Below are 110,511 nucleotides of genomic sequence, written 5' to 3' on the forward strand. Positions count from 1 at the left end.
GGAAGCTAAGCCTCACAGCGCCGATGGTACTGCAGGGGGGACCCTGTGGGAGAGTAGGACGCCGCCGAACAATCATTCCAAAGAACCCCCATCCGCCCAGCGGATGGGGGTTCTTTGCGTTTCCGAGCCTAAACGCCGCCGGCCCGGGGGCAATCCGCAGTTCGGATTGCCCCGGGCCGGTCGACGTCTGGCTCCGGTCAGACCTCCAGGTCGGCCTCGATGCGGGCCAGCTGGTGGCGGGCCATGGCCAGGTTCGCTCGGCGCTTGTCGAGGGCCATGTAGAGGAAGAGCCCCTTTCCGGACCGACCGGTCAGCGGCCTGATCATGTGGTACTGGCTGCTCAGGGTGATCAGGATGTCCTCGATGCCGTCGTTCAGCCCGAGCATCTCCATCGTGCGCATCTTGGCACGTACGACGTCCGTGTTGCCGGCCGCGGCGACCGTCAGGTCCAGCCCGCCCGGTCCGTCCACGGTGCCCAGGGCCATTCCGCTGTTGTAGTCCACCAGCGCGGCGCCGATGGCGCCCTCCACGGTGGTCATCGCCAGTCGGAGCGTCGTGTCCACGTCTGCCATGGTCTGTCAGTCCTCATCTTCTCGGTCGTCGGTCAAACGGTGCGGGGTCGTGCGGGGTCATGCTGATGGGTCGTCATGGGGAAGGGGCGGGCGGGGAGTCGGGCCGGCCAGCAGTGTGCCGATCCGTTGGGCTGAGCGCCGGGACTCCAGGTGCAGGCGCCCGACGTTGACGTCCGGGTGGGCCAGCACGGTGAGTACGCAGACGGGCCCGGCCGCGTAGGTCGCCACATAGCCGTTCTCGCCGCGGACCAGGGACTCCCGGAACTCCCCCTGGCCGGTGGCGTCGGCCAGGCGTTGGGCCAGACCCAGTGACGCGGCGGTCATCGCGGCCAGGCCCTCGGGTTCGGTGTCGTGGGTGTCATGGACGATCAACAGACCGTCCATGCTGGCCACCAGACCACCTGCCAGATGTGGCACCCGGTTCTTGAGAGCTCGGAGCTCGGCCAGCAACTCGGTTTCCAGGGCGATCAGTTGCCTCCTTCCGGTGCGCTGTTTCAGCGCCCGCCTCATGGCCATGAGGAGGTGGCCGCGGACGGAGAGGAAGTCAAAGTCGAGCCTCCAGTGCGGTTCTGACCCGGTACAGCAGAGCGATGTCCGGGTCGTGGGCGGACAGCGGGGGAGACGGGCGTCGCAGCGCGGCACCCGGGGTACGGCGCTGGAGTCCGGCGACGGCGGTCGCGGGGAGCGGAGCGTCGAGCAGCGGGGAGGCGCCGGGCAGCGGGGTGGCGACGAGTCCGGCGGCGGCCAGCCGGCGTACCTCGACCGTCGTGGAGAAGGCGGAGCGGCCCAGCAGGCGGGCGAGGTCCGCCGGGGTTCTTCGGCCGTCGGCGTGGTGCAGCAGCTCGCGCTGGCGCAGGCTGGTCCGGGACCGTCGGCGGGCAGCGGGCGCGGCCGGTACCACCGGGGCGGTGTCGACCTGCGGGCAGGGCCAGATCCGTTCCAGCAGATCCCGTCGCCGTACCGCCTCCCGCCGCAGCAGTCGCGCGCTGACCCCGTTCACCGGGCCGAGCCAGTGCCGCACGCCTGGCTCGAAGGAGGCGCCCGAGGTGGCCGTGGGCCGGGCGCCCAGGGTGAAGAACGCGGCGTCGTGCAGCGCGCCCAGGTGGCAGAGTTCCAGTTCGCCCTGGGTCAGGTGGCCCTGTTCGACCAGCATCCGGCCGACCCGGTGCTCGGCGCCGAAGGCACGGAGCGAAGCCCGCCAGGCGTCCGGCGGTATTCGGCCGCAGCGGGTCAGCAGCGCGTCCAGGCCGGTCGCGAGCTCGTTCTCGGCGTGCACGACGACGCCCGCTTCGAGGTAGACGGAGCCGCTCCCGCAGCGCACCGCACCGGTGGCCCGCCGTTCGGCCAGCCGCTCGACGGCCTCGCCCGGTGGCCCGCCCAGCGGCTCACCGACCGGTTCACCCGGCGTCTCGTTCATCCCAGCACCAGCTCCTCCGCTATGGCCTGCAGGCGGAAGCGCGCGGTGGCCAGGTTCCCGACGGCGCGGTCGAGCCAGAGGTGCAGGGCGAGCCGGCTGTCGAAGACGGTGCCGACGAAGCAGAGCAGGTGGTAGCTGCGGTCGGACGTGACGATGATGTCCCGCACGGGTGTGCCGGCATCGTCCGGATCGGCGAAGGCGGGGCTCTCGGCGGCGGCGCGGACCAGGTCGGTCGCCTCCGCCGCGGTCGCCTCGTGGTCCCCGGTGGGGCTGTCGCCGGACGCCCCGAGCGTCAGGCCACTGCTCCAGTCGATGAGGCTCACGCCTCGCGCACCGGCAATCGTCATCGCCTGGGACAGGCATTCGTCGATACCCGGCACACGGGCTCCTTCGGAGGTCACGGCGGCTGGTCGGAGGGCGTGTGGGGCACGCGGCGACTGCTACACCGCGTCGCAGTCGCACCACGGAAGGCTACCGAGGGAGGTCCGATGAGACGAAAATGTCATTGGCATATTCATGAACAGGTGTGACTTTTCGGCCATGGTCGCAGCATGGAGTCGGACCGAAACCGGCTGTCCGGGCCGATCTGCGATGAGTGCCGGATCGCCCACCTGGGCAAGGACGTTGGCCGATTTGTGCGAGCGCGGCGCGGCCCGGTTGCACAGAAGCCCCGGACGGCGGCTACCGTCCGGGGCTTGTGGTCGAGCGATGAGAACGCGGCGGCGTCAGTTCCGGGCTGCCGCCTCGGCTGCCGCGGCGCGGCGGGCGGCCTTGGCTGCCGCCTCCTGCTCGTCCTCGGCCTCCGCGACCTCCAGCGTGGGCGCGGTGCCGCCGAGGTGGGCCGGCATCCACCAGGTGTCGTCCGGCCCGGTGGGCTTGGTCGGGTACATCTGCTGGGCCCGGTCGAGCATCTCGGTCATCGCGGCGCGCAGGCGACGGGTGACCATCACCGGCTTGTCCCCGGGCTCCAGGTGGATCGGCTCGCCGATCATGATGATCACCGGGACGTGCCGCTTGGTGAGCGTCTTGGGCCGGCCCTTGGTCCAGAGCTGCTGGGTGCCCCAGAGGATGACCGGGAGCAGCGGGGTACCGGAGTCGGCGGCCATCCGGGCCGCGCCGGTCTTGAACTTCTTCAGCGTGAAGGAGCGGGAGATGGTGGCCTCCGGGAAGACACCGACCACCTCGCCCGCCCGCAGCGCGCGCACCGCCGCCTCGTACGCGGGCTGGCCGTCGGTCCGGTCGACCGGGATGTGCTTCATACCGCGCATCAGCGGGCCGGAGATCCGGTGCCGGAAGACCTCCTCCTTGGCCATGAAGCGGGTCTTGCGCTTGGCGCCCTTCACCATGCCGAAGCCGGCGAAGAGGAAATCGAGATAGCTGATGTGATTGCTGACCAGGACGGCACCGCCGGAGGCCGGGACATGCTCCGCGCCGATAATCTTGATCTTGCAGTCGAGCGCACGAAAGACGGTCATCGCGGTTCGGATCACCGGCGGGTACACGAACTCTGCCACGATCAGCCCTACTTCTTCCCACGGGCGCGAGCCCGGTGCGGCGGCACCCGCACGGTCGTGGCGGACCGGGCTCGGGGCGCGGCACGCCGCGGCTGCCACGGGTGATTCTGTGACGATCGTCCCCCGAACGAGTGCCATCTGTCACCTGGGCGGCCCCCGCGGCGAGGAGAGCATCGTCACATCCCGGCCGCTCGGGCTGCGCGAAGTGGCCCGGCGGTGCTAACGGAGGCCGGCGGCATGCGGCGAACCGGCAGGTAGATCTCACACCCCGGGCCGTGCCGCACACTGTCCGTATGGATGACGCCGTGCTGCTGTCCGCCGCCGATCTCGGCGAGGGGGCCGGGTTGGGGGAGCGTGCGACGCTCGTCCAGTTCTCCACCGCCTTCTGCCAGCCCTGCCGGGCGACCCGCCGGATCCTGGCGGACGTCGCGGGGATGGTGGAGGGCGTCGAGCACGTCGAGATAGACGCCGAGCGGCGCCTCGAACTGGTCCGCCGGCTGGACATCCTGCGCACCCCGACGGTGCTGGTGCTGGACGCCTCCGGCAGGGTGGTGCGCCCGGCCTCCGGGCAGCCCCGCCGGGCCGACGTCATCGCCGCCCTGGCGCAGGCATTCTGAGCAGCGGTTTCCCGGTGGGTTGCGGGGCCGGTGGAGCCGAGAGCTTCGTCACAATGATCAGGCGGTAGAGCGCCCTGTTATTGCGGGAAGATGTGGGCGACCGGTATTTAGATACTGACGAGTAACCAGAGCAGGATACTGCCGAGTATGCTGCCGGAAGTGCCGGTCGGGCAGCAGGAATGCGCTGCCCGAAGCGGGTGGCGCTGCGTGCGCTCCCGTACGTTGCACCGCCGCAGCCGCCGGACGAGACCAGTACAGGAGACAGGCCGTGAGCTTGAGGATCGTTGTCTGTGTGAAGTACGTGCCCGACGCGACCGGTGACCGTCGCTTCGCGGACGACACCACCACCGACCGGGAGGCCGTCGACGGCCTGCTGTCGGAGCTGGACGAGTACGGCGTGGAGCAGGCGCTCCGGATCGCCGAGGCCAATGGCGACGCCGAGGTGACCGTCCTCACCGTCGGTCCCGACGACGCCAAGGACGCGCTGAAGAAGGCGCTGTCGATGGGTGCCGACAAGGCGGTCCACGTCAACGACGAGGACATCCACGGCACCGACGTGATCGGGACCTCCGCGATCGTCGCCAAGGCCCTGGAGAAGACCGGGTTCGACCTGGTCATCTGCGGTATGGCCTCCACCGACGGCACCATGGGCGTGCTGCCGGCCCTGCTGGCCGAGCGCCTGGGCCTGCCGCAGGTCACCCTGCTCTCCGAGGTCTCGGTGGAGGACGGCACGGTCAAGGGCCGCCGCGACGGCGACGCCGCGACCGAGCTGGTCGAGGCCGCGCTGCCGGCCGTCGTCTCGGTGACCGACCAGTCGGGCGAGGCCCGCTACCCGTCCTTCAAGGGCATCATGGCCGCCAAGAAGAAGCCGGTTCAGTCCTACGACCTGGACGACCTGGGCATCGAGGCGGACGAGGTCGGCCTGGCCGGTTCCTGGACCGCCGTGGAGACCATCACCGAGCGTCCGGCCCGTACCGCCGGAACGATCGTCAAGGACGAGGGCGAGGGTGGCAAGCAGCTCGCGGGCTACCTCGCCGACCAGAAGTTCATCTGACCCCGCCGTCCGGACCTCACGTTCAATCAGGAGTAACGAATCATGGCTGAAATCCTGGTTCTCGTGGACCACGCCGACGGTGTGGTCCGCAAGCCCGCCCTCGAACTGCTGACCCTGGCCCGCCGCATCGGCGAGCCCTCGGCGGTCGTGCTCGGTGCCGGCGCCGCTGCCGCCGACATCGCCGCCAAGGCCGCCGAGTTCGGCGCGGCCAAGGTGTACGTCGCCGACGGCGCCGAGTTCGCCGACTACCTGGTGGTCCCGAAGGTGGACGCGCTGACCCAGATCGCCAAGGCGGCCGACGCCGCCGCGGTTCTGGTCACCTCGTCCGGCGAGGGCAAGGAGATCGCGGCCCGCGTCGCGCTCCGCCTGGGCTCCGGCATCCTCACCGACGCCGTCGACCTGGAGGCCGGCGACGGCGGTCCGGTCGCCACCCAGTCGGTGTTCGCCGCGTCCTTCCAGGTGAAGTCGAAGGTGTCGCACGGCGCCCCGGTCATCACCGTCAAGCCGAACGCCGTCGCCCCGGAGGCCGCCCCGGCCGCCGGCGCGGTCGAGAACGTCACCGTCGCGTTCACCGGCAACGCCGCCAAGGTCACCTCGCGCACCCCGCGGGTCGCCTCGGGCCGTCCCGAGCTGACCGAGGCCGCGATCGTGGTCTCCGGTGGCCGCGGCGTCGGCGAGGCGTCGGGCTTCCGGGTCGTCGAGGAGCTGGCCGACTCGCTCGGCGCGGCCGTCGGCGCCTCGCGTGCCGCCGTCGACGCCGGCTGGTACCCGCACAGCAACCAGGTCGGCCAGACCGGCAAGCAGGTCTCCCCGCAGCTGTACGTCGCGGCGGGCATCTCCGGCGCGATCCAGCACCGGGCCGGCATGCAGACCTCGAAGACGATCGTCGCGATCAACAAGGACGCCGAGGCGCCGATCTTCGAGCTGGTCGACTACGGCGTGGTCGGCGACCTGTTCCAGGTTCTGCCGCAGCTGACCGCCGAGGTCAAGGCGCGCAAGGGCTGAGCACCGCCTCCTGAGCACCGCCTGCCGTACCGCAGGGCGTGATCCTTCTTACAGAAGGGTCGCGCCCTGCGGCGTTGCGGCGGGTCGTAGAGTGCCCCCGTGGAACTGTTGACGGCACTTCAGGGCCGGTTCGGCGACAGCGCCGACGCACTGCGGATCGACGGACGGACGCTCTCGCGCGAGCAGCTGCTCGGGGCGGCTTCGGTGGTGGCCGGGCGGGCCGCGGGTGCCTCGGCGCTCGCGGTGGTGGCCCGGCCGACGCTGGAGAGCGTGGTGGCGATCGTCGGCGGGCTGCTGGCGGGCGTGCCGGTCGTCCCGCTGGCGCCCGACGCCGGGCCCGTCGAGCGCGACCACATCCTGCGCGACTCCGGCGCCGACCTGCTGGCCGGGGCGCCGGCCGACGCACTCGGGGCCCTCGCGGCGCTGCCGGTGGACCTCGCCGAGACCACCGGCGTCCGACACCCCGAGCCGTCCGGGGACCGCGCGGCCCTGGTGCTCTACACCTCCGGTACCACCGGGCCGCCCAAGGGCGTCCAGCTGTCGCGCGGCGCGCTGACGGCCGGACTGGACGCGCTGGCGGCGGCGTGGGACTGGACCTCCGAGGACACCCTGGTGCACGGCCTGCCGCTGTTCCACGTGCACGGCCTGGTGCTGGGCGTGCTGGGCGCGCTGCGCACCGGCAGCCGACTGGTGCACACCGGCCGGCCGACCCCCGCCGGCTACGCCGAGGCCGGCGGCACGCTGTACTTCGGCGTCCCCACCGTGTGGTCGCGGATCGCCGCCGACGAAGCTTCGGCGCGCGCGCTGGCCGGCGCCCGGCTGCTGGTCTCGGGCAGCGCGCCGCTGCCGGTGCCCGTCTTCGAGCGCCTGGCCGCCGTCACCGGGCACGCGCCGATCGAGCGCTACGGCATGACCGAGACGCTGATCACGCTCAGCACCCGGGTGGACGGCGAGCGCCGGCCCGGCAGCGTCGGGCTGCCGGTGGACGGCGTGCGCACCCGGCTGGTCGGCGAGGACGGCGGCTCGGCCGTCCCCTCGGACGGTGAGAGCCTCGGCGAGCTCCAGGTCGCCGGGCCCACCCTCTTCGACGGCTACCTCGGCCGACCGGAGGCGAACGCCGAGGCCTGGACGCCCGACGGCTGGTTCCGCACCGGCGACGTCGCCATCATCGGCCCCGACGGATTCCACCGGATCGTCGGCCGCGCCTCGGTGGACGTGATCAAGAGCGGCGGCTACAAGATCGGCGCCGGCGAGGTCGAGGCCGCCCTGCGCGACCACCCCGCCGTCGCGGACGCCGCCGTGGTCGGCGCCCCGGACGCGGACCTGGGCCAGCTGGTGGTGGCCTTCGTGATCCCCGACGGCCCGGTGACCGGCGACCAGCTGACGGCCTTCGTGGCCGAGCGGCTCTCCGTCCACAAGCGCCCGCGCCGGGTGGTCCTGGTCGACGAGCTGCCGCGCAACGCGCTGGGCAAGGTGCTGAAGAAGCGCCTGCTGGAGAGCTAAGTCCCAGCGAGGCGGAAGGCGAGGCCGCCGAAGGCGACCTGGTCGCCGGGGTGGACGGGGACGGCGCCGGTCACCCGGTGGCCGTTGACGTGCGTGCCGTTGGTGGAGCCGAGGTCGTAGAGCACCCAGCCGTCCGCCTCGCGGCGCAGCTCGGCGTGCGAGCGCGAGACCGAGGAGTCGGCCAGCCGCAGGTCGCTGCCGGGGGCGCGGCCGATCAGCAGGGCCTGCGGGCCGAGCCGGGGGAGCGTCAGGCCGGGCAGCCGCTCCGCCCGCCAGGCACTGCGCAGCCGGACGGCGAAGGCGGAGAGCCGTCCGACCGTGCGCAGCGCGCGGCGGGCGAGCGGCCCGTCGGCGGGGAGGTCGGCCAGCACGGCCTTGAGTTCGGCCCGGCTGCGGGCGGCGAGCACGAGCTCCATCCGGTGCATGAAGGTGTCGTGCGAGAGGCGGCCGTCCCCGGCGCCGTCGCGGAGCACGGCCAGCGCCTGCTCCCGCTCGGCCTCGGAGGGGCGCGCCGGCCAGGCGGGAGCTGCCGTACTGGTCCGAAACTCGGGAGAGGTCACGGAGCTGATTGTCCGTCCGATCGGCTCGCGGTGTCCAGGCGCTGGTGGAGGCGGGTGCCGACGTAGCGCGGCGGGTAGGGTCGGCGGCCGGGAACGACGTAGCTGGAGGCGGGCGGATGAAGAGCGGTCAGGCGCTGGTGGCGGCGATCGACATCGGCGGGACCAAGATCGCTGGGGCTCTGGTGGGCGCGGACGACGGCGCGCTGCACCACCGCACCGAGCGGCCGACGCCGGCCAAGGCGGACGGCGAGGTGGTCCTCGACGTGGTCGCCGCGGTGCTGGCCGAGCTGGCCGCCTCGGCCGGCGGAGCGCACTGGGCGCGGGTGGCGCTGGTGGGCCTGGGCAGCGCCGGGCCGGTGGACGCGGTCCGCGGGACCGTCAGCCCGGTGAACATCCCCGGCTGGCGCGACTTCCCGCTGGTCGCGCGGGTGCGCGAACTCGCCGACGGCAGACCGGTGGTGCTGACCGGCGACGGTGTGGCGATGACCGCCGCCGAACACTGGCTGGGCGCCGCCCGCGGCTTCGACAACGCGCTCTGCATGGTGGTCTCCACCGGCGTCGGCGGCGGCCTGGTGCTGGGCGGCTCGCTCTACCCGGGGCCCTCCGGCAACGCCGGCCACATCGGCCACATCAGCGTGGACCTGGACGGCGACCCCTGCCCGTGCGGCGGGCGCGGCTGCCTGGAGGGGCTTGCCAGCGGGACGGCGATCGCCCGGCACGCGCGGGCGGCCGGCTGGCGCCCGGATCCGGCCGACGGTCCGGGCGCCGCCGCGGTGGCGGCCTCGGCCCGGGCGGGTGATCCGCGGGCGCTGGCCGCGTTCGCCCGGGCCGGACAGGCGCTGGCGGCGGGTATTGCGGCCACCGCGACCCTGGTCGAGCTGGACGTGGTGGTGATCGGTGGCGGCGTCGCCCAGGCGGGCGAGCTGCTGTTCGGGCCGCTGCGGGCGCAGTTGGCGCAGTACGCGACGCTGAGCTACGTGCGCGGCCTGCGGGTCTGCCCGGCGGAGCTGGCCACCGACGCCGGTCTCGTCGGTGCCGCGGCCGCTGCTCTGCGAGTGGCGGCGAGGTGAAGCTGTCGGTGACGTTGCGTCAGCAGGCTTGAGACGTCGGGCAGAACGGGTACCACCGGGGTGGTGCCGGACCGCCGGTGCGTGGGGGTGACTCGGCCAGGCCGGGCGGTTCCGCGCGCGGGCGGGCCCGCCCACCACCCGGCGCGAACGGTGCCGGGGACGCCCGAGGTCAGGGGAAGTCGTGATCGTCTGGGTCAACGGGACATTCGGTGCGGGCAAGACCAGCGCCTGCCGGGAGCTGGTCGAACTGCTGCCCGGGAGCACACTCTACGATCCGGAGCAGGTCGGCTCCGCGCTGCGCAGACTGCTGCCCCGGGAACGGCTGGACCAGGTCGGCGACTTCCAGGACCTGCCGTCCTGGCGCCGACTGGTGCCGGAGGTGGCGGCGGCGATGCTGGCGGAGGTGCCCGGGCCGCTGGTGGTGCCGATGACCTTGCTGCGGGAGGACTACCGCGACGAGATCTTCGGCAGACTGGCGACCCGCGGACTCAGCGTGCACCACTTCGTGCTGCACGCTGAGGAAACGATCCTGCAGGAGCGCATCGAGCGGAGCGAGGAGTTCCCCGGCGACGGCGAAGCGAGCGAGCGGGTACGCGCCTGGCGCCGGGGCCACCTGCCCGCCTACCGTGCGGCGCAGCCCTGGCTGCACCGGGACGCGCACGTCGTGCGGACCGACCACCTGACGCCCCGCCAGACGGCCGAGGCGCTGGTCGCCCTGGTCAAGGAGGGCGCCGGCCGCTGCCCGATCGTGCGCAGCGCGGCCGGCGCCGGCGACACCGTCGCCGCGGCGGTGCTCTTCTTCGACGAGCAGGACCGGGTGCTGCTGGTCGACCCGGTCTACAAGCCCGCCTGGGAGTTCCCGGGCGGCGTGGTCGAGCAGGGCGAGGCGCCGACCAGCGCCGCCGTCCGGGAGACCGAGGAGGAGCTGGGACTGCGCCTGGACCCCGGCCTGCTGCGGCTGCTCGCGGTGGACTGGGAGCCGCGGATCGGCCAGCGGCGCGGCGGCATGCGGCTGGTCTACGACGGTGGGCGGCTGACCGCGGCCCAGCGCGCGGACCTGCGGCTGCCCCCGGACGAGTTGCGCGCCTGGCGGTTCGTCACCCTGGACGAGGCACGGTCGCTGCTGACGGACGGCCGGTTCCGCCGCCTGAGCGGCGCGCTGCAGGCGCGCGTCCTGGGTGAGCCGCGCTACCTGGAGGCCGGTCGCCCGGCCGCCCTCGGCCCGGCCGCCCACCGTCCCTGAACGAGTACGGCAGGATGGGAGCGTGCCGTTCACCCTCAGCCACCCCGCCGCCGTCCTGCCGCTGCTGCGAGGGGTGCGCGGGCGCGGGCCGCTGATCGCCTCGGCGCTGGTCGCCGGGTCGATGGCGCCCGACGTGCCGTACTTCGCCGCCTCGCTGCGCCCCGGGGCGTACCGGCACGGCGTGCTGACGCACCGCTGGTGGGCGGTGCCCACGGTCGACGTCGCGATCGCGGGGGCGCTGGTGGCGGGCTGGTACGGGGTGCGGGTGCCGCTGCTCGCTCTGCTGCCCGACCGCTGGGCGGCGGCCGCCGACGCGGCCACCGCGCCGTCCGTGCGGTGGCCGAGTCGCGGGGAAGCGGCCGCGTTCGCGCTCTCCGCCGCCGTCGGGGCGGCCACCCACGTGGGCTGCGACGCCTTCACCCACCAGGGCCGGGCGGGTGTGCGGCTGCTGCCGGCGCTGAACCGGGAGGTGGCGGGGGTGCCGCTGTGCACCGTGCTGCAGTACGGGATGTCGGCGCTCGCGCTCGGCGGTCTCGGCCGCTACCTGGCCCGGGAGTTGCCTCCCTCGCAGGGGCTGCCGCCGCGGGCGGTCGGCGGCCGTAGTGCCGGGCGGCGTCTGCTCGGCCTCGCCGCCGCGCTGGGCGCCGCCCACCGGGTCGCCCGTTCGACGCAGGTCCGCGGGCCCGGGCAGCCGCGCAGCCCGATCGAGGACGTCTGCTTCGGCGCCGGCGCCGGGACGGCGGCCGGGGCGGTCCTGCTGGCGGCGGCCCGGCACCTGGCCGACCCGCCCCGGTAGCTACCCCCGCGCGGCCCAGGCCTGCGCGTAGCCCCGCAGGAAGAGCGCCTCGGCGAGCGACATCGACTCCAGCTCCGCCGGGTCCACGCTCTCGTCGACCGCGTGGATCTTGGTGCTCGGCTCCTCCACGCCGATCAGCACGATCTCCGCCTGCGGGTAGAGCGTGCGCAGCGTGTTGCAGAGCGGGATCGATCCGCCCATGCCGGAGACCGCCATCTCGACCCCGTAGGCCTGCTGCATCGCCGCGCCCAGCGCCTCGTACGCCAGACCGCTGGTGTCGGCGCGGAACGCCTCGCCGCTGCCCGTCGGGGTGATGGTGACCTGCGCGCCCCACGGGGTGGCCTCCACCAGGTGGGCGGTCAGCGCCTCCAGCGCCGTGGCGGTGCCGATGCCCGGCGGCACCCGCAGGCTGACCACGGCCTTGGCGCGGGCCTGGACCGAGGAGGTGGCGCCGGACACCGACGGGGCGTCGATCCCGAGCACGGTCGCCGCCGGGCGTGCCCACAGCCGGTCCGCCACGCCGTCGGTGCCGATCAGCCGCACGCCGTCCAGCACCGCGGCGTCGGCCCGGAAGCGCTCGGCCGGGTAGGCGACGCCGGACCAGTTCCGGTCGCACTCCAGGCCCTTGATCGTGGTGGCGCCGTGCTCGTCGTGCAGCGTGCCGAGGATCCGGACCAGCGCGAGGAGCGCGTCGGGCGCCGCGCCGCCGAACTGGCCCGAGTGCAGGTTGCCGGCCAGCGTGGCGACCTCGACCTCGACCTCGACGATCCCGCGCAGCATGGCGGTGGCGGTCGGCAGGCCGGCCGCGAAGTTGCCCACGTCGCCGATCACGATGGCGTCGGCCGTCAGCAGCTCGGGGTGGGCGGTGGCGTACTGCTCCAGACCGCCGGTGCCCTGCTCCTCGGAGCCCTCGACGATCACCTTGAGCCCGACCGGCAGCGCCTCGCCGTAGGTGGCTCGCAGCGCCCGCAGGGCCGTCAGGTGCATCAGGATGTTGCCCTTGCAGTCCGCCGCGCCGCGCCCGTACCAGCGCCCGTCACGTTCCGTCAGCTCGAACGGCGGGGTCTGCCAGGCGGCCTCCTCCAGCGGCGGCTGCACGTCGTAGTGCGAGTAGAGCAGCACGGTCGGCGCGCCCTGCGGACCGGCGAGCTCGCCGTAGACCGACTGGGTGCTGTCCGGGGTGTCCAGCAGCCGAACGCCCGTCAGGCCCTCCGCGGCGAAGGCGTCCGCGACCCAGCGGGCCGCTGCCTGGCACTCCTCGACGGGGAACTGGCGCGGGTCCGCGATCGAGCGGTGGGCCACCAGCTCCGCCAGGTCGGTCTGCGCACGGGGCATCAGGGAGCGGACGGTGGCCGCGAGGTCCTGCGGGGACATGGGTGACTCCTGAGGTGCTTGAGATCTTCACGTCGAGCATAGGCGGGCACGGCGCACTCACAGGTTTGCGAAGCGCACTCACAGGTTTGGTGGCGGGGCGCCGGGTGCGCCGACGCGCCGCATAGGATTGCTTGACGTGACAGATTCCGGAAGCCCACGCGATCCCAGCCTGCCCGTCGAGCCCGGCATGCCCGGCTTGCCTGTCGAGCCGAGCCTGCCCGACGCCGATCCGCTGGACGGTGTTTGGGACGTCGTGGTGGTGGGCGCCGGTCCGGCCGGCTCCTCGGCCGCGCACGCCGCGGCGGCCCACGGCCGTCGGGTCCTGCTGCTCGACAAGGCCGAGCACCCCCGCTACAAGACCTGCGGCGGCGGGATCATCGGTCCGTCCCGGGACAGCCTTCCGCCGGACTTCAAGATCCCCTTCCAGGACCGGGTGCACGCCGTGACCTTCGCGCTGGACGGGCGGTTCACCCGCACCCGGCGCTCCAAGCGGATGCTGTTCGGGCTGGTCAACCGCAACGAGTTCGACCTGCGCCTGGTCGAGGCGGCCCAGAAGGCCGGCGCGGTGCTGGTGACCGGGGTGACCGTCACGGGCGTCGAACAGCAGGGCGGTGAGCAGCGGGACGGCGAGGACCGCCGCCGCGCCGTCGCCGTGACGCTGGCCGACGGGCGCTCGGTGCAGGCCCGCGCGGTGGTCGGCGCGGACGGCAGCGCCAGCCGGATCGGCCGGCACGTCGGGGTGACGTTCGACCAGATCGACCTCGGCCTGGAGGCGGAGATCCCGGTGCCCGAGCGGGTCGCCCGGGACTGGGCGGGCCGGATCCACCTGGACTGGGGACCGCTGCCCGGCAGCTACGGGTGGGTCTTCCCGAAGACCGAGTCCGGCACCCTGACGGTCGGCGTGATCTCCGCGCGGGGCGACGGCGAGCGCACCAAGCAGTACCTGGCCGACTACATCCGCCGGCTCGGCCTGGCCGGCTTCGAGCCGTCCGTGGAGTCCGGCCACCTGACCCGCTGCCGGACCGAGGACTCGCCGCTCTCCCGCGGCCGGGTCCTGGTGGCCGGCGACGCGGCCGGACTGCTGGAGCCGTGGACCCGCGAGGGCATCTCGTACGCGCTGCGCTCGGGCCGGCTGGCGGGCGAGTGGGCCGCCCAGGTGGCGGAGGCCACCAGCCCCACCGAGGTGCGCCGCCAGGCGCTGAACTACGCCTTCGCGATCAAGGCGGGCCTGGGCGTGGAGATGCGGGCCGGACGGGTGATGCTGGAGGCCTTCGAGCGGCGCCCGCACCTCTTCCACGCGGCGGTCTGCCTGGTCGCACCCGCCTGGCGGGCGTTCGCCCGCACCACGCAGGGGCAGACCACCTTCGCGCAGATCATGCGGCAGTACGCGGCCGCGCGCCGGCTCGCCTCGCTGGCCTCGCGCTGACGGTCAGCCGTACTCCGTGGGGAGTACGGGTGACCACCTCCGTGGGGTGACGACCCTCGCTCTCACGGTCGCCTAGCCTTCCGGACATGGACACTGAGAGCGGACGGCGGCGCCCACCCTGGGCCCGGGCGGGCCGGCCGCTGGTCTCCTCGGTGGCGATCGGCGTGCTGCAGGTGGTCGGCAGCACGGTGGCCGGCCGCCACCAGGCGGCCGACCGGGTGCCGCTGGACGCCCTCGGGTACGGGCTGCTCATCGCCGGGCCCGTCCTGCTGCTCCTGCGGCGGAGCAGACCGGTGCCGGTGGTGGCCGGTACCGCCGCGCTGACGCTGGCCTACCTGGCCGGCGGGTACCCGTACGGCCCGGTGTTCGCGAGCTTCGCGGTGGCCTACTGCGCCGCCGTGCGCGGTGGCCACCGCACCGCCGCCTGGCTGAGCCTGGGCCTGCTCTACGTCGGGTACCTGCTGTTCGCCTTCGTGCTGCCGGCCAGTTGGCTGCGCGGCCCGGCGGTGCACAGCGGCTGGTGGCAGGCCCTGGGGGTGACGGCGCTGGCGCTGCTGCTGGCCGCCGTGGCCGAGCTGATGCGCTTTCGCGGCGAGCAGTTCGCGGCGCGCCGGGCCGCCCGCGAGGAGGCGCAGCGCCGCCGGGCCGACGAGGAGCGGCTGCGGATGGCCCGCGAGCTGCACGACATCCTCGCCCACAGCATCTCGCTGATCCACCTCCAGGCCGGCGTCGCGCTGGAGTTGATCGACGAGCAGCCGGAGCAGGCCCGCACCGCGCTGATCACCATCAAGGCGGCCAGCAAGGAGGCGCTCGGCGAGATCCGGCAGGTGCTCGGCACGCTGCGCAACCCGGGCGCGCCGGCCCCGCGCAGCCCCGCGCCCGGGCTGGACCGGCTCGCCGAGCTGACGGCGCAGGCGGCGCACGCCGGGCTCGACGTCGCGGTGCGGGAGGTGGGCGGCACCCGCGAGCTGCCCACCGCTACCGGCCTGGCCGCGTTCCGGATCGTCCAGGAGGCGCTGACCAACGTGATCCGGCACTCGGTCGCCCGGCGCGCCGAGGTGCTGCTCGACTGGACGGCGCCGGACGCACTGACCGTCCAGGTCGAGGACCCGGGACCGGCCGGCGAGGCGGACGCCGGGGGCTCCGGCACCGGCCTGGTCGGCATGCGCGAGCGCGTCACGGCCCTGGGCGGCACGCTGGAGGCCGGGCCGCGTGCGGGCGGCGGCTTCCGGGTGCGGGCCCGGCTGCCCACGGCGGAGGAGGGGCGATGATCAGAGTGCTGCTGGCGGACGACCAGGTGCTGGTCCGGGCCGGCTTCCGGGCCCTGCTGGACGCCCAGCCGGACATCGAGGTGGTCGGCGAGGCCGGCGACGGCGCGACCGCCGTCGCCCTGGCGGCCGAACTGGCACCGGACGTGGTCCTGATGGACATCCGGATGCCCGGCGTGGACGGCCTGGAGGCGACGCGCCGGATCGGCGACCGGGCGGAGCTCGCGGGCGTCCGGGTGGTGGTGCTGACCACCTTCGAGCTGGACGAGTACGTGTTCGAGGCGCTGCGTGCCGGCGCGGCCGGGTTCCTGGTCAAGGACACCGAGCCGGCCGATCTGCTGCGCGCCGTGCGGGTGGTGGCGGCCGGGGACGCGCTGCTCTCGCCCGGGGTGACCCGTCGGCTGATCGGCGAGTTCGCCGCCCGCTCCAGAGCGCCCGGCGAGCGGGCCGGTCCCTCGCTGACGGCCCTGGCGGCCCTGACCGAGCGCGAGCGGGAGGTGCTGGCGCTGGTCGGGATGGGCCTGTCGAACGCCGACATCGCCCGCCGCCTGGTGGTCAGCCCGCTGACGGCCAAGACCCACGTCAGTCGGGCGATGGTGAAACTGGGCGTCCGCGACCGTGCGCAGCTGGTGGTGCTGGCCTACGAGAGCGGGCTGGTGCGGCCCGGCTGGCTCTGACGCCTGCTCAGCGCAGGAGCTCGTTGCCCAGCGGGCTGCGCAGGTAGAGCACCGAGCGGCCGTGCCGGGCGCGGGTGACCAGTCGGGTCTCCAGCAGGACGGTCAGGTGCTGGCTCACCGCCCCGGCCGTCACGCCGAGCCGCAGCGCCAGCTCGGTGGTGGAGACCGGCTCGTGCAGCATCGCCAGCAGCCGGGCCTTCGGGGCGCCCAGCAGGAGTTCCAGGGCCCGGGTGGTCGGTGGCGGGTCGAGTGCGCCCGCCATGGTGCCCTGGCCGCGGGCCGGATAGGTGATGGCCGGCGGCTGGTCGGCGCTGATCGAGGTGACCGCCCCGCGCGCGAAGCAGCTGGGCACGAAGACCAGGCCGCGCCGGTCCACCCGGACGTCCTCGTCCCAGGCGGTCCAGTTCCGGCGGATCGTCAGGACGCCGTCCGCCCACTGCAGGCGCGGGTCCAGCTCGGCGAACATCGTGGCGACCCCGTGCTGGGCCAGCGTGCGGGCGCGGTGCACGATGTCCGCCTCCAGCACGGACCGGGCGCGCGGCCACCAGGCGGGCGCCAGGCAGACGTCCCAGTACTCCTCGATCGAGTCGCAGATCTCCGCCAGCAGCCGCGCGGGATCGGCCAGTCCGGCCGCCAGCGGGGCCGGGAGCGCCCGGTCGTGCGGCAGGAAGGTCTGCTCCAGCTCGGCGCGCAGCCGTTCGGGCGCGCAGGCCCGGACCACCGCGAGCTCGGCCCGGAAGTCGGGGGACGGGCTGGTCGGGCGCGGCGTGAGGAAGTCCGGGACGTACCGGTTGGAGGAGACCAGCGAGCGGAGCAGCTCGGTGTCCAGCCGCTCGAAGTCCGGGCGGATCCGGCGGAACCACGGCATCTGCGCCGGGTAGATCCCCGGGTGCGTCCACATCCGGATGCTCAGCACCGCCTCGTGCAGCGGTGAGCAGGCGAACGAGGCCGAGGCGAGATCGGCGAGGCTGAGGTGGAACCGGTGCATAACCGCCCTTCGATTGAGGTACAGACTAAATCAGTTCTCCCGGGGCGGGTCGACGCGCTGTGATCTCGTCATGACGACGACAACTGACGCGGTGTCGACCGCGCCCTCCGACCTGCCCCCCACCACGCCCTCGTCCCCGCGGGCGTCCCGGCTGCTGCCGCGCGACCCGGTGCTGCGGCTGCTGACCTGGACGACGCTGGTCAACTGCCTGGGCAACGGGCTCTTCCTGACCGTCAGCACGCTCTACTTCACCCGGATCCTGGGCTACGGCGTCGGGACGGTCGGCGTGGTGCTGACCGTCGCCGGCCTGTGCGGAGTGCTGGCCGGCATCCCGGCGGGCCGGGCCGCCGACCGCTGGGGCAGCAAGCCGGTGCTGATCCTGCTGATCGCGCTGGAGGCGCTGGGCACGGTCGGCTACGTCCTGGTGGACGGCTTCGCGGCGTTCGCCGTGCTGACCTGCCTGCTCGCCGCCGTCGACCGCGGCGCGGCCGCCGTGCGCAACGCGCTCTACGCCGAAGTGCTGCCGGCCGACCAGCGGGTGACCGGCCGGGGCTACCTGCGGGCCGTCACCAACGTGGCGATGGGCGCCGGTTCGGTGCTCGCCGCGCTCACCCTGCAGGCCGACAGCCGGCCGGCCTACACCGCGACGATCCTCGCGGACGCGCTCTCCTACGCCCTGGTCGCGCTGCTCCTGCTGCGCCTGCCCGGCACCGAACACGCGCCGGCCGCACGGGAGACGGCCGGAGCCGAACCGGAGAGCCCGCGGGACCGGCGCAACCCGGCGCTGCGCAACCTGCCCTTCCTGGTGGTCACCGGCCTGAACTCGCTCCTCACCCTGCAGTTCGCGATGCTGGAGATCGGCGTGCCGCTGTGGGTCGTCAAGGACACCACCGCACCCCGGGCGCTGGTGGCCGCGACGCTGCTGGTCAACACCGTGCTGGTGGTGTTCCTCCAGGTCCGGGCCACCCGCGGCACCGAGCAGCCGGGCGCGGCCGCTCGCGCCTGCGCCCGCGGCGGCCTGCTGCTGGCCGCCTCCTGCGCCGTGCTCGGGCTGGCCCACGGCCTGCCCGCCGTACTCGCCTCCGTCGTCCTGCTCGCCGGAGTGGCACTGCAGGCGGGCGGCGAGGTGCTCAGCCAGGCCGGCGGCTGGGCGTTGAGCTACGACCTCGCGGGCGAGGGCGCGCACGGCAGCTACCAGGGGGTGTTCAGCACCGGCGCGTCGGTCGCGCTGATGATCGGCCCCGCCCTGATCACCCTCGCCGTGGTCGGCCACGGCCTGGCGGGCTGGCTGCTGCTCGGCGCCCTCTTCGCCGCCTCGGGCGCCGTGATGCGCCCTGCCGTCCGCTGGGCTACGGCCGCCACTGCCTGACGGGCAGGGCTGCTGGTCAGCGCAGCACGGCGGGCAGGTCGCGGCAGTACGGCAGGTCCGCCGCCGCCACGTCCTCGGCCGGGCCGGCAGCGCGCAGCACCACGTCGAGCACCCGGTCCGGGTCACAGGCGTAACCGCCGCTGGCCCAGGCCGGGTTGGCCTCGACGACGGCCCACCCGGCCTCGCCCGCCAGCAGGCCCACGTCCACGACCGTCGCGCTCGGCACCTCGCCCGCCGTGCGCAGCACCTCGCCCGCGAAGCCGAGCACCTGTGCGGCAAGGGCGTCCTCGTCCAGCGGGGCGACGTCGAGCCTGCCGTCCACGGCGTAGCGGGAGGCGGTGTGCACCACACCGTCCAGGACGAAGAGCCGGTACTCGCGGGCGAACGCCACCACGTCGCTGACCAGCACCAGCGTGTCGTCCTCCAGCGCGTCGGGGCCGGGCAGGCCGCTGCCGTCGGGGTAGATCCTGGCCGGGAAGAGCTTGTCCACCGGCGGCTTGAGGAAGGCCGGACGGCGCAGCTGCCGCGCGTCGGCGAGCGTGGTGCACAGGATCCGGCGCCGGGTCAGCTCGAAGGGCAGGGCCGTCAGCCAGTCGGCCGGCGCCTCCAGGGCGGCGAGCGCGAGGTCGCGGCCGACCGCGTCGGCGAACAGCGGGCCGCCGTACAGGTGGGCCGGGCGCAGGCCGCGCAGTTCCTCGGGGACGGCCCAGCCGGTGGCGGTGTGAGCGCGCAATCCGCGGCGGCGGGCGGCGGTGAGCAGCTGCAGCCCGGTCTCGTTGATCCGGGGGGCGAGCAGCAGCAGGCGCGGGGTGGTGGTCATGGCAGCCGAGTCTGCCGGGTGGGGCGGGTGGGGCCCAGTGGATATTTCGGCACTGGTCCCAGCGGGGTCCGGCGTGCCAGAGTCTGCTTGGTCCAGTCCGACCCACCCTCACATCGGATACCGGAAAGCAGGTCCACACCGATGACCAGCGCAGCACCCGCTGAAACCCCTCTCGTCCGCGTCACCACCGCGGGAGTCGTCACCACCCTCGAACTCGACTCCCCGCACAACCGCAACGCGCTCTCCAGCCGGCTGATGGCCGAGTTGGAGCAGGGGCTCGCGGGGGCGGCCAAGGACCCGGCCGTCCGGGTCGTGGTGCTCGGGCACACCGGCAAGGTGTTCTGCGCGGGCGCTGACCTGTCGGAGGCGACCGGTGCGGACCCGACGGTCGGTCCGCGCGGGCTGGTCGACATCCAGCGGGCCATCGTGGAGTGCCCGAAGCCGGTGATCGCCTACGTCAACGGGCACGTGCGGGCCGGCGGGCTCGGGCTGGTCGGTTCGGCCGACCTCGCCGTCGCCGGTCCGGCCGCCACCTTCGCCTTCACCGAGTCGCGGCTCGGGCTGGCTCCCGCAGTCATCTCGCTGCCGCTGCGGCCCAAGCTGGAGCCGCGCGCCGCAGCCCGCTACTACCTGACCGGGGAGACCTTCGACGCGGCGGAGGCGGCCCGGATCGGCCTGATCACGCTGGCCGCGGAGGAGCCCGAGGCCGCCCTGGCCGAGCTGCTGGCCGCCCTGCGACTGGCCTCCCCGCAGGGCCTCGCGGAGTCCAAGCGGCTGGTCAACGCGGACGTGCTGCGCTCCTTCGAGCAGGACGCCGACGCCCGGGTCGAGCAGTCCGCGCGTCTCTTCGGCTCGCCCGAGGCGCAGCAGGGCATGCGCGCGTTCCTGGAGCGCCGCCCGGCGCCGTGGGCGACCACCGAGTAGGGCTGGGCGCTCGGACGGTGCTCGGACCGGTGCTCGGACCGGTGTGAGCTTGCTCGCCCGGCCGGTCACCGGGGGAGCGCGGCGGATACGGTGAACGCATGTCGATCACCGCCGCCGCGCTCGCAGCCGTCCGCTCCCGTGCCCGCCGTGCCGTCGGCCGTGCGGTGCACCAGGGGTGGCGCTGGGTGCAGGAGCGCGGTGCGGTGTCGAACCAGAACCCCGGCCCGTACCGCTTCCACACCCTCGGGGACGGCAGCAAGCTGGCGTTCCCGCTCGGGACGGTCTTCAACGAGCAGTCGATCGCGATCGGCCCGTTCTGCATCATCGGCGAGCGGGTCACCATATCGGCGGGTTTCCTGCCCGGTCTCGACCTCGGTCCCGAGCCGGTGGTCCGGATCGGCGGCGGGTGCGTGATCGGCCGCGGCAGCCACCTGGTGGGCCATCAGTCGATCGTGCTCGGCGACGACGTCTGGACCGGTCCGAACGTCTACATCAGCGACCAGGCGCACGAGTACCGCAACACCGACCTGCCGATCGGCAAGCAGTGGCCGCGCAACGAGCCCGTCGAGATCGGCGCAGGCAGCTGGATCGGCACCGGCGCGGTGATCCTGCCCGGCGCCCGGCTCGGCCGCAACGTGGTGGTCGCGGCCGGCTCGGTGGTCCGCGGCGAGATCCCCGACCACAGCGTGGTGGCGGGCGCCCCGGCCCGGGTGGTCCGCAGCTTCACCGAGGACGACGGCTGGCAGCCGCCGTTCCGCACCGACCCGCCCCGCCCGCTCCCGGAGGGCGTCACTGCCGAACAGCTGCGCGCCCTGGTCGGCTGGGACCTGCACGTGCCGACGGACGAGCCGTCCTGACAGCCGCTGCGCCCGGGACGCGTGGCTGCATGTCACGCGTCCCGGGACGGGCCGGTGGGTTCAGCTGTTCTGGGTGAGCGACTTCCAGCGGGACACCGGGCGGTCCGGCTCGACGATGCGGTCCTCGTGCGCGCTGCCGTCGGCGATCGAGATCATGCGGTACTGGCCGCCGTGGAAGACCCAGTACGCGCTCACGCCGTTGACCCGCTGCTGGTCGGGCACCGGCAGCACGGTGGTGATCCGGGTGATGCCGGAGAAGCAGCTGAACTCGGAGATCCGCGCGTCACCCTGCTCCAGCAGGTCGGTGTGCTGGGTGCCGTCGGCGATCGAGATCACCCGGAACAGCTGGTCGCCGTCGCGGGTGTGGAAGAGCCAGTACCAGCTCTTGCCGTTCTTGCGCTGCATGTCCGGCACCGGCAGGAGGAAGTCGACCTTGGTGACGCCGCGCAGGGACTGCCAGCGGCTGATCGGCCCGTCGGCGCGTTCCAGCACGTCGGTGTGCTGGGTGCCGTCGGCCACCGTGACGACCCGGTAGAGCTGCTGTCCGTCGACGGAGTGGAAGACCCAGTTCCAGCTCTTGCCGCCGACCCGCTGCATGTCCGGGTAGGGCAGGAAGAAGTCGAGCGAGGTGACGCCGGCCAGGGACTGCCAGCGGCTGATCGGTCCGTCGGCGCGTTCCAGCACGTCGGTGTGCTGGCTGCCGTCGGCGATCGAGATCACCCGGTAGACCTGCTTGCCGCCCACCGTGCGGAACGCCCAGTACCAGCTCTTGCCGTTGGCCCGCTGCATGTCCGGGTAGGGCAGGAAGGTGTCGACCGGCTGTCCGGGCTCGGTCTGGTCCTGGTCGGGGAGCCGGCCCTCGCCCAGCGCCCGCAGCGTGGTGACGGAGGGGGCGAAGGCGTAGACGGCGCCCTCGGTCTTCACGAACTGCTGGAAGCTCAGCGGGACCGCGTTGCTGCCGTCCTGGTCCCAGGTGACGGTGCCGGCGGCGCCGACCATCGCGTCGGGGCCGGGCAGCTGCGCCCGGTTCGGCGGGAAGTTCGGGTCGTCGATCCAGGACTTCTGGATGAACTCGAACTGGCTGAACAGGTCGGTCTGGTAGGAGACGAAGAGCAGTCCGCGCGGCGAGTCCGGGCCGCCTGGACCCTCCACCGCGGGGTCGAAGGGGTGCCCGTACGGGCTGCCGCGGCGCATGATCCGGCGGCGGTCCATCACCGGGTCCTCCGGGAACGGCTGGTCGCCGGGCTTCTCCGCCAGGCCGTCGCGCGGGTTGGTCTTGCGCAGGTGGGAGAAGAGCGGGGTGAGTCTGCCGTCGAGGTCGTTGCCGAAGCTGATGTCGTTGTCGTTGGACGCGACGGTGTTGAACGGCGTGTCGGCGGCCGGGCACTTGGCCACCGGCGTACCCGAGCGCCAGCGGCCGACCAGGCGCGCGGCCAGCCACTCGACCGAGACGTCCTCGTCCACCGCCTTCTTGTTCTTCAGGATGGTCAACTGCCGTGATACCTGCGCCCACCAGCCGGGGACGTCCTGGCCCAGGCGCCGCACCACATGGAAGGAGCCGTTGAAGGTCCAGGAGGGCAGCACGGTCGGGCCGCCGATGTCCGCGCGGTCGACCTGCGGGTGGCCGCAGACGAACTCGCCGGCCGGGATCAGCCGGGTGCCGGGGTGCCCCTTGACCCACTCCGGGCGCAGCGGGTCGGGTTCGTCGAAGCCGCGTACGCCCGGCTCGCTGACGCCGTCCTTGAAGCCGAAGTGCTCCTTGCCGCGGCGGGTGCCGGGGAGCGTGGCGCAGTCCTGCTGGAAGATCACCGAGATCTGGAACGCCACCGCCGCCTCGCGCTGCTCGCGCACCGCGGCCTGCAGATCCTCCACGGTGTCGGCGGCGACGGTGAGCACCGCGTGGATCCGGCCCTCCGACCTGTTGTTGCCGAAGATCCACTTGGACGGGGAGTTCTGCCCCTTGTCGCCGAGCCGCTCGGCCCGTGCCACCGGTCCCTGCTGGAACGCCCCGAGTGCGGTCTCCAGGGGCGCCGGGGGATAGGGCGGCCTGCCGGTGAGGGTCTCCAGGCCCTGGTAGGTGAAGCTGATGCCGAGCCAGGTGGCGCGCATGCCGGTCGGGTCGCCGCCGGAGCGCTGGCGCGCCTCGCTGAAGGCCTTGTTGAAGGTGGCCACCTGTCTGGTAGTGGCGATCCGCGGCGTGAGTTGCTGCAGCCAGGTGCGCGCTTTGGCGCCGTCCTCGAACGTGAGGAAGAGCAGGACCATCTGGTCCTTCTTGAAGCCGGCGAGGACGTCGCCCCGGATGTCGTCGCTCTCGCGCAGCGGGAGGTCGGTGCTGCTCGGCCGCTCTGCGGGCGTGCCGGTGGTGCCGGTCGTCGGTGTTGTCTGTGTCGTCATGGGGGCTCCGGGGGTCAGCGCCCCGGCGATTGCGGAGCGTGATCACGACGATACGATGCGTATTCGAACAAAGCGAGTGGGACTCTCCGTGCGCGTCGCGATCCGCGACGCTGCGTCACTCGTCCGCTCGACCTGACGCGACAACAACTCGCCCTGCTCGTGAGACTGGAGAGCATCCGCGGCGGTCCCGGCGCGGCTCCTCGAGTCGGACTGTTGGTACTCCGGGGCGGGCGGGCGGTCGGCGGTGAGCCCGTTCACGCTCCGTGTCGACCGGTCGGCCTCGCACGGGATCCCAGGCCGTCATGCCACCTCTCCGCTGTCCTCTCGTTGAAGGAGATCCATGTCCCGCACCACCCCGCCCGCCGGACGCGCCGGACGCGCCGGACGGTCCGCCGTCCTGTCGGCCTGCGCACTCGTCTCGGCGCTGGCGACCACGACGGTGTTCGCCGCCCCGCTCCCCGCCGGCGCGATGGCCGCGCAGGCCGCCGACACCTTCAGTGCCGATGCCTTCACCGCCGACCAGGTGAAGGCCGAGATCGATCCCGCCGAAGTGGCCGCGCTCGGCCAGGACGAGGCCGCGTACCGGGCCTGGACCCGCCTGGAGTCCCGCGCCGCCCGGCGGGGGACCCGGGTGAGCGCGCCGTACCCGCAGTCGGTCCGCACCGCGCGGTACACCATGCTGACCAACACCCAGTTCAGCCTCAACCAGGCGTTCGACCCCAAGGTCTTCGGCAAGTTCACGGACTACTTCCCCTCGCCCGACTACGGCGACCACATCGCGATGCTGCCCACCGGCAAGGTGCTGGTCTTCCCCTTCGAGCCGATCACGGCCGACCCGACGCAGGAGCCAGCGCCGACCGCGACGATCGGCCAGGACAACGCCGGCCGCGCCTACCTCTGGGACCCGGCCAAGGGCACCGGCTCGGCCGCGTTCAAGGCCGTCCCGCCGCCGGACGTCACCCTGGACGACGGCAGCGGGGCGACCCGGCCGGCGCCGTTCTTCTGTGCCGGGCACGCCTATCTGCCGAATGGGATGCTCGGGGTCTTCGGCGGCAACTTCGGCGGCAACTTCGGTACCGGGGCGAAGCTTTCGCTGATCTTCGACCCCTGGAAGGAGGCCTGGACCCGCAACGCGGACATGTCGGTCGGCCGCTGGTACCCGTCCGTGGTGACCGGGGAGGACGGTCGGCAGCTGATCATGTCCGGGCAGTCCGAGTACGGTTGGGGCTGGCCGACCCCGGTCGTGGAGCGCTTCCCCGCCAAGAACATCAGCGTGCAGAAGGACCCCGGGGTGGTGCCGGTGGCGCCCGTGGACAAGTTCAAGGCCGAGGCGCCGTACACCACCGACTACCCGCAGCTCTTCTCGCTGAACGACGGCAAGATCTACGGCTTCGGCCGCACGGCGAGCGAACAGTGGAAGTTCGACCCGAAGTTGGAGACCCGCACCGACCTGCCGGCGCGTCCCGACCCGATGCAGCGCAACTACGGTTCCGCGGTGGCTCTTCCGGGCGGATACAAGGGGCCGGACTCGATGCTGCTGCTCGGCGGCAACCGGGACGACCCGAACACCTATCTGTTCTCCGGCGGCCAGTGGAGCAAGGAGAAGCCCCGGGCGTTCGGCCGCACCCAGGACGACACGCTGATCCTGCCGGACGGCTCGCTCTTCACCGTCAACGGCGCCTACGACATCCGCAACTACGGCAACGGCGACTACAACCCGAACGGCGACCTCAAGTACCGCCAGACCGAGATGCGCGACGCCCAGGGCAACTGGAAGCTCGGCCCGGTCCAGCGCCTGCCGCGCGGCTACCACTCCAACGCGGTGATCCTGCCGGACGGCCGAATCGCCGTCACCGGTGACGAGTTGCAGCAGATCGCCAACAACCCCGACATCACCTCCGGGATGAACGGCAGCTTCGAGATCTACGAGCCCTGGTACCTCCAGACCGGCAGCCGTCCCGCGCTGGACTCGGCGCCCAGCACCGGGCTGCGCTACAACACGAGCTTCACGGTGGGCACTTCGACTCCCGACAAGGTCACCCGGGCGGTGCTGCTCTCGCCGATCACCTCGACCCACTCGGTGGACACCAGTCAGCGGCATGTGGAGGTGCAGATCACCGGCCGCAGCGGAAACCAACTCACCTTGCAGACACCGCTGTTGGCGGCCGCTGCGCCGCCCGGCTACTACCTGCTCTTCCTGCTGGACGCGACCGGGGTGCCGAGCGTCGCCAAGTGGGTGAAGCTGGAGGCCAATTCGGGCGGTCAGATCGGCTGAGCGTGCTCCTGACCCGGGCCGGCCGGGCCGATGGTCAGCAGGACGGCGTCGTGCGCGTGCGCAGTGTCGGGGTGGGTGACCTGGACGGCGTCGTGGCCGGCGAGGTCGACGGCGAGGACCGTCGCGCCCGGCGCCGGCCGCAGCTCCACCGGTCCGCGGGCGACCGTGACGGTGAGCGACCGGCCGCGCGCCATCAGGTTGAGCGCGGTCACCGGGCCGTCCAGCAGCCGTCCGGTGGTGGGCAGTTCGCCGGAGAAGGCGAACGGGTGCAGCGGTCGTACGGTGGCCGGCTGGGCGTCGCCGACGGTGAGCTCCAGGCCCGGGCCCGTCACGACGGTGAGCACCCGGTCCAGGCCGGGGAAGACCGAGAACGGGCCGTCGGCGGCCACCTCGGCCAGGCTCACCCGCCAGGATCCGTCCGTCGCGGCGGCGACCTCGCGGGTGAGCCCGCCGCCGTTGCGCCAGGGGGTGGCGGTGCGGTCGGCGGCAGGCAGCTGGTGGAGGGTCACGGGCGTCAGGCTACCGTGCGGTCCCGGTCGTCGCTCGGGTCGTCGCTCGGGTCCTCGCGCGGGGCCGGTGCGCCAGCGCGGCCAGTGCCGCCGCGCCCGCGCCCGCCGCGGCGACCGTGGTCAGCGCGATCGGCAGGCTCGCCGCGTCGGCCAGGAAGCCGATCACTGGCGGTCCGATCAGCATGCCCCCGTACCCGAGCATCGAGGCGGTGGCCACCCCGTGCGGCCCGCCCTCCTGCCCGGCCCGGGCGATCGCCAGTGGAAAGAGGTTGGCCAGCCCCAGCCCGACCAGCACGAACCCGGCCAGCACCAGCGGCACCGACGGTGCCAGCGCCGCGACCAGCATCCCGGCGCTCGCGGTCAGACCGCCGGCCGTCATCAGCCGGGCCGGGCCGAACCGCATCGCCAGCCAGGTCCCACCGAGTCGGCCGGCGGTCATCGCGAACGCGTACGCGGCGTAGCCGAAGGCGGCCAGGCCCGCGCTCGCGTGCACGTCGTCCGTCAGGTGCAGGGTGGCCCAGTCGGCGAGCGCGCCCTCGCCGTACGAGCTGAAGAGCGCAGTCAGGCCGAGCAGCAGGACCAGGTAGCGGGCGGGCACCAGCGGGCCGGACGCGGTCGCCGCGGGCGCGACGGCCGCCGTTGCTCGGGGTTCGCGCAGCAGCACCGTGCCGGCCGCCGCCGTGACGGCGAGGCCGAACAGCCCGCTCAGCGCCAGCGCCCACCCGGCCGTCAGCGGGCCGGCCAGCAGCCCGCCGAGCGAGGCGCCGAGCAGTCCGCCGAGGCTGTAGCCGGCGTGGAAGCTCGGCATCACGGGCCGTCGCAGCTCGGCGACCAGCTCGACGGCGGCGCTGTTCATCGCGACGTTGGCCGCCCCGTACCCGGCGCCGAACAGCGCCAGCGCCGCGCCGAGCGAGAGCACCGAGTGGGTGTGCGGCGGCAGCGCCACGGCCACGGTGAGCAGGGCCAGCGCGGCCACGGTGACCCGCCGGCTGCCGAACCGCACACAGAGCCGGCCGATCACCGGCATGACGGCGACCGCCCCGGCCGAGAGGCAGAGCAGCGCGAGGCCGAGCGCGGAGTGCGAGGCGTGCACCTGGGCCCGCACGTCGGGGATGCGCACCACCCAGGAGGCGAAGAGGAAGCCGTCGACGGCGAAGATCGCGGTCAGCGAGATCCGGGCGGCGGACCAGGCGCTGGGGGCGGAGGGGTGGGGGAGGGTTGCCGGGTGGGTCGGGGTTTTGTTTAGGAGCGGCACAAAGTCACAATAGAGGAGTGCCGCACACTCCTTCAAGCCCCGGCCCCGCGTCCGCCGCTCCCGCTGGCCCTGCCGCGTCCGCCGGCGCCGCCGCTCCTGCTGGCCCTGCCGCGTCCGCCGGCCCCGCCCGCCGTCCGATGCCGGACCGCGGTCGCACCCTGCTCGGCCCGGCCCTCGCGCTGGTCCACACCGGCCGGGCGCCCACCCGCTCCGCGCTCACCGCCGCGCTCGACGTCACCCGCGCCACCGCCGGCGCCGTCGCCGCCGAACTGGCGGCCCTCGGCCTGGTCACCGTCGACCCGAACCCCGTCGGCACCGGTCGCGGCCGCCCCTCGCACCGCCTCGGCATCACCCCCGACGGACCGGTCGTGCTCGCCGCCCAACTGCACGCGGACGGCCTGAGCGTCGCGCTCGTCGGTCTCGGCGGCGACCTCGGCGAACCCGTCCACCACCCGCTGCCCGCCGACCGTGCGCCCGAACCGATGTTCCGGGCGATCGCCGAGGCCGGCGCCGCGCTGGTCCGCAGCACCCACCGCCGCTGCCTGGGCGCCGCCCTCGCGCTGCCCAACCCGGTCACCGAACCGGACGGCACCGCGCTCGCCGCCCTGCACTTCGGCTGGCCCAGCGGCACCCCCGTCGCCGCCCTGTTCGCCGAACACTTGAACGCCGCCGACCTCGGCCCGCGCGTCCGCCACCCGCTGCGCACCGCCGTCGCCAACGACGCGAACCTCGCCGCGCTCGCCGAACACCGCCACGGCGCCGGCCGCGACGCCCGCCACCTGCTGCTCGTCACCTCGGGACACCGCGGCGTCGGCGGCGCCCTGGTGGTGGACGGCCGCCTGCACACCGGCAGCACCGGACTCGCCCTGGAGGTCGGCCACCTGACGGTCGACCGCTGCGGCCGCGACTGCCCCTGCGGCAACCGCGGCTGCCTCAACGTCGAGACCGACCCGCAGGCCCTCCTCGCCGCCGCCGGCCGCACCCCGGCGCCCGACCTCCCCCTCCTCGCCCAGGCCAGCACCCTGACCCGCGAAGCCGACCACGACCCGCGCGCCCGCAAGGCCGTGGACGAGGTCGCCAAGCTCCTGGCCATCGGCCTGGCCGGCCTGGCGAACATCCTCAACCCCGACCGCATCGTCCTCAGCGGCCTCCACCGCGACCTCCTCGCCGCCGCCCCCGACCACCTGCGCTCAGTCGTCGCAGACCGCAGCCTCTGGGGCCGCATCTGCCAAGTCAGCATCGTCCCCGCCGACTTGGAATACGCCGAACTGGTCGGCGCCGCCGAACTCGCCTGGCAGCCCTACCTGACCGACCCCCAACTGGCGGCGCGGTGAGGGAGGGGCCGGAGCTGCCCTACTTGAGCAGCGAGTGAGGCGGGCAGGGCCGTGACCTGCTGCTTTATCGCCAAAGCGCCGCTGACCTGCGGACTACCTCCAGCAGTTGGCACTGGTCACCGGCGTCTTAGCCCTATGTGCCCCAAGTGCCCCGAGATCAACCCGGATCGCGCCGTCCTCCATGCGACATCGCGTTCAACCTAGCGCGCCAGTGCACACGACGTGGCTGCCCCAGTCCGTGCCAAAGAGTGACAAGCGCAGTTGCGCGCTGGGTACTCGTTGAACCGCGTGTTCGCCGCACGGCAGGAAGGCCGCCATGCCGTTTTGTTCACCCAGATAGATGATCATTCCCCGGCGGTGCGCATCCCCCAGGTCGGTCCAGGTGGCGTCGGCGAGTGTCGCTCGGACGCCGATGTTCCAGGCGAGGAACGTGATCCTGCCGTGCTCACGCAGATCGAGCGCGTCCGTGTGGGCCTGGTCACCGAGGGCTGGTGCCGTAGCCAGGCAGCCCAAAGCCAGACCCGCCAGACACAGGGAGGTCGTGGAGAAACCCTTGAGAACCAGATGATGGGCCATGGGGCTATAGGCAGCCGCCCCGACAGCCGCGCCGATGACGAGCACCTCGCGTGGGTGATCCATCGGATGCCAGCCCGGTGCGCAGACCAGAACCCCCAGGACACTCCCGAAGGCCAGACTCTTGGCTAGTGGGGACTCGTGCAACACCCTGAGCGGGGTGTGAGGGATCAGACGCTTGGCAAGCAATCCGAGCGAGTACACGGTCGGCAAGCAGATTGCGATGAGGACCGAGGCGATCGCGCCAACCCGGGTGAGCAACGTCTGCTTGTCGATCCCAGCCTGCTCCGGCGTCAGGCCGAGGGCATGGAAGTACTCGTTGGCCGCGAAGTAACTCAGAGCGAACATCAACAGACTCAGCAGTGCGAGCAGGCTCGCGCTGAGTTGGAGGACTTCCTTTGTGAGGACTCGGGTGCGTTGATCAGCGGCTGAATTTGTGGCGGAAGGGGCTAAGGACGGTGTCGACATGCGCATCCTCGGATTGGGTGTGGTGGACAGGGGAGCGCGGGCCCGTCGAGCACCGGAAAGGGAGATCCCGGGCGGCTGCCGAGCGGTCCTGCTGAGGAACCAACGAACAGACCTGGGCCTGGAAGTGCTGCTCTCACGGGTCGCCTCTCAGCGCCAGTGCGGCTGGGTCGGCCGAGGTCGGCTTCCGTCGACCGCCTTACCCACCTATCGCGGCCAGCCGCCCGCGTCCCACGGCCGACTTCGCGGCGCGCAAGGCTGCCCGGGCACGGCCAGCACCGTCACGGGTCGCTTCAGCGCCGCCGCCTCCGACCTTGATCTGCCGGGTATCGAGGCCGGCACACGCCCGGCAGATGCCCGGCTGGGGCACCGGGTCGTGGCACCTGGTGCACTCGGCGTACCGGGCTGCTGAGGGCTGTTCGGGAGCGTGGGCTGGGGGCATCTTTCGCTCCAGGCGGCTGCGGAGCAGTCCGACCGGGGAGTGCAGGGGCCAGGGCAGGCCTGGCAGCAGGGCATGGGCCAGGTCGCCTGTGGTGCTGCCGCGCTCCAGCCACTGGGCGACCAGGGGTGCCAGCTCCGCCGCCTCGGCTTCGCCGATCCGTAGGCGCGGCTCGGCGCGGATCACCCGGAACAGGGCCGCTACCGCCTCGCGGATCTGCTTGTCCGGCATCGCTGAAGGCTGATGGACGAGATCATGGCCCCCCTCCCGCCTTACGGGCGCCTCGGTGGCAGGTTCGCTGGTCGGTGGCTGGTCGGCCAGGTCGGCGGGGAGGGAGGGTTCTTGGTGCCGGTTCTTTACAAGAGGGGCGCCAGCGGTGCCGGGCGTCGCCTGACCGGAGACCGGACGGGGGACACTCGGTATCGCCAGCTGCGGGGTGTCGTAGACGCGGGCCTCGGAGCGGACGGTGCCGTCGGGCATCCGGATGATCTCGACCCGGTAGTACCCGGCTTCGGTCAGCTCCTTGAGGGCCTTGCGGATCGCCCCGCGCCCCTGCGGGCTGGAGTCGGCCATGTGCCGGCCGTCCTCGCGCCAGCCGTCCGGGCGGGAGAGGAGGTCGGCCAGCAGGCCACGGGCGGTGTAGCTCAGCTGCCGGGCCTGAAGCAGGCCATTGGGCAGCACCGTGAAGTTACGCACGTGGGCGTTACGATGTACGCGCATCGGGAGTTCGCGCTCCTGTTGCCGGACCCCGGGGTGTTACCAGCACCGCCGGGGTCGCCTATGTTCGGTTGGGATCACGGGACCTACCACGCGATCTTGTGTAAGACCGACGACTTGTGTCAGCGACCTCGATCACAGTCTATGTGAGGCGTGCTGTGCTTCAACTTCGTTGGAGCGGAAGGAAGTCAGTCGAACACGAGTCCGCGGTACGCGTCGCGGACGTCTGTTAGCGGCTGACGGTCACGGGTGTAGTAGAGCTTGTTGGTCAGCAGGATCGCCCAGCGGTCCTGCTTGGGTGAGATCCACATGCCGGTGCCGGTGAAGCCGTAGTGCACCCAGACATGGTCGGCGGGGTCGGTGCCGGGGGCGGGGTGCCAGAAGAGGCCGCGGACGGGCTCCATGCCGCCGGTGTGGACGGTCAGCGACTCCTCGCTCCAGCCGGGGCCGAAGCCGGGCTGTGCGGGGGCAGTTGCGGGGTCAAGCATGTATCGCAGGAAGCGGGCCAGGTCGTCGGCGGTCGAGAAGGCGCCGGCGATTCCGCACACGCCGCCGAGGAGTCGGGCGGAGAAGTCGTGGGCGGTGCCTCGGAGGTGGGTGGCGGTGTCCTGGTCGAGTTCGGTGGGTGCGCTTCGGGCGGCCTGGTCTGCGGGCAGCGGGCCGAAGCGGGTGGAGTCCATGCCCAGCTGGTTCCAGACCTTGTTGGTGGCGAGCTGGTTGAGCGGTTGGCCGGAGAGGTATTCGGCGAGGTAGCCGAGGATGAGGGCGGCTCGGTCGGTGTACTCGACGGCCTCGCCCGGCGGGCGGTGCAGAGCCTCGTGCAGGACGCCCTCGCGGATGGCGGTCGGGTCGGTGCCATAGAGGTTCTTGAGCTGGGCCCGCAGCGGGACCCCGGCCGTATGTGTCAGCAGGTTCCGTGCGGTGGCCCGGCCGAGCGGGTGTCCGGATACTTCGGGCCAGTAGTCGCTGAGCGGCTTGTCGAGCGGGAGTTGGCCGGCCTCCCAGAGGGAGCCGATGGTGGACCAGACGGCGAGGATCTTGGTAAGGCTGGCGACGTCGAAGATGGTGTCCGGCAGCATGGGCTTGCCCGGCTCCGTGGGGTCGAGGACGCCGACGGCGCCGCTGGCCCGGGTTCCGGCCGCGTCGCCGATGGCCCACACAGCCCCGGGATATGTCAGGTCGCGCACGCCGTCGGCCAGGAGCTGGTGGATGCGGTCGGTGCTGGGTGTCATCGTCTCCCCGATTCGCTGTGGACGTCCCGCCCCGGCCAGCGTAGTGAGCTGGCCGGGGCGGGGTGGGTTTCGGCGCGAAGCCTCGCTCAGGTGAGCTGCTTGCTGAGGTCGGTCAGGGCGGCTGCGGTGGTGCTGAGTGGGTAACGGGCCGCGTTGGCGCGGCCGGCGTTTCGCAGCGCGGTCAGGAGACTGGGTGAGGTCCGCAGTCGGTCGAGGTCGCGGGTGATGGTGGTGGGGTTGGTGAAGTCGGTTGCCAGGGCGGAGCTGCCGAGGGCTTCGCGCAGGCCGGGGACGGGCTGGTAGAGGACGGGGAGGCCGCAGGCTTGGGCTTCGAGGGCGACCAGGCCCATGGCCTCCAGGGTGGTGGAGGGCATGACGAGCGCGTCGTGCTCGGTGAATGCCTTCCACAGCTGGGGGCGGCGGAGCCAGCCGAGGTAGCGGGTGTGGATGCCGGCCCGGCGCATCAGTGGGGTCAGCCCGTGGAACTCGGCGCTCGGGGCGGCGATGCTCAGCTCGATCCCCTTGGCGGCGGCCAGGGCCTTGATGAGGACGTCGCCGCCCTTCTCGGCGGTGAGCCGCCCGGCGTACAGCAGTCGCAGGTGGCTGGTCGTGGTGCGCTTGGGCGGCGTGGGCGGGCGGGTGAGGAGGTGGTCGGGGATGCCCCACGGGATGTGGTGGATCTTGCGTTGGTCGGTCTGAGGTGCGAGGCGGGTCAGGTGGTCGGCCATGGCGGTGGTGGGTGCCACGATCGCGTCGGCCAGGCGGGCGGTCTTGCGCAGGACCTGCAACTGGTCGTGGTGCATCTCGGCGAAGAGCAGGTCGGTGCCGTGGACCAGCGCGATTCGCGGGTGCTGGGGCAGGGGTCGCATCAGGGCCGGGGTGGCGCCGAAGGCCAGGTGCTGAAGGTGCAGCACCCCGATCCGTTCCGGGGCCAGGGAGTGAGTGAGGGCTTGGCCCAGCGCGGCGACGTACCGTCGGAAGGCGGGCCCTTGGAGGGTTTTGCCGGTGACGGCCAGCAGTTCGAGTCCGGCGGGGAGGGTGGGTCGGCCCCCGGGAGGCAGGAGCATAAAGGCCCGCGCGGGGATCAGCGGGTGTTCGCCGGTGTAGAGGTCGCGGAATAGTTCGACGCTGCCGCCGGGGCTGCCGGCGGGCAGGTCGAGGCAGGTGGCGACCAGCGGCCGACTTTCGGGCGTGGTCACCGGGCGCCTCCGGGGATCTCCTCGTAGAGGCGGGAGATGTCGATGCCGTCGGTGTTCGCGTACTTGAGACCGAGCTGCTGGTAGCTGGCCGGGGCACCGAAGGTCTGAAGGAAGATCAGCTTGCCGAAGGTCATGCCGGGGCAGACCCGCACGGGCTTGGCGGCGCGGATCTCCAGTGTCCAGCGGATCGCGTGACCGGCGTGGCCCAGTGGCGCGGAGACGTGGACCCAAATACCGAGCGAGCCGGTGGTGCGGTCGCCATTGAGCATCTGCGCGTACCGCTCGGACCCTGTCCGCTCCAGCGTCACCCCGAGGTACAGCACGCCCGGCTCCAGGACCAGGCCGTGGGCGGGGATGGTGGTTTCGGCGAAGGCGGTGGGTACGGCGGCGTCCAGGTCGCCGTCGCACATCCGTAACGTCTCGCCCAGGCGCCAGTCGTAGGCGTTCGGGGACAGCCGGACCGGGTCGAAGGGGTCGATTTCGATCTCGCCAGCGGTGACGGCGGCGGCGATGGCGGGGCCGGTGAGGATCATCAGGCCACCGCCTCCGTGCCAGTCTGGTCACGCCAGTAACTGGAGGGTTGCGGGCCGAGCGCGGCCTGGTACTTGCCGGAGTACAGGTCGACCGAGCCGACGGAGACGAAGAACATGATCTGACCGATCTTCATGCCCGGGTAGACCCGCAGGGGGCGGGTCGGGGAGAGCATGAGGGTCCACTGGCCGTGGAAGCCGATGTCGCCGATCGGGGCGGTGATCTCGACGAACAGGCCGAGTCGGCCGACGGAGGAGCGGCCGAACAGCAGCGGTACGAAGGTGTCGGAGCCGACCTCCTCCACGGTGTGGCCGAGGTAGAGCTCGCCGGGCTGGAGTACGAACCCGCCTGGTCCGATCTCGATCTCCTGGGTCGGGTTGGGGTGGTGGGCGTCGATGACGTCGCCCGTGTAGGTCAGCAGAATGCGGCCCAGGCGGACGTTGTAACTGTTGGGGTTGACCTGGTCGGGCGCAAACGGGGCGATGCGCACCCGGCCGTCGCGGACGGCGGCGGCGATCTCAGGTCCGGTGAGGATCATTCGGCTTCTCCATCGACGGGGTCGGGCTGGGGCTCGGTGAGGACGTGCCGGACGGCTTGGCCGAGTTGGAGCCCGGCTTGGCGCGCGCGGCCGGCCCGGAAGGTCTCGGCGAGGTAGTCGGTGGTCAGCACGCTGCGAATGCCGGGCGGCAGCGGGGGGGTTACCACGAGCGGCCCGGCCCGATCGGTGAGGCTGGCCAGCAGACCGGCCAAGTCCCCGGAAATGGCTTCGGGCAGGTCTGCGTGGACGAGTTGGTTGCCGAACGGCTCGATGGCCAGCAGCTCGGCCAGGTGCAACACCTCGCCGAGCTGCACGGGCCGCAGAGCGGTCTCGTTGAGGATCACGGACTCGGCGCCGAGACCGGAATGCAGCCGCACTGCGACGGTCTCCAGCAGCTCGCGCCGGTCGGGCACGGTGTGCCGCCAGCGTTCGGCCACCTGTCCGAGTGGCGCGTTCAGCCTCGCGCTGATCGTCTCGATCTCCTCGCCGATCGCCTTCAAGTCTCTGGGGAGGGTGGCTGTGTGGGGGAAGCGGCAGGGGTGGGCGGTCCAGTCGGCGCCGACGGGCTCGGCAAGCGCGTACCCGGCGCCGAGTTCCGTGCCCTTGACCACGAGCGTTTTGCCGACTGGCTCGGGCCCGTAGTGCTCGCTATGGCAGTGCCCGGCGAAAACGACGTCCAGGAACGGGCAGGCGTCGGCCAGCTTCAGGTCCTCTTCGAAGCCGGAGTGCGACAGCAGGATCCACGCGTCCACCTCGTGGTGGTGTGCGAGCAACAGCTCGCGCAGGGCCCGCACCGGGTTGGTGACGTGGTGTCCGGCGCGCTGGTCGAGCGGGATGGCGCCGAACGCCTGCGGGCTGATGACGGCGGTGACTGCCACCTGCCGGCCGCCGATCTCCGCCATGTGCAGCGGGCGGAACAGCTCGCGGCCGGTCGCTTGGTCGACGGCGTTCGCGCACACCGTCAGCTTGCGCAGGCCCGGCTCGAAGTGGTGGCTCCAGCCATGGTTGCCCGGCGCGATCACGTCGTACAGTGACAGCAGGATCTGCCGCTCGATGCTTCCGCCTGCAAGCTGATAGAAGCCGGTGCCCTCAAAAAAGTCCCCGCAGTCCACCACCAGTGACCGCCTGCGCTCGGCATGAAGCTGAGCAAGCATGCCGGTGATCTGGGCGAGGTTGGAGTGGACGTCAGTGGTTGCAACGATCCGCTCAAGTGTGCGCGTGGTCGCGGTCATCGGGTGACCTCGGTGATGTCGGCGCCGAGGGCACGGAGCTTGGCGGGCAGGTCGGCGTGGCCGCGCTTGAGCTGCCCCAGGCCGGTGACTGTAGTGGTGCCGCGCGCGGTCAGCCCGGCGATGAGCAGCGCGGTACCGGTGCGGATGTCGGTCGCCTCGACGGCTGCGCCACTCAGCCGCTGAGGTCCGGTCAGGAGGCACTCGGTGGGCGAGATTTCCTGGATCCGGGCCCCCAGAGCTCGAAGTTGGGGAACGAGGTTGCCGTGTCGACCGGGGTTGATGGCGTCAGCGAACAGGTGGGTGCCCGGCAGTCCCAGAGCGAGCGCCATCAGGGCGGGTTCGAAGTCGGCGTCCAGGCCGCCGGGGAGGAGCGACGCGATGGCGGAGAGAGGTCGGCCGCACCGCGTGCCGCCGCCGGGCAGGATCAAGGCATCGGGCTCGGCCAGAGCGGGGACACCCAGGCGGTTCAGAGCCTCCTGGACGGGGACGGTGTCCTGGCCGCGCACGCCTTCGATCCGACCGCTGCCTCCAGTTGCGGCGATTGCGCAGGCCAGTGTGCCGGCCTCGATCTTGTCGCCCGGCACCGCCCAGGCCACTGTGGCCAAATCATCAGATTGGCAAGGCGGTTCGATGGACAGGTTGGCCTCGCTGAGATCCATCCGCCAGCCGGCCAGCCGCAGGAAGTCCAGCGTGTTGGTGAACTCCGGGGACAGATTGGGATTGAGCAGCAGCAGCCGGTGTCGGCTAACCACAGCGCGGAGTACAGCTGCGACGCTCGCGCCCCGAGAGCGGAACGGCAGATCGATCACCACTTGCCGTGGGCTATCCCCGGAGGAGGTGACCTGGTACCCGGCGCCGTCCGTCTCGACCTTGTCACCGAAGGCCGCATAAACCTTGAAATGCTCGTTTATGCCCCGCTCGCCGATCCGACATCCGCCGGGCCATGGCAGCCTGGCTTGACCGCAGGCTGCCAGCAGCGCGGGTACGAGGTAGTAGGAGGCACGGATGCCGGCGGCATCCGGGAGGTCGGGCACCGGCAGGTGGCCGTCCAGCGGCACGAGGGCTACCGCCTGCGGGTCGGCTACAGAGTGAGCGATATGGCATACCGACCCCTGAAACAGAGTCAGCATCTGTTGCACGTCGGAGCTGTCGGGAACGTTGTCCAGATGGACCGGGCTGCGGATCGCCGCGGCGGCGGCCAACAGCGGCAGCGCGGCGTTCTTGGAGCCATCCACACGTACGAGGCCGGCCAGCGGGGGCCCGGGGCGGATGGTGATGGCCGGGCGCGTTGCGGGGATGGAGAGGAGAGTCATGAAAGCCTCCACGGTGGTAGGAGGGGGACGGTGCTGCAGGTCAGTTACTGAATCGGGATCGATCAGGCCGCCGCGGTCTCCTCGCGCGGCAGCGTGCAGGTGATCCGCTTGCCGACCGGAGTGCGCTGCACGGTCCAGCCCGGAGCGAGAACATCGAGGATCCGCAAGCCGCGACCCGTCTCGGCGTATGCGCTGTCCGGAGGCTCAGCCTGCCGGTCTGGTATCACGGACTGCACCGGGTCATGGACCTCCACCAGAATCTGTTCATCGGTGCTGGTCACCCGGACGACCACCGGGGCCCACGGGCCGCACAGCCGCACCACGTTGCCGACCAGCTCGCTGGCCACCAAACGAGCGGCGTCGGCGATCGGCTCGGCTGCCCCGGCCGTGCAAACGGTCTTGAAGACATGTGAGCGCATCTCGCTGATGTGCTCGGCGCTGGCGCTCATGTGCAGGACGAAGCCGCCCGGGCGGGGCACCAGGAAGAAGCCGCACGTGGCCAGTTCGGGTTCGTAGGGCGAGCGGATGTGGTCTTCGTACACGGCAGGCTTCCCAGTCGACAGAGCAAGCCGCAGCCACAGGCATGGGAGGGCTCGCACACGGGATGAGTAGGAAGGTCGACGTCGGGCGGGCAAAGCTCCCGAAGTCGACGCAAGGCAGGCAGCGACCTGTGCCACGAAGCGCGATCACTCGGTCACGCTTCGCTACCTGTGGTCAGCATGCCGCGCCCTGCCAGAGTTAGGCAATATGCCCAGCCAGAATTCCCTCGAACCGGTTGCTCTCCACCTCGATCGAGGTGGAGACTTGCGCCATGGCGAAGAGGAATCCGGCACCACAGTCCGTGTATCGCCGTCAGCTTGCGTCTCGGCTCAGAGAGTTGAGGGACGCCAAGGAGTTGACGCTCACCGAGGTCGCGGAGATCGTGGAGGTCAACCAGAGTTCGCTCAGCCGGATCGAGAACGGCGAGAGGGGTACCACCCCGGTCCTGGTGAAGGCTCTGCTGGACTGCTATGGGGTCACCGAACCGGTGGACCGGGAGGACATCCTCGACCTGGTCCGCGCTGACCAGGCTCAGCGGCAGCAGTGGTGGAAGAAGTACTCCGCCGTCATCAACACCACGCAGTACGGCGGCTACCTGGCACTGGAGTCCAGCGCGACGAGCTTCCGCTCCTATGAACCGCAGCTGATGCCCGGGCTGCTGCAGACCGCGGACTACGCGCGCCAGGTCATCACCGAGATGCGCGTGGACCTGACTGCAAAACAAGTGGATGCCCTGGTGCAAGTACGGATGGAGCGTCAGGAGAAGGTCCTCGGTCGGGAGGGCGCGCCCAAGCTCTGGGCGGTGATCGACGAGGCGGCCATACGGCGGATCGAGGGCACACCGACAGTCCTGAAGGGTCAGCTCGAACTCCTGCTGGCTGTCGCGCCCCGCACGAACATCACACTCCAGCTCCTTCCGTTCGCCGCCGGCTTCCATCCTGGTCTGTACGGATCGTTCATGCTCATGGGCTTCCCCGAACCCAATCCGGACGTCGTGTGGGTGGAGAATCTGACCAACTCGGTGTACTTCGAGGGATCTGAGGATGTGGAGCGCTACACCGAGGTCTTCGACCACCTGCGGGCCCGTGCCCTCGGCCCACCCGAGACCCGTAGTCAGATCAGCAAGATCCTCAAGGAGCTGTAAGCGTGAGCACCACCAAGCCCAACCCGGCCGAGCTGGACTTCTCCGGCGTCACCTGGGAGAAGTCCCCGTTCAGCGGGGGCAATGACAACTGCGTGGAGTTCGGTGTGACCGGGGCGTTCGTTGCCGTACGCGACTCCAAGCGGCCCGAGCAGACGCCGCTCGTCTACACCCGCGACGAGATCAAGGCCATGATCCTCGGGGCGAAGGCCGGTGCTTTCGATCACCTGATCTGACGGAGGTATGGGCTGCCCGTGCGGTCAGCAGTGAAGTGGCGGTTGACCCCAGCATGGGTTGGGTCAACCGCCGCCGTCATCGTCCCTGTCACGCTGAACTGGTGGGCGGGGGTACGCGACTCAGTGCAGTGGGAAAAGTGCGTGGCGCATCCTGGGGGTGGGCGGTTGAATTCAGGCCGTGGAAGATGACATCTGGGCCTTGCTGCCCGAGGACGTCCGATCCGAGGTGGATGCGCTGGTGCGGCAGGACCGGCGGATGTTTGCCGTGCGGGCGATCAGGAACGCCTTCGACGCCGACAGGCCGGGGATCTACGAGGCCATGGACATCGTGGTTGGGCGGTACGAGGCCATCGGGCGGCCGCTCTTCACGCCGACCGAGCCGCTCGACGTCGGCACGCTGTTCGCTGCGGTGCAGGCGCTGCCCGTCCGTCCGGACGCCGTCGAGGCGGTCTGGGACGGTGACACCGACGGCTGGTTCGTCGTGCTGTTCGCGGTGACGAAGGACCCGCAGCGCGAGTTCTTCCTCGCGCAGAGCCGCCGCGGCACCGATCTGCGCTTCTTCAACGAACGGACGCCCGCCTGGCCGGAGGCCGAGGAGGCCGACACTGTCGGCCGAGCGCTGGCCGAGCGCCTCGGCGTGCCGTTCAGCTTCGCCAGCCCGCAGACGCCGGACGGCGACGCGCCGCGTTGGTGGGACGGCCGGTGGTGAGGGAGTACGGGCGGCGTCGCCGCGTACTCCCGTGGGGGTAGGGCAGGTGTCCCCGGTGGGGGGACGCGCGGTGGGGTGGGGTGGCGGGAGTCTTTGGGGGACGGACCCGGGGTGGTAGGTCGCCGGGGCGTGAGACCGAGGAGATGGAAGAACGATGAACGCGACAACCGTTCTGCTCGCTGACCACGGGTGGCCCCACGGCGCCTGGTTCCTGTTGTTCCCGCTTGGCTGGCTGGTGTTCCTGGTGATCGTCTTCGCGGTGCTGCGGCGGACGGTGTGGCGGCGCCGGGGCTGCTACGGGATGGCCTGGGGTGGCGGGTCGGAGGGGCCGCTGGCCGTGCTGGGGCGCCGCTATGCGCAGGGGGAGATCGATGAGGAGGAGTACCGCGCGCGCCGCAGCGTGCTCATAGAGCGGGGCAAGGACGACAGCTGAGGGGAGGAGAGGGTCGATAAGCGGAGGCTGGATCTGCGGTTAAAGTTACTTATCGTAGTTATCGATTACGATGGGTTCATGGAAACCGTGGATGTGGACCGTACCGATGCCTCCTACCGTGCCTGGCTCAAGGAGGCCGTCCGCAGGGTGCAGGCCGATGCCAACCGCTCGGCCGACACCCACCTGCTGCGCTTCCCGCTCCCCGAGGCGTGGGGGATCGACCTCTACCTCAAGGACGAGTCGACCCACCCCACCGGCAGCCTCAAGCACCGGCTGGCCCGTTCGCTCTTCCTCTACGGGCTGTGCAACGGCTGGATCCGGCCCGGCAAGCCGGTGATCGAGGCGTCCAGCGGCTCCACGGCCGTCTCGGAGGCGTACTTCGCGGCGCTGGTCGGGGTGCCGTTCATCGCGGTGATGGCCAAGTCGACCAGCCGGGCGAAGATCGACCTGATCGAGTTCCACGGCGGCAGCTGTCACCTGGTGGACGATCCCTGCGAGGTGTACGAGGTGTCGATGCGGCTCGCCGCGGAGACCGGCGGGCACTACATGGACCAGTTCACCTATGCCGAGCGGGCCACCGACTGGCGCGGCAACAACAACATCGCCGAGTCGATCTTCGCCCAGCTGCGCCGCGAGCCGCACCCGGAGCCCGCCTGGATCGTCGCGACGGCCGGCACCGGCGGCACCTCGGCCACCATCGCCCGGTACGTCCACTACCAGCAGTTCGACACCCGGATCTGCGTCGCCGACCCGGAGAACTCGGTGTTCTTCGACGGCTGGCTGAACCACGACCCGCAGGCCACCTCCGAGCGCGGCTCGCGGATCGAGGGGATCGGGCGCCAGCGGATGGAGCCGAGCTTCGTGCCCGGCGCGATCGACCGGATGATGAAGGTTCCGGACGCCGCCTCGATCGCCGCGATCCGGGTGCTGGAGAGCGTGCTCGGCAAGAAGGCGGGCGCCTCCAGCGGCACCGGGCTGTGGAGCGCGCTGAAGATCGTCGCGGAGATGCGGGCGGCGGGTGAGCACGGCAGCGTGGTCACGCTGATCTGCGACCCGGGCGACCGCTACCTCGACAAGTACTACTCGGACGCCTGGCTGGCCGAGCAGGGTCTGGACATCGCGCCCTACCAGGCCGCGCTGGAGGCGTTCCTGGCTGGTGGGGCCTGGTCTGCGGAGTAGGCGATGTGATAGTCACTCTGTCATGAATGATCTTCTGACAGAGCGCCTGATCCTGCACCCCCTCACCATCGCCGAGGCGGAGCGGGTGGCGGCGGGCGAGGCCGCCCCGGACGACAACTGGGCCGCCGACTACCCGGCCGAGGGCGAGCGGGTCGGCGCCCGGATGTTCGTCAGGGGCCACGCCGCAGTCGGCGGCGACACCCACCCCTTCGGCGGCTACGAGATCCGCCGCCGCTCCGACGGCCAGGCGATCGGCGGGATCGGCTTCCACGGCGCCCCCGACGCGGACGGCTCGGTCTCGATCGGCTACGGGCTGGCCGAGTCGGCCCGCGGCCAGGGCTACGCGACCGAGGCGGTCCGCGGCATCCTGGCCGCCGCCGGCGGGTGGGGCGTGACCCGGCTGCTGGGCGACACCGAGCACGGCAACGTCCCCTCGCAGCGCGTGATGCTGGCCGCCGGGATGGCCCTGACGCACGAGGACGCGGAACTCAAGTACTACGCGGCGACGCCGGCCTAGGCTGCTCAGCCCAGGACGCGCTGCAGGTAGGCGGTCCGGGCGGCGATGGCCAGTTGGGAGATCGCGGCCTGCGGCGCCGCCGAGCTGAACCCGTGCCAGGCCCCCGGCCACATGTGCAGTTCGACCGGGACGCCGGCCCGGGAGAGCCGGGCCGCGTACTCCAGGGCCTCGTCGCGGAAGGTTTCGACCTGGCCCACGTCGATGAAGGCCGGCGGCAGCCCGCCGAGGTGCTGGGCGCGGGCGGGTGCGGCGTAGGGCGACACGTCCGGGCCACCGCGGGCGTCGCCGAGCAGGCTGCTCCAGCCGGTCAGGTTGGACGTACGGTCCCAGAAGCCCTCGCGGTCCAGTTCGTGGCTGGACGGGGTCTGGTTGCGGTCGTCCAGCATCGGACCCTGGAGGATCTGGTGCGCCAGCGCCGGGCCGCCCCGGTCGCGGGCCAGCAGTGCGATTCCGGCGGCCAGGCCGCCGCCCGCGCTGGAACCCCAGATGATCAACCGGTCCGGGTCGATGTCCAGCTCCTCGGCGTTGCGGGCGGTCCACTCAAGACCGGCGTAGCAGTCCTCCAGCGGGGCCGGGTGCGGGTGTTCGGGCGCGAGGCGGTAGCCGACCGAGACGCCGACCACGCCGAGCAGATCGACCCACCCGGCGAGTGTCTCGGCCATCTCCCACTGGTCGCCGGACACCATCCCGCCGCCGTGGATGTGGTAGATCGCCGGCCACGGCCCGGGGCCCCTGGTCGGACGCATGATCACCACGGGCAGGTCCGGCGCGCCCTGCGGGCCGGGGACGAGGCGTTCCTCGATCGCCACCGCGCCGCCCCGGCGCAGCAGTTCGACCTCCGGGCGCATCGACCGGTTGACCGCCCGGAAGGCGGGGATGTCCTCGGGCCCGATCGACAGCACCGCCTGGATGTCCTCCGGGAAGGAGGCGAGGATCGCCCCCAACTCCGGGTCGAAGGGCGGTCGGCTGCTCTTCGCGGTCGTCATCGTCTGCTCCTTGCCCAGTACTGCTCGGTTCATGGGTCCAGCCTCGCCCGGCCACCCTGCCGTTCCCACCGCCGCCCGGCGGGCGTCGCCACCCGCTGACCGCCGATTGGCGGCGGCCGGGTGGGTAGAGTCACCCGTCGACGAGCGAAGGAGGACGGCGTGGAGGAACTGCTGGAACGCCTCTCGGCGGTCGACCCGGCCGCCGAGAGCGCGGTGCGGGTGATCGCGTACTTCGACGCCCTGGTGGCGGCCCGGGCGGGCTTGGACCCGTTCGTCCGCGCCGCCGCCGTCCTCACCGGCTGCCCGGCCGGCCTGCACGACCCGGACCGCCACGTCCACCTGCGCATCCACCCCGACGGACATCGCCTCGATCCCGGCCCGGCGGACCGGACCTGGCCCTCCGTACGGCTGGCTGACACGGCCGACGGACACGTCTGGATCGAACGTACGGGCGAGTCGGCGCGCGTCGACGCCATCATCCTCGAACGGCTGGCCGCCGGCGTCGGCATCGTGCTGGACCGGACCCGCGGCCGGGCGCCCGCCTGGGATCCGGCCGGGGTCGAGACGCTGCTCACCCCCGGCACCGACCCGGTCGTCCGGGCCCGCGCCGCGCGCCGCCTCACCATCCCCGCCGACCTGCGGGTCCGGGCCGTGGCCGCGCTCGCGCCGCTCGGCGAGGAACCCCGCTCCGACCGGCCGATGGCGTTCGAGAACCCGGTGCTCACCCGCTGGAGCGCCCGGATCGGCCGGGTGACCGCGGCGATCGTGCCCGCCGTCGGCTGCCACGTCCCGTGGCCGGACCTCGCCTTCCGCACCGGCCTCGGCCCTGCCGGCACGGTCGCCGACCTGCCGAGATCCTGGGCCGGAGCGGTCGCCGCACTGCGCCTCACCGCGGACGGGACGCAGCCCCGCCCCGGCCCCCGGCACCTGCGCCACGACGACCTCGGCGGCCTGGCCCTGCTCGCCGAACGGCTGGCGGCCCCCGACGCGTTGATCGACGATGTCCGGGCCCTGCGAGCGGCCGAGGGCGCGGCGCCGGGCTCGCTGGAGACGCTCACCGTCCTGGCCGAGCAGAGCAGCCTGCGCCAGGCGGCCGCCGCCCTGCACGTCCACCACTCGACGCTCCAGGCGCGGCTGCCGTCGCTGGAGGCGGCGCTGGACTACCCGCTGAGCACCGCGCCCGGCCGCTCGCGCCTGGCCCTGGCGCTGGCCCTGCACCGGATCCACCTCAGCGGCCCGCTGCCCTGACCCGCCGGAATGGCTCAGGAGCCGGCCAGCACCAGCTCGCGCACGTACTCGCGAGCGGTCTCGGCGGCCTCGGCCGGGAGCATCGCGTCGGTCACCCAGGTGTCCACCTCGGCCAACTCGGCGAAGGTGGAGAGCCCCACGGTGGCCCACTTGGTGTGGTCGGCCACGACCACCACGCGGCGGGCGGAGGCCACGAAGTTCCGGTTGGTCTCCGCCTCGGCGAGGTTCGGCGTGGAGAGCCCGGCCTCCGGGGAGAGCCCGTGGGTGCCGAGGAAGAGCAGGTCGAAGTGGAGCGAGCGGATCGCCCGGTCCGCGACCGGCCCGACCAGCGAGTCGGACGGCGTCCGGACGCCGCCGGTCAGCACCACGGTGCTGCCGACCCCCTCGCCCTGCTGCTTGGCCCGCTCGAAGACGTCGGCGACCCGCACCGAGTTGGTCACCACGGTCAGCTGCCCCACCTGGGTGAGGTGCTGGGCCAGCGCGAAGGTGGTGGTGCCACCGGAGAGCGCGATCGCGCTGCCGGGCGTCACCAGGGCGGCCGCCGCGCGGGCGATCTCCTCCTTGGCGGACAGCTCCAGCGACGACTTCGCCTCGAACCCGGGCTCGTGCGTGCGGGCCTCTTCGACCGGCACCGCGCCGCCGTGCACCTTCTCGATCGCGCCGATCTTCGCCAGCGCGTCGAGGTCACGGCGGATCGTCATGTCCGACACGTTCAGCCGCCGGGTCAGTTCGTTGACCCGCACGCCACCGCGCCGGCGCACCTCGTCCAGGATCATCGCCCGGCGCTGCTCGGCGAGCAGGTTGCTGTTGTCGGCCACGTACGCCGCCCCGCCTCTCAGTGATCCAACCGTTCAGCCCATCCTGCCACGATCGGACCGGGCACCGGGACACTCGGACGAAGATCAGCCCGGTATCCGGCGCCCGGCGGACCCCGCGGTCCAACGTGGCGGCTCCGGTCAGGAGTTCCTGGGGAGCGGAAGAGGCAGCGGAAGGTCGGCGGGAACCAGCAGCTGGAGGTCCTGCGTGGAGGGGTCGGGCAGCTGGGCCACCCGCATCGCGTGCCGCTCCACCATGGTCTCGAAGACCTGCCGAGCAGTGCGCCCGTTACCGAAGTTGGGCCCCCGGTGCAGCGTGGAGAAGTGGCCGAGCAGCGCCTCCGCGGTCGTCTCGGCGAGCTCGTACTCGTGCTCCAGGCACTGGGTGCGGGCGATCTCCAGCAGCTCGGCGTCCGAGTAGTCGGGGAACGCGACGGTGCGTGAGAAGCGCGAGGAGACACCGGGGTTGGCGGAGAGGAAGCGCTCCATCTCGGCGGTGTAGCCGGCGACGATCACCACCACCTCGTCGCGGTGGTCCTCCATGAGCTTGACCAGGGTGTCGATCGCCTCCCGCCCGAAGTCCCGGGCGCCGTCCTCGGGGGCCAGCGCGTACGCCTCGTCGATGAACAGCACACCGCCTCTGGCCTGGTCGAACGCGGCCTGGGTACGGATCGCGGTGGAGCCGATGTGCTCGCCGACCAGGTCCACCCGGGCCACCTCCACCAGGTGCCCGCGCTGGAGCACCCCCAGTGAGGCGAGGATCTCACCGTAGAGCCGGGCCACCGTGGTCTTGCCGGTGCCGGGGGAGCCGGTGAAGACCAGGTGCCGCCGCAGCGAGGGCGCCTTGAGACCGGCCTGCCGGCGGCGGCGGCCGACCGCGATCAGGTCGATCAGGGTGCGCACCTCCTGCTTCACGGTGGCCAGGCCGATCAGCGCGTCCAGTTCGGCCAGTGCCTCGTCGGCCGGGCGGCAGTCCGGGATCGGCGCGATCTGGGCCAGCGGCGCGAGCGCGGGCGTGCTGGTCAGCTGGGCCGTGCGCGGCGCCGGGAGGGTCTCGGACGCCGGCGCGCTGGGCGCGATGTCGTCCGAGGTGCAGGCCTCCACCACCGGGCCCGGCTCGGAGAACTCGAAGCCCGCCCGGGCGTTCTGTTCGGCCCGGCAGCGGGTCAGCGCGCTGCGGCAGCCGTCGATGATGTGGAACCCGAAGCCGTTGCCCTGGGTCACCCGGCAGTCCTCGAAACTGCCGCGCCCCTGGGCCGAGACGTAGACCGCGGCCTCCGCACTGCCGCGCACCACGCAGTCGCGCAGCACCGGGTCGGCGCCCTTGGTGACGATCACCCCGGTCGCCACGTCGGAGATCTCACAGCCCGTCAGCAGCCCGCCGCTGCCGTGGTCGCGGAACCACATCCCGGTCCCGGCCTGCTGCACCCGGCAGCGCTCCAGCGCGACCGAGGCGCCCGAGCTGACCGAGACCGCCGAGCTGCGGATCCGGCTGAACGAGGTGTCGGTCACGGTGGCCCGGGAGTCCCGGTCCAGCACGAAGAGCGCGTCGGGCAGGTCGTGCAGCGAGCAGTCGGCCAGCGTGAGCTGCGCGCCGTCGCTGACCCAGATCGCCGGGTAGTCCCCGGTGCTGTCCTCGATCTCGCATCCGGTGGCCTCGGCCCGGGTGCCCGGGTCCCAGACCGAGAGCGCGCCCCGGCCGAAGGCCCGGATGTTGGTCTGTTCCAGTGTCAGCAGCGAACGGCCGCGCAGGTCGGCGGCGTTCTCCGGCAGATCGTGCAACCGGCAGCCGACCAGCGTCAGTTCGGCCTCGGTGTCCAATGTCAGGCCGTTGCCGGTGACCCGGTGGATCTCGCACTCCGTCAGCCGGCCGACCGACTTGGACTCGGCCTGCACCCCGCTGCCGCGGATCTCGTAGATCTCACACCCCGTCAGCTCGGCCCGGCTGCCGGCGTCGGTGAGCAGTACGCCGGCGCCGGCAGCGTGGTGCAGCCGGCAGCGGGTCAGCCGCGCGCTCGCGCCCTCCAGGACGGCGAGTCCGGCCTGGCCGGCGGCGGAGACCTCGCACTCCTCGAAGGCGGCGCTCGCCCCGCCGCGCAGGCGCAGGCCGAGGCCCGCCGGGTTGGCCACCGTGCAGCCCGACAGCACGGGGTCGGCCCGGTCGTCCACCTCGATGCCGACGGCGGAGTGGGTGTCCACCCGGCAGCCGGTCAGCCGGGCGGTGGCCTCCGGGCCGGTGACCAGGACGGCGGCGGCCGAACTGTCGTAGCCCTCGATCAGCAGGTCGCGCACGGTGGCGGCCGCGGTGATGGTGAGCGTGACGCCGGAGGGCGGGTCCAGGCGTACGGTGCCGGGGCCTTCGGCGGGCTGCAGGGTGACGGGCTTGTCCAGGACGACGTTCTCCCGGAACACCCCGGGGCGCAGCGTGAGGGTGTCGCCCGGCTCGGCGGCGGCCAGCGCCTCGGCCAGCGTCTCGTACTCCCCGGCGCGACGCCGCCAGCGCGAGCCGCTGTCCTGCGTGACCCGGACTCTGTGCTCACCCATGACGCTCCGTCGCCCTCGCCCTCTGCCGCTCGCCACCCGTAGTCGGCCCACCGTAGCGCGCTCCGCGACGCGCCCGTGCCAGCCGATCTTTCATGCAGCAGGACGTCAGGCGGCGGGCAGCCGTTCCCCGCGCTCCAGTACGGTGACCTGGTCTCCCACCCGGACGGTGCCCAGGATGTCGCCGGTCACCCCGGTGGGGCGTTCGGGGATCAGGTTGACGCCGAACGCGGCCTTCTTGTCCAGGCGGTGGTGCTCGGCCAGCGAGGCGAGCGGTTCGGGGCCCTGGCGCTCGCCGGTCTCCTGGTCGGTGGTGGTGACCACGCAGCGGCCGCAGAGCTTGACGGCCCGGAAGGTGAGCTCGCCTATCGCCACCCGCCGCCAGCCGTCCTCCTCCCACTCCTCGGTGCCGTCGACCACCAGGTTGGGGCGGAACCGCTCCATCGGCAGGGCCGGCGCGCCCTTGGCGGTCATCCAGGTGTTGAGCGCGGCCAGCGAGGCCGTGCTGGTGGCGAGCAGCGGGAACCCGTCGGCCATGCTGACGGTGTCCCCGGGTGCGGAGAAGTTCTCGTTGACCGGCCGGGCCAGCGGGTCGTCCAGGTGCAGCAGGCGGACGTGCGCCAGCCGCTCCGGGAGGCGCTCGGCGAACCAGAGCCGGGCCTTCTCCTCGGCCTCGGCGGCGGCGAACCGGGAGCCGAAGACGTCGCCGACGGCGGGCTGAGCCGCGCCGGAGGGAGCCGGGACGCGCAGCCGGTCGCCCTCGGGGGAGGTCACCAGGAGGGCGCCGTCCTCGTCGAACCCGGTGCGGAACCGGGCCAGCGAGGGTGCGTCGCGCTGGGTGATGGCCTTGCCGTCCTGGCCGGCGAGCATCCAGCGCCGGTCGCCGGTCAGGCCCCAGGGCTCGACGGTGGCGGCGGCGGGGTTCTGCCGGTACATCGACTTGACGGGGTAGCGGTGCAGACCGGTGAGGAGAGGCATACCGTCATCCTGCCAGGCTCCGGCCGGTGCGTCCGGGGTCGGGGGTACGCGCACGGGCCGCCCGGAACACCGTACTGCGGTGCTCCGGACGGCCCGTGGATGACCGATCCCCCCTCGATCCCTTCGGTCAGTAAGCCTGCCCCTGATGGGGCTGCGCCTGCTGGCCGTACTGCTGCTGTTGCTGGTACCCCTGCTGGCCCTGCTGGTTGAACTGGCCCTGCCCGAACTGCCCCTGGCCGAACTGGCTCTGGCCGAACTGCCCCTGCGCGTACTGCTGTTGCGGGGGCTGCTGCTGGGAGGGCTGGCCGGGCTGCTGGAAGAACTGCGGCGGCGGCACCGGGCGGACGGGCGCCACCGGGGCCGGCGGTGAGGGGCGGAACCCGCCCTGGGTGTCCCAGGGTTGCGGCGAGGCGTAGCCCTGCTGCGGCTGCTGGGCGGGCACGCGCGGTCCGGGCAGGTACGGCTGGCCGCCGTAACCGGGCACCGGGGGCTGCGGCGTGGCGTACGAAGGAGCCGGGTACGTACTGCCGGTGCCGGTACCCGGTCCCAGAGCGAGCCGGGCCGGCGGCAGGGCCGGCAGCAGGCTGGTGCTCTCCAGCGCCGAGCCGAAGCCCGGGGCGGGTTGGTAGGGGGCCGGGGGTAGCGCGGCCGGCACGTTGATCGGCGCGATCTGGGGGACTCCGCGCTCTGCGACCAAGCTGTCGTAGATGGGCGTGCCCGACGAAAAGGACGGAGCGTAGTAGCCGACTCCGTCGTAGGAGCGGGGCGAGGTCATGGGGCATACCGTAAGCCCAGAATGTGGCACTTGAGGAGTGTGAGGGGGCTGCAGTTCGAGTGTTTACACAGTCTTCGCTCGCGCAAAGACCCCAAATGTCGAAATATCGGGCATTTCGCGGACGATTTCCGGTCGTTCGGACCCCGAGAACAGCTGAGCCCCCCCGGGTTCCGGGGGGCCCAACGTGGCCTAAGCTGGCCTCATCACCGACCACGGCATCGCTCTGCCGTGTCCCGGCTCACCCGTTTGGATGAATCACCAGGTCAGCTGTTCTGCAGCGCCTGCGCGGGGAACCCCGGCAGCGGGGTCAGCTCGGAGGTGCAGAACGAGCAGCGGACGGCCGCGGCCGGAATGCGACTCAGGCACTGGGGGCAGTCGGCCTTCGGCTGCTCGGCGGGCTTGGTCTCGAAGCGGGCCTGCAGCTTGCCGACCGGCAGGACGACGGCGAAGTAGATCACCGCGGCGATCAGCAGGAAGCTGATCAGCGCGTTGAGGAACGCGCCGTACGGGAAGGCGGTGCCGCCGACCTCGAAGGTCTTCTGGGTGAAGTCGCCGATGGTGCCGGTCGCGACGCCGATCAATGGCGTCAGGAACGCCGTGACGAAGCCGGTGACGACGGCGGTGAAGGCCGCACCGATGACGATACCGACGGCCAGGTCTACTACGTTTCCGCGCAGCAGAAAGCTGCGGAAGCCCTTGAACACGGCGCTGAACTCCAGATGGATCGACGGGGGGTGATGACCTCACCCCCTCGGTCCGCCATCCTGGCCAACCGGAGGCAGCGCGGTCCAACCCGCCTCACCCGCTTCGGCTAACCGGGAAACCGAAGTTGACGATCCATCAGGGGTGGGATCAGAGCGTCCGTGCACGCACCTGTGCCGCCGTTGCCCGCCGGGAGTCGAGCGAGCGCTCGTAGAAGTCCACCATCTGCGCGGTGACCTGGTGCAGCGTGAAGTTGGTCAGAAAGCGTGCCCTGGCCGCCTGCACCCGGCCGGTCGAGCCGCCCGGGTCGGCGAGCACCGCGTTCAGCGCGGCGGCCAGCCGCTCGGGGGACTCGGGCGGCACCAGCACCGCGTAGTCCTCCGAGCGCACGGTCTCGCGCAGCGCGGGAACGTCGGAGCAGACCAGCGGCACGCCGACGCCCATCGCCTCCATCGCGGCGCTGCCCAGGCCCTCCCAGCGGGACGGCACGGTGAACACGTCGGCCGCGGCCATCAGGTCGAAGACGTCGCCGCGCGGCCCGAGGAACCGCACCCGCGCGGGCCCGCCGGCGGCCGCGGCCAGCGCGTGCAGCCGCTCGCTCTCCGGCCCCGGATCCCCGGCCAGCAGCAGCACGGCTCCCGGCGTGCCGCGCAGCACCCGCGGCCAGGCGGTGAGCAGCACGTCGAGCCCCTTCTGGTACACCTGGCGCGCCGCCGCCAGGACGATCGGGGTGTCCGGCGGCAGGTCGAGCCCGGCCCGCACGGCCGCCCGCCGCTCGGCGGTGACGGTGCCCAGCAGTTCCGGGTCGCGCCCGGCCGGTACCACGTCGATCCGGCCGGCCGGGATCCGCAGCCGGCCCGCCATCGCGCCCGCCACGTGCCGGGTCAGCGCGTGGAAGCGGCGGGTGCCCTGCGCGGTCGCGGCGTCCACCGCCTGCGCGGCCCGCACCCGCCACGGGCTCAGCCCGCGCGCGTGCAGGTGCTCGGGCCCGTAGGCGGAGTCGACCAGGCTGGAGACCACCGGCGTGTGGGCGGCCAGCGCCGCGGCCCGGCCCAGCACGTCCGACTCGTACAGGGTGGTGTGCACCAGATCGGGGCGCCGCTCGCGGACCAGCGCGCGCAGCGCGGCGGCGGTCCGGCCCCGGCCGCGGTGGTGCACGCCGAAGACCGTGGCGCCCGCGGCGGTCAGCTCCGGCTGGATCCCGTCCGGGGACGCCGTCAGGTACGCGACGTCCAGCCTGATGCCCGAGCGCACCAACTGCGGTGCCAGCGCCAGCAGTCCCTGCTCGGCGCCGCCCACCCGGTTGAGGCTGTCGATCACGTAGAGCACATGCATCCGACTCATCCCCCTGACGTGGCACGTGGTCGGCCTCCCATGCCGGCCCGTGCCCGGGGCCTAGCATCGCAGCCCGGACGGCTCTCCCGCCAGGGAATCCACGGCGGAAGGTGTCCTGAGGGCAGAGGTCTGGACCTCACTCCGGGCCGCACAGGCGTGCGCCGGCGCGCAACTTCTGTTGCGCCGTTCGGGGGACTTCGCGGCGCGCAACCGGCCCCGGCGGCCACGGAACTGACACGCTGTCCCCATGAGGTCCGTCTTCCGCATCGCAGCCCTGCTCGTCTCCGCCGGTCTGACCCTCGGGGTGGCCTCGACACCGGGGTCGGCGGCTGCGGCGGCGAGCGACCCGTACGTGCGCCTCCAGCACCCGCAACCGGTGGCCGATCCGGCCCACCGCGAGGTGGTCGAGGTCTTCTGGTACGGCTGCGAGCACTCGCGACTGCTGGAGCAGCCGCTGGAGTCCTGGGCCGCGCACCGGCCGAGCGACGTGGTGCTGCACCGGATCCCCGCCGTCTGGTCCGACAACGCCGACCAGGACGTCCAGCGGGCCCACGCCCGCCTCTTCTACACACTCGACCGGCTCGGCGAGGTGGACCGCCTGCAACTCGCCGTCTTCCACGCCGTCCAGGCCGAGGGCCTCGACCTCACCACCGAGGACCTCGCCGCCGGCTGGGCGGCCGGGCAGCAGGTGGACGTGCAGCGGTTCCGCGCCGCCTACGAGTCCGACGTGGTCGGCCGCGAGACCGCGCAGGCGTCGAAGGAGCTGGCGCGCTACGAGGTCACCGAACTGCCCAGCCTGGTCGTCCAGGGCAGCTACCGCACCGGGCCGACCCAGGCCGGCGGCGTGGACAGGATGCCCGCCGTGCTGGACGACCTCCTCCAGCACCACTAGGTGTAGGTGCGCCCCTTCCAGGCCGCGCCGCGACCGCGCCAGTGCTGCACCGCCGAGTCCACCGTCATCAGCAGGTAGAGCAGCGCGGTGAACGGCAGCAGGGCCGCCGCCGGGGCGGGCCGACCGTAGTACCGCACCATCGGCAGGTACGTCCCGGCCATCAGGGCCCAGCCGGCGGCGCCGGCGGCCAGCAGCGGCAGGTCGCCGGCCGCCAGGCCGGTGATCGCCGCGACCGGGGGCACCAGGTAGACCAGCGTCAGCCCGAGCACCGTGCCGACCAGCAGCGGGAGCGAGTGCCGCAGCTGCGCGTACGCGCTGCGCGAGACCATCCGCCAGAGCGGGCCGAGGCCCGGGTAGGGGCGCACGCTGTCCACCCGCAGGGCGGCGGTGTGCTCGGCCAGGCCGAGCCAGGTGCGCCCGCCGCTGCGCTTGACCGCACGGGCGAGTGACACGTCGTCGATCACCGCGCCGCGGATCGCCGCGATCCCGCCCGCACGTTCCAGGGCCTCGCGGCGCACCAGCGAGCAGCCGCCGGCGGCCGCCGCGGTCCGGCTGCCGGGGCGGTTGCTGCGCCGGAAGGGGTACAGCTGGGCGAAGAAGTAGACGAAGGCCGGGACGATCAGGCGCTCCCAGCCGGTCTCGGTGCGCAGCCGGGCCATCTGGGAGACCAGGTCCAGGTGCTGCGTCTCGGCGGCGGCCACCAGCGCGGCCAGCGTCTCGGGTCCGTGCGCGATATCGGCGTCGGTGAGCAGCAGGTAGTCGACGTCCCCGGCCAGTTCGACGCCGTGCCGCACCGCCCAGAGTTTCCCGGTCCACCCCGGCGGCAGCGGAGGGGGCGTGCTGACGGTGAGCGGGAGTGCGCCGGTGGCAGTGCCGGCGCTCAGCTCGCGGGCGACGCGCGCCGTCCCGTCCGTGCTGTGGTCGTCCACCAGGATCACCCGGGCGCTGCCGGGATACCGCTGCGCCAGCAGCCCCGGCAGGCTCAGCGGCAGCACCTCGGCCTCGTCCCGGGCCGGCACCACCAGTGCCACCGACGGCCAGGCCGGCGGCGTGAGCCGCTCGGGCAGCCGGACGTCGGTCCGCCAGAAGAACCCCTGGAAGCAGGCCAGCCACACCCAGCACAGCACCGACAGCAGACTCACCCACAGCAGCACCATCACCCGGGCAGTCTGTCGCAGACCGGCCGCTGCCAGGGCTGCGACGCCCGGATCGACTAAAGTCCACCCTTGTGAAGATCGCACTGCTGGACTCTGGAATCGGACTGCTCCCGGCCGCCGCCGCGCTGCGGGCCCTGCGGCCGGACGTCGATCTCGTGATCACCAACGACCCGGACGGCATGCCCTGGGGCCCCCGGACCCCCGAGGACATCGCCGATCACGCGCTGGCCTGCGCACGCGCCGCGGCCGCCCACCGTCCGGACGCCCTGGTGGTGGCCTGCAACACCGCCTCCGTGCATGCGCTGACGACCCTGCGCGCCGAGCTGGAGCCGGGGCTGCCGGTGATCGGCACCGTCCCGGCGATCAAGCCGGCCGCGGCCGGCGGCGGTTCGGTGGCGATCTGGGCCACCCCGGCGACCACCGGCAGCGCCTACCAGCGCGCACTGATCAACGACTTCGCGAGTGGCGCGGCGGTCACCGAGGTGCCCTGCCCGGGCCTGGCCGACGCCGTGGAGCGGGCCGACGACGCGGCGATCGACGCGGCGATCCGCGAGGCGGCGGCGCTGACCCCGCCCGGCACGGCCGCCCTCGTGCTGGGCTGCACGCACTACGAACTGGTGGCCGAGCGGATCCGGGCGGCCGTCGCCCCCACCGCCGACCCGGCCGTCGTGTTCTTCGGCTCGGCCGAGGCCGTCGCCGCCCAGGCCCTGCGCCGGATCGCCACCGTCACCAGCACGGGCACCGGCAGCCTCACCGTCCTGTCGTCCGGCCGCCCGGGCACCCTCCCGGCGGCCGCCGGGCACTACCTCCAGGGGCGGGCGCTAAGTGCGCCAGCGGCTGAGCGCCGGGTCCAGGCCGGAGAGCACGGTGTCCAGGTGGTGCCGGCCGCCGGCGGCGTCCACGCGTAGCCGGCTGACCAGCAGGGCCTGTTCGGGCAGTCGCCGGTTGAGCCGGTGGTCGCTCAGGAAGCCCAGCCGGTAGCCCAGTTCGCGCAGCACCTCGGCCGTCCGCGGCTCGTAGCCGCCGCCGGGGTAGGCGAAGGCCGTCGGTGCGGTGCCGAGCCAGCCGGTCAGCGCCTGGTGCGCCGAGAGGATCTCGGTGCGCACCGTCGCGTCGTCGCAGCGGCGCAGCTCGGCCGCACCCAGGCTCTGGCTGCCGATGGCGACCCGGCCGGCCGCCAGCTCGCGCAGGTCCTCGGGGGCCAGCCGTTCCTGGCGCGGCGGCCGGGCGGTGCAGCTGACCCGCAGTTCGTGCAGGCTGCGGCGGCGGTCCGGGTCGGGCAGCGAGGCCAGTTGGGCCAGCCGCCGGGCCTGGCCGTCGGCCGTCAGGGCGCGGGCCTGTCCGCCGTGCGCGGTGAGGAAGGCGGCCTCCTGCTGCCAGGACGGCAGATCGGTGCCGACCAGCTCGGTGACGACGAAGGCGACGGCGGGCAGCCCGCGGTCGACGAGCGCGGGCAGGGCGTGTTCCAGCACCCCGCGGTCGGCGTCGTCGAAGGTGATCAGCACGCTGCGCGGCGGCAGCGGCCGCCCCTCCGCCACGGCCTGCTCCAGGGCGCGGAGCGAGATCGGCACGGCCGTCCGGCAGAGCCGGTCCAGCTGGGCGCCAAAGCGTCGGCGGTCGGTCACCCGGCGGTAGGCCAGGACGGCGAACTTGCGCGCCGCCCGGGCGCGGAAGAGCGGCTGGGCGGGGGAGTAGCGCAGCCAGCGGCTCAGCCGCCCGGTGGCGCCGCCCGCCGTCGACGGCAGGTGGGCCCGCGCCGCTCCGATCGACGGCGACAACGGTGACGACGGTGGTGGCGCGTTCGCGGGCGGGGGCGGGGTGGGGGACGCCGATGTGGTGTCCGGTCGCGGCACGGTTCCCTCCAGGCACGGCCGGACTGAACCGGCTTGAGATCGCTCGATGCAGTCAAGACGCGCGCGCCCGACAAATGGTTGTATGCCGCACCGATCGAGTCGCGCACAGATCGTAGCCGAACGGCGACGCAGTGTGGCTGGAATTCGCCGGTGGCCGGAGCCGAGAGGGGTCCTACAGCTTTCCCTGCCGGTACATCTCCTCGGCAGCGTCCAGCACGGCGGCCAGGTCGCCGCCGGCCGTGGCGGTCAGCACCGCCGCCACCGCGCCCTCCACGAACGGCGCGTCGGCGAACCGGACGGGGAACGGCAGTCCGTGCTCGTCCGCCGTCGTGAGCAGGGCCTGCACGGTGTGCACGGCGGCCGGCAGGTCGGCCAGCACCACGACCCCGTGCCCCTGGTCCACCCGGCGGGCCGCGGCGGCGATCAGCAGCGCGCTGGTGCCCGGGCCGTCGCTCGGGTGGCCGCCGGTGGCGGCGACCGGGGCGGGGTCGTCGGTCGCCGCCACCGCCCGGGCGAGGTCGGCGACGTCCTCGGCGAGGTCCCGGCTCTGCGACACCAGCACCACGCCCACCCGCCCCAGCGCGGAGGACCGGACCAGCGCCTGGCTCGGCACGCGCACCGCCGAGGGCGCGTCGAGGATCGGGATGACGTCCGCGTCGGTGCTGTCCCGGTGGCCCATCGGCTGCTCCCGCTCTCTCGGTGGAACGTGGTGGAACATGGTGGAACCCGGCGGAACCGGTCGCGCCAAGGGCCGCCGGTACTGCCCACCGCCCACTCTCGCAAACCGCACGGCCTCCGTCCCGCGCCCGCGCCGGGATCCGCCGCACTTCTGAGCCGGCGTCAGCGGGCCGGGTCCCCCAGGAAGCATGAGTCCTGGCCAAGTGCCCTGCCCAGGGTGCCTGCCCCCGATACCCTGGCCGTCCGGATCGTCGGGAGGAGCAACAACGTGTCAGCCAACATCGGTGCCAGCGAAACCGCTAGCGAGACCGTCAACGAGGCCGCGGGTGCGGCCGTCAGTCAGGCCGTCGAGGGGAGCGTCGAGGGCTCGGAGACCGTGCCCAGCGCCCGGAAGCCCCAACTGGACCTGACCGACGCCACCTGGCTCTCCAGCAGCCAGGGCGACGGCAAGAACGGTGACGTGCAGATCGCCTTCGTGGACGGCTACATCGGGATGCGGGACGGCCGGTTCCCCGACGGGCCGGTGCTGGTCTTCACCCCGGCCGAGTGGCGCGCCTTCGTGCTCGGCGCCCGGGACGGCGAGTTCGACCTCACGTAGGGCCGCACAGGCTCTGAGCGCGTAGAAGCGCGTAGAACAGACAGACGCCGTGCCGACCGCCCCCACGCGGTCGTGCACGGCGTCTGCTGTGTGACCCGGCTCGCGAAGCCGGGCCTCCTCCCGAGGTTGTTCCCCGAAGCCGGCCCGGGAGGGCCGGCAGTCGCCGGGAGGGCGGCAGTGGGACCAGAGGTCCGGGCTGCCTGTGCCCGGGATCCGAACGCCCCCACGCGTCGGTGTCCCGGGCTGGTCCGCGAGCGCGAACGGGTCGGGGAACCCGCGAACCAGGCTTGGGTGAAAGGGTGCTTGAACAGGCGTGTACTGCTGTTGATCTGCAGCTGCTCGGTACCACGAGGTGCGACGGGAGGATGGGCGCACGGGGGTGCGCCACAGCAGACCACCCCCACGTGGAACGTGCCCACAGCAGCTGCCGTACATCCGCGACCGTAGCCCGGACGGTTGCTCAGCGTCAACATTCGTCTCGGAGCGTGGAGCTTGCGGTGCGTGGCGGGGCGCCCGGTGCCGGTGAGCGGACCGGGTGCACGTACGATGGCGGCATGTCTTTTCTCCGCCGACGTTCCGGCACCCCAGCGGGCCCGGACTTCGACGTACTCGCGATGGACCCGGGCGACTGGCCCGGCCACTTCGGCGCAGCGATCATGAGCGGCCCGGACGGAAGCTGCCAGGGGATCTTCCTCCGGTACGACCTGTTCGGCGGCCGCGGACCGGCGATGTTCATCGGCAACCTGCCCGAGGGCTCCCCGGCCCGGGACGCCGAGGACGGCGTGCCGTTCGAGGTCAGACAACTGCTGGCGGCGCTGGAGAACGACGAGCCGGTGGAGCTGGTCTCCGCCGAGGACTTCCCGGTCATGCTCGGCGACGACCTGCTGATCGTGAAGAAGGTCAAGGTCTCCGAGGAGCGGGTGTTCTGCGCCCAGTTCGACCGCAGCGACAGCGTGCAGGTCACCATCGCCTCCTGGGACCGTCCGATCGCGGACGACCTCTACCAGCTGCTGAAGCCGCTCCCGGCGGACCTCTTCCAGCAGGGCTGACCGGAGCCGCTGCGGCGGGACGAGGCGAGGGGCGGTTTCCGGCCCTTTTCGGCGCAGGCCGCCGGTCGGACGGCGCTTGACGGGTTCGATCAACACTTCGTACAGTCACCAGCATGTCGTCCCGCCGCCCGCTGCTGACCAGGCGCAGCTATCTCGACCTGCGGCGCACTGCCAGCGCGGTCTGTCGGTAGACCCTGCCGCGGGTCCAGGACCCGCGTTCCGCGGGGTGGGCGACGGCTCCGGCGCTCGGCGTCCGGTGCGGCCGTGCCTCCTCTTTCGCACGCTCCCCACAGCCGTGCAGCCGACGACGGCTGCCGCGCCCCATGCCGGCCGCCCGGAGGCAGCGCCATGAGCACCGTCACTGACGAAACCTCACCCCTCGACGCCGCGATCGCCGGCCTGCCCAGGGTCGTCGACCTGCTGGCCGCGCGCGCCGAGGAGCACGACCGGGACGCGACCTTCCCCTACCAGGGGATCGAGGCGGTGCACGAGGCCGGCCTGCTCACCCTGACGGTGCATCCGCGCTACGGCGGCCCCGGCGGGACGCTCGCCGACACCGTCCGGGTGCTGGCCGAACTCGGCCGCGGGGACGCCTCGGTGGCGCTGGTCACGGCCTTCACCCTGCTGCTGCACGCCGAGCAGGCGCGGACCTCCGGCTGGCCGGCCGGGCTCTACCGGCGGCTGCTGAACGAGTCCCGGCGCGGTCCGGCGCTGGGCAACACGCTCTGGGCGGACTCGGCCGAGGGGCCGCCGACGCTCGCCCGGCGGGACGGCGACGGCTGGCTTCTGACGGGCCGCAAGACCTGTTGCACCGGCGCCGAGGCGCTGGCCTGGATGGCCGTGCGGGCGAGTACCGACGAGCCGGTGCCGCGGACCGGGACCTTCCTGGTGCGCGGGGAGAGCGCGGGCGTGGAGGTCGACCCGGTCTGGGACCAGCTGGGCCTGCGGGCCAGCGCCGGGCACGACGTGCTCCTGCGGGACGTCCACGTGCCGTCCGAGGCGGTGCTCGACCTGCGTGCCGAGCCGGACCAGGCGGCGGCCGCGCTCTCCGCCGCCTGGCGGGACCTGGCGCTGGCCGCCGTCCAGCTGGGCGTGGGACGGGCGGCCCAGGACTGGCTGGTGCGCTTCCTCAGCCAGCGCACCCCGGCCAACCTGGGCGAACCCCTCGGCACGCTGCCCCGCTATCGCGCCGCCGTGGGCGAGTTGGAGAGCGCGCTGATCGGCGCCGAGGAGCTGCTCGGCGGCCTGGCGGCCCGGATCGACGCCGGCGACCCGTCGGCGGTCGGCCGGACCGGCCCGATCCAGCTGCTGGTCACCAGGGCGGTGATCGAGTCGGTGCAGCAGGCGGTCACCCTCACGGGCAGCCCGGGCCTGAGCCGGCGTCACCCGTTGGAGCGCTATCTGCGGGACGCGCTGAGCGGGCGGATGCACTGCCCCCCGGAGGACGCGGTGCTGCAGGCGGCCGGGCGCGCCGCGCTGGCGCGGGTCCGGCCGCGCGGCGCCTGAGAACCGCGCGGACCCGCTCAGCGGGTCCCCACCGCGGCCCGGACCGCCCGGCGAGCCAGCGCGGCGTCGTCGTAGAGCCGGCGGATCAGGATCCGCTGCTCCTCGCCGGCGCCCGGCACGTCGTACAGCCGCAGCTCGCGCATCAGTACCAGGACCAGGTTGACCAGGAACGCGTCCCGGGCCAGTGTGCCGCCGGCCTGGGCGAGTTGGCTGATCTGGCGGCGCGCCGCGGTGTCGCCGGAGAGCACGCTCCAGAGCACCGCCAGGTCGTAGCCGGGCAGGTACCAGCCGGTCCGCTCCCAGTCGACCAGGACCGGGCCCGAGGGCGCCAGCAGGATGTTGGAGAGCAGCGTGTCGCCGTGGTTCAGCTGCTGCGGGGTGTGGGCCAGGCCGTGCAGCAGCTGGCGCAGGTCGCCGGCGTCCCGGTCGGTGAGCTGGCCGACCGAGTGGTAGCGGCTGGTCTCCAACTGGTAGTCCAGCGGCTGCTGGAAGACGTCGGTGGGCGGGCGCCACAGGTTCAGCGCGCGCACCGCACCGAGGATCGCGCGAACCTCGCCGGGCGTCGGGGCGTTGGCCGGGTGCCGCTCGACGGCGGCCGGGCGGCCGGGGATCCGCTCCATCACCAGCACGCAGCGGTCGTGGTCGGCGGCGACCAGGCGCGGCATCCGGACCGGCGGGCGGTGCCGGACGAACGCCCGGTAGACCGCCACCTCCCGGTGGAACTGCTCGACCAGCAGCGCCCGCCGCTCGCCCTGCACGGCCTGAGGGGTGCGAACCATCGGGGTGAGGCATTTCGCGACCACGGCGGTGCGCCCGATCAGGCCGGTGATCAGGAGGTGTCGCCCGTCCTCGCGCAGCACCTGGCGCGGCGCGAACGCGGGACATATCCGCGTGACGTGGGCGAGTGCCGCCCGCACCGACGGGGTGGCGAGCGCGGCGGGATCGGCCCGCTCGACGACGGGGGCGGTCTGCGGCCCGCGGGGGCGCAGCAGGCGCTCGGCTCCGGCGCGCGGAACGAACCCGGGTGCCTCGATGCGCCCCGCCGGACGTGCGGGGAGTGCGGGCTTCGGCCCGGGCCGGCGGACCGCCGCGGTCGGCGGACGCTGAGCGGGGCCGGTCCGGGGCGCGGTGGGGGAAGTCGCTGTGGGGTACATGGGCTGGTGGAGATCCCTTCCTTGCCGACGGCATATGTCAAACAGTGCGGATGCCACTGTTGCGGCGCGATGCTGCGCCGGTGCTGCGCGGTGCTGGTGCGCGGCTTCCGGGGGGTAACCGGCGCATGGGGGTGTGCCCCGGCGTACAGGAGCGCGAAGACCGCGCACGGTGGGTGGTCCGGCGGTCGTCCGTGCTCTGGATGGAACGGTCCGTCCCGGCCTCACCCGCTCCGGACGGTCCGCGCACCCTGGGGAAATGCGCCGAACCGCCGTGCCGGTGGGGCCGCGCCAGTCGCGCCACCCGCTCGCGCCACCCCCTGGCCCGGGCCGCCGGAGCGGTCGGTGGACGGCCCGGGGGATCAGTCCTGGGCCGCCGTTCCGGGCCCTACGGACCGGGTGGGGTTGGTGCATCTCTACCTGACACCGTGCAGCCGGTAGCTCACCAGCTGGCGAGGCCTGGCGAACCCTGGCGAATGCTCGCGTGGCACATGACAGCGCATTAGTCTCGAACCAGCCGAGGAGCCTGGGGGCTTGACGTGAGCAGGGAACCCAACGCCAGACTCGCCGACCTGTTCGCCCTGACCGGATGGTCCAAGGGCGAGCTGGCTCGGCTGGTCAACCGCCGCGGTGCCGGCATGGGACAGCAGCAGCTGTCCACCGACACCTCGCGGGTGCGGCGCTGGATCGAGCAGGGGGAGATCCCCCGCGATCCGGTGCCGCGGGTGCTGGCAGCCGTGTTCACCGAGCGGCTCGGCCGTGTCGTCTCCATCGAGGACCTCGGTCTGGCACGACATCGGCGAACAGGGGCGGTCAGCACGGAGCGCGGAGCGCCCCCCGAGCCGGCGCGGACGGCTGAGATCCTCACCGAGTTCACGGGAATGGACCTCATGCTCAACCGACGCGGACTGGCTGCCGCGAGCACTGCGCTGCTCGGCGGCTCCGTCATCCCCCTCTCCCTCTACGACTGGCTCTCCGGCAGCAGCGTCGCCCAGGCGGCCGACCGCCCGGGGTCCCGCCAGGTCATCACCGGCTCGATGGCCCGCCCGGTGGTCGACGTCTACGAACCGGGCCCGGTGGGCGCCCAGGAGGTCGACGCGCTGGAGCGCTCGGTCGACGTCTTCCGCTCCTGGGACGCCTCCCGGGGCGGCGGCCTCCAGCGCAAGGCCGTGATCGGCCAGCTGAACGAGGTGGGCGGCCTGCTCACCCACCGGCACCCGGCGGACCTGGAACGGCGGCTGTGGATCGTCGCGGCCAACCTGGCGGTGCTGGCCGGCTGGATGTCGCACGACGTCGGCCTCGAATCGACCGCCCAGCGGTACTTCGTGATCGCCGCCCAGGCGGCCAAGGAGGCCGGCGACCGGCCGCGGGCCGGTGAGGCGGTCTCCCGCGCCGCCCGGCAGCTGCTGCACCACGGACGGGCCGACGAGGCGCTGGACCTGATGCGGCTGGCCCGGGCCGACGGCAAGCAGCGCGGCCTGCCCAGGACCAGAGCGATGCTCAACACCGTGGAGGCCTGGGCGCAGGCCTCACTCGGGCGGGCGCCGGAGGTCGGCAGGCTGCTGGGGGAGGCCGAGGAGCTCTTCGTCCAGGATTCGCCGGAGCCGACGCCGAGCTGGATGCAGCTCTTCGACGAGGCCGAGCTGCACGGCATGCAGTCGCTGGTCTACCGGACGCTGGCCGAGCACGACCCGGGAGCCGCGCGGCTGGCCGAGCAGCACGCGCTGGAGGCGATGCGGCTGCGGGCGGCGCAGGGGAGGGAGCGTTCGGCGGTGCTCGACCTGCTGACCCTGGCCTCGGTGTACTGGATCGCCGGGGAGCCCGAGGAGGCGCTGGTGCAGGCCCGGCTGGCGGTGGGCTCGATCGGCTACACCTCCTCGCACCGCACGGGGGACCGGCTGCGCGAGATGTACCGGCTGACCGGGCGCTACCAGGGGATGGCGGAGGTGGCGCGGCTGCGGGAGGAGATCAGGGCGGCGGTGCCGCCGGCCCGCCGCCCCCCTGAGTGACCGCTGGTGCTCAGACAGCACCGTTCTTGGTGTGCACCTGGTCCCAGGCCTCGCTGACGAAGCGCTCACGCTCGGTCAGGCTGAGGTTGGGGAAGTAGTCCTTCAGGCGCTCGACCACGACCTGCTCGGGCTCGTGGCACTCGTGCAGCAGGAACGCGGCCTTGTGCAGAATCTGGCTGTCCATCGTAGAGGTCCTCCCTCACGCACGCCCGCCCTGTGCCGACGATGCGGCCACAGCATATGTGCGTCACCTTGCAAACATGTGCACGGGGGCTCCGGAGCTGCGGTCGGGCCGCTGCGGTGCCCTCAGCCGGCCTGGAGAACGATCCGCAGCGAGACGACGTGGCCGTCCGGCCCGAGCACCGGGCGGCCCGAGCAGTGCACGGCCGACGCGGCCTCGTCGTCCCGCGGCCCGATCCGGATCACGCCGTCCAGTGAGCGGCCGTGCACCAGGGCCTCGGTGACCATGCGGCACAGGGCCGGACGGTCCTGCGGGACGAGGAGAGAGGGGAGTTGATCGAGGGTCAGCGGACCGAGGGTCGGTTCGCGTTCGAGCATCCGGTAGGCGCCCGGGGACCAGTGCACCGTGTCGGCCGTCAGGTCCCATTCGGCGGCGGCGACCATGACGGGGGAGGTACGACCGCCGGCCGGAGCGGTGGTCGAGGCGTGACTCATCGGCCGTCCCACGGGGTGAGGGTGGTGGGTGGTTGCTGTCCTACGACTCTCGCACAGCCTCACCCGCTGTGAGGGGTCATTGACGGAAAAGTTGGCAAGTTCCCCGTGGCATATGCCAAATCGTGCCCATTCCGTGCCCATGGCACTCGCCGGCGGGCGGCGGGCCTGTTCGAGGCGGATCCATACGGACTGTGTGCGTATGGGACTTTCAGGCGGTAACCTACGGTGATTCCGGCGCCCGGGCGCCCGCCCAGCGTGACCACCAGACCCCCGGCGACGGAAATCCCGTTGCCACTACGACCGCCGCAACGGATGCTGACCTCATGTTCGAGCCCGTGATAGCCCCCAGTGCCAGCCTCCTCGGCCTCCTCCAGCGAGGTCGCGGCGACGGGCAGCTGCATGCGCTTGCCGCGGACCGGGACGAAGCGATCGCCGCTCTTGAGGAGTGCGTCACCAGCGACCCGCGGGCCGACTGGCAGGTCGAGAACCGCTCCCTTTACTACGCACGGGTCTACATGGACCTGGAGGCCCCGCTCGGCGGCCTGGAGCTGCACCTGAACCACCCCGAGGACCTGCTCGACCCGGACGAGAGCCGCACCGGCCTCGCCCTGGCCGTGCTCGGCCACCTCGCCGCCTACGGCCGGCGCGACGCCCTGCTGCTGCTCCGCCAGTACGCCGCCTCCGGCGGCAACTGGGCCTGGGCCCTGGACGAGCTGGCCCTGCGCGACGACGACCAGGCGCTGCTCGCGCTGGCCCCCGCCGTGCTGAACCGCTTCCCGGCCGGCCCCGAGGGCGAGGCCGCGCTGCGGGCCGCCATCCGCGCCGCCTTCGAGCCCCGCCCGTGGCGGCTCTGGGCCGCCCAGCACCCCCGGGTGGCAGCGGCGAGTGAGCAGTCCCCCTTCGACCTCTGGCAGCGCCAGCTGGGCCGCGGCGGCGTGACGCCCGGCTGGAGCGTGGCCGACGTACTGGCCTGGGCCGACAACCGCGAGGCCGGCTCACCGCTGGACCAGGCCGCCGCCGACGACGGCCGGGACCCGGCCGCCGTCGACCGCCGTGCCGCCGCCGCGGCCCGCTGCCTGGCCGCCGTGGCCCGGCCCGAGGACCGCCAGGCGCTGGTGGACGCGGCCCGCCACGGTGCCGAGGGCGCCCGCCGGGCGGCCCTGCGCCACCTGGTCGACCAGGACGACCCGGCCGTCCCCGAGCTGATCGAGGCGGCCGCCGCGGACGCCGACGACCGGATCGTCCGGGCCGCCCTGGAGACCCTGGGCCGGATGCGCGGCCCGCGCGCCCTGGAGCGGGCCCGCCGCTGGGCCGACCCGGCCACCGGCGGCGCCGACAGCGCGCTGGGGGAGGCCGCGGTGCTGCTGCTGGCCGACATCGGCGAGCCGAGCGACGCCGCCGCGGTGGTCGCCGGGCTGCGCCGCTGGATCCTGGTGCACGGCGTGTCCGGCGCCGGGATCGGCACGCTGGTCGACGGTGCGGGGCGGCTGGCCGCCGTCGCCGCCGTCCCCACCCTGCGCCACGTGTACGGCGAGTCCGGCTCCTCCGAGCTGCGCGGCAGAGCCGCTCGGGCGCTCGCCGTCACCGACCGTTACTTCGCCTCGGGTCCCGCCGTCGAGTGCCTGTGGGACTGCGAGGAGAGCACCCGCGAGCTGGCCGCCCGCCATGTGGTGACCACGGGTGACGCCCGGGTGCTGGAGCGCCTGCGCCGGCTCGCCGCGGACCCGGCCGAGGAGGCCGAGGTGCACGCGGCCGTCCGCGGCCGGCTGACCTCGCGGGAGCGCTGAGCGGCGGGGGAGTAGCGCCAGAACGCGGGAGACACCGCGACGACGGCGCCCATCGCCAGCACCGCCAGCACACCGCCCGCGCTGATCGCCCGGCTCGCGCCGAAGGCCGCCCCGGCCACCCCGTGCACCAGGCCGGCCAGCCGGGGCCCGCCGGCGCCGACCACGGTGTCGATCCCCTGGAGGCGCCCGCGCATCGCGTCGGGGGCCGCGCTCTGCAGGATGCTCTTGCGGAACGTGCCGAGCACCACCAGTGCGCCGCCGCTCAGCGCCAGCAGCAGTGCGGCGAGCCAGAGCCGGCGGGTGGTGCCGAGCCCGGCGATCGCCAGCCCCCAGGTGCAGACCGCCGCCGTCACCATCGCACCGTGCCGCCGTACCCGGGTGAACAGCCCGGAACAGCAGCCGGTCAGCAGCGCACCCAGCGAGAGCGCCGCGGAGAGCACGCCGATCGCGGGGCCGCCGCCAGCCGGGTCGCCGAACACCTGGTGGGCGGCCTGCGGGAAGAGCGCCACCGGCAGCCCGAGGACCATCGCCAGGAAGTCCACGAGGTAGGCCGTCAGCAGGACGCGGCTGCTCCTCAGGCAGCGCAGCCCGTCGGCGATCTCGCGCGGTCCCACCCGGCGTGACGCACCGTCGGACGGCGGCAGCGGCGGCAGCAGCCTCACCGCGGGCAGCACCGCCAGCAGGGCGAGCGCGTCCAGCAGGTAGAGCGTGCCGGTGCCCAGAGCCGCCACCAGGGTCCCGGCCAGCAGCGGACCGGCGATCCCGCCGAACCACGCCGCTGTGGACTGCAACGCGTTGGCGGCGGGCAGCAGTTCGGGGTCGACCAGCCGGGGGACCAGCGCGCCCCGGACGGTCGCGTTGGCACCGAAGAACGCCTGCTGCACGGCGACCAGCGCGAGCAGCGTACCCACCGACCGCAGACCGGCGGCGGCCTGCGCCCAGAGCAGCACGGAGACCAGCGCGATGCCGGTGTTGCCGACCAGCAGCAGCCTGCGCCGGTCGGCGGCGTCGGCCACCGCCCCGCCCCAGAGTGCCGCCGCCACCAGCGGGAGGAACCCGGCCAGGCCGGCCAGCCCCACCTGCGCGGAGGAGCCGGTGAGCCGGTAGATCTGCAGCGGCACCGCGACGGCGGTGAGCTGGCTGCCGACGGCGGTGACGGCGGTGGAGACCCACAGTCGGCGGAACGCCGGGACGCGCAGTGGACGGGTGTCGAGAAGCTTCAGGACGATCCGCACCGGTTCAGTCCCGCAGTTCGACCACGTCGGCGACCGCGCAGGCGATGTTGTCAGGACCGCCGGCCCGGTTGGCCAGCGCGATCAGCTGCTGGACGGCCTGCTCGGGCTCGCCGATCGTGCTCAGCGCGGTGTGCAGCCGCTCGACGGGGACCACCGCGGACAGCCCGTCGGAGCAGAGCAGGTAGCGGTCGCCGGCCCGGGCGGCGTGCAGCGAGAGGTCGGGGCGGGCGGCGCCGGAGCCGTCCAGGGTGCGCAGCAGCAGGGAGCGCTGCGGGTGCGCGGCCGCCTCATCGGCGGTGAGCCGGCCCTCGTCCACCAGCGACTGCACCAGCGTGTGGTCGTGGGTGATCTGGAACAGCTCGCCGTCGCGCAGCAGGTACGCCCGCGAGTCGCCGATGTGCACCAGCGCGAGTTGCGAGCCCGAGTGCAGCAGGGCGGTGAGGGTGGTGCCCGGACCGGCCTCCAGGGCGCCGAGTTCGGCCTCGGCCTCCCGGACGGCGCGCTCCAGCGCGTTGAGCAGCTCGCCGGGCGGCAGGCCCTCGGCCGGCAGCTCGGCGTCGATCCGCTTCAGCGAGTCGATCGCCGCGGCGCTGGCCCGGTGGCCGCCGGCGCCGAAGCCGTCCGCGACCGCGAGCAGCCGCGGGCCCGCGTGGGCCGCGTCCTCGTTGCGGGTGCGGACCAGGCCGGTGTCGGAGCGGGCGGCGTAGCGGATGCCCAGGGTGGCGGTGGGGTCGGTCATGGTGGTCTTCCTCTCGGAGAGGTGCTCGACGAGGAAGGTGGCGAGGTCCTGACGGGCCGTGGTCTCGGCCATCACCTGCGCCCAGTAGGCGGCGACCTCCTCGGCGGCCCGTCCGGGCGCCAGGTCGCAGACCAGCCGGATCCGGGCCAGCGGCATGCCGAGCCGGCGCAGCCAGGCGACCAGCCGGGCCCGTTCCAGCTGGTCCGGGTGGTAGAACCGGTAGCCGGAGCTCGGGTCGACCTCGACCGGGCGCAGCAGGCCGAGCTCGTCGTAGAGCCGCAGTGCCTTGGGCGACAGCCGCGATGCGCGGGCGAAGGCCCCGATGGTCAGCAGGCGCACGGGCCCTCTCCCCCTTCTCGTACCGGACGCTTCGTCCGGCACGACCGATGCTGGTCCTTCCCCCGGGGTGAAGGTCAACCAGTCGTCAGCTTCGCCCGCGGACCACCGTGAACCGTACCGGCGTCCCCGGCCTGGCCTGCGCGGCGGCGTCCAGGTCGGCGGCCGGCACCACGCCGAGCACGGGGTAGCCGCCGGTGGTCGGATGGTCCGCCAGGAAGACCACCGGCTGACCGTCCGGCGGGACCTGCACCGCTCCGAGCACCATCCCCTCGCTCTCCAGCTCGCCCCGGCGCGAGCGCGCCAGCGCCGGCCCCTCGGTCCGCAGTGCGACCCGGTTGCTGGCGGCCGCGACGCGGTAGCGGGCCGCGGCCAGCGCGACCGGGACGTCCGGCGCGAACCAGTCCGCCCGCGGGCCGAGCCGCAGCCGCAGCACCAGCTCGGAGGGGGGAGCGGGCAGCGGGACCAGCTCCGGCAGCGGACCGGGCCCCGGCGCGGCGCCGACCGGCAGCCGGTCGCCGCTGCGCAGCGGCGCGGGGCCGAGCCCGGAGAGCAGGTCCGCCGAGCGGCTGCCGAGCACCGGCGGCACCGCGATCCCGCCGCGCACCGCCAGGTAGCCGCGTACCCCCGACTGTGCCGGGCCCACCTCCAGCACCGCCCCGGCCGGGAGCAGCACCGCCGCGCCCCAGGCCGCCGGCTGCCCGGCCACGGTGACGGCGGCCGGCGCCCCGGTCACCGCGACCAGCAGCGGACCGACCAGAGCCCGCAGCGCCACCCCGCCGAGCGTGGTCTCCAGCGTCGCGGCCTCGCCCGGGTTGCCCACCAGGCGGTTGGCGGCCCGGTGCGCTGCGGCGTCCAGCGCCCCGGCGCGCGGCACGCCCAGGTGGGCGACGCCGCGTCGTCCCAGGTCCTGAACGGTCGTCAGCGGCCCCGGCCGCAGCACGATCAGCGCGTTCACTCGACGGCTCCCACTGGTACGAAGCGCACCCGCACGCCGGGCGCGAGCAGTGCGGCCGGGTCGCGCCGCTCGTCCCACAGCGTCAGCTCGGTGCGGCCCAGCAGCTGCCAGCCGCCGGGGGAGGAGCGCGGGTACACCCCGGTGTACGGTCCGGCCAGCGCCACCGCGCCGGCCGGCACCGACGGGCGCGGGGTGGCCCGGCGCGGCACGGCGTAGCGCTCCGGGAGCCCGGTCAGGTAGCCGAAGCCCGGCGCGAACCCGCAGAACGCCACCCGGTACTCCACCCCGCTGTGGATCTCCACCGCCTGCGCCTCGCCGACGCCCCAGAGCGCCGCCACCTCGGCCAGGTCCGCGCCGTCGTACACCGTCGGGACCTCCAGCAGCGGCCCGGACACCGCCTGCGCCGCGGTCAGCGTCCAGCCGGCCACCGCGCGGGCCAGCTCCGCCGGTCGGGCCACCCCGTCCAGCAGCACCGTGCGCGCGGCCGGCACGATCTCCGCCACCTCCCCGAGGCGTCCGGCCGTCCGTTCCGCCAGCAGCCGCGCGTAGAGCGCCGCCACCTGCTCGGCCGAGCCGGCCTCCAGCAGCAGCGCCCGGTCCCCGACCGGACGCACCGTCAGCTCGTCGTCCACGCGGCCCCCGGATCGCTCCCGCTCACGTGAACGCCTCGACCCGGATCCCCGCCGAGGCCAGCGCCCCGCGCACCCGCCAGGCGAGCTGCGCCGCGCCGGGCGTGTCGCCGTGCACGCAGAGCGAACGCGCGTCCACCGCGACCGGCTCGCCGCCGATGGCCGTGACCAGGCCGTCCCTGGCCATCCCGACCGCCCGCGCGATCACCGCCTCGGGGTCGTGCACCACGGCCTCCGGATCCCCGCGCGGCACCAGCGTCCCGGCCCAGGTGTACGCGCGATCGGCGAACGCCTCGGTGACCACCGGCAGTCCGACGCCCTCGGCCACCGTCAGCAGCCGCGAGCCGGGCAGCCCGAGCACCGGCAGCGGCCCGTCGCAGACGGCTCCGGCCCGCAGCACCCCCGCGACCACCGCCTCGGCCTGCTCGCTGTCCGCCACCACCCGGTTGTAGAGCGCGCCGTGCGGTTTGACGTAGCTCACCCGCGAGCCGGCAGCCCGTGCGAAGACCTGCAACGCGCCGATCTGGTAGGCGATCTCGTCGGCCAGCTCCTCCGAGGGCACGTCCATCGCGCGGCGCCCGAAGCCGGCCAGGTCGCGGTAGGAGACCTGGGCGCCGATCCGCACACCGCGCTCCGCCGCCAGCGCGCACACCCGGCGCATCGTCGAGGGGTCCCCGGCGTGGAAGCCGCAGGCCACGTTGGCGCTGGTGACGACGGACAGCAGTGCCTCGTCGTCGGTCAGCGTCCAGCGTCCGAACCCCTCACCGAGGTCCGCATTGAGATCGATCACCGCGCCGGTCACGGCCGTCTGCCTCCCAGAGCTGCTAGGTGCCTGAGGGGATCGTAGGGCTTCACCCGGAGCCCGTTCGCCGGGGACCACCTCCTCGCGGGGCAGAGCCCGGTGTGCCCTCCCCCGTCCGGCCGAACCATCCTGTCCCGGCGGACACCGGAGACCCGTTGACACCAGGCTGGTGGGCTCCTAGCGTGGCGGCCACCATTACCGGCCGGTAGGAAACCATATGCGCGCCGAACGCCCGTACGACCTGGTCCTGTTCGGTGCCACCGGATTCACCGGTGCGCTGACCGCGGAGTACCTCGCCCAGCACGCCCCGCCCGGCTGCCGCTGGGCGCTGGCCGGCCGCAGCCGGAGCAAGCTGGAGGCGCTGCGCGAGCGGCTGGCCGCGCTGGCACCCGGCTGCGCCGAACTGCCGCTGCTGGAGGCGGATGCCGCCGATCCGGCCTCGCTGCGCGCGGTCGCCGAGTCCACCCGGGTGGTGATCACCACGGTGGGTCCCTACCTGCGCTACGGGGAGCCGCTGGTCGCCGCGTGCGCGGAGGCCGGCACCGACTACGTCGACCTGACCGGCGAACCGGAGTTCGTCGACCGGATGTTCGTCCTGCACCACCGGCGTGCCGCCGAGACCGGCGCCCGGCTGGTGCACGCCTGCGGGTTCGACTCCGTCCCGCACGACCTCGGCGTGCTCTTCACCGTCGGCGAGTTGGCGCGCCTCGGTGCGCCGCAGCAGTCGCCGGTCTCCGTCGAGGGCTTCGTCCGGGCCGGCGGCACCTTCTCCGGCGGCACCTTCGCCTCCGCCCTGACCGCGGCCTCGCGTCCGCGCGCCGCCGCCCAGGCGGCCAAGGCCCGGCGGGCGGCCGACCCGCGGCCGTCCGGGCGCCGGGTCAGCACCTCCGGCGGGCGGCCGCGCTTCTCGCGCGAGGCCCGCGCCTGGGTGCTGCCGCTGCCCACCATCGACGCTCAGGTGGTCGGCCGCTCGGCCGTCGCGTTGCCCGCGTACGGCCCGGCGTTCCGCTACGGCCACTACGCAGCCGTCAAGCGGCTCCCGATCGCGGTGGCCGGCACCGCGGGGATCCTGCTGCTCGTCCTGGCGGCCCAACTGCCGGTGCTGCGCCGGGCGATGACGGCGCTGCGCAAGCCGGGCGAGGGGCCGAGCGCCGAGCAGCGCGCGGCCTCCTGGTTCACCGTCCGGTTCGCCGGGGAGCAGGGCGGCAAGCGGGTCTTCACCGAGGTCTCCGGCGGCGATCCCGGCTACACCGAGACCGCCAAGATGCTCGCCGAGTCGGCCCTCTGCCTGGCCTTCGACGACCTCCCCGCCACCGCCGGCCAGGTCACCACCGCCGTGGCGATGGGTCCCGCCCTGATCGACCGCCTCACCGCCGCCGGCCTGCGCTTCACCGTCCTGGACGCCGCGCCGACCGCCGCCCCGCGCCGGGCGCGCTGATCACTCGGTGAGCAACTGGCCGATCACGTAACGGGAGTTGGAGGCAAGGACGGGGCTGCGGGTCTGGTAGTACGGCAGCGCGACCAGGGCGATGGACAGCGCCCAGCCCCGGCCCCGCTCCCAGGTGGCGTCGTCGACCCTCAGGGTCGAACGGAAGACCTCCCGCGCGTCGGCGGGCAGCAGGTTCCAGGCGATCAGCAGGTCGCAGGCGGGATCGCCGGTGCCCAGCGCGCCGAAGTCGATGACCGCGCTGAGCCGGCCGTCGACGGTCAGCAGGTTGCCGGGGGACAGGTCCGCGTGGATCCACACCGGCGGCCCGTCCCAGGCCGGCGCCCGCAGCGCGCGCTCCCAGGCCTCGGTGACCGGCGCGGTGTCGATCAGGCCTGCCGATTCCGCGATGGCCGCGCGGGTCTGGGCGTCGCGCTGCTGCAACGGGATGCCGCGGCTCGCGGACAGGCCGTCCGCCGGATCGATCCGGTGCAGGGCGGTGACGAACGCGGCGAGTTCGGCCGCCAGCGCGAGCGGATCGGCCAGCTGCCCGGGCTGCGGGTTCTCGCCCTCCAGCCAGCGATAGACCGACCAGGGCCAGCCGTAGCCCTCGCCGGGCTTGCCCACCGCCAGCGGTTCGGGGACGGCCACCGGTAGCTGCGGGCCGAGCCTCGGCAGCCAGCGGTGCTCCTTCTCGATGTCGCCGACCGCCCAGTCGACCCGCGGCAGCCGGACCACCAGCTCCTCGCCCAGCCGGTAGAGCGCATTGTCCGTCCCGGCCGAGGCGACCGCCCTGAGCGGCAGCCCGGCCCACTGCGGGAACTGCGCGTCGAGCAGCCGCCGCACCAGCTCGTCGTCGATGTCAGGCTCGTCGTCGTGCATCTTCCGGTTCGCCACGGCGGCAGGCTAGCGGGGGAAAGCGGCCGGACGCCAAGGGATTTCGGCTTCCCTCCTGTGCCGGAGCACCGTAGTTTGCGAGTCCTGGTCAGATCACGATGCGGCCAGTCAGACCGGCTCACGCTGACTGGGCCGACCACCCGGCCTACCGGAACAGGCCGATGCGGCGCAGTTCCCCGTAGGTGCACAAGTGATCCCCAACTGCCGGGTGTCCGAAGTGGTGGGGCCGCAGCGGCCCGGTGTCCCAGCAGTAGAGGGCAGCGGTGGTCTCATCGTCGGCGGGGCGCCCGTAGGCAACAGTGGCGGAATGGGCCACGGCGAGCTGGTCGTCGTTGAAGCAGGCCGGGGTAGCGAAGACAATCGCCGCATAGGCCAGTGCTGCCTGATTCACGGTGGCGCTGTCCTGTTCGACTGCCGTATCGCGGCGCAAGCCAGCCGATTTGATGTCGCCAAGCGCATTCTGGGACGTCTGCCGCTCCAAAGCCTCAAGTTGGGCCGCGTCAACGCGCGTTGGCTGACAGCTCTGTTGATGTTGGACGTAGAGGACGGTGCCGATCGCAGTGGACGGCGTCAGGACAGCGCAGACCTGGACCGCTGCGACGAGTGTGCTCTTCCACCCTTCCAAGGCTTCTTTCGCTGGCATTCCGGAGCGCTCCCGCCGCTGGGCCAGGGCCTTGCCGACCACCTCGACGGCAGCCCCGACCAGCAGCGCAAGCAGGAGCAGCCCCGCGCCGATCCCCACCGTGCTCCACGCGATGCCTGACTCGACGACCCACCAGCCAGCGAGATGCAGTCCCCAGAACACCAGCAGCGCCTTCATTCCGCCCTCGCACACTGACGTCCCGGACTACCGCGTCGGGGGCGAGCGTACCCACCACCCCGCCAGACTGTTGCGGCCACCGTGGGCAGCCCCAACTCGCCCAGGTCAAAGCCGTCGACACAGTCGGTGACCAATACGGCCGCGGACTCGCCCGTTGTCGTGCTCAAGTCGCAAACTGCGGTGCTCCGTCACACTTTCGGTCCGGGGGCGGGTGGAAGAGTACTTCGAGATACCTGCGCAGAAGTGCGCACTACTGTAGAGTTCTGTGCATGGATACCTATCCCATCACCGAGGCTCGCAACAAGCTCGGGGCCCTCTCTCGCCAGGTCAGCGCCGAGCAGAAGCGCGTCGCACTCACCGACCGGGGCCAGGTCATGGCTGTGCTCATCAGCCCGGCCGAGCTAGAAGAACTCGAGTACCACCGGGTCGCCGCGGAGTACCTGGCCAGGAAGCAGCGCGGCGAGACCGGCCCTGGTATCGCGCATGACGAAGCTCGTCGCCAGGTCTTCGGGGACGTCGCGTGAGCTATCGCATTGTCTGGGAGCCCTCGGCCTTGGCCGTTGCGGAGAAGCACGCCGCAGGGGATCGCGAGGGCATCCAGCAGGTCTTCCGGGCCGTCGACCTCCTGGCCGACAACCCCCGCCCGTCCGGCGCCTATACGGTCGGGGCCACCGGTATCTACCGAATCCAGGTCGGCTTCTATCGCGTCCACTACGAGATCGACGACCTGACGGTCACTGTCACCGTCTTCCACCTGGGCCGGGTCTAGGGAGTTCAGGCGGCCACCTGCTGCGCCGCCTCCAGCCGGCGGATGCCGCGCAGCACGATCAGCAGCGGGATCGCCCCGAAGACCCCGAACGACATATCGACAAACCGCCAGTACAGCGGAATCTCCCGCAGCGGCCCGCAGATCAGCGCCAGCGGGATGATCCCGGCGCAGGCGCCCAGTGCCCACTGGATCACCCAGACGTTGCGCACCGGATCCCGCAGCGGCCCCCAGAACGCGCCGGCGATCACCAGGTGCGCGAAGGCCAGCCAGTCGGTGCCGTAGGCGAGGAACGGGTAGCGCTCGTCCGTCTCGGCGACGCCGGTGCGGATCCGCTCGATCCAGTCCAGCAGGGCGGACGGCGTCGGTACGCGCTGCGCGGCGTCGGCCAGCCAGCCGGTCTCGGTCCGCAGCGGGAAGGCCGTCAGCCCGCTCAGCACCAGGCAGACGATGAAGATCCACAGCCAGCGCCGGACCATCCGCAGTGTCGCGGCATCGCTCGTCATCACAGGACCCCCACTCGGTTGTTCACCCCGTCACCGTGGACTCTAGACCCAGAACTGAACACGTTCAAACCACTCCTGCGCGCCCCGGACGAAGCAGGGCGAGCAGGCCCGTTTCGGACCTTGTCGCCCCTGGGCCCTAATCTTGTCCACCGTGACCGTCATCGCTGATCAGCCCGCCGAGCGTGAGCTCAGGCCGCCTGCCGCAGGCGCCCGCCCCGCGCCCGGCCCGGCGGCCGACGAGGGGCTGGCCCGCCGCCTCAAGGCGCTCGCCTGCACCGCCCCACTGCACGACCTCGACAACCGCAAGGTCAACCTGGCCGGCGAGTACGGCGGCTACGCGATGGCCGAGGTCGGCCTGGCCGCGATCGACCTGGTCACGCTGCACATGGACTTCGACACCGGCGCCGACCGCGAGATAGTCCTCGCCCGCCTGCTGCCCCGGGTCGCCGCGCAGAGCCCGCAGCGACCCGGCGCCGAGCACCAGCGGGTCGCCCGCTGGGTGCTGGAGTCGCTGATCAACGTCGGCAGCGTCGACCGCGGCTTCCGCGCGGTCTACGGCACCTTCGGCGCGGACGGCGCGTACGTCCGCCGCGACTACGACTTCAAGCTGATCGAGGAGGTGCCGGGCCCGGACGGCGGCGTCTACCTGCGTACCACCGACGAGGCCGTCAACGTCCTGGTCGGCGCCCTGGACACCGACGTCACCTCGGCCCAGATCGCCGCCGAGGTGAAGCTGGAGGTGCTGATCCGCCGCGGCCGCCTGGCCGACGCCCAGCTCGCCGCCGAGCAGGCCCGCTACCGCACCGTCCAGTACGCCGAGACGCTGCGCCGCGTCCTGGACGCGACCCGGCGCAACGTACGCGCCGTCGACTGGATGCAGGCCGTCCCCGACCTGATCGACGAGGCGCTCGACCACATCGCCGACCGCTACCGGCACGAGAACGCGATCCTCACCAACATCCGCCGCGCCCGCGACGAGGCCGAGGAGCCCTCGCACAAGCGCCAGGCGGCCGAGCTGGTCGACATCGTCAAGGACTGCATCCGCCGGCACACCCAGTTGCAGGCCCGGCTGCTCGAAGCCGGCCCGCTGTTCCGCGCCGAGCAGGACCGCCAGGCCTTCGCCGCCCCCGCCGCCCGCTCCGGCATCGACCTGTACGGGCACCTGCTCGCGCCGGTGCTGCGGCTGCCGATAGAGCAGGCGATCCGGCCCACCGACGCGTTCTTCGCCCACGGCGCCGGCCTGCGCACCCCGACCGCCGTCCGGGTGTCCGACCTGGTGGAGCTGCTGCTCACGCCGCCCGTCGAGCGCGAGCACCTGGGCGCCGAGCTGCCGGACCCGGACCTGGTCGCCACGCCGGACGACAGCCGGTTCTCCGAGGCGCAGCTGGAGGCCGCCCTGGACCTGCTCGACCTCCCGGCGGACGCCCCCCGGCGGCTGTCCGGCCTGCTCGCCGAGGCCCGCCGGCAGGACCCGGAGCTGCCGTACCTGGTCGCGCTGCTCGCCGTGCACGCCGCCAGCCCGCCGGTCGGCACCGCCTACCGCCAGGGCGAGGAGCGCCTGCTCTTCGCGGTGGACGACGGCGCCACGCTCGCCGACCCGGAGTTCGGCGGCGCCGACCTGATCGTCGGCAGCGCCCTGCTGGACGCCGTCGGCATGGCCGCGGACCGCAAGGACGCCCAATGAGCCGGACCCCAGTCACCCGTACCGAGGAGCTCCACCCGTGACGACCCCGCACGACGCGTCCTGGCCCGCCGCCGAGGCCGAGCCCGCCCCGGCGGCGCTCACCCCCGGCGACGTCGCCGACGCCGCCCGGCTGGTCTCCTTCGGCCTGCAGGCCAAGCTGCTGCCCGCCCGCGACGCCGAGTACGCCGAGCTGGTCCGCCGCCACCGCGAGGACCCGGCCTTCGCGCGGCTGGCCGACGCCGTCGCCACCGGCCTGAACCTGGTGGTCCTGGAGGTCTCCCCGCGCGCCGGCATGGCGCTGGCGGCGGCCGAGGAGTCGGTCTTCGCGGTCCGGATGGGCGACTACTCCCGCCGGGCCGCCTCCGAGACCACCGACCGCTTCCTGCACGGCCTGGCCCACCTGGCCGTCGCCGCGATGGCCTTCCCCCGCCCCGAGGACTTGGCCGACGAGGGCTACCTGGGCCGGATCACCGTCAACGGCGTGGACGCCTTCGTCCGGCAGGCCTGCCGCCGTCTGGAGGAGCAGGCCGAGCTGACCGGCGACAACACCGACCCCAGCAGCGACGCCCCCGGCCTGGAGGCGGCCTGGCGGGTCTGGGCCCGGCGCTCCACCACCGGCGCCACCAAGGACGCCCGCCGGCTGTCCGGCTCCACCATCGGCATCACCGGCAAGGCGGTCGCCTTCCTGGTCGACTCCGGCTTCCTGCAGAAGGCCTCCGACGACGCCGGCGGCACCTACCGCACCACCGCCCGCTACCAGCTCCAGGTCCGCGACCTGGCCGGCAGCGCCGCGATGGCCGAGCTGATCGACCTGGGCGTGGTCCCGGTCACCGACGGCAGCGCCACCCTGCTGCCCGCCGACCACAGCGACGAGCTGGTCGCCGACGCCGGCCTGCCCTTCCACTCCCTCTGACCGTCCCCCTCCCGACTCCCACCGACTCCACTGCTGAAGGCGATTCATGTACGAGCTCAACCGGGTCCGCCTCTACTCCATCGGACCGGCCGGCGCCCGCTACGCCGACACGGTGCTGGACCTGCGCGGAGTCGGCGAGCCGGTGGCGAACCCCGCCCCGCAGCAGCCCGGCCTCTTCGGCGAGGAGCCCGAGGGCCCGCAGCGCCGTCCCGCCCCGGCCGGCGTGCTCTTCCTGGAGAACGGCGGCGGCAAGTCCGTCCTGCTCAAGCTGATCTTCTCGGTGATGCTGCCCGGCCACCGCAACACGCTCGGCGGCGCCAGTTCCGGCGTGCTGCGCAAGTTCCTGCTCGCCGACGACTGCGGGCACGTCGCGCTGGAGTGGCAGCACACCCTCACCGGCGAGCTGATCGTGGTCGGCAAGGTCAGCGAGTGGCGGGGACGCCAGGTCTCCTCCGACCCGCGCAAGTTCGCCGAGACCTGGTACTCCTTCCGGCCCGGCCCGGGCCTGACGCTGGACTCCCTGCCGGTCGCCGAGCGGCCCGCGCTCGGCAGCGAGCAGCGCACCCGCGGCCGCCGCCGCACGATGAAGGGCTTCCGCGACTCGCTCACCGAGGCCGGCAAGGCCTACCCGTACCTCGACCTCACCTTCGAGGACATCCACGACCGCTGGAACGAGCACCTGGGCGACCTCGGCCTGGACCCCGAACTCTTCCGCTACCAGCGGGAGATGAACGCCGACGAGGGCGAGGCGGCCGGCCTCTTCGCGGTCAAGCACGACTCCGACTTCACCGACCTGCTGCTGCGCGCGGTCACCGACACCCGCGACACCGACGGCCTGGCCGACCTGGTGCACGGCTTCGCCGCCAAGCTCGGCCGACGCTCCGAACTCACCGCCGAGCGCGACTTCACCGCCGGCTCGCTCGACCTGCTGCAGCGCATCGTGGACGCCACCACCGCCCGCGAGTCCGTCCGCGAGACGCACCGCGGCGCCGAGCGCCGCACCCGCCGGCTCGCCCAGGCGCTGGCCGCCCGGGCCGGCGCCGAGCGCGACCGCGCCCAGGACCTCGCCATCGAGGTGGCCGCCGCCGCGAGCGCGGTGACCGCCGCCGAGGCCGACCGCACCCGGCACTCGCTGATCACCGCCGAACTGACCCACCGGCACGCCACCCTGGGCCTGGCCGCCGCCACCGCCGAGGCGGCCGGCCTGCGCCGCGAGCTGCTGGACGCGCGCACCCTGCACTCCGCCTGGCAGGCCGCCGAGGCGGTGCTGCGCCACCGGGCCGCCACCGACCGCGCGGCCCGGGTCGCCGTCGCCATCCGCGAGGCCGAACTCGACGCCGCCCCCGCGCTGGCCGCCCGCGCCCAGGCCGCCGGCGCCCTCGCGCACGCCCTGGAGACCGCAGCCGGGACGGCCGAGGAGCGCGCCGAGACCGAGGAGGCCCGCGCCGCCGAGATCCAGGAGGACGGCGCCCGCGCGCAGGCCGACTCTCTGGCCGCCGCCACCGCCGCCCAGAAGGCCCGCAGCGAGGCCGACCACCTGCGCCAGCGGTTGGCCGAGGTCGAGCAGGAGACCCAGGCCGCCGTCCAGGCCGGCTGGATCGACGCCACCACCCAGGAGCCGGACCCCGCCCGGGCCGCCCTGCACGCCTCCGACGCTGAGAAGGCCGCCACCGCCGCCCTCGACCAGGCCCGCGCCGCCGCCGAGCAGGCCACCGCCCGTACCCGCGAGGCCGCCGCCGCCGAGGGCCGCGCCGAACTCGCCGCCGCCCGCGCCAGCGACGCCAGGTCGGCCGCCCAGCGCGCGCTCGCCGCCGAGCAGCGCACCGCCGCCCAGCTTGCCGCCGAACCGCGGCTGGCCGAGCTGCTCTCGCTGAGCCCGTACGAGGGCGAGGACGGTCCCGGCGTGCTCACCCCGGTCGTCCTGGACGCCGCCGCCGAGGATCTCGGCGAGCTGCTCGACAGCTCCGTCGCCGCCGCCGAGCGCACCCTGTTCGACCTGCGCACGGCCGCAGCCGACGACTCGCGGATCCTGGCGGCGCTGGGCGACGGCGGCCTGCTGCCGCCCGGCCCCGACGTGCTGGCCACCGTCGAGTACCTCGGCGAGCACGGCGTCCCCGCGCTGCCCGGCTGGCGCTACCTGGCCCAGTCCGTCGACCCCGCCGACCACGAGGCGATCCTGGCCGCCCGCCCCGAGCTGGTGGACGGCGTGGTGGTCACCGACCCCAACTCGCTGGAACGCGCCCGCGAGGCCCTGCAGGCCGCGGCGCTGCTGCCGCGCTCGACCGTCGCGGTCGGCACCGCCGCCTCGCTGATCGCCCCGATCACCGACGAGCCCGCCTTCTTCCTGGTGCCGCCGAACCCGGCCATGCACGACGAGAGCGCCGCCGACGAGGAGCGCCGCGGGCTGCGCAGCCGCGCCACCGCTCGCGAGGAGCACATCCGCGAGCTGGCCGCCCGGCTCGGCGGCGACCGTGCGCTGGCCTCCCGACTCGCCTCCTGGCAGGCCCACTGCCCGCCCGGCACGCTGGCCGAACTCGCCGAGGCCGCCGCCGATGCCGCCGAGCAGGCCGAGACCGCCACCGCCCAACTGGCCGCCGCCCGCGCCGAGCACACCGAGGCCGAGGCCGACCGGGCCGCCGTCGCCGCCGTCCACGAGGACCGCCGGGAGGCCGCCCAGCGCACCCGCCGCCGCGCCGACGCGCTGGCCGGGCTCGCCTTCCGGCTGCGCGAGCGGGCCGGCTGGACCCGCAGCTTGCGCGAACTCGCCGAGGACGCCGCCGAGTGCGAGCGCCGCCAGGCCGGCTGCGCCGAGCGGGCCCGAGCCTGCGACGAGGACCGCCGGGCCGCCCAGCGCGCCGCCGACGACGCCCGCCGCACCGCCCGCACGCTGCGCGCCGAGCGCGCCGAACTGTCCGGCACGGTCGCGGTGGCGGACGAGTTGCCGACCGCCTCGCTACCCGCGCTGCGCGAGGCCTACCGGGCCGCCGCCCAGCTCTACGAGAAGGTCGGCGTCGGCGCCGACCTGCGCGCCGAACAGGCCCGTGCGGAGAGCGACGAGACGGCCGCGCAGGCCGAACTCGACCGTCTCACCAACAAGGTCCGCACCCGCGCCGAGGAGCTGCTCTCCAGCCCCGACGGCGCCGACGGCCCGGCCCGGCAGGCCGCCGCCGCCCGCGCCGAGGAGCTGGTCGCCACCATCGAGGCCCGCGCCGCCACCGCCAGCGAGCAGCTCGGCCGACTGCGCGCCGAGGTCGAGCGCTCGGCCCCCGCCAGCGGCGAGGCGCACACCGAGCTGCCCGAGGAGCTGGTCCCCGCCGACCCCGAGCACGCCCAGCAGCTGCTGCGCGGCGCCACCAGCCGGCTCGCCGAGCGGCGCGAACTGCTGGAGAGCGCCCGGATCGAGCACGCCGAGCTGCTGCGCACCGAGCAGTCCGCGCAGTCCTCCGCCGCCGACTTCGACGAGGCGGCCGCCCAGCTGCGCGACGGCCTGCGCGACCACACCCCCGAGGAGCCCGAGCAGCGCGCCGAGCCGTACCTGGACAGCCTCGCCGAGGCCCGCTCGGTCGCCACCGAGACCCGCCGCACCCTGCGCGCCGCCGCCGCCGAACTGACCGCCGCCGAACTCGCCGTCCGGGACGCCTCGGACGGCCTGGTCCGGCACGCCAACGCGGCCCGCTACGAAGCCGTCCGCACCCCCGCCCGCCAGCAGATCCGCGAGCTGCCCGCCGCCGCCCTGCCCGACCACGCCGCCGCCTGGGCCGACGCCTTCGCGCCGCGCCTGCGGGTGCTCTCCGACGAGCTCGAACAGCTGGAACGCAACCGCGGCTCCATCGTCGACCGCCTGCGCGGCCTGGTGGAGAGCGCGCTCGGCACCCTGCGCGCCGCCCAGCGGCTCTCCCGGCTGCCCGAGGGCCTGGGGGAGTGGTCCGGTCAGGAGTTCCTGCGGATCCGCTTCGAGGACCCCGACCAGACCCTGCTGGTGGAACGCCTGGGCGCGGTGATCGACGAGGCGACCAGCGCCGCCGTCCGCAAGAACAGCGACCTGCGCCGTGACGGCATGTCCCTGCTGCTGCGCGGCGTCGCCGCCGCGATCGGCCCCAAGGGCGTCAGCGTCGAGATCCTCAAGCCCGACGCGGTGCTGCGCGCCGAGCGGGTGAGCGTCGGCCAGATGTCGGACGTCTTCTCCGGCGGCCAGCTGCTCACCGCGGCCATCGCGCTCTACTGCACGATGGCCGCGTTGCGCGCCAACGACCGCGGGCAGTCCCAACTGCGGCACGCCGGAACGCTCTTCCTCGACAACCCGATCGGACGCGCCAACGCCACCTACCTGTTGGAGCTCCAGCGCGCGGTGGCCGACGCACTCGGCGTCCAACTCATTTACACCACCGGTCTGTTCGACACCACCGCGCTCGCGGAGTTCCCGCTCGTGATCCGCCTGCGCAACGACGCCGACCTGCGCGCCGGCCTCAAGTACATCTCCGTCGAGGAACACCTGCGCCCCGGCCTGCCCGCCCCCCAGGACCCCGACGGCCCGGCCATCCACGGCGAGATCACCGCCACCCGCATGTTCAAGCGTCCTTCGGAGGTCCCGGCGACCTGACGGTGCATCATGAGCCCATGACCACCGTGGAGTACATCCGCTACCGGATCCCCGAGCCCGACCGCGACGCGTTCACGGCGGCCTACCGCCAGGCCGCCGTGCCGCTCGCCGCCTCGCCGTACTGCGTGGACTACGAGCTCACCGAGAGCGTCGACGAACCGGGCGCCTACATCCTGCGGATCCGCTGGACGTCCGTCCAGGGCCACCTGGAGGGCTTCCGGCGCTCGGTCGAGTTCGCCGCGTTCTTCGCCGCGATCCAGCCCTACGTCGGCGCGATCGAGGAGATGCGGCACTACGCCGACACCGGCGTGAGCGGCCGCGGCCCGCAGACCGAGCCGCCGAGCCTCTACGAGTACCTCGGCGGCGCACCGGCCCTGGAGCGGCTCACCCGCACCTTCTACGCCCACGTCGCCGAGGACGAGATCCTCGCCCCGGTCTTCGCCGGCATGCACGGCGAACACCCGCAGCACGTCGCCCTCTTCCTCGGCGAGGTCTTCGGCGGCCCGCCCGCCTACTCCGCCGAACGCGGCGGCCACCCGCACATGGTCTCCCGCCACTTCGGCCGCGCCATCACCGAACAGCAGCGCCGCCGCTGGATCGCCCTCCTCCAGGACACCGCCGACGAGGTGGGCCTCCCCGACGACCCCGAGTTCCGCGCCGCCTTCACCGGCTACCTGGAGTGGGGCACCCGGATGGCCAAGATGTTCTCCGCCCCCAACGCCCCCCGCGTCCTCCAGACCCCCATGCCCAAGTGGGGCTGGGGCCTCACCCCGCCCTACCGCCCCGAGCCCTGAGTCCCGACACAGCCAAGAAGCTCGCCTGCCTGCCGAAGGGGTGGATCAAGTGACCGACACGCCGACCACGTACACCGTTGTCGCAAAGCGTTGGCGGCACGGCTGGGAGCTGCACATCGACGGCATCGGTGTCACCCAGTCCCGCAGCCTGCTGGATGCCGAGCCCATGGCGCGTGAGTACATCTCGCTCGAACTGGACGTCTCCGAAGACTCCTTCGGCCTCGTCGTCACTCCCGAGATCGGAGCCGGCGTCGACGGCGAACTCCTCGACCTGCGCCAGGCCGACCGTGAGGCCGAAGCGGCGCAGAAGCGCGCCAGCGCCAAGCGGCGCACCATCGCCGCCCAGCTGAAGGAACTCGGCCTGTCCGGACGCGAGATCGCCGCCGTCCTCGGCATCACCCCCCAGCGCGTCTCGCAGCTGCTCGGACAGCTGGCCGACGCCGCGAAGTCCGCCGGCCGCTCCGCCTCGGGTCGGACTCGGGCCTGAGCAGCGCCGAGCGGACCTTCAGGCTCCCGGACTAGGCCGGCCTGCTCTCCTGGCCGAACCGCAGCCAGCCCGCCCTGGCGCCCGGCAGCGGGGGCAGCTCCGGGCGGTAGAGCCAGGCGTCGAAGAGCTCCGCCAGTGGGCGTGCGGTGTAGCGCTGCGCGTGGGTGGTGAAGTCGGCGGTGGTGACCACGCCGCCGCGTCGGCCGGTCGCCCAGTCGCGCAGCATCCGGTGGAAGGCGTCGTCGCCGAGCGCGGTGCGCAGGGCGTGCACGGTGAGGCCGCCGCGTTCGTACAGGCGGTCGTCGAACATCAGCTTGCGACCGGGATCGGCCAGCTTGAGGTCCTGCGGGAGGCCGGCCAGCAGGCGGTGCGCGTCGGCGGCGTGGGCCTGGGCGCTGCGCCCGCCCGAGCGCTCGGCCCAGAGCCACTCCGAGTACTTCGCCAGGCCCTCGTTGAGCCAGATGTGCCGCCAGTCGGCGACCGTGACGCTGTTGCCGAACCACTGGTGGGCCAGCTCGTGGGCGACCAGCCGCTCGGAGCCGCGCGCGCCGTCCAGGTGGTTGGTGCCGAATGCGGCCATCGCCTGCGCCTCGACCGGGACGTCCAGTTCCTCGTCGGCTATCACCACCGCGTAGCCGTCGAACGGGTACGGGCCGAACAGCTCCTCGAAGAGGCGCATCATCTGCGGCTGGCGGCCGAAGTCGGTGGCGAAGTGCGGAACCATGCCGGTGGGCACGTAGCCGGTCTGCGGCACCGCCCCGGGGTCGGCGTCGACCAGCAGGACCTTCTCGTACGCGCCGATCGCCACGCCCACCAGGTAGCTGGAGGTGGGCGCCGACTGCTCGTAGACCCAGGTGGTGCTGCTGGCCCGGGTGGTCCGGGTGAGCAGCCGCCCGCCGGTCACCACCGTGTAGGGCGACGGTGTGGTGATCGAGAGCTGGTACGAGGCCTTGTCGGCCGGGCGGTCGTTGCACGGGTACCAGGACGGCGCGCCGACCGGCTGGCTGGCCACCAGGGCGCCGTCCGTCAGCTCCTCCCAGCCGAGGCCGCCCCACTGGCTGCGCACCGGCTTCGGGTTGCCGCTGTAGTGCACCTCGACGGTGAACGCCGCGTCCGCCGCCACCGGCCGGGCCGGCCGGATCCGCAGCTTGCCGGCGCGGTGCGTGTAGTGGCCGGCCTTGCCGTCCACCAGGACCCGGCCGATCCGGAAGTCGGCCAGGTCGAGGGCGAACTCGCGCAGCGCCTCGGGGCCGGCCAGTGCGCTGAGCCGGGCGGTGCCGCCGAGCCGGTTGGGGCCGGGACGGTAGTCGAGGGTCAGCTCGTAGCGGTGCACGCGGTAGCGCGGGTCCCCGCTGGCCGGGAAGTAGGGATCGACCTGCTTGGGGGAGCTCAACGCTTGGTCCACTTCCTGTGCCGTACCGACTGCCGTACCGATCATCTGGCTACGCCTGCCAGGCTTCGATCGGGTTGCCCAGCCACCGGGTGTCGGCCGGGACGGACTCCGCGCGCATCACCAGCGAGGCCGGCCCGAGCGTGCTGCGGGCCCCGACGGTGCTGCCGGGCAGCACGATTCCACCCGGGCCCAGGGTGGCGCCCTCGCGGAGGATCACAGTATCCATGCGCATGATCCGGTCGTGGAAGAGGTGGGTCTGCAGAACGCAGCCGCGGTTGACGGTGACGCCGTCCTCCAGGGTGACCAGGTCGGCTTCGGGCAGCCAGTAGCTCTCGCACCACACGCCGCGCCCGATCCGGGCGCCCAGCGCGCGCAGCCAGAGGGTGAGCAGCGGGGTGCCGGGCACCGCGCCGACCAGCCAGGGCACCGCCAGCACCTCGACGAAGGTGTCGGCGAGCTCGTTGCGCCAGACGAAGCCGCTCCACAGCGGGTGCTCGACGGCCCGGAACCGGCCGACCAGCAGCCACTTGGCGGCGACCGAGACCAGGCAGGCGGCCAGGCCGACGACCAGCAGGACCAGGCTGGAGAGCAGCGCAGCGAGCGGCACCGAGTCGGCGGAAGCCAGCGCGCAGAGCGCGCCGAGGGTCAGCACGGCGAGCGCGGCTGAGCAGAACACCGGCAGCAGGCGGCAGACCTCGACCAGTCCGCGGGCCCAGAGCAGCCGGGCCGGCGGGTCGTAGGTGAGGCTCTGGTCGCCGCCGGCGGCGGCGCGCGGCAGCTTCATGGGGGGCATTCCGAGGTAGGAGCTGCCCTTCTTGGCCTTCTTCGGGGTGGCCGAGAGCACGCCGACCAGGCCCCGGTCGGGGACCGAGCGGCCGGGCGCGGTCATCCCGGAGTTGCCGAGGAAGGCCCGGCGGCCGATCTCGGCCCGGCCGATCCGCAGCCAGCCGCCGCCCAGCTCGTAGGGGGCGATCAGGGTGTCGTCGGCCAGGAAGGCGCCCTCGCCGACGGTGGTCAGGCTGGGCAGCGCGAGGACGGTGGAGACCTCGGCGCCAGCGCCGATCTTCATGCCGAGCAGGCGCAGCCAGATCGGCGTGATCAGTCCGGCGTAGAGCGGGAAGAGCACCTCGCGGGAGAGGTCCATCAGCTGGCTGACCGTCCAGGCCTGCCAGCCGATCCGACCGAAGAGCGGGTGGTAGCCGGTGCGCAGGCCCAGGCTGAGCAGCCGAACGGCCGCCAGCACGAGCAGCGCGTACGTGAATCCGTAAGCGAGAGCAGCAGGCGCAACCGAGAGCAGTGCTCCGCGCAGCGCACTGCCCAGGTCGTCGCCGGGCCGCACGAAGCAGCTGGCCACCAGCAGGGCGGGCAGCGCGGACACCACCGGCAGCAGCGACAGGCCCAGGCCCGTCGCGCCGTAGACCGCCGCCCAGCGCGCCGGACGGGCCGGGCGGCGCTTGGGCCACCCGCGTTCGGCCTTGCCGAGCTTCTTGGCGGGCGCGCCGGCCCAGCGCTGACCGGTCGGCACCAGCCCGGTGACGCCCGAACCGGGCGCGACCTCGGCGCCCTTGCCCACCCGTGCGCCGGGGAAGAGCGTGCTGCGGGTGCCGACCACGGCGCCCGGGCCGACCTTGACCGTGCCGATCTCCAGCCGGTCGCCGTCCAGCCAGTAGCCGGACAGGTCCACCTCGGCCTCCACCGCGCAGCCCCGGCCGAGCTTCAGCAGCCCGGTCACCGGCGGCAGCGCGTGCAGGTCGACCTCGGGGCCGATCTTGGCGCCCAGCGCCCGTCCGTAGCGGATCAGCCAGGCGCCGGACAGCGAGGTCGCCCCGCTCGCCTCGACCAGTCGCTCGGCGGCCCACAGCCGCAGGTGCACGCTCCCGCCGCGCGGGTGGCTGCCGGGCTTCAGTCCGCGCAGCAGCAGCCGCGCGCCGCCCGCGCCGATCGCGAGGCGTCCCGGCGGGGTGAACAGCAGCACCGCGCCGGCGCCCACCGCCCACCAGGAGGCGGTCGGCGCCCACGGGTACGAGCCGAACCAGGCCAGCGCGTTGCCCAGCGCCAGCAGCCCGACCGTCCAGCGCAGCCCGACCAGAGTGAACAGCGGCAGCAGCAGGAGCAGCTGCGTGACCTTGGCCCGGGTCGGCGTCTGCGCGATCGTCCGGGACGAGCCGTCGCCCTGGTCGGAGCGGGTCAGCAGCTTGGCCAGCTTGCGCAGGACGGGCTGGTTGTAGATGTCCAGCACGGCGGCGGCGGGGTAGCGGGTGCGCAGCAGCGTGGTCAGCCGGGCGGCGGCCAGGCTGCCGCCGCCGATCGCGAAGAAGTCGGCGTCCGCGCTGGTGACCGGCACGCCGAGGATCTCGCTCCACTGCTCGGCCAGCCAGGCCTCGGTGCCGTAGAGCTGCTCGGCGGGCCCGCTGGTCTGCAGGCCGGGCAGCGGCCAGGGCAGCGCGTCGCGGTCGACCTTGCCGGACGTCCGGGTCGGCAGCTCCTCGACGGGCGCGAGCAGCGGCACCAGGGCGGCGGGCAGTTCGGCGCGCAGCCGCTCCACGGCGGCGGCCTGGTCCCAGCCGTCCTGGGTGACCAGGTAGCCGACCAGTAGCTGGTTGCCGCCGCGGGCGGTGCGCACGGCGGCGGCCGCACCGGCGACGCCGGGCAGCGCTTGGAGCGCCGCGTCCACCTCGCCCAGCTCGATCCGCCGGCCGCCGAGCTTGATCTGCTCGTCGCCGCGCCCCAGGAAGACCAGGCCCGCCGGCTCGGCGCGGACCAGGTCGCCGCTGCGGTAGGCGCGCTCCCAGCCGAGCGAGTCCAGCGGGGCGTACTTCTCGGCGTCCTTGGCCGGGTCCAGGTAGCGGGCCAGCCCGACGCCGCCGATCACCAGCTGACCGCTGTCGCCCATCGCCACCGGCCGTCCGGCCTCGTCGACGACGGCCAGCTCCCAGCCGTCCAGCGGCAGGCCGATCCGCACCGGGCCCTCGCCGGTGAGCAGCGCACCGCAGGCGACCACGGTCGCCTCGGTCGGGCCGTAGGTGTTCCAGACCTCGCGGCCCTCGGTGACCAGCCGCTCGACCAGCTCGGGCGGGCAGGCCTCGCCGCCGAAGATCAGCAGCCGGACGTCGCCCAGCGTCTCGGCGGGCCAGAGCGCGGCCAGCGTGGGGACCGTGGAGACCACGGTGATCTCCTGCTCGGCCAGCCACGGGCCGAGGTCGGCGCCGCTGCGCACCTGCGAGCGGGGGACGGGCACCAGGCAGGCGCCGTAGCGCCAGGCCAGCCACATCTCCTCGCAGGAGGCGTCGAAGGCGACCGAGAGCCCGGCCATCACCCGGTCGCCCGGGCCGATCGGCTCCTCCTGGAGGAACATCGCGGCCTCGGCGTCCACGAAGGCGGCGGCGTTGCGGTGGCTGACGGCGACGCCCTTGGGCTTGCCGGTCGAGCCGGAGGTGAAGATGATCCAGGCGTCCTGCTCCGGCCCGGGGCGGGCGGCGGCCGCGCTACCGGGACGGACGGTGGCGATCGCGCGCCCGGCGCCGAGCACGGCGCTCACCTCGGCCTCGCCGAAGACCAGCTCGGCGCGCTCGTCGGGGTCCTCGGCGTCCACCGGGACGTAGGCGGCGCCGGCGGCCAGCACGGCCAGGATCGAGACGTAGAGGTCGTTGGTGCCGGACGGGACGCGGATGCCGACCCGGTCGCCCAGGCCGATGCCGGCGCCGGCCAGTCGGCGGCGCAGCGCCTCCACCTCGGCGGCCAGCGCCCGGTAGCTGAGCACGGTGCTGCCGTCGTCCAGGGCGGGCTCGTTCGGGTGCTCGCGGACGGTGGCGTCCAGGACGTCCACCAGGGTGCGCGGCGCGGGCGCCGGGCGCCCGCCGAACAGAGCGGGCACGCCGGGTGCGCCGCTCGGTTCCTCCCGGTCACCCGGTGTAGCGATCTGGGTCATGACAGCCATACGGTCCTCGTCCCTCGGTCCCCCCACCACAGCCGGCGTGGACGTTCGATACTACGTCGGGTTATCGCTTGCTGCGAGGCCGCACCTGCCGCCAACTGGGGCTTTCCCAGCCAAAACTGACTGATCATCAGATCGTAGAGGCTGGGCCCTGAAAGGACTCTGACGGACCGTCAGATAAATTGACGATCCGTCAGATCAGAAATTCACGATGTGACTCAGCTAACACCGAATGGGTGTATCGGCCACTCCGTGCGCCGTGCACGGCCTGTCCAGTTCCTGGCCGACCCCTGTTCGGCCCCTAGAACGCGAAGACGGGGGCGGTCTTCGTGCGCAGCTCGCAGCTGTTCCCGAAGGTCTGCTGCCACTGCACCGGCAGCCCCGCCCAGCTGCCCGTGGCGCTCGCGGTGACCGGTTGCGAGAGGTGGTAGCAGAGCGTTCCGGTCGTCCCCGCCAGGCGGTTCAGGTTGCCGCTGGCCGCGTCCAGCGCCTCGCAGGCCGCCTGGACCTGCGGGTGGTCCCCGCCCGTCGGGTGGCAGATCAGCTCGGCCCGGGCGACGGCGCCGGTGCGCTCGTCCTGCACGGCCAGCTTCAGGTCCCAGGGGTGGCCGGCGGGTCGGGCCTGGGCGGGGGAGGGGAAGGCGAGCACGGCGAGGACGGCGGTGGCCACGGCCGCGCGCAGGCGCAGGGAAATCATGGGCCCAGGAGTAGCACCGGCGCGCTCACCACGCCCAAGCCGTCACTCCATCGTGGGCGCGTCGGCCAAGTCGCCCGGCGCGTGGGCTTCTTCGCCCGGCCCGCGGGCTTCCTCCGCCGCCGCGCCGAGCAGCACGCTGTCCAGCAGCGCGGGGAACAGCGCGTCCAGGTCGCTGCGCCGCAGCACGCTCATCCGGGCCGTCCCGCGCCGGTGTTGGCGGATCACCCCGGACTCGCGCAGAACGCGGAAGTGGTGCGTGCTGGTCGACTTGCTGACCGGCAGGCCGAACGCGATGCAGGACATCTCGCAGTGCCCGGCGGCGAGTTCGCGCACGATTCGCAGTCGGATCGGGTCCGCCAGTGCGTGCAGCACGGTCGCCAGTCGGATCTGGGCCGGCGCCGGCTCGGCGAGCGGGGTGCTCAGTGCTTCGGTCGCTGCTGGGGTCACGACCCCATGGTACGGCAGCGCTCGTAGTATGACGCTTCTCGTAGTACGGTGAATCTCGTACTTTCCAGCTGTACCCCTGAGGAGTCACCGTGAGTGCCCTGTTCGAGCCGATCACCCTGCGCGAGCTGACCATCCCCAACCGGGTCTGGATGGCTCCGATGTGCATGTACTCGGCCGCCGCCGAGGGCCCCGACACCGGCGCCGCCACCGACTTCCACCTCACCCACCTCGCCTCCCGGGCGGCCGGCGGCACCGGACTGGTGATGGTCGAGGCCACCGGCGTGCTGCCCGAGGGCCGGATCAGCGCCCACGACCTCGGCCTGTGGAACGAGCGCCAGCAGGACGCGCTGGCCCGGGTCGCCGCCGCGATCCGCAGCTACGGCTCGGTGGCCGCGATCCAGCTGGCCCACGCCGGCCGCAAGGCCTCCACCCTGCCGCCGCGCCTCGGCGGCGCCCCCGTCACCGTCGCGGACGGCGGCTGGCAGGCGGTCGCCCCGAGCCCCGAGCCCTTCGACGGCCACCCGGCCCCGCACGAGCTGACGGTCGAGGAGATCGCCGGCGTCGTCCAGGCGTTCGCCGACGCCGCCCGCCGCGCGCTGGCGGCCGGCTTCCAGGTCGTCGAGGTGCACGGCGCCCACGGCTACCTGGTGCACTCCTTCCTCTCCCCGGTCTCCAACCACCGCACCGACGCGTACGGCGGCTCGTTCGAGAACCGGATCCGCTTCGCCCTGGAGGTCGTCGAGGCGGTCCGCGCGGTCTGGCCGCAGGAGCTGCCGGTCTTCTTCCGCACCTCGGCCACCGACTGGCTGACCGAGAACGCCGAGGACGAGCGCGACGGCTGGACCGGCGAGGACACCGTCCGCCTCGCCAAGGAGCTCCAGGCCGCCGGCGTCGACCTGCTGGACGTCTCCACCGGCGGCCTGGTCGCGACGGCGAAGATCCCGGCGGCCCCCGGCTTCCAGGTCCCCTTCGCGACCGCGGTGCGCCAGGCGACCGGCCTGCCCACCGGTGCCGTCGGCCTGATCACCGACCCCGCCCAGGCCGAGCAGATTCTCACCGACGGCGCCGCCGACGTCGTCCTCCTCGGCCGCGAACTCCTCCGCAACCCGTACTGGGCCCACCAGGCCGCCCGCGCCCTGGACGCCCGGAGCCACTGGCCCACCCAGTACGGCTGGGTCGTCGGCCCCCGCGACTGACCCGCCCCTCTGTGCCCGATCGGGCACATCCGGGAGGGAAGCCTCAGATCTCACTCAAGGCGAGATTCCTCCGAGCCGGACGGTCGTACGCTCACGTCACGCCTGCTCGACAGGTCAACGGCTTCACTCAGGGGGTTGCCATGAGCACGATTCGCGAGGCACTGCAGGCGGTCGGCCGGGCAGTGGTCCAGGTGGCCAAGGTGCGCCCGCAGCACCCCGACGCCCACACCGGCCGCCCGTTCGCCCCCGCGCCGGACATGACGGTCTACCGCGCTCAGGAGGCCCAGCGCATGATGGGCCAGATCGGCGGCCTGGGCGGCGGGGGATTCGGCAGCGGCGGCTTCTAGGACCCGTCGCCACCGTGCCGGCCGCAGCCACTCGCCAGTGGCCGCGGCCGGCAGTCCACCGCTCACCGGCAGAATGATCAGTATGGAACTCACCCAGATACGCCTGTTGGTGTCCGACTTCCCCGCCGTCTACCGCTTCTACCGGGACGTGCTCGGGCTCAAGCCCCAGTTCGAGGCCGAGAGCGGCCCGTACGCCAAGCTCAGCCCCGCCACCGGAAACGCCGCGATCGCGCTGCAGGACCGGGGCCAGATGGCCGATGTGCTGGGCCGGTTGGGAGCAGAGCCGACCGGATACCGCGCGCTGGTGGTGCTACGGGTGGACGACCTGGACGTCACCCATGCCGAACTCGCCTCGCGGGGAGTGGAGTTCACCCGGGCCCCGGGCCCGATGGGCGACCGGATCCGGGTCGCCTACCTGGAGGACCCGGAGGGGAACCTGATCGAACTCCAGGAGTGGCTGGCGCTGCGCGAGCCAAGCTGAGCTCAGGGTCAGACACTTCCGAACTCGCCCGCCTTACCGCCGGTGACGAACGCGGAGGCCTGGCCGCCCTGCCCCGCCACCGCGAGGAGACCACTCAGTACCGCCCCCACATCTCGTAGCGGTATCCGCGCTCGGCCAGGGCGGAGGGGGTCGATGGGTCTCGGATACGCTCGATCGCGTCGGCCACCGCCTCCCGGCAACGCTCGTCCCAACTCCCCCCTGTCGCCGCGGTGTCGTACTCCACCGCTTCGAGGAGTGCCGGGAGCGCCGGCTGAGCGGCGCTCCCCAGGTCGCCCAGGGCCACCGCCGCTGCACCTCGGGGGACCCAGAACTTGTCCGGGTCGCGCAGAACGCCGATCAGAGGCGGCACTGCGGCCGGGTCGCCGATCCGGCCCAGTGCCAGTGCGGCACAGGAACACAGGTAGTTGGAGTCCGTGAGGGCCTCGGCGAGAGCGGGGATCGCGGCCGGGTCGCCCAACCTGCCGAGGGCGTCTGCTGCCGCTGGGGCTTCCTGCTCACCTCCGGACGCCAGCATCCGAATCAGTCCGGGCAACGCAGATGGGGAGCCGCCCGGTCTCGGGCCTCCTGTGACCGCGAGTACCTCCGCCGCGGCGATCCGCACGGATTCGTGTTCGCTGCCCAGTGCCGCAGCCAGCGCAGGCGACGCAACCGCGCCCATCTCAGCCAGCGTCGTCATGGCGGCCTCACGCATGCGTCCGCCCCGGACTTCCAACTCCGCGAGGAGGTAGGGCACCGCGGCGACACCGATTCTGACGAGGGCACGGCTGGCGTGGATACGCGGGTAGTGAGGATGCCCGTCGTCTCCCGTGATGTCGAGAAGCCGGACGACCAGGTCCCGGTTCACCACTCCGATGGCGCCGAGCGCGTCAGCCGCGGCGGCCCGAACCGTCTCGTTGTCGTCCGACAGCAGTTCCACCAGGTCCGGGACCGCGCGTTCCGCCGCACTGCCCATACTCCCGAGACTGTCGGCGGCCCTGATCCGTGCCCGCGCGGAATCCGCGGAGAGCGCCTGGACGAGCTGGTGCACCAGCCCCGCCGGGGGACTGATCACGGACAGCAGGCGCTGGATCCCGTCGTCCCAGTCCTTGTACAGCAGAACGGCCTGGATCGAGCGCAAGGTCTCGCCGGCTCCGATGCTCCGCCCCGGCAAGGCGCACTCATTGAGCAGGACCGGGATGAACCAGGACCGGTCCGCGGGACGTTGCCGCAACTCCTCGATCGCCAGGGTCAGTTCCTCGTTCATGTAGGTCTTGTCGCGCTGGAGGGACTCGGCGGAGAAGCAAGCCACGAAGAACGCACCCTCGGTGATCGCCTCGCGGATGGCGTCGCTCCAGCGGCTACCCGGTTGCAGACGGTCCCGATCCACCCAGACCTCGATGTCGAAGGCCTTCAGAGTGTTCGCAAGCCGGTCCACCAGGTCACTGTTCTCATGCACGTAGGAAATGAAGACATGCACCACTGGAAGCTCCCCTCGACCCCGCGATTATCACTCCCCAGCGCCGAGTTGACGAGAACGCCTCCGGAAACCGACGGCGCCGAGGACGGGCTGGAACACTGGCCGGATGTTCACCGAGAGCACCGTGGCCGTCTCCGTCGAACCCGACGTCGAGCTGTTCGTCGCCCACAGTGATGGTCCACGCGTGGCCTCCGATGCTCCCGGTCCCGCCGGACGCATTCGACGGCTGGCACGAGCGGGACGCACGACTCGCGGTCGGGTCCGCCGTGTGGTCCGATCCCACCCTGTCCGGGTCAGAACTCGTCCGCGCCGCAGCAGTTGCCGAGGCCCCCGCCGACGTCTGGCGCCCGCAGGCTCTGCCCGACTACCAACGGCGGCTGGAGAGCATCCACTTCACCGCCGAATGGCTACGACCCTGGCGGGCCGGCGTCCTACCCAGCGCCCGCCCCGACGCCGCGGCCGAACGGCTCACCGCCTTCGGCATTCCCCTGCTCCTGCTCCACGGCCGCCAGGACATGACCTTCCCGGCACACCTGGCCGAGGACGCCGAGAGGCTCATCCCCTCCGCTCGCGCCGTCGTTCTCGACGACGCCGGTCACATGGCCCACCTCGACCAGCCCGGGCCCTGGCTCGGCGCGATCACCGACTTCCTCCGTGATTTGGGGGCGGTGGCGGGCAGAATGGCGTAGTGCCTCACGACCTTCCGCTGCTGCTACTGGACGTCGACGGAGTGTTGAACCCGTTCGCGGCTGCCTCCTGTCCGCCTGGGTTCCGTGAGTACCGGTTCTTCCCGGGCGAGGATGAGGTCCGACTCAACCGTGACCATGGTCGATGGCTTGTCACACTCGCCGAGAGATACGAGATCGTGTGGGCAACCGGCTGGGAGGAGGAGGCGAATCAGTTCATCTCGCCTGTGCTCGGGCTGCCACGCCTGCCGGTGATCTGCTTTCCGCCGAAGCCCTTTGACCCCTCGGAGAAGGTGCCCGCGGTGGCTGCCTTCGTCGGAGACCGGCCGGCTGCCTGGGTTGACGACGCGTTGACGCCATCAGCCCACGAGTGGGCTGATGGCCGCGAGGCTGCGACGCTGCTCATGGACGCCGACCCGTCGGTGGGTCTCACTCCGGACATGGTGGAGCGACTGATGGCCTGGCACGGCCTTTCCAGGCTATGGCCCGATCAAGTGACCACCCGGCGATAGCGCTGCCGGGAACCACCCTCCGGACCCGCCGGCGCGGCCTCGCCGGGCGTGAAGCCCAGGCGCTCGTAGAACACGCGGGCGCCGCCGGCGACGGCGCCCGGGTGGTCGGGCCCGAAGGTCACGACCTCCAGCACGCCTGGGCCGACCACGAACCTGCGCATCGCGTCCGCCATCAACGCACGGCCGACGCCCGTTCCGCGGGCCCAGTGTCCGCGCGCGATGCACCCTGGGTCCAGATCCGTCCCTCGGTCATCCGACCCCTACCCCTACCCCTGCCCCCGTCCGGTGCGCAGGTCGGGCTGCGTGGGGCGGGAGTCCCGGCTCTGGGCTATCGGGGAGTCGCGGCCCGGTCCGCGGCGGCGCTGCGAGGCGATCTGGCGGGAGATCAGGATGTCGAGCATGCAGTAGGCGATGGCGAACACGCCGACCCCGGTCACCATCAGCGCCGGGGTCAGTACCCAGCTGTGCGCGAACGACGCCAGCGCGGTGAAGACCAGGCTGACCAGCGTCAGCGCGAGGAAGATCACCGCCCGTACGGCGGCTCCGCGCACCTCGTCCGGCATCCGGCGGCGTGCAGCGCGCATCGGCGACCCCCAGGTCCGGCGCGGGGGGCTGTCCACCGCGCGCCGGAGGTCTGCCCGCGTACGGCTAGGCCAAACCGGGCGACTACGGCTCCTCGTGGGAGCCCGGCTGCCCGAGCGTCGCATCGAGTTCCTCCAGGGCGCCGAGCACGATCGTGCGCATCGCCCGCTCGGCGCCCTCGGGGTCGCCCGCGCAGATCGCCTCGGCGACCTCCCGGTGCAACTGGACTGCATACGGCTTTGGTTGATGGGGCATCAGGTCGTGTTCGGTGCGTCCGGTCAGTACCGCGCCGACGGTGTCGCCGAGGTGCGCGAACATCTCGTTGCCGGAGGCCCGCAGCACCGTCGCGTGGAAGGCGATGTCGTGCCGCAGGAAGGCGGAGAGGTCGGACGCCCGTGCGGTGACCGTCAGCTCGACGGCCAGCGCGCTCAGCTCGCGGCAGTGGTCCGGCGTGGCGTGCCGGGCTGCGAGCCCGGCGGCGGCCGGTTCGACGGCGGCCCGCAGCGAGCCGAGCGAACGCAGCTGCGCGGCGCGGTCGGCGCCGGCCAGCCGCCAGCGGATCACCAGCGGATCGAAGACGTCCCAGTCGGCCTTCGGCTGGACGGTGATGCCGACCCGGCGCCGGGACTCCACCAGGCGCATCGACTCGAGCACCCGCACGGCGTCGCGCACGACGGTCCGGGAGACGCCGAAGCGGGCCTCCAGCTCCTCGATCCGCAGGACGGCGCCCTCAGGCAGCTCGCCGGAGGCGATGGCGGGTCCGAGCTCGGCGAGCAGGCGGCCGGGCAGGCCCTGGATGTCCATCCGCTCAGCCTAGGGCCTCAGCGATCACACCTATAAGTATGACGATTTGATGTCGCTGGCTTGAATAGGTCATACCTTTGGGTTGATAGTGGCGTCATCGCAGCACGAAGTGTCAGGAGCAGAGACCCCATGGCTCTCAATGCCGAGAACCAGCCCGCCGACCCGCCCCCGCCGCCCGCCAAACCGCTGATCGTGGTGATGGGCGTCTCGGGCGTCGGAAAGACCACCGTCGCCCGGCTGCTCGCCGACCGCCTCGGCCTCCCCTACGCGGAGGCCGACGACTTCCACCCGGCCGCCAACATCGCCAAGATGACGGCCGGCATCCCGCTGGACGACCAGGACCGCGGACCTTGGCTGGCCGCCCTGGGCGACTGGCTGGGGGAGTGCGGACGGGCCGGCACCGGCGGCGTGGTCACCTGCTCCGCACTCAAGCGCCGCTACCGCGACCAGCTGCGCGCTGCCTGCCCGGACGCGTACTTCCTCCATCTGAGCGGCGGGCACGGCCTGGTCGAACACCGGATTGCGGCCCGCACCGGACACTTCATGCCCGCCTCGCTGCTCGACTCCCAGTACGCGCTCCTCGAACCGCTCCAGCCGGACGAGCGCGGCGCCGTACTGGACGTCGGACCGGCGCCCCACCAACTCGTCGAGAAGGCCGTCGCCCTGCTGCGGCCCGTCAACGGAGACCTCGCGTGACCCTCTACCCCCCTCTCCTCGCGGCCGGCCCGTCGGCGCTCGCGCATCCCGTCGGCGACGGGCGGCTGCTGCTCGCCGTCCTGCTCGCCATCGGCACGATCGTGCTGCTGATCAGCAGGCTGAAGCTGCATCCCTTCCTCGCCCTGACACTGGGGTCGGTGCTGCTCGCGGCCGTCGCCGGTGCGCCGCTGGAGAAGCTCACCGCGAGCTTCGCCACCGGGTTCGGTGCCACCGTCACCAGCGTCGGCCTGCTGATCGGGCTGGGTGCGATGCTCGGGAAGCTGCTCGCCGACTCCGGGGGCGCCGACATCGTCGCGGACACCGTGCTGGCGCGATCCGGACCGCGGACGCTGCCCTGGGCGATGGCGCTGATCGCGGCACTGCTGGGGCTGCCGCTCTTCTTCGAGGTCGGCGTCGTGCTGCTGATCCCGATCGTGCTGCTGGTCGCCCGGCGCGGGAACCTCCCGGTGATCCGGGTCGGCATTCCCGCGCTCGCGGGCCTCTCGGTCCTGCACGGTCTGGTGCCCCCGCACCCGGGACCGCTGGTGGCGGTGGACGCGCTCAAGGCGAACCTCGGCGTCACGCTGGCCCTCGGCCTGCTGATCGCCGTGCCGACGCTGGTCATCGCCGGGCCGCTCTTCGCCCGGGTCGCCGAACGCTGGGTCGGCCCGCTCGCCCTCCCCGAAGCAACCGACCTGCCCCAAAACGAGAGCGCTGCTCCGATTCGAGAGCGCCGCCCTTCTTTCGGAGCAGTGCTCTCGACCATCCTGCTGCCAGTCGCACTGATGCTCGGCAAGGCACTGGCCGACGTCGTCCTGGATGACCCGCACGCGCTCGCCCAACGCATCCTCGACTTCATCGGCTCGCCGCTGATCGCCCTGCTCGCCGCTGTCCTGCTCGGCATGCTGACGCTCGGTCGGGCCGCCGGCTTCACCAAGGCGCGGATCTCCAGCACCGTCGAGAAGTCCCTCGCCCCGATCGCCGGCATCGTCTTCATCGTCGGCGCGGGCGGCGGCTTCAAGCAGACCCTGATCGACGTCGGCGTCGGTGACGCCGTCAGCCACTGGGCCGGCCGCCTGCACGTCTCGGCCCTCCTCCTCGGCTGGTTCGTCGCCGTCCTGATCCGGCTGGCCACCGGCTCCGCCACGGTCGCCACCATCACCGCCGCCGGCATCGTCTCCCCGCTCGCCGCCGGGATGTCCACCTCGCACACCGCACTGCTGGTGCTGGCCGTCGGCGCCGGCTCGCTCTTCTTCTCGCACGTCAACGACGCCGGCTTCTGGCTGGTGAAGGAGTACTTCGGGATGAGCGTGGGCCAGACGCTCAAGTCCTGGTCGGCGATGGAGACGGTGATCTCGGTCGTCGCCATCGCGCTGATCCTGCCGCTGAGCCTGATCATCTGACGGACCGTCGACCAGGACCTCGCCACCTACGTTGCCAACCCGGGCAAGTGCGTCACCCTCAGCCTGACCGGTCAGAGCAACGATCAGGCCAACGACTGGGCCACGTTCTGACGGCAGCCCACCAGCCCGGCCCAACTGAACGGCGGGGGCGGGGACTTCGGTCCCCGCCCCCGCTCCTTCCCCGAACCCGTCTACTCCGCGTTCTCGTACGTCGCCGCGATGCTCGCGCGTCCCACCGCGAGGAAGCCCAGCGTCCCGCTGACCGCGGCCGGCGAGGTCTCCGCGTCCAGGCCGAGCTTCTCCACGCTCACCGCGTGCACGGTGAAGACGTAGCGGTGCGGGCCGTGCCCGGCCGGCGGTGCGGCGCCGCCGAAGTTCTTGGTGCCGTAGTCGTTGCGGGCGTGGATCGCCCCGGCCGGCAGACCGGGGAAGTCGCCGCTGCCCGCGCCGGTCGCCAGCTCGGTGACGTCGGCCGGGATGTCGAAGAGCACCCAGTGCCACCAGCCGCAGCCCGTCGGCGCGTCCGGGTCGAAGCAGGTGACCGCGAAGCTCTTGGTCTCGGCCGGGAACCCCGACCAGCTCAGCTGCGGGGAGACGTCGCCGCCCGCCAGCGCCTGGGCCTGTGGGAGCACCCCGCCGTCCGGCACGTCGGTGCTGATGAGCGTGAACGAGGGGACCGGGCGCAGGAAGTCGTGCGGAAGGGGTGGCCTGGACACGTCGGGAGTCTCCTGTGGAGAGGGATCAAGGTCACCGCCGAGCCTAGGGCACACGCAAAGGGCGGTCACCCCACCCGGGGTGACCGCCCATCAGCGCAGACGCAGACGCAGACGAAGGTCAGCTCTGCTTGCGCTTGGCCAGGAACTCGGCCACCCGCTGCTCGATCTCCGGCGTGTCGAATCCGCGCACGGTCATCGTGGTGCGCCGGCGCAGCACGTCGTCGGCGGTGTAGGCCCACTCGCTGTCGGCGGCGAAGGCCACCTGCGCCCAGACGTCCGGGCCGTCCGGGTGGATCGGCTCGCCGAGCGCCGGGTCGTCGGCGATCATGCGGGCGATCTCGAAGGAGAGCGTGCCGTAGTGGCTGGCCAGGTGCTTGGCCACCAGCGGCTCCATCCGCGAGCCGGGCTCACGGTCGATCAGCAGCCGGTGCGCGACGGCGTTCGGCGCGCCGATGCCGGGCAGCGGGACGGTGGCCGGGATCGGCGACATGTCCTCGGAGAGCCCGGTGCCGCGCACGTGGGCGAGCTTCTCCAGCACGGTGCGCCCGATGTGCCGGTACGTCGTCCACTTGCCGCCGGCCACCGAGAGCATCCCGCCGCGGCCCTCGGTCACCACGGTCTCGCGCTTGGCGGCGGCGGTGTCGCCGGGGCCGCCGGGCAGCACCCGCAGGCCGGCGAAGGAGTAGGTGATCAGGTCGCGGTCGAGGTGCTCGTCCTTGATCGCGTGGCCGGCCTCGTCCATGATCTGGTCGATGTCGGCGTCGGTGGCCCGGACGTCCTTCGGGTCGCCGGTGTACTCCTCGTCCGTCGTCCCGAGCAGGACGTGGTCCTCCCACGGGATGGCGAAGGAGACGCGGTACTTGTCGATCGGGATGGTCAGCGCGGCGCGCCACGGGGTGCGGCGCTTGACGACGACGTGCGCGCCCTTGGAGAGCCGGATGCTGGGCGCGGCGCCCTTGTCCTCCATCGCGCGCAGGTGGTCGACCCACGGGCCGGTCGCGTTGAGCACCAGACGGGCGCTGACGCCGAACTCGCTGCCGTCCAGCCGGTCCTTGAGCTCGGCGCCGGTCACCCGGGTGCCGGTGAAGCGCAGGCCGGTGACCTCGGCGTGGTTGAGCACCACGGCGCCCGCGTCGACAGCGGCGCGCACCGTCATCACGGCCATCCGCGAGTCGTTCATCTGGTGGTCGCCGTAGACCGCGACCGAGCGCAGGCCCTCGGTGCGCAGCGCGGGCACCTGCTGGGCGGCGTGCGCGGCGGTGGAGACCCGGCCCATGCCGTCGCGGAAGGCGGAGAGCGCGGAGTAGAGGAAGACCCCGGCGCCGAGCTTGGGCGCGCTGTGCGGGCCGCCCTTGTAGACCGGGACGAAGAAGGTCAGCGGGTTGACCAGGTGCGGGGCCACATCGGTGGCCAGCGCCCGGCGCTCCTTGTGGTTCTCCGCGACCAGCTTGACCGCGCCGGTCTGCAGGTAGCGCAGACCGCCGTGGACCAGCTTGGACGAGGCGCTGGAGGTGGCGCCCGCGAAGTCACCCGCGTCCACCATGGCGACCTTGAGGCCCGCCTGGGAGGCGGTCCAGGCGACTGCGGTGCCGAGGATGCCGCCCCCGATCACCAGCAGGTCGTAGGTGGCCTTGCCCAGCAGCTCACGGGTCTCGGCGCGGGAGGCGGTGCGGCCGGGGGTGCGCTCGGCGCCCAGGGTCGGGATGGTTGCCATGGTGTGTGTTTACGGCGCTCGGTGCGGGCGGGCGCCGTTTCTCCTCTCGATGTGCGGTGCGGCCTCCGGAGAGGCCGGGGAACACGCCGGCCGGGGTGTTCGAGCAAGGGGTGTTCGAGCGCCCCGGCCGGCGGACGTCTCAGCTCTCGTCGTCCTCCTCGACCCAGCCCATCGTGCGCTCGACGGCCTTGAGCCACTTCTTGTACTCGCGCTCGCGGGTCGCCTCGTCCATCCGGGGCGTCCACTCGGCGGCGCGGTGCCAGTTGGCCCGCAGGGTGTCCAGGTCCGGCCAGAAGCCGACCGCGAGGCCGGCCGCGTAGGCGGCGCCGAGCGCGGTGGTCTCGGCCACGTACGGGCGCTCGACCGGGGCGTTCAGGACGTCGGCGATGTTCTGCATCAGCAGGTTGTTGGAGGTCATGCCGCCGTCGACCTTGAGCGCGGTCAGCTGGACGCCGGAGTCCTTCTCCATGGCGTCCATGACCTCGCGGGTCTGCCAGGCGGTGGCTTCCAGGACGGCGCGGGCCAGGTGGCCCTTGGTCACGTAGCGGGTCAGGCCGGCGATCACACCGCGGGCGTCGGAGCGCCAGTACGGGGCGAACAGGCCGGAGAAGGCCGGCACGAAGTAGGCGCCGCCGTTGTCCTCGACGGTGTTCGCCAGGGTCTCGATCTCGGCCGCGGTGGAGATGATTCCGAGCTGGTCGCGCAGCCACTGCACCAGCGAACCGGTGACCGCGATCGAGCCCTCCAGGGCGTAGACCGGCTTCTGGTCGCCGATCCGGTAACCGACCGTGGTCAGCAGGCCGTTGTAGGAGTGCACCACCGTCTCACCGGTGTTGAGCAGCAGGAAGGTGCCGGTGCCGTAAGTCGACTTGGCCTCGCCCTTGTTGAAGCAGGTCTGGCCGAACAGCGCCGCCTGCTGGTCGCCGAGCGCGGAGGCGACCGGGACGCCCGCCAGGTCGCCGACGGCGTGGCCGTAGACCTCGGCGGAGGAGCGGATCTCCGGCAGCACGTTGAGCGGCACGCCCATCGAGTCGGCGATCTTCTCGTCCCAGGCGAGGGAGTTGAGGTTCATCAGCATGGTGCGGCTGGCGTTGGTGACGTCGGTGACGTGCTTGCCGCCGTTGACGCCGCCGGTGAGGTTCCAGATCACCCAGGTGTCCATGGTGCCGAACAGGATGTCGCCGGCCTCGGCGCGCTCGCGCAGGCCCTCGACGTTGTCCAGCAGCCAGCGGATCTTCGGGCCGGCGAAGTAGCTGGCCAGCGGGAGGCCGGTCTCGCGGCGGAAGCGGTCCTGGCCGACGTTGCGGCCGAGCTCGCGGCACAGGCCCTCGGTGCGGGTGTCCTGCCAGACCAGCGCGTTGTGGACGGGCTGACCGGTGTTCTTGTCCCACAGCACGGTGGTCTCGCGCTGGTTGGTGATGCCGATCGCGCGGATGTCGTCCTTGGTCAGGCCGGCCTTCTCCAGCGCGCCGCGGACCACGGACTGCACGCGGGTCCAGATCTCCGCGGCGTCGTGCTCCACCCAGCCGGGCTGCGGGAAGATCTGGCTGTGCTCCTGCTGGTCGACGGCGACGATCCGGCCGTCGGCGCCGAAGATGATGCAGCGGCTGGAGGTGGTGCCCTGGTCGATCGCGGCGATGTAGTTGCCGGTGAGCTCGCTGTTACCCGTGGTCATGATGTCCTCGGCTCAATGGGGGGAGATAAGGGGGTGGGAGGGGGACCGGTGCGGCTGACGCATTCTCAGTCCCCGGGTGTCGGCAAGGCGCAAACCTTCGAGGCCGCACCTCGCCGACACCTGGGCCTCGCTCGTCGCTCAGAAGCAGAGCTTGTACAGCAGACCGGAGAGCAGGCCGCCGATGATCGGACCGACGACCGGGACCCAGGCGTAGCTCCAGTCCGAGCCGCCCTTGTTCGGGATGGGCAGCAGCGAGTGGACGATCCGCGGGCCGAGGTCGCGGACCGGGTTGATGGCGTAGCCGGTCGGGCCGCCGAGCGAGAGGCCGATGCCGACCACCGTGAAGGCGGTGATCAGGACGCCGATGCCGGACAGGCCGACACCCTTGCTCAGGCCCTGGGTGAGGATGGCCATGCAGAGCACCATGGTGGCGATGATCTCGGTGAGCAGGTTCTGGATCGGGTTCCGGATCTCGGGACCGGTCGAGAAGATGCCGAGCGTGGGCTCCTCGTTGGCCTGGAACTGGCCGAGGTAGACCAGCCAGACCAGGACGGCGCCGATCATCGCGCCGAGCAGCTGGGAGCCGAGGTACAGCGGGACCTGGCTCCAGTCGCCGCTCTTGACGGCGAGGGCCAGCGTGACGGCCGGGTTGAGGTGGGCACCCGACTTCGTCGCGACCATGTACGCGGCGATCATGACCGCGAAGCCCCAGCCGAAGGTGATCGCCAGCCAGCCGGCGTTCTGGGCCTTGGACTTCTTGAGCGTGACGGCGGCGCACACGCCACCGCCGAGGAGTATCAGCGCGGCGGTGCCGAGCGTTTCGCCGACGAAGATGTCGCCGTTCGAGAAGGCGGACACAAAGACTCCTTTGTCCGTATGGCCGATGCCTTGTGGGTCGAGCCCGTGGCAGGCGGGTGGGGGATCGACACGGTGGGGGAGCACCGTGTCGGTGCGGGCGTTCCGTCCTGGGAGGGGTCCCTGCGGTGGTGGTGGCGACCGGCGCGCGGAGGACTCTCCGTGGGGTGAGGTCTCCGCGGCCACCGTTCGACAATGTCGACCGCTATGCGGAAGCTTTCCTGGTACGGGCGCCCACGTCAAGGCAAGTGACCGGCCTGTGACCCTCCCCTCGCACGGGCGGATGCCGCGGACAGGGAAGTTAGCAGTGAAATCGCTGCAAAATCGGGCAAAACGCCGACGGCCGGGCAGTGGACTGCCCGGCCGTCGAAGAAGCTCCCGAAGCGGTGTCAGAACCGCCCGGCGCCCAGGTCGCGGGAGATCGCCCGCGCCGCGCTGCGCACCGAGGCGACCAGCTGGGGACGGACGAAACCGTCCTCGCAGACCCGCTCGACCGCGCCGCTGATGCAGACCGCGCCGACCGGGTTGCGCCGGCGGTCCTGGATCAGCGCGCCGATCGAGGCCACCCCCTCCCAGGTCTCCTCGATCGCGTCGGCCCAGCCGCGCTCGCGGATCAGCGCGCACTCGGCGTCGATGTCGCCCAGGTCGGTCAGCGTCCGCGGGGTGTGCGCCTCCAACGGGCCTTCGCCCAACTCGCCGCGGGCCACCGGGTCGTACGCCAGCAGTACCTTGCCGAGCGCGGTGCTGTGCAGCGGGTGCATGCTGCCGACCTCCAGCACCTGCCGGGTGTCGTCGGGGCGGAACACGTGGTGGACGATCAGCACGCCGCGCTGGTGCAGCACGCCGAGGTAGACCGTCTCGCCGCTGGCCCGCGCCAGGTCGTCGGCCCAGACCAGGGCACGCGCCCGCAACTCGTGGACGTCCAGGTAGCTCTGGCCCAGCCGCAGCAGCTCGGCGCCCAGCTGGTACTTGCCGCTCTCCGGATCCTGCTCGACGAAGCCCTCCTGCTGGAGCGTGCGCAGGATGCCGTGGGCCGTCCCCTTCGCGAGGTCGAGCGAGGTCGCGACCTCGGACAGGCCCAGCCGCCGCTCGCCGCCGGCCAGCAGGCGCATGATCGCGGCGGCCCGGGAGAGCGACTGGATCGGGCCGGGCATGAGGGACCTCCACTGACGGGCGGTCGACAATGTCGCACGAGTAGTGATGATGTCGACCGCGGGGGCATCGTCCCGAGTCTGCCAGGCTCACCCCCGCCCACGCACGTCGCCCGCCGTTTCTCGGAGCTTTTGCCCTCGTTCGGATACCACCGCGCTCAGATAACCGGACTTCTCCCCAGTTCCGCCGCCAGCGCGGAGATCTGTAGCGGACCCACCCGGCAGCACCCGCCCACCAGTCGTGCCCCGTCCGCGACCCACCCCCGGGCCGGCGCCGCCAGCGGGGTCGGCGCACCACGCCAGGCGCGGGCCCGCGCGTCCCAGCCCTCGCCGCTGTTCGGATAGGCCACCACCGGCTTCCCGGTGACCCGCGCCGCGATCCGCACCGCCTCGCCGACCTCTGCCGGCGCGCAGCAGTTCACCCCGACGGCGACCACCTCCGGCGCCTCCGCGGCCACCGCGAACGCCTCCGCCAGTGGCTGACCGGCCCGGGTCCGGCCGCCCGCGACGCTGTACGACAGCCAGGCCGGCACGCCCAGCCCGCGCACGCAGCGCACCAGCGCCTCCGCCTCGTCCGCGTCCGGCACGGTCTCCAGCGCCAGGACGTCCGGCCCGGCGGCGGCCAGCACCTCCAGCCTGGGCCGGTGGAACCGCTCCAACGCGCCCACCGAGAGCCCGTACCGGCCCCGGTACTCCGACCCGTCCGCCAGCACCGCGCCGTACGGGCCGACCGAGGCCGCCACCCAGCGCGGACGATCCGGCGCGCGCTCCCCGTCCCGCGGCTCGGCGGCCTCGCGCGCCAGCGCGACGCTGGACGCCATCAGTCGCGCGGCCTCCGCGCGCTTGAGGCCGCGCCGGGCGAACCCCGCGAAGCTCGCCTGGTAGCTCGCCGTGATCACCACATCCGCGCCCGCCGCGTAGTACGCCCGGTGCACCGCGACCAGCGCCTGCGGCGCGTCCAGCAGCAGGCGAGCAGACCAGAGCGCGTCCGCCAGGTCGTACCCGGCGGCCGCCAACTGGTTCGACAGTCCGCCGTCCAGCACCAGCGGCCCGCTCAGCAGCGCCCGCGCGAACGCACCGTCCGCCCTCGACATCGCGACCCGCCTCCCAGCTGCTCGCCCCTGCACGCAGTTTCCCCCTGCTTGGAACTGTAGAACCCGGGGAGGCGTCGGTCACCGGCCCGACGGGTGCGTAACGTTGCCCCCATGCCCGAGCAGGACGAACACGCCTTCCTGGCCGCCTACGACCCGCGCGCCTTCGCGCCGGTGGCCGTCACGGTCGACGTGGTCGCCCTGACGCTCCGTCAGGGGGCCCTGCACGTCCTGCTGGTGGAGCGCGGCGGTCCGCCGTTCCAGGGCTGCTGGGCGCTGCCCGGCGGCTTCCTGCGCGCGGGCGAGGAGGACCTGGACACCGCCGCCGCCCGCGAGCTGGCCGAGGAGACCGGCCTGGCGGCCACCGGCGCCGACGCGGCCCAAGCCGCGCTTGGCCGCGTCCACCTGGAGCAGCTGGGGACCTACGGCGCCCCCGGGCGCGACCCGCGGATGCACGTGGTCTCGGTCGCCTACCTCGCCTTCGCACCCGACCTGCCGGACCCGCAGGCCGGCAGCGACGCGTCCGCCGCCGCCTGGCACCCGGTCGACCCGCTGGTACGGCCCGAACCCCCGCTCGCACTGGCCTTCGACCACGCCCGGATCCTCGCCGACGCCCTCGACCGGGCCCGCGCCAAGCTGGAGTACAGCCCGCTGGCCACCGCCTTCCTGCCGCCCGTCTTCACCGTCCCCGAACTCCGCGCGGTCTACGAGGCCGTCTGGGACGACAAGCTGCACCCCGGCAACTTCCACCGCAAGGTGCTCTCCGTCCCCGGCTTCGTCGAGAGCACCGGAGCCACCTCCGAACGCGGTGGCACCCGCGGCGGCCCGCGCGCCCGCACCTACCGCGCCGGCCCCGCCCGCCACCTCCACCCCGCCCTGCTACGCCCCGAATCCGCTTAACCCCTGCACCCTCGTCCCGCTACCATCCACCCCATGACCACTCACGAGGCCACCCGGACCCCGTTCGCGCACTGCCACTGGTGCGGCGCCGCCTACCCGGCGGGGACGACGGGCTGGCCCCGGACCTGCACCGGCTGCGACGAGATCAGCTACCGCAACCCGCTGCCCGTCACGGTCGCCCTGCTCCCGGTGAACCGCCCCGACGGCGGCCGGAGCCTCGTGGTGATCCGCCGCACCATCGAGCCCGGCTACGGCGAACTCGCCCTGCCCGGCGGCTACGTGGACTACGGCGAGAGCTGGCAGCAGGCCGCCGTCCGCGAACTGCGCGAGGAGACCGGCATCCTGGCCGACCCGGCGGACGTCACCCTGGTCGCCACCGACTCCGACACCGCCGGCGGCTTCCTCTGCCTCTTCGCCCTGCTGCCGGCCCAGGACCTCGCCGCCCTGCCGCCGTCCCGGCCCACCGACGAGACCGAGGGCTGGCAGCTGATCGACACCCCGATCGAGCTGGCCTTCCGCTTCCACACCCGGGTCGCCCGCGCCTGGTTCGACGGCGAGTTCGCCCGCCTCGGCTGAGCCCCTGGACCCCCCTGGCGCACCCGACGATCACATGGCAGGGTCTTGCACCGTCAGCACATACCGGACGGGCCGCGCCACCAGCGCTCACCCGTCCTCACCCTCGGCCGGGAGACCACCACCGTGAGCACCCCACCCCAGGACCAGAACCCCCTGGACGCGTCGGCCCAGCAAGCCGGAGCCCACGACGCCGTCGCAGCTCCCGCGGCCGACGAGCCGCTCTGGCGCCCGGATCCGACCGCGGCCGCCGCCACCAGGATCGTCGCCTTCCAGGCCTGGGCCGCCGAGCGGTACGGCGCGCCCGCCGCCCCGCTGGCGCCGGTGGCGGACGACGCCACGGCCGCCGCCCGCTACGCCGCCCTGCACGCCTGGTCGACCGAGGACCCGGACCGCTTCTGGACCGCCGTCACCCAGTGGTTCGACGTCCGCTTCTCCGCCCTGCCGCAGACGGCCCTCGCCGACGCCGCGATGCCCGGCGCCCGCTGGTTCCCCGGCGCGCGCCTCAACTACGCCGAGCACGCCCTGCGCTTCGGCGAGGACCCCGCGCACGCCGACCGCCCGGCGATCCTGCACCTCGACGAGACCACCGACGTGCCGCTCACCCTCACCTGGGCCGAGCTGCGCCGCCAGGTCGGCTCGCTCACCGCCGCACTGCGCGCCCAGGGCGTCGGCCCCGGCGACCGGGTCGGCGCCTACCTGCCGAACATCCCGCAGGCCGTCGTCGCGCTACTGGCCACCGCCGCGGTCGGCGCGATCTGGACGTCCTGCGCCCCCGACTTCGGGGCCCGCAGCGTGCTCGACCGCTTCCAGCAGATCGAGCCCGTCGTCCTGTTCGCCGTGGACGGCTACCGCTACGGCGGCAAGGACTTCGACCGCACCGACACGGTCGCCGAGCTGCGCCGCGAACTGCCCACCGTGCGCGCCGTCGTGCACGTCCCGCTGCTCGGCTCCCCGGCCCCCGAGGGCGCCCTGCACTGGGACGACCTCACGGCTGGCGACGAGGCGCCGGTGTTCGAGCAGCTGCCCTTCGACCACCCGCTCTGGGTGCTCTACTCCTCCGGCACCACCGGCCTGCCCAAGGCCATCGTGCAGAGCCAGGGCGGCATCCTGATCGAGCACCTCAAGCAGGCCGGCCTGCACATGGACCTCGGACCCGAGGACCGCTTCCTCTGGTACACGTCCACCGGCTGGATGATGTGGAACTTCCTGGTCGCCGGCCTGCTGGTCGGCGCTGCCGTCGTCACCTACGACGGCAGCCCGGGCCACCCCGACACCGGCGCGCTCTGGCAGGTCGCCGCCCGCAGCCGGGCTACCGTCCTCGGCACCTCCGCCGCCTACGTGGTCGCCAGCCGCAAGGCCGAGCTGCACCCCGGCCGCGACCTCGACCTCAGCGCGGTGCGCTGCATCGGCACCACGGGCTCCCCGCTGCCGCCCGACGGCTTCCGCTGGATCTACGACGAGGTCAAGTCCGACGTCTGGCTCGCCTCGGTCAGCGGCGGCACGGACGTCTGCAGCTGCTTCGTCGGCGGCGTGCCGACCCTGCCGGTCCACCTCGGCGAGATCCAGGGGCCCTGCCTCGGCGCGGCGGTCGAGTCCTGGGACGTCCAGGGCGCGCCGCACACCGACGCGGTGGGCGAGCTGGTGGTCACCAAGCCGCTGCCCTCGATGCCCACCGGCTTCTGGAACGACCCCGACGGCGTCCGCTACCACGACAGCTACTTCGACATGTATCCCGGCATCTGGCGCCACGGCGACTGGATCACCGTCACCTCGCGCGGCACCGTGGTGATCCACGGCCGCTCCGACTCCACGCTCAACCGCCAGGGCGTCCGGATGGGCTCCTCGGACATCTACGAGGTCGTCGAACGGCTCCCCGAGATCGCCGAGTCCCTGGTGATCGGCCTGGAGGAGCCGGAGGGCGGCTACTGGATGCCGCTCTTCGTCGTCCTTGCCCCCGGCGCCTCGCTGGACGACGACCTGCGCTCGCGGATCCGCAACTCGCTGCGCTCGGAGCTCTCCCCGCGCCACGTCCCCGACGAGGTCATCGCCGTCACCGGACTGCCGCACACGCTCACCGGCAAGCGGATCGAGGTCCCGGTCAAGCGCCTGCTCTCCGGCACCCCGCTGGAGCAGGCCGTCAACCCGGGCTCGGTCGACAACCTCGACCACCTGCGCTTCTTCGAGCAGCTCGGCCGCGACCGCCGCGCCTGACCGCAACGCGAAGGGGCGCCCCCGGTGGGGCGCCCCTTCCGTACTTCCCCTCTTAACCCTCTTACACCCTCTTACTCGCCCGACAGCACGTGCTGCGCCGCGGCGCGCGCCTCATCGGCGGTGTCGGTAGCACGGGCCGCCTCGGCCGCCCGCGCACACTGCGCCAGCGTGACCTTGGCCAGCGCCGCGCGCACGTACGGGATCGAGGCCGCGCCCATCGACAGGCTGGTCACGCCCAGGCCCGTCAGCACGCAGGCCAGCAACGGGTCGGACGCGGCCTCGCCGCAGACGCCGCAGCTCTTGCCGGTGGCCTTCGCCGCCTCGGCCGAGAGCGCGATCAGGTCCAGCAGCGCGGGCTGCCACGGGTCCTGCAACCGGGCCAGCGACCCGACCTGGCGGTCCGCCGCGAAGGTGTACTGCGCGAGGTCGTTGGTCCCCAGCGAGAGGAACTCGACCTCCTCCAGGATCGACCGGGCCCGCAGCGCGGCGGACGGGATCTCCACCATCGCCCCGAACTTCGCCTGCAACCCGGCTTTGCGGCACGCGTCCGCGAACGCCTTGGCATCCACCCGGTCGGCCACCATCGGCGCCATCACCTCCAGGTGGACGGGCAGGCCCTCGGCCGCCTTCGCCAGCGCCCGCAGCTGGGTGTCCAGCACCTCCGGGTGCTCCAGCAGCGTCCGCAGTCCGCGCACCCCGAGCGCGGGGTTCGGCTCGTCGGCCGGCGTCAGGAAGTCCAGCGGCTTGTCCGCGCCGGCGTCGAGCGCCCGCACTACCACCCGGCCCTCGGGGAACGCCTCCAACACCTTGCGGTAGGCATCGATCTGCCGCTCCTCGCTCGGTGCCTTCGCCGAGTCGTCGAGGAAGAGGAACTCGGTCCGGAACAGCCCGACCCCCTCGGCCCCCGCCGCGAGCGCGGCCGGCACGTCGGCCGGCCCGCCGACGTTGGCCAGCAGCGGCACCCGGTGCCCGTCCGAGGTCTGCCCCGGACCGGACGAGGAGGCCAGCGCGGCCTTGCGCTCGGCGGCGGCCCTGCGCAGCTCGGCCTGCTTCTCCTCACTCGGGTCGATCAGCACCTCGCCGCTGCTGCCGTCGACGGCGACGACGACACCCTCGGTCACGCTGGTCGCCCCGGGCAGCGCGACGACGGCCGGCACGCCCATCGCACGGGCCAGAATGGCGCTGTGACTGGTCGGTCCACCCTCCTCGGTGACGAAACCGAGCACCAGCGTCGGGTCGAGCAGCGCGGTGTCGGCCGGCGCCAGGTCACGGGCGAATAGCACGTACGGCTCGTCGCTGTCCGGCACCCCCGGCATCGGCACGCCGAGCAGCCGCGCGACGATCCGGTTGCGCACGTCGTCCAGGTCGGCCACCCGGCCGGCCAGGTACTCGCCGGCCGAAGCCAGCAGCGCACGGTAGGCGGCGAACGCGTCGTAGACGCCGCGCTCGGCGCTGCTGCCGACGGTGATCCTGCGCTGCACGTCCGCCATCAGCTCGGGGTCCTGGGCCATCAGCGCCTGGGCCTCCAGCACACCCTGCGCCTCACCGCCGGCCAGGTTGCCGCGGGCGATCAGGTCGGCGGCCACCGCGTCCACGGCCTGCTGGGCCCGGGCCTGCTCGCGCGGCGCGTCCTCGCTCGGGATCTGCGTGGCCGGCGGCTCCAGCACCGCGGTCCCCATGCGCCGCACCTGGCCGATCGCGACCCCGTGGCTGACACCTACGCCGCGCAGCGTCCTGTCCATTGCTTCCATTTCCTCTCGCCTACAGCTTCACGACGACCGTGGGTGGTGCTCAGTTCCAGGTGAAGAGCTCGCCGCCGCTGGCGACGTCACCCGACTCCGCGATCGCGCTGAGCGCCTCGGACGAGGCCTCCAGGGCCACGATCGGCGAGATCGGCGACTTACCCGCCTCCTCGACGGCGGCCGGGTTCCAGTTGATCACCGGCTGGCCGCGCTTCACCTGGTCGCCCTTGTTCACCAGCAGCTCGAAGCCCTCGCCGTTGAGCTGAACGGTGTCGATCCCGAGGTGGGTGAGCACCCCGTGGCCGTCCGCGTCCATGACGACGAACGCGTGCGGGTGCATGGAGACGACAAGACCGTCCACCGGCGCGACGGCGGAGGTGGGCTCGCGGACGGGGTCGATGGCGGTGCCAGGACCCACCATCGCGCCGGAGAAGACGGGGTCGGGCACAGCAGAGAGCCCAACGGCGCGGCCGGTCAGCGGCGACGTCACAGTGGTCATGGAGGAGCCTCCCAGGCGCGGAGTACAGCGAGCTGCCGCAGGCAGCGGCGGAATGATCGTGTGAAGCCTAAATCATGTCAAGGTCGGACATCTCGGGACAGAAGGCCTCGCCTGCCCGGGTGCCCGCGCCCGACACGCCGAAGTCGACGCGCCATAGGTCGCGGACCCGATCCCGGGCCGGTCAGGCACCTTCGGACCCCAAGTGGTCTAGTCCTCTTGCTCGACGCGCCGCACTCTACGGCATACGGGTGAGCGCGACGATCGCCCCGGCGCGCCACCACGCGAGGTGCTGGCCGTCCGCCGCGCAAGGCGCCACCATGCTCGATTAGGCGCACCGGCCTGAACGGGCTATCGTTGCTCAGGTCGCCGCGAGGTGATGGTGAATGCAGCGAGTCAACGAAGTGAAGCTCCGGTGAAACGGAGTGAAACAAGTCTGATACGCTGAGGACACGAAGAACGAAGCGCCCGGAGAGCTTGCGAGAGCAGCTTGAAGGAAGTGTCCGTTCCTTGAGAACTCAACAGCGTGCCAAAAGTCAACGCCAGATATGTTGACATCCCCGGCCTCGATCTCTGATCGGGGTTGG

At 73.0% G+C, this 110,511-nt stretch carries 103 protein-coding genes and 2 pseudogenes; 47 read left to right on the top strand and 58 right to left on the bottom strand.

The annotated features are described in order from the left end of the window. Window positions 1-197: 197 nt before the first annotated feature. From P3T37_RS28975 to P3T37_RS28995, 5 genes are all read right to left on the bottom strand, one after another. The gene (locus P3T37_RS28975; RefSeq protein ID WP_280726875.1) at window positions 198-572 is read right to left on the bottom strand and encodes a hypothetical protein; all 375 of its coding nucleotides are present in this window, start codon (window positions 570-572) and stop codon (window positions 198-200) included. Window positions 573-629: 57 nt separating this feature from the next. Continuing rightward, window positions 630-1,088: a roadblock/LC7 domain-containing protein gene (locus tag P3T37_RS28980; RefSeq protein WP_348533292.1), complete on the bottom strand. Its 459-nt coding sequence runs from the start codon at window positions 1,086-1,088 to the stop codon at window positions 630-632. A 28-nt stretch (window positions 1,089-1,116) separates the two neighbouring features. Further along, window positions 1,117-1,989 carry a transcriptional regulator gene (locus tag P3T37_RS28985; protein ID WP_280726877.1) on the bottom strand — a complete coding sequence of 291 codons (873 nt, stop codon included), beginning with the start codon at window positions 1,987-1,989 and terminating at the stop codon, window positions 1,117-1,119. Further along, a complete protein-coding gene (locus P3T37_RS28990) occupies window positions 1,986-2,369 on the bottom strand; it encodes a hypothetical protein (RefSeq protein WP_280726878.1) in 384 nt (127 codons plus the stop codon). Before P3T37_RS28990 ends, P3T37_RS28985 begins: the two co-directional genes overlap by 4 nt. Window positions 2,370-2,714: 345 nt before the next feature. Continuing rightward, entirely contained in the window at window positions 2,715-3,503 is a 789-nt protein-coding gene (locus tag P3T37_RS28995) for a lysophospholipid acyltransferase family protein (RefSeq protein WP_280726879.1), read from the bottom strand. Between the two features lie 293 nt (window positions 3,504-3,796). On the opposite strand from P3T37_RS28995, the gene P3T37_RS29000 reads away from it, so the two are divergent. The 4 genes from P3T37_RS29000 (at window position 3,797) to P3T37_RS29015 (ending at window position 7,682) form a co-directional block, all read left to right on the top strand. Next, on the top strand, window positions 3,797-4,120 hold the full coding sequence (locus P3T37_RS29000) for a thioredoxin family protein (protein ID WP_280726880.1): 324 nt from the start codon (window positions 3,797-3,799) through the stop codon (window positions 4,118-4,120). A gap of 268 nt (window positions 4,121-4,388) precedes the next feature. Beyond that, window positions 4,389-5,174, top strand: coding sequence for an electron transfer flavoprotein subunit beta/FixA family protein (locus P3T37_RS29005; protein WP_280726881.1), 786 nt, complete (start codon window positions 4,389-4,391; stop codon window positions 5,172-5,174). 42 nt (window positions 5,175-5,216) lie between these two features. After that, window positions 5,217-6,179, top strand: a complete 963-nt coding sequence (locus P3T37_RS29010; RefSeq protein WP_280726882.1) for an electron transfer flavoprotein subunit alpha/FixB family protein — start codon at window positions 5,217-5,219, stop codon at window positions 6,177-6,179. 99 nt (window positions 6,180-6,278) lie between these two features. Next, window positions 6,279-7,682, top strand: coding sequence for an acyl-CoA synthetase (locus tag P3T37_RS29015; RefSeq protein WP_280726883.1), 1,404 nt, complete (start codon window positions 6,279-6,281; stop codon window positions 7,680-7,682). Here P3T37_RS29015 and P3T37_RS29020 read toward each other — a convergent pair. Then, entirely contained in the window at window positions 7,679-8,242 is a 564-nt protein-coding gene (locus tag P3T37_RS29020) for a DUF1707 and FHA domain-containing protein (protein ID WP_280726884.1), read from the bottom strand. The two genes, P3T37_RS29015 and P3T37_RS29020, sit on opposite strands and share 4 nt — an antisense overlap. 116 nt (window positions 8,243-8,358) lie before the next feature. On the opposite strand from P3T37_RS29020, the gene P3T37_RS29025 reads away from it, so the two are divergent. From P3T37_RS29025 to P3T37_RS29035, 3 genes are all read left to right on the top strand, one after another. Next, a complete protein-coding gene (locus P3T37_RS29025; RefSeq protein ID WP_280726885.1) occupies window positions 8,359-9,312 on the top strand; it encodes an ROK family protein in 954 nt (317 codons plus the stop codon). Window positions 9,313-9,493: 181 nt separating this feature from the next. Next, window positions 9,494-10,555, top strand: coding sequence for an NUDIX domain-containing protein (locus P3T37_RS29030; RefSeq protein ID WP_280726886.1), 1,062 nt, complete (start codon window positions 9,494-9,496; stop codon window positions 10,553-10,555). Between the two features lie 22 nt (window positions 10,556-10,577). After that, window positions 10,578-11,351 carry a DUF4184 family protein gene (locus P3T37_RS29035; protein ID WP_280726887.1) on the top strand — a complete coding sequence of 258 codons (774 nt, stop codon included), beginning with the start codon at window positions 10,578-10,580 and terminating at the stop codon, window positions 11,349-11,351. Here P3T37_RS29035 and P3T37_RS29040 read toward each other — a convergent pair whose 3' ends face one another. Then, window positions 11,352-12,725, bottom strand: a complete 1,374-nt coding sequence (locus tag P3T37_RS29040) for a dipeptidase (protein WP_280726888.1) — start codon at window positions 12,723-12,725, stop codon at window positions 11,352-11,354. A gap of 187 nt (window positions 12,726-12,912) precedes the next feature. Here P3T37_RS29040 and P3T37_RS29045 point away from each other — a divergent pair, with 187 nt between their 5' ends. The 3 genes from P3T37_RS29045 (at window position 12,913) to P3T37_RS29055 (ending at window position 16,096) form a co-directional block, all read left to right on the top strand. After that, a complete protein-coding gene (locus tag P3T37_RS29045) occupies window positions 12,913-14,151 on the top strand; it encodes a geranylgeranyl reductase family protein (RefSeq protein WP_280726970.1) in 1,239 nt (412 codons plus the stop codon). An 86-nt stretch (window positions 14,152-14,237) separates the two neighbouring features. Further along, complete coding sequence (locus tag P3T37_RS29050) at window positions 14,238-15,422, top strand: sensor histidine kinase (protein ID WP_280726889.1); 1,185 nt, start codon at window positions 14,238-14,240, stop codon at window positions 15,420-15,422. After that, window positions 15,419-16,096 carry a response regulator transcription factor gene (locus P3T37_RS29055; protein WP_280726890.1) on the top strand — a complete coding sequence of 226 codons (678 nt, stop codon included), beginning with the start codon at window positions 15,419-15,421 and terminating at the stop codon, window positions 16,094-16,096. Before P3T37_RS29050 ends, P3T37_RS29055 begins: the two co-directional genes overlap by 4 nt. 7 nt (window positions 16,097-16,103) lie before the next feature. Here the strand turns inward: P3T37_RS29055 and P3T37_RS29060 are convergent, their stop codons facing one another. Further along, window positions 16,104-17,084, bottom strand: a complete 981-nt coding sequence (locus tag P3T37_RS29060; protein ID WP_280726891.1) for a winged helix-turn-helix domain-containing protein — start codon at window positions 17,082-17,084, stop codon at window positions 16,104-16,106. 70 nt (window positions 17,085-17,154) lie between these two features. Here P3T37_RS29060 and P3T37_RS29065 point away from each other — a divergent pair, with 70 nt between their 5' ends. Continuing rightward, window positions 17,155-18,453, top strand: coding sequence for an MFS transporter (locus P3T37_RS29065; RefSeq protein ID WP_280726892.1), 1,299 nt, complete (start codon window positions 17,155-17,157; stop codon window positions 18,451-18,453). A 16-nt stretch (window positions 18,454-18,469) separates the two neighbouring features. On the opposite strand, the gene P3T37_RS29070 is transcribed toward P3T37_RS29065, so the two are convergent. Next, window positions 18,470-19,273: an ATP-grasp domain-containing protein gene (locus tag P3T37_RS29070; protein WP_280726893.1), complete on the bottom strand. Its 804-nt coding sequence runs from the start codon at window positions 19,271-19,273 to the stop codon at window positions 18,470-18,472. A 141-nt stretch (window positions 19,274-19,414) separates the two neighbouring features. Here P3T37_RS29070 and P3T37_RS29075 point away from each other — a divergent pair, with 141 nt between their 5' ends. Together P3T37_RS29075 and P3T37_RS29080 are read left to right on the top strand one after the other, a co-directional pair. Continuing rightward, window positions 19,415-20,197 (top strand): enoyl-CoA hydratase family protein, encoded by a 783-nt coding sequence (locus P3T37_RS29075; RefSeq protein ID WP_280726894.1) that lies wholly within the window; start codon window positions 19,415-19,417, stop codon window positions 20,195-20,197. A 98-nt stretch (window positions 20,198-20,295) separates the two neighbouring features. Then, complete coding sequence (locus P3T37_RS29080; protein WP_280726895.1) at window positions 20,296-21,054, top strand: acyltransferase; 759 nt, start codon at window positions 20,296-20,298, stop codon at window positions 21,052-21,054. A gap of 60 nt (window positions 21,055-21,114) precedes the next feature. On the opposite strand, the gene P3T37_RS29085 is transcribed toward P3T37_RS29080, so the two are convergent. Next, the gene (locus P3T37_RS29085) at window positions 21,115-23,448 is read right to left on the bottom strand and encodes a hypothetical protein (RefSeq protein ID WP_280726896.1); all 2,334 of its coding nucleotides are present in this window, start codon (window positions 23,446-23,448) and stop codon (window positions 21,115-21,117) included. A gap of 340 nt (window positions 23,449-23,788) precedes the next feature. Here P3T37_RS29085 and P3T37_RS29090 point away from each other — a divergent pair, with 340 nt between their 5' ends. Continuing rightward, entirely contained in the window at window positions 23,789-25,723 is a 1,935-nt protein-coding gene (locus tag P3T37_RS29090; RefSeq protein ID WP_280726897.1) for a galactose oxidase early set domain-containing protein, read from the top strand. Here P3T37_RS29090 and P3T37_RS29095 read toward each other — a convergent pair. Together P3T37_RS29095 and P3T37_RS29100 are read right to left on the bottom strand one after the other, a co-directional pair. Next, window positions 25,711-26,232 (bottom strand): HutD family protein, encoded by a 522-nt coding sequence (locus P3T37_RS29095; RefSeq protein WP_280726898.1) that lies wholly within the window; start codon window positions 26,230-26,232, stop codon window positions 25,711-25,713. The two genes, P3T37_RS29090 and P3T37_RS29095, sit on opposite strands and share 13 nt — an antisense overlap. A 10-nt stretch (window positions 26,233-26,242) precedes the next feature. Then, complete coding sequence (locus tag P3T37_RS29100; protein WP_280726899.1) at window positions 26,243-27,487, bottom strand: MFS transporter; 1,245 nt, start codon at window positions 27,485-27,487, stop codon at window positions 26,243-26,245. A 137-nt stretch (window positions 27,488-27,624) separates the two neighbouring features. Between P3T37_RS29100 and P3T37_RS29105 the strand changes: the two genes are divergently transcribed. Beyond that, a complete protein-coding gene (locus P3T37_RS29105; protein ID WP_280726900.1) occupies window positions 27,625-28,821 on the top strand; it encodes an ROK family protein in 1,197 nt (398 codons plus the stop codon). 195 nt (window positions 28,822-29,016) lie between these two features. Here the strand turns inward: P3T37_RS29105 and P3T37_RS29110 are convergent, their stop codons facing one another. The 9 genes from P3T37_RS29110 to P3T37_RS29150 form a co-directional block, all read right to left on the bottom strand. Continuing rightward, the gene (locus tag P3T37_RS29110) at window positions 29,017-29,862 is read right to left on the bottom strand and encodes a hypothetical protein (RefSeq protein WP_280726901.1); all 846 of its coding nucleotides are present in this window, start codon (window positions 29,860-29,862) and stop codon (window positions 29,017-29,019) included. 196 nt (window positions 29,863-30,058) lie between these two features. Next, a complete protein-coding gene (locus P3T37_RS29115) occupies window positions 30,059-31,018 on the bottom strand; it encodes a hypothetical protein (protein WP_280726902.1) in 960 nt (319 codons plus the stop codon). A gap of 185 nt (window positions 31,019-31,203) precedes the next feature. Then, window positions 31,204-32,247, bottom strand: a complete 1,044-nt coding sequence (locus P3T37_RS29120) for a serine hydrolase domain-containing protein (protein ID WP_280726903.1) — start codon at window positions 32,245-32,247, stop codon at window positions 31,204-31,206. 86 nt (window positions 32,248-32,333) lie between these two features. Next, complete coding sequence (locus P3T37_RS29125) at window positions 32,334-33,446, bottom strand: glycosyltransferase family 4 protein (RefSeq protein WP_280726904.1); 1,113 nt, start codon at window positions 33,444-33,446, stop codon at window positions 32,334-32,336. Then, window positions 33,443-33,979, bottom strand: a complete 537-nt coding sequence (locus P3T37_RS29130) for a deoxycytidine triphosphate deaminase (RefSeq protein WP_280726905.1) — start codon at window positions 33,977-33,979, stop codon at window positions 33,443-33,445. Before P3T37_RS29130 ends, P3T37_RS29125 begins: the two co-directional genes overlap by 4 nt. Continuing rightward, window positions 33,979-34,515: a dCTP deaminase gene (gene dcd, locus P3T37_RS29135; RefSeq protein ID WP_280726906.1), complete on the bottom strand. Its 537-nt coding sequence runs from the start codon at window positions 34,513-34,515 to the stop codon at window positions 33,979-33,981. The genes P3T37_RS29130 and dcd overlap by 1 nt, the downstream gene beginning before the upstream one ends. Beyond that, window positions 34,512-35,747, bottom strand: coding sequence for a metallophosphoesterase (locus P3T37_RS29140; RefSeq protein WP_280726907.1), 1,236 nt, complete (start codon window positions 35,745-35,747; stop codon window positions 34,512-34,514). The genes dcd and P3T37_RS29140 overlap by 4 nt, the downstream gene beginning before the upstream one ends. Then, window positions 35,744-37,060 carry a UDP-N-acetylglucosamine 1-carboxyvinyltransferase gene (locus P3T37_RS29145; RefSeq protein ID WP_280726908.1) on the bottom strand — a complete coding sequence of 439 codons (1,317 nt, stop codon included), beginning with the start codon at window positions 37,058-37,060 and terminating at the stop codon, window positions 35,744-35,746. Before P3T37_RS29145 ends, P3T37_RS29140 begins: the two co-directional genes overlap by 4 nt. A gap of 62 nt (window positions 37,061-37,122) precedes the next feature. Beyond that, window positions 37,123-37,602, bottom strand: a complete 480-nt coding sequence (locus P3T37_RS29150) for an ATP-binding protein (RefSeq protein WP_280726909.1) — start codon at window positions 37,600-37,602, stop codon at window positions 37,123-37,125. 269 nt (window positions 37,603-37,871) lie between these two features. Here P3T37_RS29150 and P3T37_RS29155 point away from each other — a divergent pair, with 269 nt between their 5' ends. From P3T37_RS29155 to P3T37_RS29180, 6 genes are all read left to right on the top strand, one after another. Further along, complete coding sequence (locus tag P3T37_RS29155; protein WP_280726910.1) at window positions 37,872-38,744, top strand: helix-turn-helix transcriptional regulator; 873 nt, start codon at window positions 37,872-37,874, stop codon at window positions 38,742-38,744. 2 nt (window positions 38,745-38,746) lie between these two features. Continuing rightward, window positions 38,747-38,977, top strand: a complete 231-nt coding sequence (locus tag P3T37_RS29160) for a DUF397 domain-containing protein (RefSeq protein WP_280726911.1) — start codon at window positions 38,747-38,749, stop codon at window positions 38,975-38,977. Between the two features lie 178 nt (window positions 38,978-39,155). Then, complete coding sequence (locus P3T37_RS29165; RefSeq protein WP_280726912.1) at window positions 39,156-39,686, top strand: hypothetical protein; 531 nt, start codon at window positions 39,156-39,158, stop codon at window positions 39,684-39,686. Between the two features lie 154 nt (window positions 39,687-39,840). Next, window positions 39,841-40,119, top strand: coding sequence for an SHOCT domain-containing protein (locus tag P3T37_RS29170; protein ID WP_280726913.1), 279 nt, complete (start codon window positions 39,841-39,843; stop codon window positions 40,117-40,119). Window positions 40,120-40,197: 78 nt separating this feature from the next. Continuing rightward, window positions 40,198-41,298, top strand: a complete 1,101-nt coding sequence (locus P3T37_RS29175; RefSeq protein WP_280726914.1) for a PLP-dependent cysteine synthase family protein — start codon at window positions 40,198-40,200, stop codon at window positions 41,296-41,298. A gap of 22 nt (window positions 41,299-41,320) precedes the next feature. Beyond that, entirely contained in the window at window positions 41,321-41,815 is a 495-nt protein-coding gene (locus P3T37_RS29180; protein WP_280726915.1) for a GNAT family N-acetyltransferase, read from the top strand. A 5-nt stretch (window positions 41,816-41,820) separates the two neighbouring features. Here the strand turns inward: P3T37_RS29180 and P3T37_RS29185 are convergent, their stop codons facing one another. Further along, the gene (locus P3T37_RS29185) at window positions 41,821-42,834 is read right to left on the bottom strand and encodes an alpha/beta hydrolase (RefSeq protein WP_280726916.1); all 1,014 of its coding nucleotides are present in this window, start codon (window positions 42,832-42,834) and stop codon (window positions 41,821-41,823) included. A gap of 126 nt (window positions 42,835-42,960) precedes the next feature. On the opposite strand from P3T37_RS29185, the gene P3T37_RS29190 reads away from it, so the two are divergent. Continuing rightward, window positions 42,961-44,049: a helix-turn-helix domain-containing protein gene (locus tag P3T37_RS29190; RefSeq protein ID WP_280726917.1), complete on the top strand. Its 1,089-nt coding sequence runs from the start codon at window positions 42,961-42,963 to the stop codon at window positions 44,047-44,049. A 14-nt stretch (window positions 44,050-44,063) separates the two neighbouring features. Here the strand turns inward: P3T37_RS29190 and P3T37_RS29195 are convergent, their stop codons facing one another. From P3T37_RS29195 to P3T37_RS29220, 6 genes are all read right to left on the bottom strand, one after another. Then, the gene (locus tag P3T37_RS29195) at window positions 44,064-44,867 is read right to left on the bottom strand and encodes a DeoR/GlpR family DNA-binding transcription regulator (protein ID WP_280726918.1); all 804 of its coding nucleotides are present in this window, start codon (window positions 44,865-44,867) and stop codon (window positions 44,064-44,066) included. Between the two features lie 138 nt (window positions 44,868-45,005). Then, the gene (locus tag P3T37_RS29200) at window positions 45,006-47,408 is read right to left on the bottom strand and encodes a right-handed parallel beta-helix repeat-containing protein (RefSeq protein ID WP_280726919.1); all 2,403 of its coding nucleotides are present in this window, start codon (window positions 47,406-47,408) and stop codon (window positions 45,006-45,008) included. Between the two features lie 105 nt (window positions 47,409-47,513). Beyond that, window positions 47,514-48,383 (bottom strand): MOSC N-terminal beta barrel domain-containing protein, encoded by an 870-nt coding sequence (locus P3T37_RS29205; RefSeq protein WP_280726920.1) that lies wholly within the window; start codon window positions 48,381-48,383, stop codon window positions 47,514-47,516. Between the two features lie 127 nt (window positions 48,384-48,510). Further along, window positions 48,511-49,158: a DUF6643 family protein gene (locus tag P3T37_RS29210; protein WP_280726921.1), complete on the bottom strand. Its 648-nt coding sequence runs from the start codon at window positions 49,156-49,158 to the stop codon at window positions 48,511-48,513. Window positions 49,159-49,421: 263 nt separating this feature from the next. Continuing rightward, window positions 49,422-49,862: a large conductance mechanosensitive channel protein MscL gene (gene mscL / locus P3T37_RS29215; protein WP_280726922.1), complete on the bottom strand. Its 441-nt coding sequence runs from the start codon at window positions 49,860-49,862 to the stop codon at window positions 49,422-49,424. 148 nt (window positions 49,863-50,010) lie between these two features. Continuing rightward, complete coding sequence (locus tag P3T37_RS29220; RefSeq protein WP_280726923.1) at window positions 50,011-51,204, bottom strand: glycosyltransferase family 4 protein; 1,194 nt, start codon at window positions 51,202-51,204, stop codon at window positions 50,011-50,013. Window positions 51,205-51,442: 238 nt separating this feature from the next. Here P3T37_RS29220 and P3T37_RS29225 point away from each other — a divergent pair, with 238 nt between their 5' ends. Further along, on the top strand, window positions 51,443-52,087 hold the full coding sequence (locus tag P3T37_RS29225; RefSeq protein WP_280726924.1) for a thiol:disulfide interchange protein DsbA/DsbL: 645 nt from the start codon (window positions 51,443-51,445) through the stop codon (window positions 52,085-52,087). On the opposite strand, the gene P3T37_RS29230 is transcribed toward P3T37_RS29225, so the two are convergent. Further along, a complete protein-coding gene (locus P3T37_RS29230; protein WP_280726971.1) occupies window positions 52,084-53,244 on the bottom strand; it encodes a glycosyltransferase in 1,161 nt (386 codons plus the stop codon). The genes P3T37_RS29225 and P3T37_RS29230 overlap by 4 nt on opposite strands. Before the next feature lie 71 nt (window positions 53,245-53,315). Here P3T37_RS29230 and P3T37_RS29235 point away from each other — a divergent pair, with 71 nt between their 5' ends. Then, window positions 53,316-54,152, top strand: a complete 837-nt coding sequence (locus P3T37_RS29235) for an aspartate/glutamate racemase family protein (RefSeq protein ID WP_280726925.1) — start codon at window positions 53,316-53,318, stop codon at window positions 54,150-54,152. Here the strand turns inward: P3T37_RS29235 and P3T37_RS29240 are convergent. Together P3T37_RS29240 and P3T37_RS29245 are read right to left on the bottom strand one after the other, a co-directional pair. Further along, window positions 54,066-55,022 carry a polysaccharide deacetylase family protein gene (locus tag P3T37_RS29240; RefSeq protein ID WP_280726926.1) on the bottom strand — a complete coding sequence of 319 codons (957 nt, stop codon included), beginning with the start codon at window positions 55,020-55,022 and terminating at the stop codon, window positions 54,066-54,068. The genes P3T37_RS29235 and P3T37_RS29240 overlap by 87 nt on opposite strands. Before the next feature lie 247 nt (window positions 55,023-55,269). After that, the gene (locus P3T37_RS29245) at window positions 55,270-55,776 is read right to left on the bottom strand and encodes a PTS fructose transporter subunit IIA (protein ID WP_280726927.1); all 507 of its coding nucleotides are present in this window, start codon (window positions 55,774-55,776) and stop codon (window positions 55,270-55,272) included. Window positions 55,777-56,151: 375 nt separating this feature from the next. Here P3T37_RS29245 and P3T37_RS29250 point away from each other — a divergent pair, with 375 nt between their 5' ends. The 3 genes from P3T37_RS29250 to P3T37_RS29260 all read left to right on the top strand — a co-directional run bounded on the left by P3T37_RS29250 (window position 56,152) and on the right by P3T37_RS29260 (window position 58,928). Then, a complete protein-coding gene (locus P3T37_RS29250; protein WP_280726972.1) occupies window positions 56,152-56,373 on the top strand; it encodes a DUF397 domain-containing protein in 222 nt (73 codons plus the stop codon). Between the two features lie 554 nt (window positions 56,374-56,927). Beyond that, the gene (locus tag P3T37_RS29255; protein WP_280726928.1) at window positions 56,928-57,422 is read left to right on the top strand and encodes a hypothetical protein; all 495 of its coding nucleotides are present in this window, start codon (window positions 56,928-56,930) and stop codon (window positions 57,420-57,422) included. A 348-nt stretch (window positions 57,423-57,770) separates the two neighbouring features. Continuing rightward, on the top strand, window positions 57,771-58,928 hold the full coding sequence (locus P3T37_RS29260) for an acyl-CoA dehydrogenase family protein (protein ID WP_280726929.1): 1,158 nt from the start codon (window positions 57,771-57,773) through the stop codon (window positions 58,926-58,928). A gap of 17 nt (window positions 58,929-58,945) precedes the next feature. Here P3T37_RS29260 and P3T37_RS29265 read toward each other — a convergent pair whose 3' ends face one another. Beyond that, window positions 58,946-60,082 carry an aminoglycoside phosphotransferase family protein gene (locus P3T37_RS29265; protein ID WP_280726930.1) on the bottom strand — a complete coding sequence of 379 codons (1,137 nt, stop codon included), beginning with the start codon at window positions 60,080-60,082 and terminating at the stop codon, window positions 58,946-58,948. A gap of 536 nt (window positions 60,083-60,618) precedes the next feature. Between P3T37_RS29265 and P3T37_RS29270 the strand changes: the two genes are divergently transcribed. Beyond that, complete coding sequence (locus P3T37_RS29270) at window positions 60,619-62,088, top strand: hypothetical protein (RefSeq protein WP_280726931.1); 1,470 nt, start codon at window positions 60,619-60,621, stop codon at window positions 62,086-62,088. 10 nt (window positions 62,089-62,098) lie between these two features. Here P3T37_RS29270 and P3T37_RS29275 read toward each other — a convergent pair whose 3' ends face one another. Together P3T37_RS29275 and P3T37_RS29280 are read right to left on the bottom strand one after the other, a co-directional pair. Beyond that, the gene (locus tag P3T37_RS29275) at window positions 62,099-62,272 is read right to left on the bottom strand and encodes a hypothetical protein (protein WP_198045418.1); all 174 of its coding nucleotides are present in this window, start codon (window positions 62,270-62,272) and stop codon (window positions 62,099-62,101) included. 122 nt (window positions 62,273-62,394) lie between these two features. Next, window positions 62,395-62,763, bottom strand: coding sequence for a hypothetical protein (locus tag P3T37_RS29280; protein ID WP_280726932.1), 369 nt, complete (start codon window positions 62,761-62,763; stop codon window positions 62,395-62,397). A gap of 323 nt (window positions 62,764-63,086) precedes the next feature. Here P3T37_RS29280 and P3T37_RS29285 point away from each other — a divergent pair, with 323 nt between their 5' ends. Next, window positions 63,087-64,550 (top strand): HEAT repeat domain-containing protein, encoded by a 1,464-nt coding sequence (locus P3T37_RS29285; RefSeq protein ID WP_280726933.1) that lies wholly within the window; start codon window positions 63,087-63,089, stop codon window positions 64,548-64,550. Between the two features lie 56 nt (window positions 64,551-64,606). Here P3T37_RS29285 and P3T37_RS29290 read toward each other — a convergent pair. The 5 genes and pseudogenes from P3T37_RS29290 to P3T37_RS29310 form a co-directional block, all read right to left on the bottom strand. Next, window positions 64,607-65,785: pseudogene (locus tag P3T37_RS29290) on the bottom strand (MFS transporter); the annotation flags it as partial. Between the two features lie 4 nt (window positions 65,786-65,789). Beyond that, window positions 65,790-66,863 carry a MerR family transcriptional regulator gene (locus P3T37_RS29295; RefSeq protein ID WP_280726934.1) on the bottom strand — a complete coding sequence of 358 codons (1,074 nt, stop codon included), beginning with the start codon at window positions 66,861-66,863 and terminating at the stop codon, window positions 65,790-65,792. An 85-nt stretch (window positions 66,864-66,948) separates the two neighbouring features. Then, window positions 66,949-67,818: a biotin-dependent carboxyltransferase family protein gene (locus tag P3T37_RS29300; protein WP_280726935.1), complete on the bottom strand. Its 870-nt coding sequence runs from the start codon at window positions 67,816-67,818 to the stop codon at window positions 66,949-66,951. Continuing rightward, window positions 67,815-68,438, bottom strand: a complete 624-nt coding sequence (pxpB, locus tag P3T37_RS29305) for a 5-oxoprolinase subunit PxpB (protein ID WP_280726973.1) — start codon at window positions 68,436-68,438, stop codon at window positions 67,815-67,817. The genes P3T37_RS29300 and pxpB overlap by 4 nt, the downstream gene beginning before the upstream one ends. Window positions 68,439-68,472: 34 nt before the next feature. After that, entirely contained in the window at window positions 68,473-69,249 is a 777-nt protein-coding gene (locus P3T37_RS29310) for a 5-oxoprolinase subunit PxpA (protein WP_280726936.1), read from the bottom strand. Between the two features lie 217 nt (window positions 69,250-69,466). On the opposite strand from P3T37_RS29310, the gene P3T37_RS29315 reads away from it, so the two are divergent. Further along, on the top strand, window positions 69,467-70,687 hold the full coding sequence (locus tag P3T37_RS29315) for a saccharopine dehydrogenase NADP-binding domain-containing protein (protein ID WP_280726937.1): 1,221 nt from the start codon (window positions 69,467-69,469) through the stop codon (window positions 70,685-70,687). Here P3T37_RS29315 and P3T37_RS29320 read toward each other — a convergent pair whose 3' ends face one another. Both P3T37_RS29320 and P3T37_RS29325 read right to left on the bottom strand, forming a co-directional pair. Then, on the bottom strand, window positions 70,688-71,572 hold the full coding sequence (locus P3T37_RS29320; RefSeq protein ID WP_280726938.1) for an aminoglycoside phosphotransferase family protein: 885 nt from the start codon (window positions 71,570-71,572) through the stop codon (window positions 70,688-70,690). 145 nt (window positions 71,573-71,717) lie between these two features. Beyond that, a complete protein-coding gene (locus P3T37_RS29325; protein ID WP_280726939.1) occupies window positions 71,718-72,392 on the bottom strand; it encodes a hypothetical protein in 675 nt (224 codons plus the stop codon). Window positions 72,393-72,661: 269 nt separating this feature from the next. Here P3T37_RS29325 and P3T37_RS29330 point away from each other — a divergent pair, with 269 nt between their 5' ends. Next, window positions 72,662-72,916, top strand: coding sequence for a type II toxin-antitoxin system Phd/YefM family antitoxin (locus P3T37_RS29330; protein WP_280726940.1), 255 nt, complete (start codon window positions 72,662-72,664; stop codon window positions 72,914-72,916). Next, window positions 72,913-73,161, top strand: coding sequence for a type II toxin-antitoxin system RelE/ParE family toxin (locus P3T37_RS29335; RefSeq protein WP_280726941.1), 249 nt, complete (start codon window positions 72,913-72,915; stop codon window positions 73,159-73,161). The genes P3T37_RS29330 and P3T37_RS29335 overlap by 4 nt, the downstream gene beginning before the upstream one ends. A gap of 5 nt (window positions 73,162-73,166) precedes the next feature. Here P3T37_RS29335 and P3T37_RS29340 read toward each other — a convergent pair whose 3' ends face one another. Next, entirely contained in the window at window positions 73,167-73,664 is a 498-nt protein-coding gene (locus P3T37_RS29340) for a hypothetical protein (protein ID WP_280726942.1), read from the bottom strand. 160 nt (window positions 73,665-73,824) lie between these two features. Here P3T37_RS29340 and P3T37_RS29345 point away from each other — a divergent pair, with 160 nt between their 5' ends. Genes P3T37_RS29345 through P3T37_RS29365 form a run of 5 tightly spaced genes read left to right on the top strand, consistent with a single transcriptional unit; the run spans window position 73,825 to window position 82,142 of the window. Further along, on the top strand, window positions 73,825-75,348 hold the full coding sequence (locus P3T37_RS29345) for a hypothetical protein (protein ID WP_280726974.1): 1,524 nt from the start codon (window positions 73,825-73,827) through the stop codon (window positions 75,346-75,348). 37 nt (window positions 75,349-75,385) lie between these two features. Next, on the top strand, window positions 75,386-76,261 hold the full coding sequence (locus tag P3T37_RS29350; RefSeq protein ID WP_280726943.1) for a hypothetical protein: 876 nt from the start codon (window positions 75,386-75,388) through the stop codon (window positions 76,259-76,261). A 46-nt stretch (window positions 76,262-76,307) separates the two neighbouring features. Beyond that, complete coding sequence (locus tag P3T37_RS29355) at window positions 76,308-80,861, top strand: hypothetical protein (RefSeq protein ID WP_280726944.1); 4,554 nt, start codon at window positions 76,308-76,310, stop codon at window positions 80,859-80,861. A gap of 17 nt (window positions 80,862-80,878) precedes the next feature. After that, the gene (locus tag P3T37_RS29360; RefSeq protein WP_280726945.1) at window positions 80,879-81,655 is read left to right on the top strand and encodes an antibiotic biosynthesis monooxygenase; all 777 of its coding nucleotides are present in this window, start codon (window positions 80,879-80,881) and stop codon (window positions 81,653-81,655) included. A gap of 49 nt (window positions 81,656-81,704) precedes the next feature. Further along, entirely contained in the window at window positions 81,705-82,142 is a 438-nt protein-coding gene (locus P3T37_RS29365; protein WP_280726946.1) for a hypothetical protein, read from the top strand. Between the two features lie 31 nt (window positions 82,143-82,173). Here P3T37_RS29365 and P3T37_RS29370 read toward each other — a convergent pair whose 3' ends face one another. The 4 genes from P3T37_RS29370 to P3T37_RS29385 all read right to left on the bottom strand — a co-directional run bounded on the left by P3T37_RS29370 (window position 82,174) and on the right by P3T37_RS29385 (window position 88,613). Continuing rightward, a complete protein-coding gene (locus P3T37_RS29370; protein WP_280726947.1) occupies window positions 82,174-83,535 on the bottom strand; it encodes a M1 family metallopeptidase in 1,362 nt (453 codons plus the stop codon). Between the two features lie 49 nt (window positions 83,536-83,584). Next, entirely contained in the window at window positions 83,585-87,463 is a 3,879-nt protein-coding gene (locus P3T37_RS29375; protein WP_280726948.1) for a Pls/PosA family non-ribosomal peptide synthetase, read from the bottom strand. A 307-nt stretch (window positions 87,464-87,770) separates the two neighbouring features. After that, on the bottom strand, window positions 87,771-88,166 hold the full coding sequence (locus P3T37_RS29380; protein ID WP_280726949.1) for an SSI family serine proteinase inhibitor: 396 nt from the start codon (window positions 88,164-88,166) through the stop codon (window positions 87,771-87,773). Window positions 88,167-88,208: 42 nt separating this feature from the next. Further along, window positions 88,209-88,613, bottom strand: coding sequence for a metalloregulator ArsR/SmtB family transcription factor (locus P3T37_RS29385; RefSeq protein ID WP_280726950.1), 405 nt, complete (start codon window positions 88,611-88,613; stop codon window positions 88,209-88,211). Between the two features lie 89 nt (window positions 88,614-88,702). Between P3T37_RS29385 and P3T37_RS29390 the strand changes: the two genes are divergently transcribed. The 3 genes from P3T37_RS29390 to P3T37_RS29400 all read left to right on the top strand — a co-directional run bounded on the left by P3T37_RS29390 (window position 88,703) and on the right by P3T37_RS29400 (window position 90,637). Beyond that, entirely contained in the window at window positions 88,703-89,809 is a 1,107-nt protein-coding gene (locus P3T37_RS29390; RefSeq protein WP_280726951.1) for an NADH:flavin oxidoreductase/NADH oxidase, read from the top strand. 140 nt (window positions 89,810-89,949) lie between these two features. Continuing rightward, a complete protein-coding gene (locus P3T37_RS29395; protein WP_280726952.1) occupies window positions 89,950-90,156 on the top strand; it encodes a hypothetical protein in 207 nt (68 codons plus the stop codon). 82 nt (window positions 90,157-90,238) lie between these two features. Further along, entirely contained in the window at window positions 90,239-90,637 is a 399-nt protein-coding gene (locus P3T37_RS29400) for a VOC family protein (protein ID WP_280726953.1), read from the top strand. A gap of 94 nt (window positions 90,638-90,731) precedes the next feature. Here the strand turns inward: P3T37_RS29400 and P3T37_RS29405 are convergent, their stop codons facing one another. After that, the gene (locus P3T37_RS29405; RefSeq protein ID WP_280726954.1) at window positions 90,732-92,117 is read right to left on the bottom strand and encodes a HEAT repeat domain-containing protein; all 1,386 of its coding nucleotides are present in this window, start codon (window positions 92,115-92,117) and stop codon (window positions 90,732-90,734) included. A gap of 95 nt (window positions 92,118-92,212) precedes the next feature. On the opposite strand from P3T37_RS29405, the gene P3T37_RS29410 reads away from it, so the two are divergent. Together P3T37_RS29410 and P3T37_RS29415 are read left to right on the top strand one after the other, a co-directional pair. Beyond that, on the top strand, window positions 92,213-92,803 hold the full coding sequence (locus P3T37_RS29410; protein ID WP_348533293.1) for an alpha/beta fold hydrolase: 591 nt from the start codon (window positions 92,213-92,215) through the stop codon (window positions 92,801-92,803). After that, window positions 92,803-93,312, top strand: coding sequence for an HAD domain-containing protein (locus tag P3T37_RS29415; RefSeq protein ID WP_280726956.1), 510 nt, complete (start codon window positions 92,803-92,805; stop codon window positions 93,310-93,312). The genes P3T37_RS29410 and P3T37_RS29415 overlap by 1 nt, the downstream gene beginning before the upstream one ends. Here the strand turns inward: P3T37_RS29415 and P3T37_RS29420 are convergent. From P3T37_RS29420 to P3T37_RS29430, 3 genes and pseudogenes are all read right to left on the bottom strand, one after another. Beyond that, window positions 93,291-93,515, bottom strand: a pseudogene (locus P3T37_RS29420) (GNAT family N-acetyltransferase); the annotation flags it as partial. The gene P3T37_RS29415 and the pseudogene P3T37_RS29420 overlap by 22 nt on opposite strands. 63 nt (window positions 93,516-93,578) lie before the next feature. Then, window positions 93,579-93,896 carry a hypothetical protein gene (locus tag P3T37_RS29425; protein ID WP_280726957.1) on the bottom strand — a complete coding sequence of 106 codons (318 nt, stop codon included), beginning with the start codon at window positions 93,894-93,896 and terminating at the stop codon, window positions 93,579-93,581. Window positions 93,897-93,978: 82 nt separating this feature from the next. After that, complete coding sequence (locus P3T37_RS29430; RefSeq protein ID WP_280726958.1) at window positions 93,979-94,698, bottom strand: FCD domain-containing protein; 720 nt, start codon at window positions 94,696-94,698, stop codon at window positions 93,979-93,981. A gap of 129 nt (window positions 94,699-94,827) precedes the next feature. Here P3T37_RS29430 and P3T37_RS29435 point away from each other — a divergent pair, with 129 nt between their 5' ends. Both P3T37_RS29435 and P3T37_RS29440 read left to right on the top strand, forming a co-directional pair. Next, window positions 94,828-95,394 (top strand): gluconokinase, encoded by a 567-nt coding sequence (locus tag P3T37_RS29435; RefSeq protein WP_280726959.1) that lies wholly within the window; start codon window positions 94,828-94,830, stop codon window positions 95,392-95,394. Next, on the top strand, window positions 95,391-96,797 hold the full coding sequence (locus P3T37_RS29440; protein ID WP_280726960.1) for a gluconate:H+ symporter: 1,407 nt from the start codon (window positions 95,391-95,393) through the stop codon (window positions 96,795-96,797). The genes P3T37_RS29435 and P3T37_RS29440 overlap by 4 nt, the downstream gene beginning before the upstream one ends. A gap of 191 nt (window positions 96,798-96,988) precedes the next feature. Here the strand turns inward: P3T37_RS29440 and P3T37_RS29445 are convergent, their stop codons facing one another. From P3T37_RS29445 to mmuM, 6 genes are all read right to left on the bottom strand, one after another. Further along, the gene (locus P3T37_RS29445; RefSeq protein ID WP_280726961.1) at window positions 96,989-97,513 is read right to left on the bottom strand and encodes a YbhB/YbcL family Raf kinase inhibitor-like protein; all 525 of its coding nucleotides are present in this window, start codon (window positions 97,511-97,513) and stop codon (window positions 96,989-96,991) included. 118 nt (window positions 97,514-97,631) lie between these two features. Further along, window positions 97,632-99,227 (bottom strand): glycerol-3-phosphate dehydrogenase/oxidase, encoded by a 1,596-nt coding sequence (locus P3T37_RS29450; RefSeq protein ID WP_280726962.1) that lies wholly within the window; start codon window positions 99,225-99,227, stop codon window positions 97,632-97,634. A gap of 139 nt (window positions 99,228-99,366) precedes the next feature. After that, entirely contained in the window at window positions 99,367-100,902 is a 1,536-nt protein-coding gene (gene glpK / locus P3T37_RS29455; RefSeq protein WP_280726963.1) for a glycerol kinase GlpK, read from the bottom strand. Window positions 100,903-101,040: 138 nt separating this feature from the next. Continuing rightward, window positions 101,041-101,760, bottom strand: coding sequence for an MIP/aquaporin family protein (locus P3T37_RS29460; RefSeq protein WP_280726964.1), 720 nt, complete (start codon window positions 101,758-101,760; stop codon window positions 101,041-101,043). A 386-nt stretch (window positions 101,761-102,146) separates the two neighbouring features. Further along, on the bottom strand, window positions 102,147-102,911 hold the full coding sequence (locus P3T37_RS29465; RefSeq protein WP_280726965.1) for an IclR family transcriptional regulator: 765 nt from the start codon (window positions 102,909-102,911) through the stop codon (window positions 102,147-102,149). A gap of 155 nt (window positions 102,912-103,066) precedes the next feature. Then, window positions 103,067-104,002 carry a homocysteine S-methyltransferase gene (gene mmuM / locus P3T37_RS29470; protein ID WP_280726966.1) on the bottom strand — a complete coding sequence of 312 codons (936 nt, stop codon included), beginning with the start codon at window positions 104,000-104,002 and terminating at the stop codon, window positions 103,067-103,069. Window positions 104,003-104,140: 138 nt separating this feature from the next. Between mmuM and P3T37_RS29475 the strand changes: the two genes are divergently transcribed. The 3 genes from P3T37_RS29475 to P3T37_RS29485 all read left to right on the top strand — a co-directional run bounded on the left by P3T37_RS29475 (window position 104,141) and on the right by P3T37_RS29485 (window position 107,686). Continuing rightward, window positions 104,141-104,899 carry an NUDIX domain-containing protein gene (locus P3T37_RS29475; protein ID WP_280726975.1) on the top strand — a complete coding sequence of 253 codons (759 nt, stop codon included), beginning with the start codon at window positions 104,141-104,143 and terminating at the stop codon, window positions 104,897-104,899. A gap of 33 nt (window positions 104,900-104,932) precedes the next feature. Next, entirely contained in the window at window positions 104,933-105,475 is a 543-nt protein-coding gene (locus tag P3T37_RS29480; RefSeq protein WP_280726967.1) for an NUDIX domain-containing protein, read from the top strand. A gap of 258 nt (window positions 105,476-105,733) precedes the next feature. Beyond that, a complete protein-coding gene (locus P3T37_RS29485; RefSeq protein WP_280726976.1) occupies window positions 105,734-107,686 on the top strand; it encodes an acetoacetate--CoA ligase in 1,953 nt (650 codons plus the stop codon). Window positions 107,687-107,757: 71 nt separating this feature from the next. Here the strand turns inward: P3T37_RS29485 and ptsP are convergent, their stop codons facing one another. Together ptsP and P3T37_RS29495 are read right to left on the bottom strand one after the other, a co-directional pair. Further along, window positions 107,758-109,428, bottom strand: a complete 1,671-nt coding sequence (gene ptsP / locus P3T37_RS29490; RefSeq protein WP_280726968.1) for a phosphoenolpyruvate--protein phosphotransferase — start codon at window positions 109,426-109,428, stop codon at window positions 107,758-107,760. Window positions 109,429-109,477: 49 nt separating this feature from the next. Beyond that, window positions 109,478-109,927 (bottom strand): PTS glucose transporter subunit IIA, encoded by a 450-nt coding sequence (locus P3T37_RS29495; protein WP_280726969.1) that lies wholly within the window; start codon window positions 109,925-109,927, stop codon window positions 109,478-109,480. Window positions 109,928-110,511: the final 584 nt, after the last annotated feature.

Origin of the sequence: Kitasatospora sp. MAA4 (assembly GCF_029893355.1) — a bacterium.
Lineage (GTDB): Bacteria > Actinomycetota > Actinomycetes > Streptomycetales > Streptomycetaceae > Kitasatospora.

What these genes read in the sequence shown, in the direction of transcription:
- P3T37_RS28975 (WP_280726875.1), bottom strand. Translation starts at nt 572, where the DNA reads ATGGCAGACGTGGACACGACGCTCCGACTGGCGATGACCACCGTGGAG.
- P3T37_RS28980 (WP_348533292.1), bottom strand. Translation starts at nt 1,088, where the DNA reads ATGGCCATGAGGCGGGCGCTGAAACAGCGCACCGGAAGGAGGCAACTG.
- P3T37_RS28985 (WP_280726877.1), bottom strand. Translation starts at nt 1,989, where the DNA reads ATGAACGAGACGCCGGGTGAACCGGTCGGTGAGCCGCTGGGCGGGCCA.
- P3T37_RS29000 (WP_280726880.1), top strand. Translation starts at nt 3,797, where the DNA reads ATGGATGACGCCGTGCTGCTGTCCGCCGCCGATCTCGGCGAGGGGGCC.
- P3T37_RS29010 (WP_280726882.1), top strand. Translation starts at nt 5,217, where the DNA reads ATGGCTGAAATCCTGGTTCTCGTGGACCACGCCGACGGTGTGGTCCGC.
- P3T37_RS29025 (WP_280726885.1), top strand. Translation starts at nt 8,359, where the DNA reads ATGAAGAGCGGTCAGGCGCTGGTGGCGGCGATCGACATCGGCGGGACC.
- P3T37_RS29040 (WP_280726888.1), bottom strand. Translation starts at nt 12,725, where the DNA reads ATGTCCCCGCAGGACCTCGCGGCCACCGTCCGCTCCCTGATGCCCCGT.
- P3T37_RS29045 (WP_280726970.1), top strand. Translation starts at nt 12,913, where the DNA reads ATGCCCGGCTTGCCTGTCGAGCCGAGCCTGCCCGACGCCGATCCGCTG.
- P3T37_RS29050 (WP_280726889.1), top strand. Translation starts at nt 14,238, where the DNA reads ATGGACACTGAGAGCGGACGGCGGCGCCCACCCTGGGCCCGGGCGGGC.
- P3T37_RS29055 (WP_280726890.1), top strand. Translation starts at nt 15,419, where the DNA reads ATGATCAGAGTGCTGCTGGCGGACGACCAGGTGCTGGTCCGGGCCGGC.
- P3T37_RS29060 (WP_280726891.1), bottom strand. Translation starts at nt 17,084, where the DNA reads ATGCACCGGTTCCACCTCAGCCTCGCCGATCTCGCCTCGGCCTCGTTC.
- P3T37_RS29065 (WP_280726892.1), top strand. Translation starts at nt 17,155, where the DNA reads ATGACGACGACAACTGACGCGGTGTCGACCGCGCCCTCCGACCTGCCC.
- P3T37_RS29070 (WP_280726893.1), bottom strand. Translation starts at nt 19,273, where the DNA reads ATGACCACCACCCCGCGCCTGCTGCTGCTCGCCCCCCGGATCAACGAG.
- P3T37_RS29075 (WP_280726894.1), top strand. Translation starts at nt 19,415, where the DNA reads ATGACCAGCGCAGCACCCGCTGAAACCCCTCTCGTCCGCGTCACCACC.
- P3T37_RS29080 (WP_280726895.1), top strand. Translation starts at nt 20,296, where the DNA reads ATGTCGATCACCGCCGCCGCGCTCGCAGCCGTCCGCTCCCGTGCCCGC.
- P3T37_RS29085 (WP_280726896.1), bottom strand. Translation starts at nt 23,448, where the DNA reads ATGACGACACAGACAACACCGACGACCGGCACCACCGGCACGCCCGCA.
- P3T37_RS29090 (WP_280726897.1), top strand. Translation starts at nt 23,789, where the DNA reads ATGTCCCGCACCACCCCGCCCGCCGGACGCGCCGGACGCGCCGGACGG.
- P3T37_RS29105 (WP_280726900.1), top strand. Translation starts at nt 27,625, where the DNA reads ATGCCGGACCGCGGTCGCACCCTGCTCGGCCCGGCCCTCGCGCTGGTC.
- P3T37_RS29110 (WP_280726901.1), bottom strand. Translation starts at nt 29,862, where the DNA reads ATGTCGACACCGTCCTTAGCCCCTTCCGCCACAAATTCAGCCGCTGAT.
- P3T37_RS29115 (WP_280726902.1), bottom strand. Translation starts at nt 31,018, where the DNA reads ATGCGCGTACATCGTAACGCCCACGTGCGTAACTTCACGGTGCTGCCC.
- P3T37_RS29120 (WP_280726903.1), bottom strand. Translation starts at nt 32,247, where the DNA reads ATGACACCCAGCACCGACCGCATCCACCAGCTCCTGGCCGACGGCGTG.
- P3T37_RS29130 (WP_280726905.1), bottom strand. Translation starts at nt 33,979, where the DNA reads ATGATCCTCACCGGCCCCGCCATCGCCGCCGCCGTCACCGCTGGCGAG.
- dcd (WP_280726906.1), bottom strand. Translation starts at nt 34,515, where the DNA reads ATGATCCTCACCGGACCTGAGATCGCCGCCGCCGTCCGCGACGGCCGG.
- P3T37_RS29140 (WP_280726907.1), bottom strand. Translation starts at nt 35,747, where the DNA reads ATGACCGCGACCACGCGCACACTTGAGCGGATCGTTGCAACCACTGAC.
- P3T37_RS29145 (WP_280726908.1), bottom strand. Translation starts at nt 37,060, where the DNA reads ATGACTCTCCTCTCCATCCCCGCAACGCGCCCGGCCATCACCATCCGC.
- P3T37_RS29155 (WP_280726910.1), top strand. Translation starts at nt 37,872, where the DNA reads ATGGCGAAGAGGAATCCGGCACCACAGTCCGTGTATCGCCGTCAGCTT.
- P3T37_RS29170 (WP_280726913.1), top strand. Translation starts at nt 39,841, where the DNA reads ATGAACGCGACAACCGTTCTGCTCGCTGACCACGGGTGGCCCCACGGC.
- P3T37_RS29175 (WP_280726914.1), top strand. Translation starts at nt 40,198, where the DNA reads ATGGAAACCGTGGATGTGGACCGTACCGATGCCTCCTACCGTGCCTGG.
- P3T37_RS29180 (WP_280726915.1), top strand. Translation starts at nt 41,321, where the DNA reads ATGAATGATCTTCTGACAGAGCGCCTGATCCTGCACCCCCTCACCATC.
- P3T37_RS29185 (WP_280726916.1), bottom strand. Translation starts at nt 42,834, where the DNA reads ATGAACCGAGCAGTACTGGGCAAGGAGCAGACGATGACGACCGCGAAG.
- P3T37_RS29200 (WP_280726919.1), bottom strand. Translation starts at nt 47,408, where the DNA reads ATGGGTGAGCACAGAGTCCGGGTCACGCAGGACAGCGGCTCGCGCTGG.
- P3T37_RS29205 (WP_280726920.1), bottom strand. Translation starts at nt 48,383, where the DNA reads ATGCCTCTCCTCACCGGTCTGCACCGCTACCCCGTCAAGTCGATGTAC.
- P3T37_RS29210 (WP_280726921.1), bottom strand. Translation starts at nt 49,158, where the DNA reads ATGACCTCGCCCCGCTCCTACGACGGAGTCGGCTACTACGCTCCGTCC.
- P3T37_RS29220 (WP_280726923.1), bottom strand. Translation starts at nt 51,204, where the DNA reads ATGAGTCGGATGCATGTGCTCTACGTGATCGACAGCCTCAACCGGGTG.
- P3T37_RS29225 (WP_280726924.1), top strand. Translation starts at nt 51,443, where the DNA reads ATGAGGTCCGTCTTCCGCATCGCAGCCCTGCTCGTCTCCGCCGGTCTG.
- P3T37_RS29230 (WP_280726971.1), bottom strand. Translation starts at nt 53,244, where the DNA reads ATGGTGCTGCTGTGGGTGAGTCTGCTGTCGGTGCTGTGCTGGGTGTGG.
- P3T37_RS29245 (WP_280726927.1), bottom strand. Translation starts at nt 55,776, where the DNA reads ATGGGCCACCGGGACAGCACCGACGCGGACGTCATCCCGATCCTCGAC.
- P3T37_RS29255 (WP_280726928.1), top strand. Translation starts at nt 56,928, where the DNA reads ATGTCTTTTCTCCGCCGACGTTCCGGCACCCCAGCGGGCCCGGACTTC.
- P3T37_RS29260 (WP_280726929.1), top strand. Translation starts at nt 57,771, where the DNA reads ATGAGCACCGTCACTGACGAAACCTCACCCCTCGACGCCGCGATCGCC.
- P3T37_RS29265 (WP_280726930.1), bottom strand. Translation starts at nt 60,082, where the DNA reads ATGTACCCCACAGCGACTTCCCCCACCGCGCCCCGGACCGGCCCCGCT.
- P3T37_RS29275 (WP_198045418.1), bottom strand. Translation starts at nt 62,272, where the DNA reads ATGGACAGCCAGATTCTGCACAAGGCCGCGTTCCTGCTGCACGAGTGC.
- P3T37_RS29280 (WP_280726932.1), bottom strand. Translation starts at nt 62,763, where the DNA reads ATGAGTCACGCCTCGACCACCGCTCCGGCCGGCGGTCGTACCTCCCCC.
- P3T37_RS29285 (WP_280726933.1), top strand. Translation starts at nt 63,087, where the DNA reads ATGTTCGAGCCCGTGATAGCCCCCAGTGCCAGCCTCCTCGGCCTCCTC.
- P3T37_RS29315 (WP_280726937.1), top strand. Translation starts at nt 69,467, where the DNA reads ATGCGCGCCGAACGCCCGTACGACCTGGTCCTGTTCGGTGCCACCGGA.
- P3T37_RS29325 (WP_280726939.1), bottom strand. Translation starts at nt 72,392, where the DNA reads ATGAAGGCGCTGCTGGTGTTCTGGGGACTGCATCTCGCTGGCTGGTGG.
- P3T37_RS29330 (WP_280726940.1), top strand. Translation starts at nt 72,662, where the DNA reads ATGGATACCTATCCCATCACCGAGGCTCGCAACAAGCTCGGGGCCCTC.
- P3T37_RS29340 (WP_280726942.1), bottom strand. Translation starts at nt 73,664, where the DNA reads ATGACGAGCGATGCCGCGACACTGCGGATGGTCCGGCGCTGGCTGTGG.
- P3T37_RS29355 (WP_280726944.1), top strand. Translation starts at nt 76,308, where the DNA reads ATGTACGAGCTCAACCGGGTCCGCCTCTACTCCATCGGACCGGCCGGC.
- P3T37_RS29360 (WP_280726945.1), top strand. Translation starts at nt 80,879, where the DNA reads ATGACCACCGTGGAGTACATCCGCTACCGGATCCCCGAGCCCGACCGC.
- P3T37_RS29375 (WP_280726948.1), bottom strand. Translation starts at nt 87,463, where the DNA reads ATGACCCAGATCGCTACACCGGGTGACCGGGAGGAACCGAGCGGCGCA.
- P3T37_RS29380 (WP_280726949.1), bottom strand. Translation starts at nt 88,166, where the DNA reads ATGATTTCCCTGCGCCTGCGCGCGGCCGTGGCCACCGCCGTCCTCGCC.
- P3T37_RS29395 (WP_280726952.1), top strand. Translation starts at nt 89,950, where the DNA reads ATGAGCACGATTCGCGAGGCACTGCAGGCGGTCGGCCGGGCAGTGGTC.
- P3T37_RS29400 (WP_280726953.1), top strand. Translation starts at nt 90,239, where the DNA reads ATGGAACTCACCCAGATACGCCTGTTGGTGTCCGACTTCCCCGCCGTC.
- P3T37_RS29425 (WP_280726957.1), bottom strand. Translation starts at nt 93,896, where the DNA reads ATGCGCGCTGCACGCCGCCGGATGCCGGACGAGGTGCGCGGAGCCGCC.
- P3T37_RS29430 (WP_280726958.1), bottom strand. Translation starts at nt 94,698, where the DNA reads ATGGACATCCAGGGCCTGCCCGGCCGCCTGCTCGCCGAGCTCGGACCC.
- P3T37_RS29435 (WP_280726959.1), top strand. Translation starts at nt 94,828, where the DNA reads ATGGCTCTCAATGCCGAGAACCAGCCCGCCGACCCGCCCCCGCCGCCC.
- P3T37_RS29450 (WP_280726962.1), bottom strand. Translation starts at nt 99,227, where the DNA reads ATGGCAACCATCCCGACCCTGGGCGCCGAGCGCACCCCCGGCCGCACC.
- glpK (WP_280726963.1), bottom strand. Translation starts at nt 100,902, where the DNA reads ATGACCACGGGTAACAGCGAGCTCACCGGCAACTACATCGCCGCGATC.
- P3T37_RS29465 (WP_280726965.1), bottom strand. Translation starts at nt 102,911, where the DNA reads ATGCCCGGCCCGATCCAGTCGCTCTCCCGGGCCGCCGCGATCATGCGC.
- mmuM (WP_280726966.1), bottom strand. Translation starts at nt 104,002, where the DNA reads ATGTCGAGGGCGGACGGTGCGTTCGCGCGGGCGCTGCTGAGCGGGCCG.
- P3T37_RS29480 (WP_280726967.1), top strand. Translation starts at nt 104,933, where the DNA reads ATGACCACTCACGAGGCCACCCGGACCCCGTTCGCGCACTGCCACTGG.
- ptsP (WP_280726968.1), bottom strand. Translation starts at nt 109,428, where the DNA reads ATGGACAGGACGCTGCGCGGCGTAGGTGTCAGCCACGGGGTCGCGATC.
- P3T37_RS29495 (WP_280726969.1), bottom strand. Translation starts at nt 109,927, where the DNA reads ATGACCACTGTGACGTCGCCGCTGACCGGCCGCGCCGTTGGGCTCTCT.